Consider the following 93,145-nt stretch of genomic DNA (forward strand, 5'->3'; position numbering starts at 1 on the left):
GCGGAGGTCGGCCCGCAGTCCGGCACGGTGACCCCGCAGGGCAAGGTCGCCTTCAAGGACGGGAGCACGCTGCTCGGCACGGACTTCGTCGACGAGAACGGCGACGCCCAGCTCCAGACCACGACGCTGCCCGGCGGCAACCACCGGCTCACGGCGGTCTTCCTGGGCGGTGACACCTTCGACGGCGAGGAGCTCGTCTACTTCGCGCCGAGCACCTCATCCGGGGTGAACCTCACGGTGACCGAGTCGCTGTGGCCGAACTCGGCGACCCCCGCCGTGGCCAACCAGCCCGACAACGACCCGATCACGCTGGGGGTCAGGTTCGCGTCCTCCACCTCCGGGCTCGTCCAGGGCATCCGCTTCTACAAGGGCTCGCAGAACACCGGCACCCACGTCGGCAGCCTGTGGACGTCGGGCGGCACGCAGCTCGCCAGCGTGACGTTCTCGGGGGAGAGCGCGAGCGGCTGGCAGCAGGCGAACTTCTCCACCCCGGTCCCGATCAACGCCGGCACCGTCTACATCGCCTCGTACTTCACCTCCTCGGGGCACTTCTCGTACACGCAGAACTACTTCGCCACCGAGCGCAACAGCCCGCCGCTGACCGCCCCGGCCAGCGCCCCGGGGGCCCGCAACGGCATCTACACGCTCGGCGCGGCGAACGCGTTCCCGACCAGCTCCTTCCAGGCCACCAACTACTGGGTGGACCCGGTGTTCGTCCGCTCGGACACCCTCTGGACGGACGCGGCGACGCCCGCGGTGCTCAACGACCCCGACACCGACCCCGTGACGCTGGGGATGAAGTTCCGGGCCGACACGGCGGGGGTGGTGCGGGGCATCCGCTTCTACAAGGGCTCGCAGAACACCGGCACCCACGTCGGCACCCTGTGGACCTCGGGCGGCACGCAGCTCGCCAGCGTGACGTTCTCGGGGGAGAGCGCGAGCGGCTGGCAGCAGGCGTATTTCTCGTCGCCGGTCAGCGTCTCCGCCGACACCACCTACGTCGCCTCTTATTTCACCTCATCGGGGCATTTCTCGTACACGTTAGAGGACTTCTTCGACGCGCAACGCAATTACCCGCTGACCGCGCTCGAGAACGGCGGCGTCTCCGGCGCCAACGGCGTGTACACATACGGGGCTTCGAACACGTTCCCCACCAACCCGTACCAGGCCACGAATTACTGGGTTGACGTATTGTTTGACATCAGTTAATCGGCCGACCCGCACGGCGGTCCCCGATATCGCCGAGCCGCTGGTTAGAGTTCCGGAAGGCTCAGCAGAAGGGGGACCGCCGTGCAGGTGGACGCCGAGGCTCTGGACATCGGAAAAGTACGCCATTCCACGCTGGTCGATTCCTCGGGAACGCGTTACGTGGATTTCCGGCGCTCCCTCACGCCGCGCTGGAGCATGGTCTGGACGACCCTGCTCGGCGGGCATCTCGCGCTCGCCCTGTCCGCGGCGCTGGTCGCCGCCGTGGGGAGCGCCGTCGACGCGGGGTGGGCCGCCTCGGCCGGGCTCGCCGTCGCCGGCGGAGCGCTGATCGGCTTCTGGCTGCACTACCTCATGACGTACCTGCACGAAGGCGCCCACTACAACCTGGCGCCGGACCGCGAGACCAGCGACCGGCTGACGAACGCGTTCGTCGGGTTGTTCGTCGGCATGAACGTCAAGGCCTACCGCAAGGTCCACTTCGAGCACCACCGCTACCTCGGCACGACCCGCGACCCCGAGCGCAGCTACTTCGCCCCCCTCAACCTGCGCTTCCTGGTCGAGGGGTTCACCGGGGTCCGGCTCGTGCGGGCGCTGAAGGGCTACCGCGAGGTGGTGCGCGGCAAGGCCCGGCCCCAGGACGGACAGGACGGGCAGGACGGGGGCGGCTCCGTGGACGGCGTGTTCGTCGTCGCGGCGCTCTTCAACGGCGCGGTCGTCGTCTGCTCGCTGTGGGCCGGCGCCGTCGTCCTCGCCCTCGCCTGGGCGACGGGGCAGCTGCTGTTCCTGCCGCTGCTCAACACCGTCCGGCAGGTGCTGGAGCACCGCAGCGAGTTCGCCGACGACCTCACCGACTACAGCGTGGTCCCGCACGGACCGGTCAACCGGCTCTTCGGCGACGGGCTGTTCGCGGCCGTGTTCGGCGCGGCGGGCTTCAACCGGCACCTGCTGCACCACTGGGACCCCAGCGTGTCCTTCACGCGGCTGAAGGACGTGGAGCGCTTCCTCATGGACACCGACGTCGCGCCGCTGCTCCAGCGGCGGCAGACCACCTATTTCCGCACGTGGCGGCAGTTGGACAGGATATGAACGCACACACCGACATGGTTCCCGGCCGGGGGCCGGACGCCGCGGACTCCGGCACCCGTACGCGGTGCCCGGCGTGCCAGGAGACGGGGGCCGCCCCCTGGGCGTCCGCCCGCGACGTCGAGTACCGCAGCAGCGACGAGGAGTTCGCCTTCTACCGCTGCGCGCGGTGCGGGGTCCTGTTCCTCGACCCCATGCCGGTCGACCGGCTCGCCGAGATCTATCCGGCCAACTACTACGCCTACGCCTCCGACGAGCAGTCGTTCGCCCACCGCGTCAAGGACCGGCTGGACGCGCTGCGCCTGCGGCGCATCCTGTCCGGGCTGACCGGCGGCGAGCTGAAGGTGCTCGACGTCGGCGGGGGAGACGGCTGGCAGCTCGACGTGATCCGCGGCCTCGACTCCCGCGTGTCGTTCACCCAGGTCGTCGACCTGGACCCGGCCGCCCAGGAGCGGGCCGTGGCGCGGGGACACCGCTTCTTCTGCGGCCGGGTCGAGGACTTCTCGACCGAGGAGCGCTTCGACCTCATCCTGCTGATCAACCTGATCGAGCACGTGAGCGACCCCGGCGAGGTGCTGAGGACGCTGGGCCGCCACCTCACGCCGCAGGGCGTGATCCTCATCAAGACGCCCAACACCGACAGCATGGACGCCCGCCTGTTCCGGCACCGCGACTGGGGCGGCTACCACTGCCCGCGGCACTGGGTGCTGTTCGACCGGCGCAACTTCACCAGGCTCGCCCACGCGTGCGGCTTCACGGTGAGCCGCTTCTCCTACACCCAGGGCGCCCCGTTCTGGAGCACCAGCATCCTGGCCGCGCTGGCCCGCCGCGGGTGGGTGACGGTCACGGCCGAGCGCCCGATGACCCGGCACCCGCTCTTCCCGATTCTCGCCGCCGGCTTCGCCGGCTTCGACCTGGCCAGGCAGCTCCTCGGAGGAAGGCCCTCCCAGATGTTCGTCGAGCTCGTCCCGGCGCGGGGGAGCGCCCGCCGCTGAAGGCGCCGACAGACGAAAGCGGGGACGGCACCTTCCGGTGCCGTCCCCGCCGGCGTCGCGGGGTCAGGACTGGCCGCTGTCCTCCTGGGCCAGCCACCACGGGTTCGCCCGGGCCCACGCGATGGTCCGGGACAGCCCCTCACGCAGCTCGGTCGAGGCCCGCCAGCCGAGCACCTCGTACGCCTTGCGGGCGTCCGGGATCCTGCGGCGCAGGTCCTGGTAGCGCGCGCCGAGCCGGGCGCCGGTGTCGAGCGGCACGGCCGCCGGCCCGTCCCCGGTGAGTTCGAGGATGAGGCCCACCACCTCGCCCACCGTGGTCTCCTCCGAGCTGCCGATGTTGAAGCACTCGCCGTCGGCCTTGTCGCTCGCTCCCGCCGTCAGCGTGGCGTCGATGGCGTCGTCCACGAACGTGAAGCACCGGGTCTGGCCCCCGTCGTCGTAGACGATCGGCGGCAGGCCGCGCAGCGCCCGGTGGACCGTCCGGCTGACGACGAACGCGGGCCGCTGGCGCGGGCCGTAGACGTTGAAGTAGCGCACGATCGTCGCGCGCAGGCCGCGCTGCCGGACGAAGGCGAACGTCAGGTGCTCGGCCAGCGCCTTGCTGGAGGAGTAGCTCCACCGGTCGACGGACGTGCTGCCGAGCACCCGGTCGTCGTCCTCCGCCCAGGGCACCGCCGGGTTCTTGCCGAAGACCTCGCTGGTGCTGGCCAGCACGACCTTGGCGCCGGCCCGCTCGGCCAGGTCGAGGACGTTGCGGGTGCCGATGAGGTTGATGTCGACGACGTCCAGCGGCTCGTTGAGGTAGCGGTCGACGCCCACCACCGCGGCGAGGTGGTAGACGACGTCGACGCCGCGCTCGACGACGGCGGACACCTGGGCGCGGTCGCGGATGTCGCCGCTGACGTACCGGGGCGCGTCCGGGCCGGAGACCAGGCCGGGCGGCGGGGCGCCGTGGTCGAAGACCGTGGTCTCGTGGCCCTCGGCGATGAGCCGCTCGACCAGATGGCTTCCGACGAATCCGCTGCCGCCCGTGACGACCACTCGTGCCATGGCGTCTACCGTCCGATCCCGCGGTAGGCGAAGCCCAGCTCGCGCATGCGGGCGATGGTCTCGCGCGGGTAGTAGGCGCGCCCGTCGATCACCGCGCACGACGCGGCCACCTGCCGGCGCAGCCACGTGAGGTCCAGATCGCGGAACGGCTTGTGCCAGGCCAGCACGGCCAGGCAGTCCGCGCCGCGCACGGCCTCCTCGACCGAGGCGCACGGCCGCAGCCCGAAGGTCTTCTCGGCCTCGTCCTCGTCCACCAGCGGGTCGTGCAGCGCGACCTCGGCGCCGGCCTCGCGCAGCGCCGCGATGACCGGCTGGGTCGGCGTGGCCCGCAGGTCGCCGGTGTCGTTCTTGAACGCCAGGCCCAGCACCGCGACCTTCGCCTGCTCCGGCGCGCGGCCGAGCTTGGCCAGCTCCTCCACGATGAGGCCGAAGGTGTAGTGCGGCATGCTGTCGTTCACCTCCCGCGCCGCGGGGATCGTGCGCAGCGCCAGGCCGCGCTCGCCGGCCGAGCGCCACACCATCCACGGGTCCTTGGTGAGGCACGAGCCGCCGACGCCGACGCTCGGCAGCAGGATGTTGACGCTGCCGCTGCCCTTCTTGATCGAGTTGGCCGCGGCGATCACGTCGAGCACGTCCACGTCGACCGTGGCGCACACCTGGGCGAGCTCGTTGGCCATCGCGATGTTGTGGTCGATCCACCAGTTGTCGGCCAGCTTGACCATCTCGGCCGTCTCCAGCGACGCGCAGCGGATGATCTCGACGCCCAGGGCGCGCCGCCAGAACTCCGCGGCGGCGTCGGTGCTCTCGTCGCACCAGCCGCCCACCACGATGGGGAAGGAACGCAGCTCCCGCAGCGCGTTGCCCTCGGAGAGCCGCTCGGGGCAGAAGGCCAGCCCGAAGTCGGTCCCGCAGGTCAGGCCGGAGCGCTCCAGCAGCGGGACGACCAGCTCGCGCGTCATCCCGGCGGGAACGGTGCTCTTGAAGACCAGGAGCTGGCCGGGGCGCAGGTGCCTGCTCAGCTCCTCGCAGGCGCCGCGGAGCTGGAGGTCCATCAGCACGCCCTGGTCGCGGATGGGCGTGCCGACCGTGACGATGACCACGTCGGCCGCGGCGAGCGCCGCGTACTCCGTGGTGGGCCGGAAGGCCGCCGTGCCGGCCAGGCGGGAGACCAGCTCGGGCAGCCCCGCTTCGCTGAACCGGCAGTGTCCGCCCGCCAGCTCCTCGACGAGCGTGGCGTCGGTATCCACCCCGATCACGCCGACGCCGTTGTCGGCGAGGGTCGCGGCTATACACGATCCGACATATCCCAGGCCGACGATTCCGGCCGTGATGTGTTCCTGAGCGGGCAAGAAACGCACACTCACTCCATTCGACGAGTGTTTCACCGAGCCGGTGGCATTTCGGGGCCGATCGCTTGACAATCGGCTCGTGAATGCGAAATGACGTCGGCCGATTTCCTGTTCCCGTTTCTAACCCGTGCCTGTTCGAGCGGGCCGCGGCGGCGCGCGCCGGGCGCGTTCGCGGGCGATAGCTTGGCCGGTTGGTGGAGAGCCGATGACTTGGTGGGGAATGCGCGCCCGGCGACGTCAGGGATTGCGCGCGGGAACGCCGGCGGCGCCGCTGCGCCGGGGCTGCGCGAGAGGGGCGGACGTCCCGATCCGCTCGCGGATCACGTAGGTCGGGTGTCCCATTCCGCTGCCGTGAATACGGCCCACGTATTCGCCGAGGACGCCGATGGCGATGAGCTGCGCCGCCGAGAACAGGGCGACCATCGAGGCGATCGTGGTGAACCCGGCCACCGTCGTGCCGCCGGTCGCGAAGTGCCACAGGACGGCCCCGCCCAGCAGCAGGCCGAACACGCCGGCGGCGAACCCGAGGTAGCTGGCCAGGCGCAGCGGCGCCGCGCTGTATCCCAGCACCATGTTGGCGGTGTGCCGCACCAGCAGCGGCAGCGAGTAGTTGGACCGGCCGTGCTCGCGGTGGTTCATCTGAACCGACGCCGAGCCGATCCGGGTCGTGGCCCACGACAGGGCCACGTCGATGGACGCGTGCGGGCCCGAGAGCTGGGCGAACCCGTCGCGCAGGTGGGTGCGGAAGGCGCGGAACGCGCTGATCTTGCGGGCGCCGCGGAAGCCCAGCGTGGCGGACATGCACGCCTTGACCGTGCGGGAGGCGAGGCTGCGCAGGTAGCCGTGCTCCTCGACGTGCGGCACGCCGTAGACCAGGTCGAGGCGGTCGCCCTCCAGGGCGGCCAGCAGGTTCGGGATCTGCTCGGGCAGGTGCTGGAGGTCGTCGTCCATCGTGACGACCACCTGTGACGCGGCCTCCCTGATGCCCGCGACCAGGGCGTTGTGCTGGCCGTAGTTGCGGGACAGGTGGATCGCGCGCACGCCCTCCACGTGCCGGGCCAGCTCGGCGGCGGCCGCCCAGGTGTCGTCCGGGCTGCCGTCGACGACGAGGATCACCTCGTAGCGCACGCCCAGCTCGCCCAGCACGGAGACGATCCTGGGCACGAGTATCGGGAGCGTGCGCGCCGACCGGTAACACGGGATGACCACCGACACTGACTCCGACATGGATCCTCCGATATCGCGGCGAAGGCGCGCGCGACGGGCGCGCCTTCGCGGAACGGTCCTCTGCGCCAGGGGGCTCCTGGCGGTCATCGCATCACACGGCCGGTGCGTCCGTCATGACGGGCCGTGGCCTCTTGCGTTCTTCTTGGTGCGGTATTACCCGGTGCGGTGGTTCCGGGGGGCTCGCGCCCCCCGGGTGCCGGCTCAGTCGGCGTCGAAGACCACGTCGACCCAGTAGTTGCTGGCCTTGAACGTCGCGGTCGGGAACAGGTTCTGCGAGGTGTAGCGGTACACGCCGTTGCCCTGGACCCCGCTCGCCAGCCCGATGAGGGGCGGATTGTTGTACTGCGTGGTGAAGAAATTCTGGTTGTACGAGAAATGCCCCACCAGCGTGTTGTATGAAGCGACATAGGTGGTGTTCGGGGTTATTCGGACCGGTGTGCTGAAGATGACCTCCTGCCACCCGGACGCCGTCTCGTTGGTGAACGTCGCGCTGGCGAGCTTCGCACCGGCGTTGGTCCAGAGCGTGCCGATGTGCGTGCCGGTGTTCTGCGCGCCCTTGTAGAACCTGATGCCCCGGATCGTGCCGGGCACCAGCGACTGGAACCGCACGCCCAGCGTGACCGCGTTGGCGTCGGTGCCGTTCACCACCGCGGGCACCGACGTGCTCGGGAAGAGGTTGGTCGGCGAGAACGACACGTCCACCCAGTAGTTGGACGAACGGAACGTGCTGGTCGGGAAGGCGGTGCCGGAGCCGTACCGGTAGACGCCGTTGCCGCCGGCCGCGGTGCTCGTGGGAGCGGTGAGCGGGCCGTTGACCCGGGCCGTGGTGAAGTAGTCCTGGTTGAGCGCGTAGTGGCCGGCGGGCGCGAAGTACGAGGCGACGTACGTGGTGCCCGGCGTGACCTGGATCGGCGCGGGGAAGTCCACCTGTTGCCAGCCGGTGTCGGTCTCGTTGGTGAACGTGGCCCGGGCGAGGAGCTGGCCCGTGCTGGTCCACAGGTTGCCGATGTGGGTGCCGGTGTTGCCCGCCCCCTTGTAGAACCGGATGCCCAGGATCGCGCCCTCCTGGGACGCCTGGAACTTCACACCGACCTCGACGGAACGCGAGTCCGGCTGGGCGAGGACCGCGGGAACGGTCGTGGAGGGCCACAGGCTGCACGGACAGCTCCCGACGACCGTGACCGGGCGCGAGTCCAGGGTGGTCTGGAGGTTGCCGATGTCGTCCACGGCCCGCACGAGGAGCGTCGTGTTGCCCGCGGTCTGCGGCACCCAGGTGAACTGCCAGGGGCCGAACCCGGTGGCCGCCTGCCAGCTCGTGCCGTTGTCGGTCGACACCTCGACGCCCGCGACGACGCCGCCGCCCGTGTCGGCGGCCGTGCCGCTGATCGTGACGGTCTTGCCGGTCACCACGGTCGCGCCGCTGAGCGGGGCGGTCAGCGCGGAGGTCGGCGGCGCCGTGTCGGTGGACTGGGTCGCCGGGACCAGGTCGGTCTGCAGCGTCGCCGGCTGCAGGCCGAAGTCGGCGAAGAGGTTGACGGTCGCCTGCTGGATGCGGATGTCGATCGGCGCGCCGTCGCGGTCGTGCACGGCGTCCAGCCCCCACGGCCACTGGATGGTCCCCGCGCCGAACACCAGGCCGCCGCCGCTGGGCTGCCGGTAGAGCGTGAGGTGGTGGGTGGCGGTGCCGGCCCCGTACGTGCTGCCGAAGTCGAGCAGGACCTTGTTGGTGTAGCTCAGGGTGGTGCTGGAGTACCGCGCCAGCCCGGGCGGCGCGACGCTGTTGTCCGGCTGGTTGTCCCACTCGAAGCCGAGGGTGCCGGAGGAGAGGGTCGCGACCTGGCCGGGCTGCAGGTTCGCGATCGAGGTGTTGCGCCACAGCCGCATGGCCGCGTACTGGGACGGCACCTGGATCGCGTCGTTGACGACGCCGTTGATGATGAACAGGGTGCCGGTGAGCTGGTTCTCCGGTCTGCCGCCGTTGGACGGCGGCGAGAAGCGCGGGTCGCGCCAGGTCCCCGTCCACTGCGGGCTGGGGTCGATCTTGGCGTTGGCGAGTGTCTCCTTGTAACAGGTCATCGTGCGGAACGGGGTGTCCGCCCCGTCGATGCTGGGCTCCCAGCGGGTCTTCCAGAACACCTCGTTGGCCGAGAAGAAGGCGACGTTCACGCCGTCGTCGCGGGCCGCGGCGACGTTGTCACGCATCTCCTCCGACCAGTACTCGTCATGGCCGACGGACAGCAGCGCGTCGTGGCCCAGCAGCAGGCCGGGGCGGACGACGGCGTCGATGCTGGAGATGTAGCCGACGTCGAAGGCGTTGCGCTCGATCCAGCGCAGCATCGGGTACTCGGAGTTGAAGAAGTAGTTGGGCGGGCCGTTGGAGACGCCGCGCGTGGTGATCGGGCGGTTGTAGCTGACCTTGTAGGCGCGGTTGGCGGGCTGGCCGAAGTACAGGCTGTTGCCGCCGTAGCGGTTGTAGGCCTGCCACGTCGTGTCGGAGGTCTTGAACAGCACCTCCGACGAGCGCTGGTCGTCGCGGACGACGAAGAGGATCTGGCTGTCGCCGGGCGTGCCGTCCTCGCGGACCAGCTTGGCCTCGTAGACCCCGGTGACGGCGGTGGCCGGCACGGCCCAGGAGGCCGACACCGCCCAGGTGCCGCAGTCGACGAGCCCGGTCGCGGGGTCGCTCGCGCAGTCCGGCTGGGTCTGGGGGAGCGGGACGGACGGCTGGAGCGTGGTGATGAGCCGGGCCCCCAGGCCGCCGTACCAGCCGAAGCGGTAGATGTCGAGGCGGTAGTCCGTCGCCGGGGTGTTGATCTTGAAGTTGATGGTGTCGCCGTGGTTGACGCTGATCTGCGTGGGATAGCCCTGGATGTCGGGGCTGCCGGCGCCGATGACGTCCCACTCGCTGGGCGGGTTGCCCGGGAGCTCGTTCTCCAGGCAGATGATCGAGCCGGGCGGGCAGTTCTGCCGGGCGCGGCGGGCGCCCTTGCGGGGGGCGACGGGCTTGGCGGCCTTGGCGGCGTTCGTGGCGCTCGCAGGCTTCGCGGCCTTCGCGGCTTTCTCGGGCGTCGAGGTGACGGCCGTGCGAGCTGCGGCGGGGCCGGTGGCCGCGACGATCCGGGGACGAGCGCCTCCAGACGGCACGGAGACGCCCGCGGCCGCGAGGCGTGTGGCGGGGAAGCGCTGCGCGGCGGCCTGGGGTGCGGTGAGCGTTCCCTGGCGGTGCATGGAGTCGATCACCGCGCGCCAGCCTGCGCGCAGGTTCGCGGCCGGCTCGGCCGCGGCGTCGCCGGCCGGGTCCGTGCGCCGGATCGCGGCGGCGAGGTACGCGCCCTCCGCCACGCTGAGGTCCTGGACGTCCTTGCCGAAGAACGCGCGCGCCCCCGCCTGGAGCCCCCGGGAGCCGCCGCCGAGGTCGAGCACGTTGAGGTACCTCTCCAGCACCCACTCCGGCGAGCGGGACAGGCCGGCCTTGGCGGCCACCGCGAGATCGGCGACCCGGCGCGGGAACGAGCGGTCCTCCGGGTGCTGGCCGGCGGCCATCCGCTGGCTCATCGCGAAGTCGCCGGTGCTGCGCCCGGTGAGGGCGAACCACACGCCGCGCGCCAGCCCCTCCATGGTCACGCCCGGCTCCGGGGCGGGGGCCGCGGCCTCGGCGGCGAGGACGGCCCGCACGACGTGGTCCGGCACCTGGTTGAGCTGGACGCTGGAGCCGTGGTCACGCGCGGTGGTGTTCGACTCCCCGGACACCGGGGCGGCCAGCGGGTCGACCGGACGCGTGTCGCCGGGCAGCGGCGTCAGCGCCCAGGCTGCCCAGAGCAGGGCGGCCAGGACGGCCACACCTCCGAGGACGATCAGCGCCACGCGAGGCGGACGCCGTCTCCGGTCGATCTTCTCCTTGCCGTCCGGCATGCGAAACTCCCAAGAACGCGTTTGCTAGCTAAAACAGGAGCAAAGGCGATGTGTATGCACCTCGAAGCAGAGTAGGGATGAAATCGGGCGGTGATCGCGCGGCGCGGACAATGACAGCACTCGATAGGGGATGGGCGTGTCGGGAGACAAACATCGGTTGCGGTAATGCGTCCGTTTTTGCGGTAAAGCTTTCCGGTCGGGCGGGGAAAACGGGGCCTGGCGTGGCGCCGTTGTTGGGGTTGCGGTCGCGGTCGCGGCAAAGCAGTCGCAAGGAGACGGTTCCGTTCGGGGCATTCGCCCGCCGGGCGGAGGGAGCGTCGCCAGGCTGGAGCGCATGGCCGCCCCGCCCCGACCGCACGTTCCGCGACCGCCACAGACCGAGCCGCGCGAGGGAGAGACGCCACCCGAACGCCACGGGGGAGCGACGCCCTCCGAGGCACGGGTGGGGGAGATTCCGCCCGAACGCCGCGAGGGTGAGACGCTCTCCGGGGCACGGGTGGGGGGAACTCCGCCCGAGCCGCGCGTGGGGGAGACGCCGCCGGGGGCCGCGGGCCCGCTGAGCCGGGTGTGGCGGTGGCTGCCCGCGGCGGCCGTGCTCGCCTGCGCCGTGGTCGCGCTGCGGCTGTACGGCGTCGGTGCCCGGGACACGGCCGCGTTCGCCCTGTACGTCGCGCTGGCTCTGGCGCTGCCCGGCCTGCTGTGGGCGCGCGCCCTGTACGGCCGCGCGCACGCGCTGCCCGAGCAGGTCGCGCTCGGCCTGAGCCTCGGCTACGCGATCGAGGTGCTCACCTACCTGCCGGCCCGCGCGCTCGGGCTGCCCCTGCTGGTCCTGGCGTGGCCGCTCGGCACGTACGCGCTGTTCCTGGCCGTCCCCCGGCTGCGCGGGCACTGGCGGCGCGGACCCGGCGCGCGCCCCGCCCCGCTGTGGTGGTCGTGGACCCTCGCGCTCGTCATGATCGCGGTCGTCGCCCTGGTGGCCGCCGGGTTCTACGCCCGCCAGCCGCTCACCTGGCCGGCGCTCCTGTCGTCGTCCGTGGACATGCCCTTCCACCTGGCGCTGACCGGCGAGCTGCGCAACCACGTGCCGCCCACGATGCCGTCGGTCGCCGGTGAGCCGCTGGCGTACCACTGGTTCGTCTACGCGCACCTCGCCGCGGCCGGCCGGATCACCGGGATCGAGCCCGCCGTCGTGCTCTTCCGGCTGGCCGTGCTGCCCATGCTGGCGGCGTTCGTCGTGCTGCTCGGGATGGTCGGGCGCCGCCTGACGGGCTCGCGGAGGGTGGCGGCCGGCGCGGTGGCGGCGACGGTGTTCGTGGCCGCGCCGGGCCTGTACACGGGGTCGGTCCCCGGGCTGCTGACCTGGACGCCGCCGTACTCGTGGGCCAGCCCCACCCAGACGTTCGGCGCCCTGCTGTTCGCCCCCGTGATGCTCCTGCTCCTCGACCTGTCCGGGGCCGGACGGCGCGGCCGGGGCTGGTGGGCCCTCCTGACGGTCATGCTGGTGGCGCTGGCGGGGGCCAAGGCCACCTACCTGCCGCTCCTCGCGGCCGGCCTGCTGGTGGTCGCCGTCGTCGAGGCGGTCACCCGGTTCCGGGTGCCCCGGCGGGCGGCGGCCGTGCTCGGACTGACGGTGGCGTGCCTGGCGTTCGCGCACGTGGTGCTGTTCGGCGGCGCGCGGCAGGGCATCGTCGTCGATCCGCTCTCGATGGTCCGGGTGACCTGGCGCAACCTGACCGGCGTCAGCGCCGCGGAGCCGGTCGCGTGGCCGGCGGCGCTCGGGGCGACGCTCCTGTGCCTGCTCGGCGCGGCCGTCGCCTGGTGCGGGGCGCTGGGACTGCTGTGCCGGCCGCGGCTGCTCGCCCGCCCTCCCGTGGTGCTGGCGCTCGGCATGAGCGCGGCCGGGCTGGGCGCGGCGCTCCTGCTCGGCCATCCGTCGCTGTCGCAGGGGTACTTCCTGCAGGCGGTCTTCCCCTATCTGGCGATGCTCGCCTGCCTCGGCCTGGCCGTCGCGGTCCGGACGGCGAGGCTGCGGCCGGCCCTGGCGGTGGGGGCCGCCTGCGCCGGGGTGGCCGCCGTCGTGGCGATCCGCGCGATGCTCGGCGTGCGGGTGCCGCTCGGCCCCGGCGTGGACGCCGCCGTGCTCTACCTGCCGTACGCGGCACTGCTCGGCCTGGTGGTGACGGCCGGGATGGCGCTGCGCGCGCTGCGCCGGAGCCGGTCCGCGACCTTCGCGCTGCTGCTCTGCCTGGTCACCGCGGCGGGCACGCCGGCGGCGTGGACGGCGCAGCTCGCGCTGGGCGCCGCGAAGGGCCCGCTCCCGGCCGCCGCGCACCGCCGGGTGGGGCCGGACGCGCCCCGGGGCGCGGTCGCGGCCGGGCGATGGCTGCGCGCCAACTCGCACCCGGACGACCTCGTCGCCACCAACGCGCACTGCCGGTGGGGCTTCGAGTCCCCGTGCGACAGCCGCGCCTTCTGGGCCAGTGCGCTGAGCGAGCGGCGGGTGCTGGTCGAGGGCTGGGCGTACACGGCGACCTCCCTGGCCGGCGCGCGTCCCGAGGAGGAGGCGGAGCACCGCCCGTTCTGGGACCAGGAGCGGCTGCGCGCCAACGACGCCGTCTTCCAGCGGCCGTCGCCCGAGGCGGCCCGCGTCCTGCGCGAGCGCTACGGCGTGCGGTGGCTGTTCGTGGACGAGACCCGGCTGCCGGCGGGCGTCCGCCTGGACGCCGCGGCCACGCCGCGCTTCCGCTCCGGCGACCACGCCGTCTACGAGCTGACCGGCGACGACCCCGCGCCCCTCGCGACCCCGGCGACCCCGACCCCCGCGACCTCGCCCTCCGCGGCCCCGACCCCTGCAACCTCCGCGACCCGCAACCCCACAACCCACACCCCCCGGGACCACAGGCTGACCGGCGGTCCGGCGACCAGGGCCTCCACGAAGTGACCGGACAGAACTGATACAGAACTGATCGGTATGGCCTGGGGCACGGGCGGGCAATGTTTCGCGCGGCCGGGACGCGGGCCGGAGCGCCGCCACCGTCACCGGCCGTCCGGTGGCGATGATGACGCCCGTGAAGGTCATGACGTCCTCGGCGGCCCTCGCTCTTCGCACGCTGGCCACGCGCGGGGTCAGGCTGGGCCTGGAGACGGTGACAGGGGTGATCATCGCGCGCACCCTCCAGCCCGAGGGCAGGGGCGTCTACGCGGTGATCAGCACGGCGGCGTTCGCCGCCGTCGTCGTGGGCCACCTGTCGCTGGAGAAGTCGCAGATCGCCCTCTGGGAGGACCGTTCGCGGCACCCGGCGCTGGCCACGAACGGCCTGGTGCTGGGGCTGATCCTGGGCTCGCTGTCGGCGCTGGGCGCGCTGGGGATCGTCGCGCTGCTCGGCGCCCAGGGCGGGCTCGCCCTGTGGGCGCTGGCCCTGGCGGCGGTGCCGCTCGGCGCGGCCTCCGTCAACCTCAACGGCATCATGACTTTGCAGTCCCGCATGGACGTCGTCAACCGCAAGTCGCTCCTCGCCGCGCTGGCGCGGTGCCTGCCCATCCTGGCGCTCGCGGCCCTGGGACACCTGACGCTGACCGGCGTGGTCGCCTGCTGGGCGCTCTCGATCGCCCTGCCGTTCGTCCTCGTGGTGGGCGGGATGCGGCCGATCCGCCTGCGCATGGACCGGGCGCTCGTGCGGCGCCAGCTCAGCCTGTCCGGCAGGTACCACGTGGGCTGGGTGGCGCTGTACCTCATCGTCACCATCGACGTCCCGCTGCTCAGCGCGCTGGACTCGCCGTCCGCGGTCGGCATCTACACCGTCGCCGTCACGATCATGACCCTGACCCGGATCCCGTGCGAGACGATCACGCAGATCGTGCTGCCCAAGCAGGCGTCCTGTGACGTGGAGGAGGCCAAGCACGTCACGGTCCGCGCGCTGCGGCTCATGCTGCTCGTCTCCTCCGGCTTCGTGGTGGTGCTCGTGGCGGCCTCGCCGTGGATGATCCCGCTGGTCTACGGCGACTCCTTCGCGGGGAGCGTGGCCCCGCTGCTCGCGCTCGCCCCGGGAACCGTCGCCCTCATGCTGGTCAGAGCCGTCGAGCAGCACCTCGTGCGGCTGGAGCGCCCGTCGACGATGACCGCCGTCTCGGTCGGCGTGCTCTGCGCGAACGTGCTGCTCAACCTCGTGATGATCCCGCGCTGGGGCGCGGTGGGCGCTGCGGTGGCCTCCACCGTGACGTACGCCGCCCTGGCCGCCGTGGAGATCACGCGCTTCGCCCGGTTGACGGGGCTGCCCGCGAGGGCGCTGGTCCCGGGCAGGGCGGAGGTCCATTCGGTGGTGAAGCCGCTGATGGCGGCGGCTTCCGGAAATTCGCGACACGCCCCGCGGCATCCGGCGTCGCACCGTCCGGATTCCTACTCTGAGTGATGACGATATCGCCGACAGTGGAGGACTCATGGGCACGTCCGGAGAGCCGTCCGGCCTCAGGCGCGTCGCGCTGCTCATCGGGCAGCTCGGCCTGGGCGGCGCGGAGAAACAGGTGTCCCTGCTCGCGCGCGAGCTGCACAGCAGGAACATCGCCGTGGACGTGCTGCTGCTGTCGAAGGGCGGCCCGCACGAGGCCACGCTGCGCGCCGCCGGGATCCACGTCCACCATCTCGGCTTCACCAGGACACCGTCCGGCAGCATCGCCGACCCGCGCAACGTCCGGGCCTTCGCCCGGCTCGTCCTGCTGCTGCGCCGGCTCCGGCCGGACGTGCTGCACGCGTACCTCCTGCACAGCTACCTGATCGGGGCGCCCGCGGCGCTGCTGGCGCGGGTGCCCGTGATGGTCGCCGGCCGTCGCGGCCTCAGCGACATCAAGAGGAAGCAGGGGCGGCTCTTCTCGGTGGGCAGCGCGATGACCGCGATCACCGACCACGTCGTCGCCAACGCGGCGGCGGTCGCCGAGGACGCGCGGACTGTCGAGGGCATCCCGCCGCACAAGCTCAGCGTCATCTACAACGGCCTTTCCGACGCGGCGCTGGAGGTCGTCGAGCCCGCGACCGTCGACACCCGGCTGCCCGTGGTGGTGTGCCTGGCGCGCCTGCGGCCCGAGAAGGGGCACGACTGCCTGCTCGACGCCGCCGCCCTGCTCGCCCGGGAGGGCCGCCGGTGCACCTGGCTGCTCGTCGGCGACGGCCCGGAGACCGAGCGGCTCCAGGCCCGGGCCCACGCGCTGGACGTCGACGTCCGCTTCTGGGGAGCGGTGACCGACCCCCGGCCGCTGCTGGCCCGGGCCGACGTCGTCGTGCTCCCCTCCGTCTCCGAAGGACTGAGCAACGCGATCATGGAGGCGATGGTCCAGCGGCGGCCGATCGTGGCCACCGCGGTCGGAGGGACGCCGGAGCTGCTGGGCGACGACCGCGGCGTCCTGATCCCGCACTCGGACCCGGCGGCCCTCGCCCGGGCCGTGGCCGGCCTCCTCGACGACCCGGGGCACGCCGCGCGCCTGGGCGCCGAGGCCCGGGCCTGGGTCCTGAAGAACCTCGACGCCACGACCATGGTCGAGGAGCACCTCGCGCTGTACCGCGGACTCCTCGCCCGGAGGTGAACGGCGTTCCGCTCGCTCATGGCGCTTTCAGGTAACGGCAACGACTCCGTCCAGCGCAGAGCGCCTGCCCGGCTGTGATCGCGGGCGCGTCCAGACTCCCCTCATGGCCATATCTCGACCGGGTTACGCGCTCGAAGAGCAGACAATCACACGACCGGGCCGCCGCGCCGGTGAGGCGGGGGGCTCCCCCCGGCAGGACGCGGCGCGGCGGCTGCTCCGGTGGGCTCCCGCCGTGCTCACCGCCGGCTTCGTCGCGGCCGTCCTGTACCGCTACGGCGTCTCCCTCCCGGACATGGGCCGCTACGGCGCGTACCTCGCGCTGTGTCTCGCGCTCCCGGGCCTGCTCCTCGTCCGCGCCCTCTACGGCGGCAGCCGCACCCTGGCGGAGGAGCTGGCGCTCGGCACGGCGCTCGGCCTGGCCGTCGAGCTGGCGGCCTACGTCGCGGCCCGGGCGGCGGGCTTCCCGCTGCTCGTCCTGGCGTGGCCGGCGCTCACCTACGCCGCGTTCCTCGCCGTGCCCGGCCTGCGCAGGCACTGGAGGGGGAGCGGTCCGCGGCCGGCCGCGCCGCTCTGGTGGCCGTGGGCGCTGGCGGCGCTCGTCTGCTACCTGGTGGCCAAGGCCGCCTACAGCCACTTCGCCGCCGCGCCGCTCACCTGGCCGGAGCTCGCGGGGTACTCGGACGACGCGCCGTTCCACCTCGGCCTGATCGGCGAGCTGAAGCACCACCTGCCGCCGACGAGCCCCATCGTCGCGGGCGAACCGCTGTTCTACCACTGGTTCGTCTACGCGCACTGGGCGGCCGCGAGCTGGATCACCGGCGTCGAGCCGCTGGTGCTGCTGCTCCGCCTGGGCATGCTGCCGGTGCTGACCGCGTTCGTCGTGCTGGTGGCGATGCTCGGCCGCCGGGTGACCGACTCGTGGACGGGCGGCGCGCTCGCGGCCGCGGCCACGCTCTTCGTGGGCGCCGCCCGCCTGTTCTTCGGCCCGCTCGGGACGTTCACCTGGGGCGGGATCCACGACGCGGCATGGGGCAGTCCCACGTTCGCCTTCGGCGCGCTGCTGTTCGTCCCCGCCGTCCTGCTGCTGACCGAGCTGTTGCACCACCGCTGGTACGACCTGGGCGCGTGGCTCGTCCTGGGCGTCTTCCTGCTGGCGGTCATGGGCGCCAAGGCCACCTACCTGCCGATGCTGCTCGTGGGGCTGGCGGCCGTGGCGGCGATCGAGGGGGTGCGGCGGCGCCGGGTGCCGTGGCCCGCGCTCACGGCGCTCCTGATGACCGGGACGTGCCTGGTCTTCGCGCAGCTCGTCCTGTTCGGCGGGCGGCGGCAGGGCCTGATGGTCGCGCCCTTCTCCTTCATGCGCACCGTCTGGCAGGACCTGACCGGCATGCCGGTGGACGCGACTCCCACGCTGCTGTCACTGGCCGGCGTCACGACGGTATACCTGCTGGCCTGGGCGGTCACCTGGAGCCCGATGCTGGGGCTGCTGAGCAGGCCGCGGCTGTTCGTCCGGCCCGACGTGGTGCTCATGGTGGGCATGGCGGCCGCGGGGCTCGCCGGGATGATCGTCCTCGATCACCCCGGGCGGAGCCAGATCTACTTCCTGTGGGGCTCGCACCCGTACCTGGTGATCCCCGCCGTCTTCGGCGTCCTCGTCATCCTGCGCCGGGCCCGGGTCCCGCACGCCTGGGCGCTGTGCGCGATCGGGGCCGGGCTGGCCGGCGCCTACGCGATCCCCCTGCTGCTCGGCGTCACGGCGCCCCTGGAGCCGGGCCGGTCCGACACCGTCCTGCTCCTCCCGTACCTGATGCTGGTGGCCGTCGTCGCGCTGGCGTCGCTGGTCGTCGTGGTCACGCGGTCCCGGCTGCGCGGCTGGGCCCTGGTGATCGTGGCGCTGGCCGCCATGGGCCTGCCCGCCGCGCACCACGTGCGCGTGATCTCGGTCCTGTCCGGCGCGAGCGGGTCGGCGGCGGCCGCGGCGGAGCCCGCGCCGCCGGCGCCGCCCGGGGTGCTGACCGCCGCGCGCTGGCTGCGCGAGCACTCGTCGCCCGACGACCTGGTCGCCACGAACGTGCACTGCCGGTGGGGGTTGGAGAACCCCTGCGACTCGCGCCAGTTCTGGATCTCCGCGCTGACCGAGCGGCACATGCTGGTCGAGGGATGGGCGTTCACGGTGAAGAACGCGGACAGCTGGCAGCCCGGCCGGCTGGAGCAGCACCAGCCCTTCTGGGACCGGGACCGGCTCGCGGCCAACGACGCGGCCTTCGTGTCGCCGTCCGCGGCCACGGTCCAGGGACTGCGGGACCGCTACGGCGTCCGCTGGCTCTTCGTGGACGAGCAGCGCCCCGGGGTGAGCCGCGACATCGGCGACTTCGCCCGGTTCCGCTTCCGCAGCGGAGCGTTCTCCGTCTACGAGACCGAGCCCTCCGGGGCCTGACCCCGCATCCGGCCGGCGGCCGCACCCGCGAGCCGCCGGCCGTTTCTCAGCGCCTGCTCAGCGCCTGCTCAGCGCCTGCTCAGCGCCTGCTCAGCGCCGTGCCGGAGCGGGCGGGACCGGATCGGCCGTCTCCAGCTCGTCCGGCTCCACCGGTGGAGCGGGCGACCGGTCCTGGGCGGACCGGGTCCAGGCCACCGCCGCGAGCAGGCTCGCGACCAGCACGATGGGCAGGCGCTGCCGGAAGATCAGTCCGATGTTGGCCATCGTGGTCGCGTAGGCGATCGTCCCCGGCACGAGGAACAGCAGGAAGATGAGGAGCGTCCTGCGGTCCCGGCGCCACAGCTCCCGCCCGCCCCGTATCGCGCCGTACAGCAGGATGTACCAGATGACCACGTCGATCTTTCCCAGCTGCAGCGTGAGGCTGCCGCTCTCCCAGGGGAAGGGCGACAGGAGCGTGTAGACCACCTTCATCCCCAGGCCGCTCCACCGGTCGCCGCCGTCGTCGAAGTGCACCCCCGACGCGTTCTCGGCGTTGGAGCGCATGACGGCCTCCGACTGTCCCTGGTCCATCTGCCGCTCGGCCAGCTCCAGCGGGGTGTTCTCGTACACGCCGCCCACGAACAGCATGGCGGCCATCAGCAGCGCGCCGAAGGCGAAGAGCTTGCGCACCGAGAACGCCGACTTCGAGGCCACCACGCCGCAGACGATCGGGATCACCGCCATGAAGACCATGTACGGGCGGACGTGCCACAGGCACCACAGCAGCGGCGCGGCCAGCAGCAGCACGCTCGTCCTGAACCGCTGCGCCACGGACGCGCCGATGCCGACGCAGGCCACCACGAGGAACGCGTTGAACCCGTCCTTGTAGGTGTCGGAGGTGTGCAGCAGGAACGCCGGAGTGAAGGCGGTCACCAGCAGCAGCCGGTACGCCGCCCGCTCGTCGGCCCCGATCAGCCGGGCGATCCGGTACATCACCACGCACAGCGCGCAGGCCAGCAGCGCCACCACGGCCGTGCACGCCAGCGGCGCCTGGCCGCCGCACAGGAACATGACCAGCGCGAAGATGTTGCACGGCACCGCCGCGGTGCCGAGGATCTCCATGTCCGCGGCCGTGACGAAATGGAAGCCGTCCAACTTCCAGGAGTTGAGGATCATCATCCCGCGGACCTCGTAGCCCAGGTTGTCGCCGCCGTAGTCGATGAGTCCCGAGCGCACCACCAGCACGTGGACGGCCAGGCGCGCCGCGAACGCGGCCAGCAGGACGGGCATCGCGCGCCGGGCCGCCGGCGCGTCCAGATGCGCGTTGACCAGCAGGATGAGGGCCACGGCGGCGGCCGCGACGATGACGAGTTCCATGGAGGCGACTTTCCGTCCATCTGAGCACCTTGCTCCGATGCCCAGAAGCCGAACCGGACCGCCGGCAGGCGGGTCGGCGACGACGACGCTAGCGGCGGGGGCCGCGCACATCACTTCCTGGAGTGTCTCCATGGCGTGCTGATTACCCCGCTTGGCCGACTCTTTCCGGTAAGGCGGCTTTCCTGCTGCGCTGCTTGTCCGGGGAAGCCCCACAAATCCCAAGGAGAGTAAGTGCCGACTCTCCGAGATAACGGCCAGGTAGGGAGCGAGAAAACATTTCACCACTGACCGCGACGCCGTAAGCCGAAATCGCCGATACCGCAGCTAGCTTCGCGGACGTGAGCCAGATTCGTCCTCTAGGAGCCGCATGAAGCCGGACAGTCGGATTCGTGTCATGGAAATCATCGCCCGGATGAACGTGGGCGGCCCCGCGACTCAGGTGCTGGGACTTTCCGAGCGGCTCGACCCGGACGTTTTCGCACACCGGCTCTACACGGGCCACGTCGGCGACGACGAGGGGGACCACCTCGGCCTGCGGCGGTCGGGCGTGCGGGTGCACCGCATCCCGGGCCTGGGCCGTTCGGTCCGGCCCACGGACGACTGCCGTGCCCTGTTCGCGCTGGTCTCCGCCATGCGGGCCTTCCGGCCGCACATCGTCCACACGCGGACCGCCAAGGCGGGCGCGCTCGGGCGGGTGGCGGCCACGCTGGCGGGCGTCGGCGCGGCCCGGGCCCACGTCTTCCACGGGCATCTGCTCGACGGCTATTTCTCCGGCGCCAAGCGCGCGGTGTACGTGCGCTCCGAACGGGTCCTCGCGTCCATGTCGGACCGCCTGGTGACCGTGGGCGCGCGCGTGCGCGACGACCTGCTGCGGGCCGGCATCGGCCGGCCGGAGCAGTACACCGTCATCCCGCCCGGCGTCCGCCTGGGGTCCGTCCCCGACCGCCTCCAGGCCCGCCGCGAGCTGGGCCTGCCGCCGGAGGCGCCCGTGGTGGCCTACGTCGGACGGCTCACCGGCGTCAAGCGGCCCGACCGGTTCGCCGAGGCGGCGCACGAGGTGCTGCGCCGGGTGCCCGGCTGTCACTTCGTCGTCTGCGGCGGCGGCGAGCTGCAGGAGCGGCTGGAGCAGGACATCGCGCCCGCCCGCGACGCCTTCCACCTGGTGGGCTGGCGCAAGGACGTCGAAACGATCTACGCCGCCGCCGACGTGGTCCTGCTGACCTCCGACAACGAGGGCACGCCGCTCACGCTCATCGAGGCCCAGATGGCCGGCACGCCGGTCGTCTCCACCCGGGTGGGCAGCGTCGCCGAGGTCGTCCAGGACGGCCGCACGGGACTGCTGGCCGGCATGGACTCCGCGGAGCTGGCGGAGCACACCGTCCGGCTTCTGACCGACCCCCTGCTCGCGAGCCGGATGGGCGAGGCCGCCCGCCGGTGGTCAACCGCCTCGTTCGACGTGGACCGCCTCGTGGCGGACACCGAGGCCCTATACCGATCGCTGGCCGAGCTCCGCCGGGATCGACGTGCAACTACAGGAGGGAAGAACAGGTGAAAGTCCTGGTAACCGGCGGCGCCGGGTTCATCGGCGCGAACCTGTGCCGGGCGCTCGCGGCGCGGCCCGAGATCGCGGGCATCACGGTGCTCGACGACCTGAGCACGGGCGACCTGGCCAACCTCGACGGCGTCGACGTGGAGTTCGTGCTCGGCAGCATCCTGGACGCCGACACGCTGGCGGACCTGGTCGCGGACGTCACGACCGTCGTCCACCTCGCCGCGCGCCCGTCGGTGCCCCGGTCCCTGCTCGACCCGCTGGCCTCGCACGAGGTCAACGCGACCGGGACGCTGCGGGTCCTGGAGGCGTGCCGGCCGGCCCGGCCGCACGTGATCCTCGCCTCGTCGTCCTCGGTGTACGGCGACTCGGCGGCGCCGTCCAAGCACGAGGACCTGCCGACCAGGCCGCTCAGCCCGTACGGGGTGAGCAAGCTGGCGACCGAGGCGTACGCCCTGGCGTACGCTTCCAGCTTCGCCCTGCCGGTGCTGCCGTTCCGCTTCTTCAACGTGTACGGCCCCCTGCAGCCCGCGGGGCACGCCTACGCGGCCGTGATCCCGGCGTTCGTCTCGGCGGTCCTGGAGGGCACCCCGGTGCCGATCCACGGCGACGGACACCAGGCCCGCGACTTCACCTACGTGGGCTCGGTGACGCAGGTGCTGTGCGAGGCGATCGTGCGCCGCGTCACCAGCGCCAAGCCGGTCAACCTGGCCTTCGGCACGCGCGTCCCGCTGCTGACGCTGAAGGACGTGCTCGCCTCGGTGCTCGGCCGGCCGGTCGACGCCGCCTTCCTCCCGCCGCGCACCGGCGACATCCGGGAGTCGCAGGCATCCCCCGACCTGCTGCGCGAACTGTTCCCCGGGGTGCGGCCGGTCTCGCTCGAGGACGGGCTCCGCATGACGGTCGCCTGGTTCCGGCAGGCGATGACCGCGAGCCCCGGCGTGCACGCGTGAAGCGCCGCCAACCGCAGCCAACGATCGTGTCCAGAGGGGAAACCATGAGCAACGCAGCCACGTGCACCTACTTGATAACGGGCGGCAGCGGATTCGTCGGCTCGCACCTGACCGACGCCCTGCTCGCCCGCGGCGACTCCGTGGTCGTCCTCGACGACCTGTCCACCGGGCGGCGGGACAACCTGCGCCCGCACCCCGCCCTGCGCTTCGTGCGCGGCTCCATCCTGGACGAGCTGATCGTCGACGAGCTGGTCCACGAGTGCGACGTGGTGGTCCACCTGGCCGCCGCCGTCGGCGTCAAGCTGATCGTCGAGCAGCCGCTGAGGTCGCTGATGACCAACATCAGGGGCTCCGAGAACGTCATCGAGGCGGCGCACCGCTACCGCAAGAAGATCCTCGTCGCCAGCACCAGCGAGATCTACGGCAAGAACTCCACCGGCCCGCTGCGCGAGGACGCCGACCGCATCCTCGGCAACACCGGCGTCGTGCGCTGGGCGTACAGCACGGCCAAGGCCGTGGACGAGATCCTGGCCAACGCCTACCACCACGAGCGGGGCCTGCCCTCCATCGTGGTCAGGCTGTTCAACACCGTGGGACCGCGGCAGAGCCCGGCGTACGGCATGGTCATCCCGCGCCTCGTGCGGCAGGCCCTCGCCGGGGTCCCGCTGACGGTCCACGGCGACGGCACCCAGACCCGGTGCTTCGCCCACGTGCTCGACGTGGTGGACGCCCTGCTGCGGCTGCTCGGCGACGAGGCGGCCGTCGGCCAGACCTTCAACATCGGCTCGGCGGAGGAGGTGAGCATCCTGGAGCTGGCCAAGCTGGTCATCGAGCACACGGGATCCACCTCGGGCGTCGACCTGATCCCGTACCACGAGGCCTACCGCAAGGGCTTCGAGGACATGGTCCGCAGGGTGCCCGACACCACCAAGATCCGTGAGCTGACCGGATGGACGCCGCGGCGCACGCTGGACGAGATCCTCACGGAGGTCGTCAGGGAGGCGCGCGAGGAGCTCGCGGTGGCGATGCCGTGAGCGGCGTGCTCACGCCGGCGGCCTGCGGCGCCGCCTGCGTCCTCACGGCGCTGACCTCCGTGCCGCTGAAACGCCTGGCGCTGCGGTGGGGGTTCACCGACCGTCCCGGCGGCCACAAGGCCCACGCGCGCCCGACCCCGTACCTGGGCGGCATCGCGATCGCGCTGGTCACGGTCGTGACCACGGTCACCGTCGCGGGGCTCGCCGACCGGCGGCTCACCGCGATCCTGCTGGCGGCCACCGCGGTGGCCGCCCTCGGGCTCATCGACGACATCGCCTCGCTGCCCGCGCTCACGCGGCTGATCGTGGAGACGGTGGCGGCCACCGGCGTCGTGCTGGGCGGCGTCCAGCTCACCGTCACCGGCGGCTGGCCGGACGCGCCGCTGACGATCGTGTGGATCGTCGTGGTGACCAACTCCTTCAACCTGCTCGACAACATGGACGGCGCGCTGGGGGCGGTGACGGCCGCCTCGGCCACGTTCCTGGCGGCGATCGCGTTCCTGCTGACGCAGCCGGCCCTGGGACTCTTCCTCGCCGTCCTGGCGGGCGCCGCGCTGGGCTTCCTGCCCCACAACTGGGCGCCGGCCAAGATGTTCATGGGCGACTCCGGCTCGCTGTTCATCGGGTTCGGCCTGACCTGCTCGGCCATCGTCCTGGTCAGTGGGCGCGGCCCGGACACCGTGGTCGCGGGGCTGCTGCTGCCGACGTTCGTGGCGACGGTCGACACCGGCGTGGTGTTCCTGTCGCGGCTGCGGGCCGGACGCTCGCCGCTCGCGGGCGGCACCGACCACGTCTCGCACCGGCTGCGCCGGCTGGGTTTCGACACCCGTCTGGTCGCGGTGGTGCTGGGCCTGATCGCCATGCTCGCCGGCGCGCTGTGCACGTCCATGGTCGTCGGCCTGGTGCCGCCGCTGACCGCGGCGATCGTGGGGGCGGGCACGGCGGTGGCCGCCGTCGCCCTGCTCCAGGGCGTGAACGTCCACCAGCCGCGCCGGGCCCTCGACAACCCTCCACGAATCCGCGAAAGGCGGCGATGATCTCTTGGACCTGCTCTCCTTCATCCGGCTGGCTCGCAAGAGCTGGTGGCTGATCCTGCTGTCGCTGGTCGTCTCGGTGGGCGCCGCACTGGTGATCACCGCGAACATGCCGCCCAAGTACGCGGCGACGACCACCATGCTGTTCTCCAGCCACGACAAGCAGGGCGGCTTCTCGCCGGCCTACCAGGTGAGCACCCTGTCGCAGGGCGTGCACTCCTACGCCAACCTGCTCACGAGCCGCCGCATGGTGAGCCAGGTGACCACGCCCGACGACGTGGCCCGGCTGCAGCAGAACATCACGGTCGACGTCGTGCCGGGCACCGTGCTGCTGCGCGCGATGGTCACCGACGAGGATCCCGAGCGGGCCGCCTCGCTGGCCAACGCCCTGAGCACCAAGTTCGCGCGGCTGGTGAGCCAGATCGAGCGGCCGACGCCCACCAGCAGGCCCACGGTCAAGGTGACCGTCGTCGACGACGCCCAGGTGCCCAGGACGCCGGTCAGTCCCATGCCGGTGGTCAACGTCCTGGTCGCCATGCTGATCGGGCTGGTCGTCTCCGTCAGCTCGCTCATCCTGCGCGACCGCCTGGACACCACCATCAAGAACAGCGCCGCGCTGCAGCAGGCGGCCGGCAGCTCCACGCTCGGCATCATCGGCTACGAGCGGGACGCCAAGCGCCACCCGCTCGTCGTGCGCCGCAAGGGGCGCTCGTCCCGGGCCGAGGCGTTCCGGTCGCTGCGCACCAACCTGCAGTTCATCGGCGTCGACCGCAAGCCCAGGTCGCTGGTGGTGACGAGCTGCCTGCCCAACGAGGGCAAATCGTCCACCTCCTCCAACCTGGCCATCACCCTCGCCCAGGCCGGCTGGCGGGTCCTGCTCGTGGACGGCGACCTGCGCCGCCCCCGGCTGCCCGACTACTTCGGCATCGAGGGCGGCGTCGGCCTGACCGACGTGCTCATCGGCAAGGTCAGCCTGGAGGGCGTCGTCCAGACGTGGGGGGAGCCGCGCCTGTTCGTGCTGCCGTGCGGCCAGATCCCGCCGAACCCGAGCGAGCTGCTCGGCTCCGACGGCATGCGGCAGCTCCTGGCCGACCTCACCGCGGACTACGACATGGTGATCATCGACGCGCCGCCGCTGCTGCCCGTCACCGACGCGGCCACGCTGTCCGCCCTGTGCGACGGGACCATCCTGGTCGCCAGGTACGGCCGGACCCGGCACGAGCACGTGGTGCGCGGCATCGAGCTGCTGGCGTCGGTCAGCGCCCGCGTCGTCGGCACGGTGCTGAACTTCGTGCCGGCCAAGGCCAGCCGCTACGACGGCTACGGCTACGGCTACGGCTACGAGTCCAAGGCGCAGCAGGTCGAGGTCAAGGCGCCGGTGGGGGTGTGAGCAGCCGCAACGGCGCCGCCAGCGCCTCGGCGATCCGGCGCCCGGCCGCCCGGTAGGCCCACCGGGACCGGCCGTACGGGTCGGCGATGTCGGGATCATCCACACGGACCAGGCCGCGCAGCGCCGCGGCCTGGTCCACGAGCGTCCGGGCCCGGCGCACGGGGTCGCGCTCGCGGCCCACGGCGTCGCCGTCCGCCTCGGCCGCCAGCACGCCGAACTCGGCGATGGTGAACGCCCGCGTGGCCGCCGGCAGGTGCAGGGCCACGACCTCGGCCCGGTGCAGGACGGTCGCCGCCAGCACCAGGTCGGCCCCGGCCACCAGTGGGGCCGTCAGCGGCCGGGAGGCGAAGCCGGACGGGTCGCCGCCGAGCCGCAGCAGCGCCCGCCGGGCGTGCTCGGGCATGGGCATGCCCGGCGCGGCGCGGGTGCCCGCGCTTTCCACGAGGAAGCCGGTGCCGAGGGCGGCGCGGGCCAGCCGCTCGGCCAGCGGCGAGCGGCAGAGGTTGCCGGTGCACACGAACAGGATGCGGAAGGTGCCCGTCACGGTGCCGCCTGTCATCAGCTCTCCGGTACGGCGGCGCAGCCGCCGGGGTCCTGGAGGATCGTCGTGGTCTGCGGCCGGACGAGCGGCTGCACCGGCGCCGCCGGCGCCGCCGCCGAGGCCGGCTCCAGCAGCGTGAAGTCGAGGGTGCGCGCCTGGCCGGGGGCGAACTCCAGCACCGTGGAGTAGACGGGGTGCGAGCGCTCCACCTCGCGGATGGGCTCGATCCGCGTGCCGTCCACCCGCGCCTCGGCCAGCCGGGAGCCGACGCTCGCGTACATCGACACCCACAGCAGCGTGGAGCCCTCGGCGTGCTCCCGTTCCGGCGAGTCGAGGCGGGTCGTCACGTAGGCCGGCAGCCTGCGGCGCGGCACGTCGTTGTCCAGCCGCACGCGCACGCGCGAGGCGCGCCATCCGCCGTTGCACCGCCCGAGCCGGTACTCCAGCGAGCGGCCGAGGTAGTAGTCCAGCTTGTTGCCGGCGGAGTTGTTGACGACCAGCCCGGCGAACGGCCCGGGCGCGCTCGGCAGCACCCCGCCGAGCGGGGTGGCGGCCAGGCGGCGCTCCTCGGCCTCGTGGCGGCTCCACACCTGGATCCGCCGCTCCTCCACCATGCGCGACAGGGCGGAGACCGCCTTCAACGGGTCGGGACGGGCCTGGAACATGGCCTCCACAACGGCCCCGGCGACCTTGATGAGGTAGCGCTTGCGCCGGCGCGGGTCGTCGAAGCGGGCGTACGCCTCGCGCTCGGTGAGGTCCACGACGTTGCGGGCGGTCACCATCTCGCCGCTCGGCAGCTTGACCGGGCCGATGAGCTCCAGCATGCGCGACAGGCCGACGGGGTCGGTGGCGATCGCCCCGTCCAGCCGCTGGCCGGTGTGCCGGCGCCACAGGCCGGTCCACGTGGCCGCCGCGTACGGGAAGTGCGGGGAGAGGTTCGAGATCGACAGGAGTTCGGCCGCGCCCGGCCCGTAGCGGGCACGGTAGGCGGGGCCGTGGTCGACGACGGGCGCGGAGGTGCGGGGGAGGGCGTTGTTGGCGGAGAGCCGGGTGATGCCGATCCCGTCGCGCCCGGCGTTGAGGATGCCGAAGGCGCCCACGAGCCCGCCGGTGCCGCGGGCCTCGGCGTTGGTCTGGAAGGCCAGGAAGTAGTGGCGCGGGCCGTCGTGGCCCAGCATCGGGGGGAGCAGGGTGGCGGCGCCGGCCCCGGCGCGCAGGTAGCCGAGCAGCCGGTCGGTCTCGCGCAGGGCGCTCGCGCGCGCCGTGTCCAGCTCGGCCAGGCCGGTGGCCGCCGGGGTGGCGGCCAGCGACTGCCTGGCCCGGTCGATCCGGTCGGCGGCGGCCCGCAGCTTCGGCGCGGCCACGCTGAGGTCGCCGAGCAGGTGGGGGACCTCACGCATGGACAAGCCGCCGGGCCGCACCAGTCCGCCGCCGGCCTGATGGACGGTGGCGAGGACGTCGGTGAGCTCGGCGGCGGTGTCCGCCAGGCCGCGGACGGCCGTCGCGCCGTCCCCCAGGAAGGGGGCGTGGGTGAGCAACGACCAGTCCGGGCCGGCGGTGAGCCGGTGCGCCTCGGCGGCGTGCCGGCGGGCGTCCGCGAGCGCCTCGCCCATGAGGTGCGGGGCGCTCGCGGGGAGCCGTTCCAGCGCGTCCCTGGCGGCCTGCAGGTGCTCGCGCACGCCCAGGCCGAGACGCGCCTCCCAGGCGCCGGCCAGCGTGAGACACGCGGCCGGGCCCAGCAGCCCGGCGACGAGGAGCCGGCGCCGGTTGCTGCTTGACTGACGGAGGTTCTTACTTGGCATCGGAGGAGCGGCGACGCCTCACGGCGATGACGGTGCCGGCGATGCCGACGAGCAGCAGGCCCGTGCCCGCGGCCACCATCGGCCGGACGTCGGCGCCGGTCATCGGCAGCTCGGGACCGGCCTCCTTCTTCCAGCACTCCACCTCGAAGCAGCCGCCGTCGGGGCCGTGGCCCCACGGGCCGTCGTCCCACGGGCCGAGGTCGACGGTGAAGTGCTTGTCGATGTCCTGCGGCGTGGGCGTCGGGGTGACGTCGTCCTCGTCCTCGTCGGACTCGTCCGTCTCGTCCTCGTCGTCGTCCAGCGGGTTGACGCCCGAGTCCCCGAGGTCGCCGGAGATGTCGTTGTCGCCGCCGACGCCGATCCCGGCCGGGTCGTTGGCCGGTCCGTCCTCGTCCTCGCCGGTGCTGATGCCGCCGGCGACCGTCTCGCCGTTCTGGGACGAGGCCGACGACGTGCAGGACTCGTCGTCGCAACCGGGCGTCACGAGGTCCGTGAGCGGCTGGGGCGCGGACGAGTTCGACAGGACGTCGAGCTGGCTGAAGTCACCGAGGTCCGCGTTGTCGGACTGCTGGCCGTTCGTCGTGGACGCGTTGGTCTGCTCGTCGTCGTCGCCCTGGTCGACGGCCACGGCGTCGGCGAAGGCGTCGTTGGCGTTGTCGCTGGTGTTGTTGTTGTCGAGGCAGGCGTTGACGTTGATGTCACCGCCGTCGGAGCGGGGGCACGGCGGGTACTGCGGGCCGAGCAGCGGCCCGTGCGTGACCGTGGTCGCCTGCACGGCGGCGGCCGTGTGCGCGACGGCCGTGGCCAGCCCCGCGGTCCCGAAGGCGATCCCACCTCCCACCGCCATGGCCGCGAATATCGTTTTCCTGACTTTTTCTGCCATTTCGGACTCCCCGAGACGGTAGTGCGGGCCATAGAACATTTCGCCCGGAATATTCAGCGACATGTTCACTACGGAACCCGTTATATGTGCCGGGTCTCGCGACGCTCCGCGCGGCACACGAGCCTTACCGAAGGATCAGGCATCGTTCGCCGGGCGTTGACGCTGCGGTCTCAGGGGTTCTCGGGGATGGTGTGCGGCGTCCCTTTTCTCGCGGACGGCGCCGGGTTCGCGGCCGATCCGTACGTTGGGAGTCGCTATGTGCGGTAGTTTTACCTTTCGTCCCGTTAGCTGGGCGTCTCGCGATGGCGGCAGCTCTCTTGCCCGACATATACGGTCCAAAGTCCGCGCAAGCCGGAAAAGCGGGCATATCACAACACGCTCGCTGCGAGCTGTCACACCTTCGCTATTTCAGCACGCGATCGCGGCGTGAGGGGCGCGCCACGCGAGACACCCCGGCGCGACGTCCGGCGCGGACCCGTTCCCCGGCTCGGGTGTGCGGACCCGTTCCCTGGTTCGGGCGTGCGGACCCGTTCCCTGGTTCAGGCGTGGGGTCCGGACGTGACGGCCGACGCCGTGTCGATCACTTCGTCCAGGACGTCGCGGGAGCGGATCAGATCCGTGATCATGCGGTTGATGCGGGCGCGCTCCGCGGTGAGCTCGTCGACCAGCTTCGGGGTGGCGACCTCGTTCGGACGGCCGTCCTCGTCCTTCATGCAGGGCAGCAGTTGCGCGATCTTCTCGCTGTTCAGGCCCGCCGCGTAGAGCGTCTGGATGCGGACGACGCGGTCGACCGCCCACTCGCCGTAGTCGCGGTGGCCGCCGGGGGTGCGCTGCGCGCGCAGCAGCCCCTGTGTCTCGTAGTAGCGCAGGGAACGCTCGCTCACCCCGGTGCGCCGGGCCAGCTCGCCGATCCGCATGCCCTCACCTCGCCTGACGACGACTTGAATCTGACATTGATGTCAACTTCTACCATGCCGGCACGACGAGCACACCGTCCATGGAGGAAGCAACATGAGTGACCTGACCGGCAAGGTGGCGCTGGTGACCGGTGGCAGCCGCGGGATCGGCGCGGCGATATCGCGACGGCTGGCCGGCGCGGGGGCGGCGGTCGCGCTGACCTACGTCCAGGCGGCGGACCAGGCGCGCGAGGTCGCCAAGGGGATCGAGGCCGACGGCGGCAGGGCCGCGGTCGTCCAGGCCGACCTGACCCGTCCGCAGGCCGCGGCGGAGGCGGTGGAGCGGACGGTACGCGAGCTGGGCCGCATCGACATCCTGGTGAACAACGCGGGCTTCCTCGCCTACGGCCCGCTGGCGGAGGTGTCCGCCGAGGACCTGGACCGGGCGCTCGCGGTGGACGTCCGGTCGGTGTTCCTGGCCGCCCAGGCCGCGGCCCGCCACATGGGCGACGGCGGGCGGATCATCAGCGTCGGGTCGTGCTTCAACGGGCGCGTCCCCGGCTCGAACTTCGTCGTGCAGGCGATGGCGAAGTCGGCGCTCGTCGGGCTGACCAAGGGGCTGGCCCGGGAGCTGGGACCGCTCGGGATCACCGCCACCGTCGTGGACCCAGGCCCCATCGACACCGACATGAACCCGGCCGACGGCGAGACCGCGGACTTCCAGCGTTCCCTCACCGCCCTGGGACGCTACGGCGAGGCCGAGGACATCGCCGCGGCGGTGGCCTACCTGGCGGGTCCCGGCGGCCGCTACATCACCGGCACCGCCCTCGCCGTGGACGGCGGCTACACCGTCTGACGGCGACCGCGCGAGCATGATCGCCATCAGCGCCGCGGTCGCCACGGCCCCGTTGCGCAGGATCGCGCGATCGCCTCGGCCATCAGCACGCGGGCCCTGGACGGCGTGGCGACGTATGTCGTGTCGATCATGCCGGACGCGTGCTCGCCGCTGATGGTCATCGCGCCCGGCATGCCGAACGGAAGCCGGGCCAGGACCCCCCACGTACACGGCCACGATGATCCCCATGGCGGCCTGGTCGCCCGTGCGGGCCGGATCCCGGCGCGCGATGACGGTGGAGACGCCCCGCACGGTGAGCGCGAGCGACACGAGGACGCCGGTGCCCAGCGCGCACCAGGTCGAACGCAGGGTCCGCAGCTTGATCCACTCCGCGGCGACCGCACTCACGGCGCGCTCCTTCCGATGACGTCCACGAACGCGTCCTCCGGCGACGTGCCCGGACGTCCCAGCTCGGCGATCCCGGCGTCGGCACGCAGCCTCCCTCGGTCGAGAACGATCATCAGGTGACTCGACACGAGCACCGTGCGGCCCTCGGCGGCCAAAGGCTTGAGCAGGCCGCGCAGCCGGCGGACGCCTTCGGGAACGAGCCCGTTGGCGGGCTCGTCCAGCACGGGCACCTCCGGGTCGCCGAGCAGCGCCGCGGCCGGCCCCGGCGGCCTGGACGTCACCGAACGCGAGCCTGAGGTCCTCGTCCTGGTGGCCCGGGGTCTGTCCGACGCGGAGATCGCCCGGAGCCTGTGTGTCAGCAGCCTCAGCCCCGGAGCCTGTGCGTCAGCCTCAGCACGGTGAAGACGCGCGTCAGCAACCTGCTGACCCAGTTCGACGCCCGGACCCGCGTCCACCTGGCCATCGCCGCCCACGAGGCGCACCTCGTCTCAGGTCCGGACGAGAGGGGCGGCGCACCCGGCTCAGCCGCTGCGGGACAGCCAGAGGCCGATGGCGGTGACGCGCGAGTCCACGCCGAGCTTGGCGTAGATGCGGTTGACGTGGTTCTTGACCGTCTTCTCGCTGAGGAAGAGACGGCGCGCGATCTGGCCGTTGGACTGACCCGTGGCGATGAGGTCCATGACCTCGGCCTCGCGCTTGCTCAAGGACGTGAACACGCTTTCGAACGCTGCGTCGTCGACTCTCATCCGGCCTCCGGGGGCGCGCAGACGGTCAGAATCGCCGATGCCCCCGTGCTTCCGGCGTTAGCGGTAGACAGCGAGCATAACTCGCATTGTCATGGTTTGGGGACGATAAGGAGAAAAACGGCAACGGCCGGTCCCTGGGGACCGGCCGTGCGCTCGGGGTGAGTGAAGGGACTTGAACCCTCGACATCCAGGACCACAACCTGGCGCTCTGCCAACTGAGCTACACCCACCATGGCCGCCTCGTGAGGCGGCACAGGAAAAGTGTAGCGGTGTTCGGGAGTCTTTTCGCCATCGGCGACGCACCGACACGTGTTCACCCGCTCACACGCGATCCCCGGCCGGGCCGGGCGGGGTCAGCCGCTGACGCGCTCCGCCAGCGTGCGGGCCGTCGCCGAGTCGGGGCCGGGCTGGGCCACGAACACCGACGCGCGGTAGTAGCGCAGCTCCCTGATGCTCTCCGTGATGTCGGCCAGCGCCCGGTGGCCGCCCTGCTTCTCCGGCGCCGCGAAGTACACGCGCGGGTACCAGCGTCGCACCAGCTCCTTGATGGAGGACACGTCGATCATCCGGTAGTGCAGGAAGGCGTCGACCGCGGGCATGTCGCGCGAGATGAACGTACGGTCCGTGCCGATGGAGTTGCCGCACAGCGGCGCCTTCTTCGCCTCGGGGACGTGGCGGCGGATGTAGTCGAGGACGAGCGCCTCGGCCTCGGCCAGCGTCACCCCGCCCGCGAGCTCCGGCAGCAGCCCGGAGGCGGTGTGCATCTCGCGGACCACCTGCGACATCTGCTCCAGCGACTCGGGCGGCGGCTTGATGACCACGTCGACGCCCTCGTCGAGCTGGTTGAGCTCGCTGTCGGTGATGACGCACGCCACCTCGACGAGCGCGTCGCGGCCAAGGTCCAGCCCGGTCATCTCACAGTCGATCCAGACCAGCACGTCACTCATTCGTTCTCCTCGCCCAAGCGGCTCGGAGCGCCCGCCCGCTTGCTCACAGGACCAGCCTAGTGCCAAGCGTCAGGCAGGCTTGAGTGAGCTCAGAACCTTGGCGACCACGTCCGTGCCGAGATTGTCGGGAACCGACACGTAAAGGATGGCCGGGCGCTCGCCCTCGCCGCGATCCATGAGCACGATCGCGCCGTTCTCCTTGTTCCAGCGGTAGCCCTTCTGCTTCGAGATCTTGCTGAAGTCGTGCTGGAACTGGAGCACCCAGGCGTCCTTGCCCCCGATCTTGAGGGCCTTGTCCTGCACGATCTTGGTCGTGTGCTGGATCTGGTAGTACTTGGCGAAGTCGATGAACACCGACTTGGCCGTCACGCCGAGCCTGCCCTTGCCCTCGTAGGGATAGACCTCGTTCAGGGTGCCGGTGTAGATGTTGCCGATCCAGTTGCTGTCGCCCTCGTACTTCTCCTGCGCGACCTTCTCGACGCCGCTCGACCACCTCTGCTGGGCGGGGTCGGCCGTGGGGTCGGTGCCGTTGATGTCGGCGTAGCCGGGCACCGTCCAGCCGTCGGGCACGGCGTACGAGATGCCGGCACCCGGGTCGGAGACGCGGCCGTCCTGCGCCTGCGGCAGCTCGGTCGGGGCCGGGGTGGGCTGCGTGCTGGGCGGCTCCGACTCGGACGGCGACTCCGTCTCGGTCGGCGTGGAGGACGGCGGCAGGGCGACCGTCGGCTTGTCACGGTTGATGAAGAAGATGCCCGCGACCACGATGAGCGCCACCACGACCAGCGCGGCCAGGCCACCGAAGATCCACGGCATGGGGTTGCGCTGCTTCGGCGCCGGGCCGAATCCGGGGCCGGGCAGTTGCGCGCCGCCCCACTGGCCGGGCTGGCCCTGCGCGTAGGGGCCGGGCTCGCCGTACGGACCCTGACCCCCGTACGTGGGGAGCACCTGGGTGGGCTGCGGCGAGCCGAAGGCGGGCTGGCCGGGACCACCGGGCTGACCCGGACCGCCGGGCTGACCGGGACCGACGGGGGCCTGCGGCTGGCCGGGGCCGCTCTGCTGGGGGGCGCCGTACACCTGGGTCGGTCCGCTCTGCTGTCCCGGGCCGCCGGGCTGTCCGGGGCCGCTGGGCTGTCCGGGGCCGCTGGGCTGTCCCGGGCCGTACGCCTGTCCGGGGCCGCCGGGCTGGCCGTACTGGAGCGTCGGGTTGGCGGGGGTGGCCGACCAGTCGTGGCCGGGCTGCGACCCCGAGGGCGGCTGCTGCTGTGGCGCCGCCCCGGGCTCCTGCGGATGCGTGGCGTCGGTCCACTGGGCGCCGTCCCACCAACGGAGTTGGGGCGATCCGTAGGGGTCCGGGTACCAGCCCGCGGGGGTCTGCGTGGTCATGCTGGCCAGATTAGTAAGAACCGCATTGATATGCATTGTCGACGGCGGCCCTTCGGCGCGGGCCGGTCGTCAGCACTTGTACGTGAAGCTCGCCTTGTCGCTGCGGACGGGCCCCGGAGACAGGATCCGGAGGGTGGCCGTCGCCCTGACCGTGGACTTCCCCTTGAGCGTCCACCGCAGCGGCACCTGGTACGAGGTCCGGTCGGAGGTGGTGCGCAGGGTCTGCTTGACCACTTCCTTGTCGAGGTTCTTGCGCCATTCGTACTGGATCTCGCCCGCGCCGCCGTTGGTCACGATGGTGCCGGTGACCACGACGGCGCTGTCGCAGCCCTGCGTCTTCTTCGGCGCGGCGACGTCCACCGACGCGACGGCCAGGTCCGGCCCGCCGCCGCTCAGCCTGAACCAGGCCAGGATCGCGCCCGCGACGATCACCGCGAACAGCGCCGCGGCCAGGACCGTGCGGCGGCGACGGGCCCGCGAGACGCGGGCCGCGCGGGCGCCGTGGACGGTCGGCTCCTCCCTGCCCTCGCGCCAGATCCGCTCGGCGGGGGTCTCGGTGCGCTGCTGGTGCGTGTCCACGCCGGGGCCGAACCGCATCGGCGCCCCGCCGTGCTCGAACGCCCCGCCCTGCTCGTATCCCACGCCCTGCTGGTATGCCGCGCCGTGTCCAGGTGCCCCGCCGTGTCCAGGTGCCCCGCCGTGTCCAGATGTCCCGCCGTGTCCAGGTGCTCCGCCGTGCTCATGTGCTCCGGCCGGCTCGGGGCCTCCGTACGGTGCTCCCTGGGCGGGACCTCCGTGAGGTGCGGGGGAGCGGCCGGGCACGTGCAGGAGCGTGACGATGTCGCCCTCGTCCACCGGCTCCGGCGGGTACGGCAGCGCCCGCGGCGGGGCCTGGGCGAACGCCGAGCGTCCCCGGGCCGCCTGGGCCAGCCGCTCACGGCTGATCGTCCCGCCCGGCAGCGCGCCCCGGCCCGCGAGCAGGGCGTCACGCGCGGCCGCCAGCCCGTGGGTGGTCGCCGTGGCCGCCGCGCGCTCGAAGAGCTGGGCGGCCGCCGGCGCGTCGCGCGTCGCGGCCGCCAGCCCGCGCGCCAGCGCGGCCCACGCCTCGGCGTCGCGCGCGGGCGGCGAGACCTGGCCGCGGATCGCGTCACTGAGCCCGCGCTCCGACAGCAGGGCGCCGCCGTCGGCCGCGATGACCACGGTGCCCGGGTGCAGCGAGCCGTGCGTCACCCCGGAGGCGTGCAGCGCGAGCAGCGTCTGGGCCGTCTCCAGCAACACCGACGCGGCGCCCCCCGGATCGACGGAGCCCGTCCCGTGCGGCGCCCCGCCGGCCGGGGCAGTGGATGCCGCCCCGCCGGCCGGGCCGGCGGATGCCGCCGCCAGCAGGTCGGCCAGCGTGGGGCTGACCGCCTGCGCGGTGAGCAGCCACACCTGCTCGCCGGCGGCCACCACGTCCGCCACCGGGATCAGGCCGCTCAGCCCGCCCAGCACCAGCCTCTGGTCGGTCATGACCGTGGCCACGACCCGGTCGCGCACCCCGGGCAGCCCGACCACCCTCGGGTCGAAGAGCAGCGCCCCCGCCCGGCGTCCGTCCGGCGAGATCGCGTCGATCCAGTTGCCGACCTCGGTGATCCAGGTGTGCTCGGTGAGCCGGAAGCCGGCGATGCCGTCCCTGGCGTTCTCCATCCCCGTAGCCCCCCGACCCGTCAGCGCTTCCTCCGGTGCCGCCCCGCCATGCGGCGCCTCACCGCAAGTGTGACCGGAACGGCTCCCCACGTCACCAGCCCGGCCGCGAGCAGCGCGCCCGCCGCGCCGTCGCGCTCCGCCGGAAGCGCGCGCGGGACCTCGCCGTCGCCGACGGTCGGCTCACCACGGGTGGGCCCGCCGACCGTGGGCTCACCCTCGCCGCCGTCACCTCCGCTGGGGGAGGGCTCGACCGTCGGGGACGGCGGTGTGCGGGTCGGCGTGGAGAAGGTCGGCTGCGGGCTCGTGGCCGGGGGCGAGGACGGCCGCGGCGCGGTCGTGACGCCGTTCGGGTCGTCGGCGGTGGCGAGCACCTGCGGCTCGTCCGAGGCGGTCGGGGTGGGCGTCCTGGTCGCCCGCGTCCGCGTCGGGGTGGGCGTCACCTTCGCCGTGCGGCGCGGACTCGGCGTGGGCGTCAGGGTCTTCGTCCGCACCGGCGCGGCGGTCGCCGTCGGCACGGTGGTCGGGGTCTCCTCGGCCGTGGGCGTCGGGTCCTTCGCGGGCTCCTCCGTCGGCTTCTCGGACGGCTCGTCCGACGGCTCGTCCGACGGCTCGTCGGAGGGCTCGTCGAGGCCCGGGTCCCCCGCGGCGGGCGAGGCCGTGGTGGGCGTCACCGTCGTGATCTGCGCCCGCAGGGTCGTGTCGCCGTCGAACACGTTGACCGCCACCAGCGCCACGCCGACCATCACGCCGACGCAGGCCGTACCGATGACGATCTTCGTCGACAGCCGGGCCAGCAGCTTCGACGGCTCGGGGAAGCGGGTCTCGGCCAGCGACGTCTGCGCGTCCGCCGGGGTCTCCGGCGGGTTCGGGAACAGCGCCAGCAGCAGCGCCGCCAGGCTCGACAGGCGGCGGCGCCCGCGCTCCTCCCAGCCGGCGCCGTACGCCTCGGCCGCCACGGCCTCCAGCTCCGTCAGGAACGCCTCGGCGGACGGCGGCCGCTCGGTGGCGTCCTTGGCCAGACCCCGCCGGACCAGCTCCTGCAGCGGCGCGGGCACCTCCTCGACCGGCGGCTGCGCGCTCTGGTGCTGCCGCGCGAGCGCGGCCATGTTGGTGGCGCGGAACGGCCGGGTGCCGGTCAGGCACTCGAAGAAGGCCACGGTGGCGGCGTACACGTCGGTGGACGGCGCGGCCGGCGCGCCCGACCACTGCTCGGGCGCCATGTACGGCGGGGTGCCGGCGGCACCGACCTGGTCGCCGGCCCGCGCCGCGATGCCGAAGTCGACGAGCTTGCTCGCGCCGTCGCCCTGGACCATGACGTTCTCGGGCTTGAAGTCGCGGTGGACCACGCCGATGGCGTGCGCGGCGGCCAGACCCTTCAGCGAGCCCTTGAGCACGGTCAGCGCGGCCTCGGGACCGGTCGGCCCCTCGGACCTGAGAAGCCGGCGCAGGGACACGCCGTTGACCAGCTCCATCACGATCGCCGCGCCGGCGCCGCTCTCGACGTAGTCGATCAGGCGGGCGTTGTACGGGCTGCGCAGCGTCCCGAGCAGCCTGGCCTCGTGCCGGAACCGCGCGACGAACCCCACGTCCGACCTGAGCTCGTCGGAGAGGTACTTCACGGCGACCTCGGCGCCGTCGTGGTCACGCCGCGCCAGCACCACCCGGCCGGCGGCTCCGCTGCCCAGCTCTCGTACGGTGCGGTACCCGGGGACCTCCCACAGCGCACCACCGTTCATCAGAAACCTCCGAGGAAGTTCCCGCCTTTAGGCGGGAAGGAAGCAAACCCCCTGCGGAACAGGGCAAGGGAGGGCGGCTCGCCATCTGGTGAGCCGATTTTCTCGAACATACGCGCGATCCTTAACCGATCACGCGGTATGATATGAGATGTGGCGCAGCTCGTGATGCGGGCTTACAAGTACCGCTTCTACCCGACCCCCAGGCAAGCCGCCGAGCTTGCGCGGACGTTCGGCTGTGTCCGCCTCGTCTACAACAAGGCGCTGGACGAGCGGACCCGCGCCTACAAGCTGGAAGGCCGCCGTGTTTCCTACGTGGAGTCCTCGGCCCGCCTGACTGAGTGGAAGCGCAGCGGCGAATACGACTTCCTGTCGGAGGTCTCCTCCGTTCCGCTGCAGCAGGCGCTTCGACATCTGCAGGCGGCGTTCGCCAACTTCTTCGCCAAGCGCGCGAAGTATCCGACCTTCAAGAGCAGGAAGAAGTCGCGCGCGAGCGCCGAATACACCCGCTCGGCGTTCCGCTGGCGGAACGGACGGCTCACTCTGGCGAAGATGGACGCGCCGCTGGACATCGTGTGGTCGCGTCCGCTGCCGGAGGGTGCCGAACCGTCTACGGTGACCGTGTCGAAGGATGCGGCTGGGCGGTGGTTCGTGTCGCTCTTGGTCGAAGAGAGCATGGCACCGCTGGCTCAGGTTGAGCAGCGAGTTGGCGTGGACGCTGGAATCGCCTCCCTGGTGACGCTGTCCACCGGGGAGAAGATCACGAATCCGAGGCATGAGCGAGCCGACCGGCGCCGCCCGTCCAAGGCCCAGCGGAACCTGGCCCGCACAGCGAAGGAGTCGAACAACCGGGCCAAGGCCAGGGCGAAGGTCGCCCGCGCCCACGCCCGGATCACCGACCGGCGCAGGGACTTCCTGCACAAGCTCACCACTCGGCTCGTCCGTGAGAACCAAACGGTCGTGATCGAGGACCTGACCGTCCGCAACATGGTCAAGAACCACTCGTTGGCCCGCGCCGTCTCGGATGCGGCCTGGCGGGAACTGCGCAGCATGCTGGAGTACAAGACCGCGTGATACGGGCGGGAACTGGTCGTGATCGACCGGTGGTTCCCCTCCTCCAGGCTGTGCTCCGCCTGTGGCGCCCTGCGGGAGAAGATGTCGCTGAACGTCCGGGAGTGGGTGTGTGCCTGCGGCGCGGCCCACGACCGCGATGTGAACGCGGCCAGGAACATCCTCGCCGCCGGGCTGGCGGAGAGGTGAAACGCCTGGGGAGCTGACGTAAGACCTCAAGGAGAGTCCTCTCTGACGGGCAGTCGGCAGTGAAGCAGGAATCCCCTCCACAGGGAGGGGAGAGTCAAAACGGTCTCCTCTGCACCAAAAAGCTCCACCCTGAGCAAACGCACCGTAGCTTAACCAGCGGCAGACGCTTTCTGGGCCTCGCTATCCCGATAGGTCGGAAATCACAATCGCACTCTGCGCCACCCCCTGACCCGCGAGCCCCCAGGGCGCTGCTCAGAGACGGCGCGCGGGGCGTTCGGGACCTCCGGCGGCGAGGCGCGCGACCCCGTGCTCTGTGCTCAGCGCGGCTCACCCGGGGCGGGCCGGTCGCCGCTGGGCTCCTCCCGGGGCGACGGCGTCGCGGACGGGGTGGGCCTGGGCGGCGGGTCGGCGGACGGCTCCCCGCTCGGCTCCTCCTCCGGCTCGCACGCCGGCGTGACGCCGCTCGCCTGGTCGCCGCCTCCGGCCGCGCGCGGCTGCGTCGTCGCCCGTACGAACCAGCGGGCCCCGCACGGCACCTCGCCGAACGCGTGGCTCAGCGTACGGGTGTACGCCGTGTCGCCCGACAGCGTGACCTGCTCGGTGTGCTGCCTCCCCCCGGCCGAGAACATGACCGACAGCCGCACCGGGCGGTCGTTCAGGGTCGAGACCGTGACCACGGCCACGGCGCCGCCCCGGCCGTCCACGGCGGCCCGCGCGATCGACACCCGGCGGACACCCGCCGGGCAGGTCACCCGGGTCCGCGCGCTCGCCTGCTCGTCGCCCGCCGTCACCGCCACGGACACCGTCGCGTCGCACGGCCTCGTCCTGAAGCCCTGGTCGAACGAGCGAGCGTAGGAGGTGCGCCCGGTGAGCGTGGCGGTCCTCGTGCCGACGCTCTCGCCGTTCAGCGCGAACCTGACCCGCACCGGCACGTCACCCGTGCCGGTCGCCGTCACCCGCACCCGCGCGGTGGCCTCGTCGCCCGGCGAGGGCGCCATGTCCAGCGACACCCGCAGCCCCGTCACGGTCGTGGGGCACGGCGGCACGTTCAGGGTGGCCGTTCTGGGGCCTCCTGGGGCGGCGGGCGTGGTGGCGACGGTCAGCGTGACGGTTCTGCCGCAGGGGCGCTCGGCCAGCGTGTGGCTGAGGGCGCGGGTGTACGACAGGGCGCCGACGAGCCGGAGCCGTTCCGTGTGGACGGGGTCGCCCGCGACCGCCCAGGTGGCGGTGAGGCCGATGGGCGCCGTGCCGCCGGCGCGGACCGTGACCGTGGCGCCGGCGGCCTCCTCACTCACCGTGAGGTCGCCGAGGGCCAGTGCCGCCACCGTGACCGGCGGCACCGGCGTGGGCGTCAGCGTGACCGGCGGCCGGGTGGTGGGCGGGAAGGGCGTGGGCGTCACCGGCGGCCGGGTGGTCGGTGGGAACGGCGTCGGTGTGATCGTCACGGGGGGTCGCGTGGTGGGCGGGAAGGGCGTCGGTGTGATCGTCACCGGGGGCCGCGTCGTGGGCGGCTGCGTGATCGGGGGCTGGGTGGTGGGCGGTGGCGTCGCTCGCTGCGTGGTGCGGGTGGGCCGCGGCGTCGGTGTCCGGCCGCGGGTGGGCGGCGTCGTGGGGGCGTCGCCGGTCGGCGGGACGATCGCGGGCCTGGTCGCGCTCGGCGGGGGCGGCGGGCTCGGGGGCGCGCTCTCCGTGGCGCCCACCGGCGTGGCGGGCGGCGAGACCAGCTCGGCGGGCCCGGGGGAGTCCGACGGCGCGGCGGCGGCCACGTCGAAGGGCTTGGGCAGCCGGTCCCGGCTCGCCAGCACGAACACCGCCGCCACCGCCACCACGACGGCCAGGCCGGCGCCCGCGGCCATCCGCACCGCGTTGTGCCGCGCGGCCCGCGCCACGGTGCGGCCCAGCCCGTGCCCGCCGCGGAACACGGTCCGCGCCAGCGACGTGCCGGCCTGCGCGGGCGGCGTCTCCGGCACGGGGAGCAGGAGGGCGAGCAGCGCGACCAGCCCGGCCAGGCGCCGCCTGCCGCGCTCCTCCCACTCCTCGCCGTACGCGGCCCGCGCCGTCTCCTCCAGCTCCGCCACGAACGCCTCGGCGCTGCGCGGCCGGTCGGCCGGGTCCTTGGCCAGGCCGCGCATGATCAGCTCGCGCACCGGCTCGGGCGCGTCCTGGACCGGGATCGGCGCGTACACGTGCTGGTAGCCGAGCACGCTCGGCTCGGTGGAGCGGTAGGGCCGGTGACCGGTCAGGCACTCGAAGAAGACGGCCGTGGCCGCGTACACGTCGGTCGCGGGCGAGGCGGGGGCCCCGGCCCACAGCTCCGGCGCCATGTACGGGGGCGTCCCCTCGGGACGCGAGAGCGAGCCCTCCCGTACGGCGATGCCGAAGTCGACGAGCTTGCTCACCCCGTCGTCGCGGACGATGACGTTCTCCGGCTTGTAGTCCTTGTGGACCAGCCGCAGCCGGTGCGCCCGCGCGAGGCCGAGCAGCGACCCCTTCAGCACGGTCAGCGCCGCCTCCGGCCCCGTCGTGCCGTTCTCACGCAGCAGCGCCCGCAGCGACACGCCGTTGACCAGCTCCATCACGATGGCGGCGCCGTCATGGTCCTGGACGTACTCCCACATCGTGGCGATGTGCGGATCGCGCAGGGTGACGAGCAGGCGCGCCTCCGACTGGAAGCGCGCGAGGGACTCGGGGTCGCGCCGTAACTCCTCGGAGAGGTACTTGATGGCGACCTTGACGCCCGTCTCGTCGTGGACGGCCAGCACGACTCTGCCGCTGCCGCCCGACCCGAGCTGCTTGACCTGCGTGTAACCGGGAGCGCTCCACTCCATTTTGCCTCTCCCATCAGGAGCCGGCCCACCTGATGAGACGCGTGATCTAGCAGGATGGTTTGCCAGGTGGTTCCTGATTCATGGAACTACCGGCGGCCGCCGATGTGAACAGGCACATCGATACCTTCTCGGAGCGCCGCGTCGGGCACCGGGGTTCCCCACTGCGTGACCAGCGGGAGCACGCCGGCCCAGACGGGCAGCTCGTAGTCCTCGTCATCGTCGATCGGGTCGCCGCGGCGGATCTTGACCGACGCCTCGTCCAGGGGCAGGGCCAGCACGGCCGTCTTGGCCAGTTCCTTGCGGTTCGGGCGGCGGGCGTAGTCCCACTGGCCGGGGGCGAGCTGCTCGGTCAGCACGCGCAGGCCGGTCAGCCGCTCCTCCTCGTCGGTCACCAGCCGCGCCCGGCCGTAGATCACGGCTGAGCGGTAGTTGACGGAGTGGTGGATCGCCGAGCGGGCCAGCACGATCCCGTCCACGTGCGTCACGGTGACGCACACGTCGGCCTCCTGGGCGGCCCGCAGCGAGCGGGCTCCGGTGGAGCCGTGCAGGTAGAGCGTGTCGCCGTCGCGTCCGTAGCCGGTCGGCAGCACCATCGGGGCGCCGTCGACCACGACGCCGAGGTAGCAGATCAGTCCGGTGTCCAGCACCTCGTACAAGTCGTCGCGGTTGTCGCTGCCGCGCTCCTTCATGCGGGCGAGCCGGGTACGGGGCGTGGGAGAGAGCGGTGTGCCGGTGGGCGACGTGGTGAAGGCCATGAGACGACGGTAGTCCGCGAGTGGACCTATGCTGTAGGGCCACTATTCGCGCCTTCTTGGAGACCACTTCCGTGCGCAGCCTGCTCGACCTGCCCGTTTCGCTGGAGCGGCATTCTCCCGTGCCGCTCTCGGCACAGCTCACCGGGTGGCTGCGCCAGGCCATGCTGGCGGGCACCCTGGCGCCGGGGGAGCGGCTGCCGTCCTCGCGGGGGCTGGCCGGGCAGCTCGGGGTGAGCCGTACGGTGATCACGGAGGCGTACCAGCAGCTGTACGCGGAGGGGTGGCTGGAGGGCCGGCACGGGTCGGGCACGTTCGTGGCCGACCTGGAGGAGGCCCGTCCGGGCGCACTGCCCGACCGGGTCCCTCGACCCGTCGCCGCCCCGGCCCCCGCTCCCGGCTCCGCGCCGCCCGCGCCCGGCCTCGGGAGGGGGCGATCCGGCGGCACGGGGCCGGGATCGGCTCCGAGGGCCGCGATCGACCTGCGGCCCGGCAAGCCCTGGGTGCGCGACTACGACGTCGCCGCCTGGAAGCGGGCCTGGCGCCGGGCCGCCGACCTGCCGCCCGGTGACGCGCCCGACCCGTACGGCCTGCCGCGCCTGCGCGAGCTGCTGGCCGGGCACCTGAGGCGGACCAGAGCCGTGGCCGTCGGCCCGGAGAACATCATGGTCACCCGCGGCACCGGCAACGGCCTCGACCTGTGCGCGCTCGCCCTGCTCGGCCCCGGCACCCGCGCGGGCGTCGAGGACCCCGGCTACCACGTGGCCCGCACCGTGTTCGCCGCCCGGGGCGCCGAGGTCGTGCCGTGCCCGGTGGACGAGGACGGCGTGGTCTCCGACGGCCTGCCCGGCGACCTGCGCCTGCTGTACACGACGCCCGCCCACCAGTATCCCCTGGGCGGCCGGCTGCCGATCCCGCGCCGCGAACGGCTGCTGGCCTGGGCCCGGCGTACCGGCGCGATGATCGTCGAGGACGACTACGACGCGGAGTTCCGTTACGACGTCGCCCCGCTGCCCGCCCTGTACGGGCTCGACCCCTCGCGGGTGGTGCTCCTCGGCACGCTGTCGAAGACGCTGGCGCCCGACGTCGGCGTCGGCTGGCTGGTCGGGCCGCCGGAGCTGGTGGGCCGCATCGCCGAGCTGCGCCGCGCGGTGGCCGACCGGACGAGCGGGCCGGTGCAGGAGGCCGTCGCCACCCTGATCGAACGCGGCGACCTCGATCGCCACCTGCGCCGGATGCGCCTGGAGTACGCCCGCCGGCGGGCCGCCGTGGTCGAGATCCTGGGCCCGGTCTGCCGGCTGCGCGGCGACACGGCGGGCCTGCACGTGCTCGCCGAGCTGCCGCCGGGCACGATCGGCCGCGTGGTGGAGCGGGCCGCCGAGCGGGGCGTGCTGCTGGACCAGCCCGAGCGCCACCGGCATCGGCCGGGCGCGCCGTTCGGGCTGGTCATCGGATACGGCTCGGCGTCGCTGCCGGACGTGCGCCGCGCCTGCCGCGTCGTCGCCGACCTGATCACCCGGCCGACCTGATCGCCCGGCCACGCCGATCGCCCAGCCGCGCCGATCACCCGGCCGAGCGGATCGGCCCCGGCCGGGGAACGGTCAGACCGGTGGCGGCGGAGCGGGCGGCAGGTGGCGCACGACCGGCAGGGCCCGGGTCGCGTAGACCGGGTCGACCGGCAGCACGTGCCGGGCCCACCAGCGGGCGACCTCCGGGTACGGCGACGGCTCGGTGAACCCGGGCGCGTAGTCGTCGTACGGCGGGTCGTACAGGTAGCCCACCGCCACCCCCTGCCGCTCCAGCGCGGCGATGGCCGCGTCGCGGTCGCGCACCAGCAGCGGCACCCGGAACAGCGGCTGGTCGAGCTGGTCGCGCACGCCCTCGGCGACCGTCGGCAGCTCGGCCAGCAGCCGCACCCCGGCGAGCCGCCGCTTCCGCTCGGCGGCGACCCCGGCCAGGCGGGCCTCCTGGTAGCGCCGGGCGATCCGTCCCTTGCGCACCCGGTAGTCGTGCAGGTCGGCCCGCACCCACGGGTCGAACGGCGCCAGCTCGGGCACGTGCTTCATCGTGCGGCGCAGCTCGTCGCCGCGCAGCTCGATGCGGTAGCCCAGGCGCTCCTCCTGCATGCCGAGCGCGCGGGCCAGCCGCAGCGCCGGGCGGACCAGGTCGAGCCGGAGCGCGGCGCGCCGGGCCGCGGACGTGGCGACGGCGAACAGCTCCTGCCGCCACGACCCGGGCTCCAGGACCAGATCGCGGGCCTGTTCGAGGGCCCGCAGGTCGTCCTCGTGCTCGACGGCCAGCACGCCGCCGGACCCGGCGCCGCAGTGCTTGGACAGGCTGTAGACGCCGGCCTGGCCGAACGTGCCGAGCGGGCGCCCGTCCACGGACGTCTCCAGGGCGTGGGCGACGTCCTCGATGAGGATCTTCCCGGTGAAGGCCCCGACCCGGTCCGGCAGGCCGTACATGTTGGTGGTGAGGACCGCGTCCACGCCGGACAGGTCGACGCGCCCGACGTCGATGTTGCCGTCACGCGGCGACAGCGGCGCCATGACCGGCCGCAGGCCGGCGGCGATCACCAGGAACAGGATCTCGTCGGCGGAGACCGGCGACATGAGCAGCCGCTGCCCGGGCACGCACCAGTGGCGCAGCGCGAGGTAGAGGCCGAGGCGGTTGGAGGGGAGCACGAGGCAGTGGCGCCCGGTCCGCTCCGCTAACCCCGTCATGACTGCAGGGCCGTGCGCAGACGGCCGAACGTCTTGAGCACCCGGTCGGCCGTACGGTGCAGGACGGGGTTGGCGAGGACGGTGGCCCGCGTCTTGCGCACCGGCACGCGCATCAGCCAGTGGACGCCCGCGGCGGGCCCGACCGTGGCCACGCGGCCCTCGGCGACCTCGTACTCGCCGTTCTTCAGCTTGTCCTTGTACTCCTTCTGGCCCCGCCCCATGTCGATGACCTGGATGCCGGACTCCGCCGCCCGCTCGGCCATGGCCAGGTGGTGGATGAGACCGGGGGAGTACTTGGCGTAGGCGGTGTCGTAGGCCGGGAACCAGCCGACGAGCGTGGTGCGGGTGCGCAGGCCGAAGTGGCCGGCGATGGGCACGTCGCCCGCGTAGACCATGTCGAGCACCCCGGCGAAGTGCTCGGTGTCGGTGGCCTGCAGCCGCTCGACCAGCTCGACGATCCACCGGTGCGCGAACCGGTCGGTGCGGCCGGTGCGGCGGTACTGCTCGGCCTTCCAGCCGATCAGGGTGTGCAGCGGCTCGACGCGGGAGGTCGCGTAGTCGTGCCGGATCTCCCCGGCGTCGCGTTCGAGCTTGCGCTGCTTGGCGAGGGTCGTCTTGTAGGTCTTGCCGGAGTGCTCGCGCAGGAAGGCGGTATAGGTCTCGTAGCCGTCGCGCAGGTCGATGATGGGCGACGGGTGGCTCTCGTGCCGGGCGGCGAGCATGGGCTGGCCGGCGACCAGGTGGTCGAACTCGTAGACCGACAGCCCGCACAGCCGCAGCAGCCGGTGCGGGTCGATCTCGACGTCCTTGGCGTGGACGAGGCCCTGCGCGTCGGTCAGCCCCGCCGCGACCGGTTTCCCGATGCCGAGCGGATGTCGCTCGAACGGGAAGAACCCCACGATGTCGGCGCCGTCGTAGATGACCGCGACCCGCACGAGGTCGCGCAGTTCGCCGACGGTGAGCGTGAACTCGGGCGACAGGAAGGGGTTGTCGAACCCCGCGTGCGCCTCCTGGAGCGCCCGCCACCGGTTCAGCTCCGGTGCGCCCAGTTCGCGGGGGTGTGCAAGTGAGACGCGCATGGGCTCCTACTGGCGATATGCCGTGTGCTGTCGAGCGTGGGAGGGTCCGCCGTGCATGGAAAGGTTAACCGTTGCTCTCTTATGTCATTCACGCAGGTCCGGAACGTTACACAACTCTTAGCTGGTATTCAGAACCGAGTGGCGTTCTAATGTGTGTCCATGACGGTCCCCGGAATCGACCTGCCGCGCCTGACCTCGTGGATGGCGAACCACGTGCCCGACGCGGGTGAGCCGCTGACAGTCTCGCTGATCTCGGGGGGCAGGTCCAATCTGACCTACCTCGTCGAGGGGCGCGACCGGCGGGTGGTGCTGCGCCGTCCGCCGCTCGGCCACGTGCTGCCCACGGCGCACGACATGCGGCGGGAGTGGCGGGTCATCTCCGCCCTGGCCCCGACGCCCGTCCCGGTGCCCGAGCCGGTCGCCTTCTGCGCCGACGAGGACGTCATCGGCGCGCCGTTCTACCTGATGGGGTACGTCGAGGGCGCGGCCGTGCGCACCCGGGAGGAGCTCGGCGAGCCCGCGCCGGAGCAGGCGCGGCGGCTGTCGGAACGGCTGGCCGAGGTGCTGGCCGCCATCCACGCCGTCGACCACCGCGAGGTGGGCCTGGAGGGGTTCGGCCGCCCCGACGGCTACCTGGCCCGCCAGCTCGACCGCTGGTGCCAGCAGTGGGAGCGCTCGAAGACCGCCGACCTGCCCGAGTACGACCGGCTGGTGGCCCGGCTGCGCGAGCGCCTGCCCGCGGCGTCGGCCGGCACGCTCGTCCACGGTGACTACCGGCTCGACAACACGCTCGTCCGGCTGGCGCCCGCGCCCGAGATCCTGGCCGTGGTGGACTGGGAGATGTCCACGCTCGGCGACCCGCTGGCCGACCTCGGGCTGACGCTCACCTACTGGCAGGACCCCGGTGACGAGGAGCGCGCCTCGATCCCGGTGGCCGGCGACGTGACGCTGGCGCCCGGGTTCCTGACCGCGGCGGAGTTCGCGGCCCACTACGCCAAGGTCTCCGGCCGCGACATCCCGGACCTGGGCTTCTACGTCGCCTTCGGCAACTTCAAGCTCGCGGTCATCGTGGAGGGTATCCACGCCCGGTTCCGCCAGGGTAAGACCGTGGGGGAGGGCTTCGAGGAGATCGGCTCCGCGGTGCCCGTCCTCATCGCCCGCGCCCACCGCATGCTGGAGTCCGCATGAGCACTGTCGCGTTGATCACCGGTGCGGCGAGCGGCATCGGCGCCGCCGTCGCCCGCCGCCTGTCCGCCGGCGGCGCCCGATGTGTCCTCGTGGACCTCGACGGGGAGGGCGCCGAGCGCGTCGCCAAGGAGACCGGCGGAGTGGCGCTGGCCGGCGACGTCAGCACCGAGGAGGCCAACCGCGAGGCCGTCGAGCTGGCCGAGCGGCGCTTCGGCAGGCTCGACGTCGTCCACCTCAACGCGGGCGTCACCGGCGGCGTCGACCTCGACGCGTTCGACGCGGCCCGCTACCGCACGGCGGTGGGCGTCAACATGGACGGCGTCGTCTTCGGCGTCGTGGCCGCCCTGCCGCTGCTGCGGCGCTCCGGCGGCGGCGCGATCGTGGTGACCTCCTCGCTGGCCGGGCTCGTCGGCTACGACGGCGACCCGATCTACACGATGACCAAGCACGCCGTGGTCGGCCTCGTCCGCGCGCTCGCCGTGCCCCTCGCCGCCGACGGCGTCCGCGTCAGCGCCGTCTGCCCCGGCTTCACCGACACCCCTCTGGTGGCCGGGGCGCGCGAGACCTTCCTGAACGCCGGCTTCCCGCTGCTCACCGCCGAGGACGTGGCCGCGGCCGTCGAAAGCGCCTTTTACGCCGATCCCGGCACGTTGCTCATCGTGCAGCCGGGGCGGCAACCGGTGCCGTACCGTTATGCGGGCGTGCCCGGGCCGGCGGGTGGCGAGCGGCCGCCCACGCCCTGATGCTGCGCGCAAGTAGCTTGCAAGTGGCATAGATACGGTAATACGTGCGGAGATGTGTCAAAGGGACACCGCGCAGGCGTGAGGGGTGGAGGTTCCCGTGATTCCCACCGATGGTCGGCATGCCCGTAGACGGTCGCCGTGGCCACTGGCGGTGGGCGCGGGCATCGTGGCGGTGCTCCTGGTCGTGGGCATCATGGTGTACGCGGGCTCGCGCGGCTCGCGCGACGAGTACAAGGGCGGCGAGGTGGCCAAGGCCGGCCCTTCGCAGGCCGCCCCCACCCTGGCGCCGCCGCCGAAGCTCGACAGCTGGCCGCGCTGGGGCGTCACCCACACCCAGTACAGCGCCGACACCGCCCCGCGGCCCGTGACCGAGCAGGCCAAGGGCATCCTGGGCCGCGTCCCCCTCCTGCAGAACCAGCACATCATGGGCTGGGGCGCCGGCAACCCCGAGCCGAGCCCGGGCCAGTACAACTTCACCGAGCTCAACCGCCGGATGACGTTCATCGCGTCCTCGCGCGGCATGCCGGTCATCACGCTCTGCTGCGCCCCCGACTGGATGAAGGGCGGCCAGGCCGGCCGTACCGACTGGAGCAAGAACCACACGGTCGCCCCCGAGCGCGAGCACTTCGACGACTACGCCAAGCTCGCGGCCAAGATCGCCCGGCAGTACCCGACCGTGAAGCACTTCATGGTCTGGAACGAGTTCAAGGGCTTCTGGGACCCCGCGACCAACCGGTGGGACGCCGAGGGCTACACCGAGCTCTACAACAAGGTCTACGACGCTCTCAAGCGCGTGGACGGCGACATACAGGTGGGCGGCCCGTACGTGCCGATCGAGACCACCGCCGGCCCCGGCCCCTCCGAGCTGAGCGGCCCCTGGGGCACGGTCGACCAGCGCGCCCTCGACGCCATCGAGTACTGGATCGAGCACAAGAAGGGCGCCGACTTCATCGTCGTCGACGGCGCCACCATGACCACCGACAAGGGCAACGTCCCCGACGACTTCGCCGCGCAGGGCAAGTTCGGCGCGATCACCTCGTGGCTGCGCAAGAAGGCCAACGACATGCCCGTCTGGTGGGCCGAGTGGTACGTCGAGCCGCAGAACTCCGGCTGGAGCGAGGCCAAGCGCACCGCCGTGCAGGCCACCACCATGATGGAGTTCGCGCGCAGCGGCGTCGCCTCGGCCCTCTACTGGAACCCGCAGCAGAAGGGCGGCGCCCGCGAGTGCCACGGCTGCGTGTGGGACGCCGACGGCCGCGAGATGCCCATGGCCGGGCTGCTCAGCGGCTTCACGCGGTGGTTCCCCGTCGGGGTGGCGCTGGAGCAGGTCCAGTCGTCCGACGCGCGGGTCAAGGTCCTGGCGCAGGCCCAGCAGCTCGTCATGGTCAACACCGCCGACCGCGACGTGACGGCCACCGTGGACGGCAGGCAGGTCACGCTCAAGCCGTACGAGATCAAGTGGAGCGGGCGCGGTCAGGGCTGAGCGGCCGGGACCGGCCCGTCAGGGCTGGGCGGCCTGCGGGGCGGGGGCGGCCTCCACGGTCCGCCCCGGCCGGTTCCAGTACGTGAGGTAGCGCAGCAGCCACTCCACCGGGCCGTACCTGTGCCCGCGCAGCCACAGCCGGCTGTAGACCACCTGCGCGGTGAAGATGCCCAGCGCGATCAGCACCTCCGAGGGCGGGCTGACCCGGTCCACCAGCGCCAGGCCGTACCCGGTGAAGATCACGCCGCAGAACAGCGACTGGCCGAGGTAGTTGGACAGCGCCATGCGGCCCGGCGCCGCCAGCAGGGCCGCCAGGCGCGGCACGTGCGGCAGCAGGCGCAGGAAGGTGGCGGCGTAGGCGGCGGCGAGCAGCGGCGCGGTGACGAGATCCAGGGCCTCGCCGAGGAACTTGTGCACCGTTCCGGTCCACGCCGACATCGTGTAGACGGCCGCGCCGCCGAGCCCGACGGTGAAGCCCACCCACTGCAGCCGCCGCAGCGCCCGGGTGTGCGCCGACGGGTCGCGCAGCAGGCCCAGCTTGCCGACCGCGAGGCCGATCAGCGCGGCGGCCAGCACGGCCGGCCCCTGGAACAGCAGGCGCAGCAGGACGATGAGGGACAGCTTGCGCAGGTGCTCGGAGACGATCTGGCCGGCCGAGCCCGCCAGCGACCGGTCCGACTTGATCGCCTCGGCGACGCCGTGGGAGACCGTGCCCGCCATGTCCAGGCCCAGCGCCGCCAGCCCGGCCAGGAACACGAAGCCCAGCGCCAGCAGGCTCGTCAGCACGACCGCCAGCATGATCGCGTTCTTCGGCGACAGCTTGCGCAGCACCAGCAGCGCGAGCCCCACGCCCGCGTACGTCGTGAGGATGTCACCCGGGAACAGCAGCACGGCGTGCGCGATGCCGATCAGGAACAGCCCCGCCACGCGTCTCAGGAACATCGGCGTGAACGGCATGCGCCGGCGCACCGCGGAGTCGAGCTGCAGCGTGAAGCTGTAGCCGAACAGGAAGGAGAACAGCAGGTAGAACTTGTTCTCCAATAACAGTGTCACGCTCCAGCGCACGCCCCAGTCGAGCGTGGACTGGAACGCGGGCTCCGCCATCCCGGCCATCCTGAAGCCGGAGGCCAGGAAGGCGATGTTGACCAGGAGGATCCCGAGGAGGGAAAAGCCGCGGAGGGCGTCGACCGAGGTGATCCTCGACGCCCTCGCGCCCTGCATGGCGCCGTCTGTCCGTTGTGCCGTCATCACGGAACATCATCCCGCATAACCTGAGAGGTTCCTGTGAATTCAGTTATTTAGTGCGATGTAGATGAAGCGCTCTGCTATCACGCCCACCGCGATCACGAACGCGGGGATCGCCACGAACAGCAGCCGCTTGCGCGCCCTGGGCGCCCGCGTGGGCCCGTGGAGCCGGACCACCTCGTAGGCGAACAGCGTCACCCACGTCAGCGCCAGCGCCGCGATGCCGACGGGCGTCCACGGCGACGTGGGGTCGCCGCGGCCCTTGTACGGCTGAGGATCGGGGATCTCCGTGCCTCTGACGAACTTCTTCAACGTATAGAGCGCGGCGTCGCCGTTGGAATACACCCGCTTCAGCTCGGACGAGGCGTCGAGCGCCGCCCGGAACTTCTCGCCCCAGCCCTCCGGGAAGCCCTCGTTGAGCTGGAGGTAGCTGACCTGGCCGCGCGTCACCGCCAGGAACGTGTTGCGATCGCTCTCCTTGAGCTTCTTCAGCGCGCCGGTGATGTTCGAGGGGTCCTTGTAGACCAGGGCCTGACCGTTGAAGTTCACCAGCTCCACGTCCTTCTCACCCCAGGGCATCGTGGGCGTGACCTCCTTGCCCTCCTTGGGCACCAGGTAGAGCACGCGGGCACTCGGCTTGTCGTGCTGGTACACGTAGTGCATGGCCGCGACCTCGCCGGCGGTCACCCGCTCGAACTTCTCGTTGCCGTAGCGGGCGACGAGGAAGGCCATCGCGAACAGCACGGCGAAGAACGCCGCGAGCAGGACCGACAGCTTCCGGGTCAGCTCGGGGTTGAAGCGCACGTTGCGCCTGCGGAGCGGCACGGTCTCCTCGCGCACGTCCGCGCTGTCGGCCGGCAGGTTCGGGAAGAACGCGTACGAGGCCAGCAGGCACGCGCCGGGCAGCGCGAACATGTAGATGCGCAGCCCGATCTCGCCGCCGTAGCTCTGCAGCCCCAGCGCGAGCACGGGCACGCACAGCAGGATCAGCGCGGCCCGGTCGAACACCCCGCGCCGCAGCCGGCGCAGCAGGCCGGTGGCGGCCAGCGAGAGGATCACCACCAGGATGCCGAGCCGGGCCTTCAGCACCAGCGCGTGCGCGGGGTCGCTGCCCGCGATGCGGTCGCCGGTGTTGCTCTGGAGGTTGGTGAGGATCTTGCCCAGGCCGCCGAAGATCGCGTCGATCTGGCCGGCCCAGAAGCCCACGGTCTCGTAGCTGATCCAGGCCAGCACGACCAGGCCGAGGAAGAACGGCAGCGCCCAGGTCAGCGACGTCCGCTTGAAGATCAGGAACGCGGTGACCACGCCGAGCATCATGAACGGCGTGATCTGGTGCGAGGCCGTCGAGGCGAAGAACAGCGCCAGCAGCAGCGTCAGCATGAGCAGCTTGTCGGCGCGGTAGGTGCCGGTGTTGACGATCTCGCCCGGCGTCATCGCGTCGAGGCGGCCCAGCCACTTGCGCCAGCCCTTGTCCGGCACCGGCTTGGTGCGCGGCTCCACGCGGCCGAACCAGCGCAGCAGGATCGCCACCCACGCCAGGTACAGCGCGAACGTGAAGCCCTGGGGCGAGAAGTAGTCCTGGCCGATCCACTGCACGAGGACGAACAGCAGCGCCGCGAACCAGCGCGCCCGCGTGGTCGCCACGACCTGGCGCAGGATGAGCACGAACGGCAGCAGGTAGAGCAGGTTGGACAGCAACGGCGTCCACATGAGGATCGGCGTCATGTCCGTGATGCCGGCCGCCTTGGTCACGAACGCGAACAGCGCGAAGAAGCCCGGCCAGCCCATGCGGGCGTCGATGCTGATCGCCGTCTCGCCGGTGCGGCCGATGAAGTCGACGAAGCCCGCGTGGATGTAGGCCGTGGGGAAGCGCGGCTCGGTGGCCACCAGGGCGCCCGCGCCGTGCAGCGCGAACGTGATCGTGGCGATCTGGAACAGCAGCAGGAACTTGCGGTCGGTCGACTGGGCGACCGTCACGAAGAAGGCCACCAGCATGATGAGGAGCGCGGCGAACGCACTGGTGGGCAGGGCCGCGATCAGGCCGAGGCCGTTGATGTCGGTGGGATCGACCCCGCGCAGCGGCCCGGGGGCCACGCGCAGGGCGAGCACGTACAGGATGAGCCCTTCGACGGTGAGCAGGGCGGGCAGCCACTTGGGCGCGCTGCTCATGAGCGAGCTCAGGCGCGCCATGAGGCCCTGGGGGGCCGCGGCGGTCGCGGGGGTGGCCCCGGCGCTCTTCGCGGGCGCCTTGCTCTCCTGAGCCGTTTCCGGGCGCGCCTGCGGGGACGCCTGAGCCTGCGTCGGCGGGGACGTCCGCGGGGGTGTGGCCCTGAACGGGGTGGTCGGCGGCGCGGCCGGCGGCTCCGCGGACGGGGCCTCCGCGGACGGGGCCTCGGCGGAGGCGTCCTTCGGCGGGCCGCCCACGCGGAAGCTCGCCGGCAGCCGGATCGCCGTGGTCGTGTCGGCGTCGTCCTCCGCCTCGGCCCCGGCCCTGTCCTCGCCCTTGGTCGCGGGGACGGCGTCGGTCGGGGTCTTGACGTCGGCCTGGGTCTCGGCATCGGCGTCCGCGTCGGCCTCAGCCTTGTCCTCGACCTCGGCCTTGCCCTCCGCCTCGGCCTCGGGAGCGGCCTTGCCGTCGCCGTCGCCGTCGGCCTCGGCCTCGTCCTCGTCCTGGGCCTTGTCCGAGGAGGCGCCGTCGGCGGAGCCCAGATCGAGGATGATCCGCGGGATGACCCCCGTGGCGTCCGGATCGAAGGGCGCGCCCGACTCCTCCTCCGGCTCGCCCTTGAGCTCGGAGGAGCCTGTGAACCCGGTTGTCATTCCATCGCCGTCCCGTTGCCTCACGTTGACCATCATGAGGCCCCGTGCGACCCCTGGGCGACGCGTGGCGGTTCTGTTTCGCCGTAAGTGAGAACTTTACGAAGTTTTCCGAAGATCAAAGCCGCCACCAGCAGCTCGCTGAACAGCATGCCGTACCCCACCGCGTTCACGTTGGCGAACGGGAACAGCACCGTGATCGAGACCAGCACCAGCGCGGCCAGGCCGATCTGGACCAGCGCCAGGGCCCGGGCCTCGCTGCGCGCCCGCAGCGAGCTGAGGTAGACCTCGATGAGCACCCGCGGCAGCACGGCCAGCGCCATGAGCCGCAGCAGCGTCGAGCCCTCGGTGGCGAACTCCGAGCCGAAGATCATGAGGATCAGCGGCGCGCCCACGACCGTCACGGCGATGATGGGCGTGATGATCATGAATGCCCGGCGCAGCGCCCGGCGGCAGTTGTCGGCTAGCTGCGAGCGGTCGAAGGACCCCTCGACGGTCAGCGACACCGCCATGTTCATCGCCAGCAGCTCGATCATGCAGCCCAGCGTGTGGGCCATCGAGAACCGGCCGAACGTGGCCTCGCCGACCTGCGTGGCCACGGCCACCGGCACCAGGTAGACGATCGCCAGGATCGACAGCGTGCCGGGGAAGTCGCCCGCCAGGAAGCGGCCGACCTCGCGCAGCGTCGGCGGCGCCGCGACATCCTCGGAGGCCTTGACGTGCCGGGGGATGACCACCGAGAAGATGAACCAGTTGACCGGGATGAGCGCGAGCGCGGTCGGCACCATCCAGGAGACGAAGATGCCCCCCTCGGGCAGCGCGCCCGCCAGCGCCACCAGCAGGCCCATCTTGACCACGCCGAAGACCAGGTTGTTCAGCGGCACCCAGGTGGCCTTGCGCAGGCCCGTCAGCACCACGTCCTGGAGCGTGAAGACCGCCCAGACCAGCACCGACCCGAGGAAGAACAGCCCCGGGCCGAACCCGCCCAGCGTGGAGTACGTGCGGCCCCACATCGGCAGCGTGAGCAGGAAGCCCACCGCGGCCACCCCGCCCGTCGCCGCCGCCAGGCCGTAGCCGCGCAGCACCAGCTCGGGCGTGCGGCGGCCGGCCAGCGGCAGGAAGCGCGCGAGCGCGCCCACGAAGCCGAGCGCGGTCAGCGACGCGAACAGCCGCATCGCGGTGATCACGGCCTGCCCGCGGCCGAACTCCTCGGGCGAGTAGTAGTGCGCCGCCAGCAGCCAGTAGCCCATGCCGAGCGTGGCGGTGATCCCCGTGTTGGCCATGAGCGCGTAGCCGTTGCGGAACAGGGGATTGCGCAGATCGTGCAGCAGCCGCCGCCAGAGCCTAGACATTTCCGCGCACCCGCTGCAGGCCGTACCTCGTCCGCCGCACGACCGCGTAGCCCTTGGTGAGGACGCGCTCGCGCAGGTAGATCAGGGGTACGGCGCTGCCCTCCACGGCGCGCCGGAACATGCCGATGGTGGTGTGCCGGGCCACCGTCAGCCGGGGGATGGCCAGCATGTCGTGCCGGTCGGCGGCGATCGCGTTGTTCACCGCGCAGGCGGCGAAGTAGCCGGCCTTGCGCACCTCGCGGCGCACCCGCGCGCTGGAGTAGCCGTAGGGGTAGGCCATGGTGGCGACCGGCGCGCCGATCTTCTCCTCCAGCAGGCCCTTGTTGCGGCGCAGCTCCTGGCGCAGCTCCTCGGTGCGGAGCTGGTCGAGCTGGGGGTGGCTGTGGCTGTGGCCGCCGATCTCGATGCCCGTCTGGGCGATCTCGCGGGCCTGACCCCAGCTCAACATGTCGTCCAGCGGTCTGCCCGCCGCGTCGGCGCCCGCGTCGGCGACCCAGCCGCTGGTCAGGAAGACCGTGGCGGGGAACCGGTGGCGCTCCAGCAGGGGCAGCGCGTGGGTGTGGAAGTCGGCGTAGCCGTCATCGAAGGTGACCACGACTGGTTTGACGGGCATACCTGTGTTCTTGTTCAGCCTGGAGACCAGATCGCCCAAGGTCAACGGGGTGAACCCGCCCTCCGCGAGGTACGAGAGCTGCTCCTCCAGATCGGAGGGGCGTACCGAGTGGGGGCGGGTCTCCTCGTTGGGGCTGTCGGTCACCGAGTGGTACATGAGGATGGGAACCCTGATCACGATCGGGCTCCCTTGAGCCGGGCGGACCCGACCACGTATCCCCATGTCGTCCAGGCGAGCCCGACGACGATCGCGACCGAGCGGCCGAGGCCGCCCACGTCGCCGCGGACCGCCTCGCCGAGCCCGCGCAGCGCGCCCAGCGGCAGCGTCTTCAGGGCGTGGGCGCGCTCGCTGGCCAGCCCGTCCTGGGTGCCCACCTCACGCGTCACCAGCGCCTTCGACAGCCCTTCGGCGTAGCACCGGGACCTGAAGTAGGCGAAGCGCTCGCGCTGCGCCGACACCTTGTGCCCGATCACCGCATGCGGCTCGTACAGCATGACCGAGCCGGGCTTGCGCTGGCTCAGCCTGATGCAGAACTCCGTCTCCTCGCAGCCCAGGGGCCTGCTCTTGCGCCCCTGCACGCTGCGGCCGATGCCGCTGTGGAAGCCGCCCACCTCGGAGACGACCTCCCGCCGGAAGGCGGCGTTGCCGCCCATGACGTTGCGGATCGGCGCCCGGACCTCCGGCATGCCGCGGTACGTGCAGCCGACGGTCCAGTCGAACTCGTACGGGAACCACCGGGGCCGCTGCCGCGAGGCCCACAACGGGTCGGTGCGTCCGCCCACGCCGACGACGGCCGGGTCCTGGAAGCCCTCCTCCAAAGCTTCCAGCCAGCCGGGGTCGGCCACCGCGTCGTCGTCCAGGAACGCGACGATGTCACCGGTGGCCGTGGCCACGCCGGTGTTCTTGCCGCCGGACAGCCCGCGCTCGTGCGTGTTCTCCACCACAATGGCCTGTGGATAGGTCTGCTTGAGCTTCAGGTGCAGGTCCGGATTGTGGTCGACCACCAGGATCAGCTCGTGCGACCGGCGGCGCTGCCGCTCGACCGACTCCACGGCCTGCCTGATGTCCTCCCACCGCTCCTCGGTGTAGACGCAGATGACGACAGACGTTCTCACTGTCATCCCTCTTCCAGTGCTGGTCAGGCGACGCCCCGGTCGGCTGCGGGCGCGGCGGCCGGCGTCGGCTGCGAGATCGTGGGCTGGCGCCGCCACTCGCGCAGGATCGTGCGGAGCACGCGCAGGCCGTCGCGGACGGCGTGCAGGTTGCTCTCGCCGTGGATGCGGCAGCGCTCGTGGCTCGGCACCTCGTGCACCTTGAGCCCGCCCTTGGCGGCGCGGACGTTCATCAGGGTCTCCACCTCGAAGCCGTCGCAGTCGAGGTCGAGCACGTCGAGGTGACGGGCCCAGAAGGCGTTGTAGCCGTAGCAGAGGTCGGTGTACTGGGTGCCGTACATCACGTTGACCAGGCCCGTGAGCACCTTGTTGCCGAACTTGCGGCTGAAGGTCAGGTCGTCGCTGCCGCCGCCGGCCGCGTACCGGGAGCCCTTGACGAAGTCGGCGCCGGTCACCAGCGCGCCCACGAAGGAGATGATCTCGTGGCCGTCGGTCGAGCCGTCGGCGTCGATCATCACGATGATGTCGCCCGTGCAGGCGGCGAAGCCGGCGGCCAGGGCGTCGCCCTTGCCGCGGCCGGTCTGGGTGACGACCTTCACGTTGGGACGCAGGCGCTTGGCCACCTCGACCGTGTCGTCCACCGAGTTGCCGTCGACGAGGACGATCTCGTCGACCCACTGGGGCAGGGTGGCGAAGACGTGGGGGAGGTTCTCGGCCTCGTTCATCGCCGGGACGACCACGCTGACGGTGGGCGAGATGGCGATGTGCGGTGTGATCGGGGTGAACCGCTCGATGGGTGGCATCGAGCGCAGCGGCGTGATCTGCGCCTTGCCGTTGTGCTTGGTGCTCTCGGGACTCATGGTGAGCTAAATCCTTCCGGGACCCGCCTCCACGCGAGCCTGGGCCGGCCGTTCCCGGGTGCTGGTGGGAACGGTCGATCCGTGATCGGCGCACGGGTCCAGTGGAGTGAGGGTGGTGCGTTACGGGTGCTCTGCTGCTGCTCTGGTGCTGTGGTGCTCGTGGTGCTGGTGGTGCTGTACTGCTGGCCGGGACGGGGGGTCAGCGCGCTCCGGTGGGCTCCTTGACGACCGAGTTGGACGACTCCTGCTGGATGGAACTGCGGACACGCCCGAAGCCCTTGAGAACTCGGTCGGCCGCCTTATAAAGAGACGGCCGATCAAGGACGATTGTTCGCGCCTTGTTGAAGGGAACTCGTCCCATCCAGTGGACGGCCGCCGCGGGCGAGGGGCGGGAGACCCGTCCCTCGGACACGTACAGCTCGCCGCTCTTGAGCCAGTCCTTGTACTCCTTGCCGCCCTTGCCCATGTCGACCATCTGGACACCGGCCTCGGCCGCCGCCTCGGCCATGCGGAGGTGGTGCACGATGCCCGGGGAGTACCGCGCGTACTCGATGTCGTAGGCGGGGAACCAGCCGACGATGGTGGTGGCCGTGCGCAGGCCGAAGTGGCCGGCGACCGGAGTCTCCCCCGCGTACAGCATGGTGAGGACGCCGCTGAAGTCGGCCGAGCGCTCCGCGTGCATGAGGTCGATCAGCTCGACGATCCAGGGCTGCGCGAACCGGTCGACGCGGCCCGTCCGCCGGTACTGGTCGGACTTCCAGCCGAGCAGGACGCGCAGCACCTCCGGGTCCGCCGAGGCGTACTCGAAGCGCAGCTCGCCCTGCTCCCTTCCGAGCTTGCGCTCCTTGTAGCGCACGGTCTTCAGGTTCTTGGGGGAGTTGGCCTTGACCTGCTCCAGCCAGGCGTCGAAGCCCTCGGTGAAGTCCATGACCGGCGCCGGCCGGACGTCGGACTCGTAGGCCGCGAAGGTCGGCTGCCCCGCCACGAGGTGGTCGAAGTCGTAGACGGTGAGCCGGCAGGCGCGCAGGAGCGCCCGCACGTCCACCTTCAGACCGGGGACCGAGATCAGGCCGTGGCAGGTCGTCAGGAAGCCGCCGAGGGGCTTGCCGATGCCGAAGCTGTGGCGCTCGTACGGGAAGAACCCGACGATGCCGGTGCCGTCGTCGATGACGGCGACCCGCACGTAGTCCCGCAAGCGGTCCATGGCCACGGCGAACTCGACAGACAGGAACGGGTTGTCCAGGCTGGGATCGGCTTTCTGCAACGCGCGCCAGTGGGCTCTCTCGGACTCGCCGAGCTCGCCCGGGCGGACCACCGTGATCTTCACTTCGCCCTGGCCCCCTGTTCGGTCTGCATGTTCTTCCCCCGGTACAACACGCGAAGCACGTACATGAACCCTCCGAGCACGGCGATCGTCGCCACCCCCGCCCGGGGAGACCAGGCGTCGAACTGGAGCATGGCCTGGGCGAGAAGGACGTTCACCACGAGACTGGCCGCAGCGCCCACCGACAGCGCGGCGAGCGGGTCACGATCTCGCAACAGCCCGACAACGGCGGCCCCGGGGACCACGAGCAGGAACAGAGAGATCAGCAGGGGGCGAAGCGGCGTCTCGATGTCGAACAACGCGATCACGGCTCCCGCGACGCACGCGAGTCCGAGCAGCCACGCGAGCGCTCGGCGGTGCTTGATCATTTACCGTTCTCCTGGTCGTGGCTGGGCAAAGGCGCGATTGATCGCATTTCATGGGACCAATCCGTCCATGGACACGTCAATGCCGACGCTTGGTGACGCGCTCCGGTTTACCGGAGGAGCGATTTTTTCCCGTGACTTAGGGCACACGGGCAGTGCTCTGCCCGGCGCCGGTGCGGTCCCCAAGCACACCAGGATGCCCTATAGATGACCCGATCTTCGAGCCAGGGCCCGATTTATCCTAGTTCGTATTTACTGTGGATCTACCATCCCTTGATGTATCCCGCGTCACTCCTGTCCCGTCACTCCTGTCCCGTCAGCGACTCGGCCAAGGCGGTGCCCGCGGGTGAGGCGCCCTGCGGGTCGTCCGGCGACGGCGTGTCGTCGGGCAGCCGCGTCGGCTCGCCGGTGGGCGGCTCGGAGACCTCGGCCCGGCCCTCCCACGACAGCCGGCAGCTCGCGCGCCCGCCGTTCGAGGCGAACGACACCGTGCCGCCGCCCGCGGTGTCCGGATCGGAGACCGTCACCCAGACCGCCACCGAGCCGCCCGCCCTGATCGACCCGCTCGACGGGAAGACGTCCAGGCCCGAGGTCACGCTCGCGCTCCAGGCGACCGACGCGTTGCGGGCGCGCAGCCCCACCTTGGCCGACCCGTCGAGGGCGCCGGGGCACACGGCGCTGAGCCGGGCGCTCGCCATGGGGCGCCGGCTCGTGGCCGGGCGGGTGGTGGCGGCCGTGACGACGGCGCGCGGGGTCGGCCGGGCCGACGCGGTGGGCGTCGCGCTGCGCCCGGGCGTGGGGCCGGGACCGGTCTCCGGCCCGTCCGCGAGGTCCTCGGCCGGGTCCTCGGCGGGCTCCTGTGCCTGCTCCTCGGGCTGCTCCCCGGTCTGCCGCGGGGGCGTGGGGACGGCGCTCGCGGACGGCGCCGCCCGGAAGGCCGAGTCGTCGCCGGCGGCGTTCGCCACGATGACCGCGCCCGTCACCACCAGCACGCACGCGCCGGCGATCACCACGGGCGCGAGCCGGCGCGGCCGCCGCCGTGGCCGGTGGCCGGGCACGACCGGGAAGCCGTCGCGGTCGAAGCTGTCGCCCCGCTCCAGGATCAGCGTGCGGGCCTCGCCGCGCTCGGGGGCGAGGCAGGTGGCGATCATCCGGCGGCGCAGCGACAGCGGCGGGAACCTCACGGGGACCTTGTCGAGCAGCCGCTCCGCCGCCACCTTGCGGTGCCGCCCCTCCGTGCACACCTCGCAGCCGCCGATGTGCCCGGACAGCCTGCGCCGCAGCAGCGGGGTGAGCGGCCCCTCCCACGAGTCGAGCATCGCCGACAGGTCGGGGCAGTGGGCGCGCCCCACGCGGGCCAGGACGACGGCCGCCGCGGCGTTCTCCAGGTGGTCGCGGGAACGGCGCAGGCGGGTGGCCGCCCGGCGGGAGGTCAGGCCGAGCACCGAGCCCGCCTCGTGCGCGGTCAGCCCGTGCCGCAGCGACAGCTCCAGCGCCTCGCGGTCGAGGCGGCCCATCTCGCTCAGCGCGTCGTGGACCAGCGCGGCCAGCTCGGGGTCGTCCGGCTCGTCCACGGACGGCGCCGCGACGCCCTGCACCGGGACGCCGCTGCGGTGCGCCAGGCGCGCCATGACCTGGACCCTGGTCAGCGCGTACAGCCAGGCGCGCAGCCGCGTCTCGTCCCTGAGCCGGTCGGCGCGGCCGTACGCGGTGACCAGCGCGTCGTGCACGGCGCCAGCCGCGCTGTGGCCGTCGCCGGTCAGGGAGCAGGCGTAGTCGTGCAGCCGCACGCCGTACGCGTCGTACAGGTCGGCGGGGGCGCCGTGGTCGCCGCGCCGCAGCGCGTCCGCCAACCGATGATCCCCGGTCCGGTCGACAGTCGGCCATCCAGGCACGAGTACCCTCCCCGCGGCTCGCGTGATTCCCCCACGCGCCTAGGACGCCGCCCCGCCGGACCGGGTTGACCCAACCATGCCCAATGGGCATGAACGGGGACGGAAGGTACTCCTGTTGCTGATTAGCCGTCGCACTTGGGGGCGCAGAGCCGGCGCTCCATGCCCTGGAGGAAGAAGTCGCGCACCTGGAGGATGTTCTCCGCGATGTACGCCTCGCCGCCGGTCGCCTTGGCCAGGGCGTCCATCTGCTTCTTGCCCTTGGGCGCGTCCGGGCCGAAGGCGATCAGCAGGATGCTGACCGGCCGCTTCGGGTTGTAGGTCTTCTTGAGGAACGACAGGAGCTCCGCGTTGCCGACACCGCCGTCGGGGTCGTCGTTGCCGGCGCCGTCCGTGAGGATGAGCACCGTGTTGATCTTGTCTTCCTGGTACGACTTCGTCATCTCGGTGTAGGCGGCCTTGAGCGTGTCGTTCAGGCCGGTGTCGCCCGTGGCCTTGGCCTGCACGGTGGCAAGCTGCGCCGCCAGCGCCTCCTTGCGCAGCCGCCCGTCGGTGGTCTCGCTCAGCGGGCCCACCGAGACCATCTCGCGCCAGTCCTTGCCCTGGCCGTCGAGGTGCGTCGAGAACGCCCACACCCCGATCTCCGAGTCGGCCGGGAACAGGCTCAGCCCCTCGGTGGCGATCCGGGTGATCGCCTGCATGCGGGTCAGCTGGGTGCCCGGCACGGGCAGCGCCATCGTGCCGGAGACGTCGAGCAGGGTCAGCAGGCGGCTGCCCAGGTTGAGCCGCGACCAGGTCTGGGCCATGCTCGCCACCGTCTTGGCGTCGGGCGCGGCCAGCGACCGGGGCAGGGTCGAGACGAAGCCCTTGCCCTTCGCCAGCACGTCGCCGCCCTTGCCGTCGGGCGTGCGGAAGCCCTGGTCGCGCAGCGTCCGCTGGGCCGAGTCGGTGGTCAGCTCCTTCTGGAAGGCGGCGGCGGCCTTGCGCACCCCGGGGTCCTTGGCGAGGACCAGCATCGGGTAGTCGAGGTTGTAGGTGCCCTCGGCGGGATAGAGCGGCACCACCTGCCCGTCGGGCTTCTTGGAGTTGTGGGTGTAGATGCTCTGCTCCGAGGCGACGCCGACCGGCACCTTGCTGCCGGACTTCACGGTGAGGCTGGCCAGCAGCGCGCCGGGATCGGAGACGATCTGCCCGGACAGCTCCTTCAGCGCACCCACGAGCGCCTTGTCCTGCTTCGCCTTCTTGGCCGAGCCCGCGGCGGCCAGCAGGGCGGCCATGCCCGCGGAGTTCTTCTGCGGGTCGAGGGCCAGCACGCGGACCTTCTTGCCGGGGCCGTCGGGGTTGGCCACGTTCGCCGCGGCGATCATCCCGGCCCAGCTCGGCTGGAGGCTGGCGGTCAGCTTGTCGGCCGTGCTCTGGGCGGTCACCAGCACGACGGGCGACAGGGCGGCCGAGCCGGAGGGCTCGGGCAGTGCGGCGGCGCCCGCCGGATCGCTGCGCAGCCTGCCCACGACCAGGCTGGAGTCGGCCACCCACAGGTCGGCCGCCGCCTTGCCGGCGGCCAGCGCGTTGGCCGTGCGGGCCGCGCCCTCCTTGGTGACCGTCACCTCGACGCAGCGGCTGTCGATGGAGTGCAGGGCCTTGTTGTAGGTGCCGGCGATCTTGTTGAGGGCCGGCTGGATGTCGGGGGTCGCCACCACGCGCAGCGCCAGCTTGCCTGCCGAGCAGTCGTGGTCGCGGTTGAAGATGACGAACGCGGCGACGCCCAGCAGCACGGCCAGCGCGACGGCCCCGGCGAGGGGGACGAGCACCCTGCCCCGGCCCCGTGCGGCTCGCCGCCGGGGAGCGGGTTCCTGGGCTTGGTAGCCGCCATCGAACTCGTCTGTGCGGTGTCGCCCCACGATGTCCTCTTTGGTGTGTTGAGACCTTCCGGAGACCCTGGCCGGAGATGCTCCGCAATACCTCCGGAACGATACTCGGTGCGCTTAGTGCGGCAAAACAGCCCGTTTGGTGCAGGGATTACGGAGCGTCAACCTCGGCGGCGACATCCGTCACCACGCCCACCCTGTACGGAGCGTCGACCTCAGTGGCAGCACGCGTCACCATGCCACGCGCTGCGGCCCTCACGTACCGCCACGAGCGCGAGCGCCACCGCCATGACCGGATCCGCCCACCACCAGCCGGCCGTGTTGAGCCACAGCCCGGCCAGCACGCCGCCCGCCATCGCCGCGCAGATGAGGTTCTGCGTGCCCTCCCCGGCGGTCGCCGGGGATCCCAGCCGCCGTCCCAGCCGGCGCTTGGCCATGCCCAGCGCGGGCATGCTCACCAGGCTCACCGCCGTGACCACGATCCCCAGCGGCGTCGGCACCGCGCGGTGGCCGGCGTCCAGGTCGTAGGCGACATGGACGACGAGGTACGGCGCCAGCACCCAGAAGCTCACGGCCACCGCCCGCCGTGCCCGGTGCTCGGCGCCCGGTGACAGGGTCCGCGACCCCGTGAAGCGCCACACCACGATCAGGCTCGCCGCCGCCTCCACCAGCGCCGAGAACCCCCACCCGATCAGCGCCACCGAGTGCGCCCCGAACCCGGCCCACAGGCCGAGCGAGCTCTCCAGGCCGAGCCAGGCCAGGGTCGCCACCGACAGTGCCCGCGCGGACCGCGCCGCGCGCAGCCAGTCTGCCGACGCGGCCGGATGCGCGTGAACCGACTGGTCAGGCACCTTGACCCCCGAATCCCCGACGTCGTCCGGCCGCCGGCAGCGGTACGTACCCTATCGATTACCCTCCGTGATCACGATGGCGCGGGGCAAAGGTCGGCCGGGTAATCTTCAATGATCGCTTACAGGAGGGCGATTCCGGGGATCACTCCACGGGTCGCCGGGTCGCCGGGTCGCTGCATCGCCCCAGCCGGAGAGATCGGGGGCCACGGGGACTCGCGGGGGACTCACGGGAGGATGGACAGGCCGTGCCGTTCACACCGAGCCACATCGCGGCGGTGCTTCCACTGGCGTCGTCGTCGCGCGTCCGCAAGGTGCTCGACCCCTGGGCGCTGGCGATCGGTGCCATGGTGCCCGACCTGCCGATCTTCCTGCCGTTCCTGCCCGACTACACCGACTGGCACTCGCTGCGCGGCGTGCTGACCATCGACACCGTGGCCGTGCTCGTGCTGCTCGTCCTGTTCCACGTGGTGCTGCGGGACCCGCTGATCGCCCTGCTGCCGCCGGCGCTCGCGGGCCGCGCCGCCACCCTCCTGCCGTCGTGGCGCGGCTTCCGCCTGCTGCCCGTCGTCCTCGGGGCGATGGCCGGCGCGGCCAGCCACGTCCTGTGGGACTCCTTCACCCACGCCCGCGGCCCGGAGCGCTGGGGCCCCTGGCTGGAGGTGTCGGTCTTCGGCGTGATCAGGCTCTTCCGGCTGCTCCAGTACGGCTCGTCGGTCGTCGGGCTGGCCGTGGTCGTGTGGTGGGCCTGGCGCCGCCTGTCGCGGATCGCCGCCGTCGCCCCGCCGGAGCGGCTGGTCATCCCGTCCGGGGTGCGCTTCTACGTCCTCGGCGCGGCGTCGGTGGGCACGATCGCCGGGGCGCTGCTGTGGCCGGTCGTCGATCCGCCGTCGCCCGAGCTGGGCCTGCCCAGCGTCATCACCAAGGTCGGCGCCGGCACCCTGGTCGGCCTCGGCCTGGTGCTCCTGTGTTACGCGGTGGTCTGGCAGGTCACGCGGCGCATGGCAGTATCAGAAGGTGCTTGAGTACGTGACCGACGCGGCGGACCCGCGCCTGGCCGACTACACCCGGCTGCGCGACGTGGAGCTGCGCAAGAGCCTCGAAGCCTCGCGCGGGCTGTTCCTGGCCGAGGGGGAGAAGGTCATCCGGCGCGCGATCGGCGCCGGCTACCCGATCCGCTCCGTCCTGACCACGCGCCGCCGGCTGGACCCGTTGGCGGACGTGCTCGGCGACGCGCTCGTGTACGTGGTCAGCGACGAGGTCATGTCGGGGATCGCCGGCTTCCAGGTCCACCGCGGCGCCCTGGCCTCGATGGCCCGCGTACCGCTGCCGTCGATGGAGAGCGTCCTGGCGGGGGGCTCGTCCGGGCGGGTGCTGGTGCTGGAGGACCTCGTCGACCACGGCAACGTCGGCGCCATCTTCAGGTGTGCCGCCGCGCTCGGGGTGGACGGGATCATCCTGTCGCCGCGGTGCGCCGACCCGCTGTACCGGCGGGCGGTGAAGGTGTCGATGGGGGCGGTGTTCTCGATCCCGTACGCGCGGATGGACAACTGGTTCACGGGGCTGGAGCAGATCCGTGAGGCGGGCTACCAGACGCTTGCCCTGACTCCTGATCAGAGCACCACACCCATCGATACCGTCAAGCTGGCGGAACGGGTGGCGCTGCTGCTGGGCTCGGAGGGGGACGGGTTGTCGTCGCGGTGGCTGGAGGAGGCGGACGAGCCGGTGTGCATCCCGATGAGCCCGGCCGCGATGGCCGCCGGGGTTGACTCCCTCAACGTGGTGGCCGCCGCAGCCATCGCCTGCCACGGCCTGATGCGGACATAGCGCCTGGTTGCAGGTCAGGCGCACGGCAGTCGTCGGCAACCGGCTTGCCGATATGGCGCCGCGCTGCCGCCCACTGAACGTGTCGAGCCGTCGACAGTAGCCTCGGAAGTTCTTATGGTCACAGCATGGACTGGGGTACCGGGCTGACCGCCGTCGGTCTAGTGGTCACCGTCATCGCAGCTGTCATCGCCTGGCTGCAACTTCGCAGGACTCCCCACACGAACACGCCCGTGAACCCCGCGGCATCCGGCGGCCGTCGTGAAACCGGTACTGATCATCGGACCGTCAGGACCAACATTCTTCCGCCGCCGACAGGGCATTTGCCCCACCTTGTGCGGGGCCGTGACCGGCTTCTGAACGACTTGCGTGCTCTGGTCAAGAAGCCGGACGGGAAAATACACCTGCTTTCGGGCATGGGCGGGGTGGGCAAGACGTCCGTCGCACTGCAGATCGCCGCCGAAGCTCAAGCCGAGGGACGGCCCACCTGGTGGGTGCCCGCTACCGACGCGCAGACCTTCGCCCTGCACATGCTCGGTCTGGCACGTGAACTGGGCGCCACAGCGGGTGAGGTCGAGGAGGCGTTGGAGGGGCGCCGTAGGGGATCCGACCTGCTCTGGCGGCTTCTCGACGACGTGCAGGGCTGGCTGCTGGTCATCGACAACGCCGACGATCCGCGGGCACTGGACGCGGATCAGCCCGTGGCCGGCGGGAACGGCTGGTTACGACCGACTTCCACGGGCCTTGTGCTCGTCACCACGCGTGCGCGCGCAACGGGCATGTGGGGGCGGCATACGACGATGCACAAGATGAACGTCCTGCCTCCCCAGGACGGAGCCTGCATCCTGCTCGACCTGGTGCCGGAGGCGGGCAGCGTGGCGGAGGCGGAGAACTTGTCGGCGAGGCTGGGAGGGCTGCCGCTGGCGCTGCGTCACGCGGGCATGCATCTGTCCACCGCCTTCGCGCTGGAACGGAACTTCGTGGCCTATCAAGAGGCACTGGACAGCCCTGGAGACACTTTGATGCGACCCGACATGGATGACAGGGCGAACCTCACCATGACATGGGAGTTGTCGCTCGACCTGCTGGCCGCCAGGGACATGCCGCAGGCCCGCGCGCTGCTCGGGGTTCTCTCCTGTTTCCCGGCTCCGACGCCGATACCGGCAGTGCTCCTCGACCATGCCACCCTCGCCACCGCGTGTGAGGAGCAGGGACGCGGCGGCGTGTCCGGCGGGCTGGCCGCACTCGACTCTGTGGGGCTGATCGAAGAGGTGGATTCGGCTGACAAGGCGACGCGCGGCGTCGCCCTGCACCCACTGGTGGCGGAAGTCACCCGCCGAAAGCTGTTCGACAGCCCGCTGGGCGGTCGGACGGCGGCGGTGGCTGTCTCCCTGGTGGCCCGGGCCGTCGGGACACTGAGCGTCGACCGTTCGTCGGACTGGCCGATCTGGGCTCAGCTCCATGCCCATGTCCGCGGCTTGTGGCTGAGCGTCATCGGCGAGCTTGATGATGAGAGCCTCGCCGTCCTGGCCGAGGCCACGGCCGTCTGTGCCATGGGATTGACGTACGGTGGCTCCTATCACGTCGCTCTGAGTCTGACCGGGATGGCGCTCGGTAAGACCGAGGGCCGGCTGCCTTCCGACAGCCCCGCGGTCCTCGACATTCGGCACAGGCATGCAAGCGCCAAGATGTTCCTCGGTCTGGCAGCCGAGGCGGAGCGCGAGTTCCGAGCAGTCCTCGCCGGCCGGGTGAGCGTACTCGGGCCCCATCACCCGAAGACTCTGATCATCCGCCACAATCTGGCGCGTGTCCTCGCTGATCAGGGGCGGCTGGACGAGGCCGGCGAGCAGTTCGCGCAAGCCCTTGCGGCCAAGGTGCGCGTGCTGGGTCCGGAGGATCCCGACACGCTCGCCACCCGCCATGAGGCCGCCCGGGTACTCCTGGCCCAGGGGAAGGCCGTCGAGGCGGAGACGGAGCACCGTGCCATTCACGCGACGAAGCTCAAGGTCCTGGGGCCCGAGCACCCCGATACTCTCGTGTCCCGGCAGGAGATCCCCCGTTCGCTCCTGGCACAGGGCAGGGCCGTGGAGGCGGAACGCGAGCTACGCGAGATTCTGGGGCTCCGCATGCGACTGCTGGGTGGGGACCACCCGCATGTACTGAATACGAGCCACTGGCTCGCCGCGGCACTGGCGGCGCAAGGACGGTACGAAGAGGCCGGGCAGCGCTTCGTGGAGGTCCTCGAAGCCAGGCGGCGTGTCCTGGGGGCAGAGAACACCTACACCCTCGCCACTCAGGAAGCTCTGACCGAGATGCGACGCAGGGCAGCACAGCCCGCTCCGGAAGAAGGCGATGACGCCCCTGGTGCTGGAGGATCTCGTTGATCACAGCAACGTCGGCGCCGCGCGAGGACTGTCGAGCGGTCAGGAGTGCCCGATGATCCGGTGCGGCCGGTAGGGGGCCTCCAGCCGGGCCGTCTCCTCCTCGCTCAGGGACACGTCGACCGCCGCGATCGCGTCGTCCAGATGGCCCAGCTTGCTTGCCCCGACGATCGGCGCGCTCACCCCCGGCCGTCCGAGGAGCCACGCCAGCGCGATCTGCGCCGGTGGCAGGCCTCGTTCGCCGGCGACCGCGCGCACCACGTCCACCACGTCGAAATCCGCGTCCTCGTACATGCTGCCGGCCAGCTCGTCGCTGCCGGATCGCCGCGTGCGCGGCCCGCTGGCGCGGTGGCGGCTCCCGGTGAGCAGTCCGCGTGCCAGCGGGCTCCACGGGATGACGCCCACCCCCTGGTCCAGGCAGAGCGGGATCATCTCCCGCTCCTCCTCCCGGTATACGAGGTTGTAGTGGTTCTGCATCGACACGAACCTGGTCCAGCCGGCCGTCAGGGCCGTGTGCTGCGCCTTGGCGAACTGCCAGGCGTACATGCTGGAGGCCCCGACGTAGCGGGCCTTGCCGGCCCGCACCACGTCGTGCAGGGCCTCCATGGTCTCCTCGATCGGCGTCTCGTGGTCCCAGCGGTGGATCTGGTACAGGTCGACATAGTCGGTTCCGAGCCTGGCGAGCGAGGCGTCGACGGCGGCCAGCACGTGTTTGCGGGACAGCCCTCGGTCGTTCGGGCCCGGCCCCGTCGGGAAGTAGACCTTCGTGGCCAGGACGTAGTCGTCGCGGCGCGCGAAGAACGTGCCGAGCAGCCGCCCGGTGATCTCCTCGCTCACGCCGTCGGAGTACATGTCCGCGGTGTCGAAGAACGTCACACCGGCCTCGACCGCGCGCCGCACGATCGGCTCGGCCGCGTCCTCGCGCAGCAGCCACTCCCAGGAATCCGGATCGCCGTACGTCATCATGCCCAGGCAGATGCGGGAGACCCGCAGTCCTGACGAGCCCAGCCTCATGTATCGCATCTCGTCCTGCCTTTCTGCGAGGGGTGGTCTTCACCGTGGGCGGAGGAGGCCGGGTGTTCCCGATGGAGCGCGACGGAGAGCACCACGAGCCCGACTCCGGCCAGCTCGGCGAGTGCGGGAAGTTGCCGGAGCACCACGATGCCGATCGCCGTTGCCGCGGCCGGAAGCAGCGCCACCAGCAACGCGTACGTGGACCGGGCCATGCGTGCCATGGCGAGCTGATCGCACACGTACGGGATCACCGACGAACAGATCCCCACGCCGAACCCGGCGGCGAGCGCGACCGGGTCGAGCACCGCCGGAGCGGCCTGCCGGACGGCCACCGGCGCGACGAACACGCAGGCGACGAGCATGGCCGCGGCCAGCCCGTCGATGCCGCCGACGCCGCGCAGGCGACGAGCCGCGCGGTGGGCCAGCACGATGTAGGCGGCGAACAGCGCCGCGTTGGCGAAGGCGAACACCAGCCCCAGCGGCTCCCCGGCCAGCCGGACGCCGGTCAGCACGTAGACGCCGCCGACCGCCGCCACGAGTGCCACGAGGTTACGCGCCGTACGGGCACCGAGCGCGGCCAGCACGATGACCGGCAGGAACTCGATCGCGGCGACGGTCCCCAGGGGTACGCGGGCGATCGCCAGGTAGAAACAGACGTTCATGGCCGCGAGCACCGCGCCCCAGGCGACGATGATGCGCCGCTGCTCGGCGTCGAGCCGCGCGAGGACGCGCCAGGGACGACGCCAGAGCGCGAGAACCAGCGCGGCGCTCCAGATCCTCAGCGCCGCGACCCCGAGCGGGGCGAGCCTGGCGAACAGCAGCACGGCGAAGGCCGGGCCGAGGTAGTGGAAGACGGCGCTCCCGATGAAACAGGTCCATGGAGGCGCCGCGGAGAGCACAGCGCGAGGGCTGGTGGGCGGCATGACGCCATCGTCGGGCAGCCCGTAATTTAGGAGAATGGCGAACCGAAGGATCAGACCCGAGCGGGCCTACGAAGCGAAGGGACTCGACGCCCTCGACCTTCGGATTCTCGCCGAGCTGCAGGTCGACGCCAGAGTGAGCTTCGCCGAACTGGGCCGCCGGGTCGCCCTGTCCGCGCCCGCGGTGGCCGACAGGGTGCAGCGGCTGGAGGAGACCGGAGTGATCACCGGCTATCGCGCCGAGGTCGACCCGCGGGCCCTGGGCTTCCCGGTCACGGTGATGGTCCGGATCCGCCCGGCGATCCGGGAGCTGCACCGCATCTCCAAGATCGCCAAGGAGGTTCCCCAGATCGTCGAGTGCTACAGAATGACCGGCGACGACTGCTTTTACTTCACGATGCACCTGCGGACGGTCGACGAGCTCGAACCGATCCTCGACCTGTTCACCCCGTACGGTCACACGACCACGTCCCTCATCCACACCGCGCCGGTGCCGCGCCGCCCCCTGCCCCTGGAGTGAGGTCTACGCGGCCCCCGCCGCGCCTCTCGCCCGCCACGTGTCACGCAGTGTCTTCAAGGCGCCGCCCCAGGCGAGGAGCTCGTCCAGCATGGCGGTGACCGCGTCGGCGTGGTGGGCGGCAGGGGTGAGGACCTGGAAGTTCTCGAAGTCCGTGGCCAGGGACAGCGCGACCTGGGTGCGTACGTCGGCGACGTGCAGCTCTCCCATGATCAGGCGCAGGTGTTCCACGGCTCGGACACCTCCCGCGCTGCCGTAGCCGACGAAGGCAGCGGCTTTGTTGTTCCATTCGGCGTACAGGAAGTCGATGGCGTTCTTCAGCACGCCTGAAGTCGAGTGGTTGTACTCGGGGGTGACGAACACGTACGCGTCGAAGGAGGCGATCTTGTCGGCCCAGGCCCTGGTGTGCGCGTGGGCGTAGTGGCCCATCGCCGGTGGCAGCGCCTCGTCCAGGTGCGGCAGCCGGAAGTCCTTGAGGTCGACGATCTCGAACGAGGCGTCGTCCCGTTCGGCCGCCAGGTCGTGGATCCAGCGGGCCACGGCCTCGCCGTTGCGTCCCGGGCGGGTGCTGCCGATGATGATGCCTACTTTGATCATGGGGACCTCCTTGGTGATTCGCGGCCGGGCAGGCTCGCGGCCATGACCAGGCCGGTCGCGGTGAGGACGAACATCCAGGTGAGGGCTGGGGCGAAGCCGCCGGCCTGGAGGATGACGGCCATCAGCGCGGTGCCGGTGGCGGCGCCGACCCGTTGCACGACGGTGCTGGTGCTGGTGGCGTGCGGGATGGCGGCCGGGCGCAGGGTGCGGTAGACGGCGACGCTGACGGGCAGGGCGGCCACGCCGAATCCCGCTCCGCGCAGGAGCAGCGCCGCGCTCAGCAGGAGGGTGTCGGTGTCACGGGTGGCGAAGACGAACGGAAGGGTTCCCATGGTGGCCGCGGCCATCCCGGCCAGGGCCAGCGGGCGCGGCGGCAGGCGGTCGGCGTACTGCCCGGCCAGCAGGGACGCCAGTGCGACACCGAGGGTCTGGGGAGCGAGCGCGAGCCCGGCGTCGAGCGCGGACAGGTCGTGCAGTCGCTGGTAGTACAGCGGCAGCAGGAACATCGGCCCCCAGCTCGTGACGCCGAGGACGAACATCATGACCGTCCCCGACCGGAAGGAGCGATCGGCGAAGAGCCGCAGGTCGAGCAGGCTCGTCTCGGCCCGGCGCAGCGAGCGTGCGATGAACGCGGCCAGGAGCCCGGCCCCTGCCACCGCCGTCAGCGTCGCGGTCCCGATCCCGGTCCGTGTCTCCAGCCCGGTCAGCGCGTGCAGCAGGGCGACCACCCCGGCCGGCAGCAGGAGCAGCCCGACAAGGTCGAGACGACGTTCGTCGCGTACCTCGTCCCGGGGGAACCACCGCCACGTCATGGCCAGCGAGAGGAGGATCAGCGGCGCGTTGACGAAGAAGACCCAGCGCCAGCCCCAGCCGTCGATCAGCACGCCGCCGAGCACGGGCCCGGAGATCGGGGCGAGCTGCCCGACGAAACCGACCTTCCCCATCACCCGGCCCAGACGCTCGGGTCCCGCGGCCCTGGCCAGGACGAGCTGCGTCACCGGCAGGATCATGCCGCCGCCCAGCCCTTGCAGTGCCCGGAAGGCGATGAGCGAGCCCGCCGACCACGCGGCGCCGCACAGGATCGATCCGACCAGGAACAGCCCCAGGGCCGTCACCCACACGGCGCGGGCGCCGAAGCGGCCGACCGACCAGCCCACCAGCGGAATGACGGCGGTCATCGCGAGCACGTAGGAGGTGGTGACCCATTGGATCGCCGTGACCGTCGCGGACAGGTCCCTGGCCAGCTCGTCCAGCGCCACCGCGACGATGGTGGTGTCCAGCAGCGCCGCCATCGCGCCCACCAGGACCGTCGCGGTCAGCGGCAGGAGGGCGCGGGCGGTCGTGGCTGAGGGCGCCGGGCTCGCGTTCGGCGTGCTCACGGGATCAGCAGGGTCTTGCCGATCGTGGCGCGGGCTTCGATGGCCCGGTGCGCCTCGGCGGCCTCGGACAAGCGGTAGGTCTGGCCGACGACCGGGCGCAGCCGACCGGCCGCGGCGTGCGCGAGCGCCTCCTCGGCCAGCGCCCGGATCTCCGCCGGGGCGGGTACGCCCCCGTCGGGGACGACCGTCACATGAGCGGCCGGCTCGGTCCAGGAGCCGGAGGCCATGCCGTACACGCTGGCCCGGCCGCCGGGCCGCACGGCGCGCATGCCCTCCGCGCCCACGACGCCGCCGACTCCGTCGAAGACGAGGTCGACGCCTCCGCTCATCTCGGCGACCTCGCGCTCCCAGCCCGGCTTGGAGTAGTCGACGTAGGCGAGAGCACCCAGTGAGGCGACCAACGCCTCCTTGGCCGGACCGCGGGCGGCGCCGACGACCTTCGCCCCCGAGGCGGCGGCGAGCTGGACCAGCAGGCTGCCGACGCCACCGGCGGCCGCCTCCACCAGCACCCACTCGCCCGGACGCACCCCGGCCTGCCGGTGCAGGCGCACCGCTGTCCGCCCGTCGGCCAGCAGCGCCACCGCGTCGCGCAGCGTCACCCCCGCCGGGACGGGGACGAGGTCCTCCGCCCGGGCCACGGCCAGCTCCGCATAGCCGCCGGTGCCGCCGGTCGTGGTCACCACGGCCTGTCCGACCAGCGCGGCATCGGCCCCCGGGCCGACAGCCGAGACGCGCCCGCCCACCGCGTTGCCGGGGACGCGCGGAAGCGGCGGCCGCTGGTGGGCCGCGGGACCGCGGCCGGCCCGCACCTGTGTCTCGACGTACGTGATCCCGGCGTAGTCCACCTTCACCAGCACCTGCCCCGGCCCCGGGACCGGGTCTTCGACCTCCTGGACGCGCAGCACCTCCGGCCCGCCGAAGCGATCCATGACCACAGCACGCATGACTTCCTCCTCAATAGGAGCGAATCGCTCCGCTTGAAGGGACTCTATAACCGGAGTGATTCGCTCCGCAAGTTCGGTATGCTGGCGACATGACCGAATCCAAGCGCCGCGGCCCTCGGCAGGCGGAAGCCGAGCGCAACGACCGGGCCCTCCTGCGGGCGGCACGCCACGTGCTGGCGGCCGACGGGGAACACGCCTCGGTCGCGGCCATCGCGGCGGCCGCCGGGGTCGGCATCGGCAGCCTCTACCGGCGCTACCGCACCAAGGAGGAGCTCTTCCAGCGGCTGGCCGAACTGTCCCTCGACAACTGGAACCAAGCCGCCGAACGAGGTCTCGCCGAGGACGATCCGTGGGAAGGGCTGGCCTCCTTCGTCGCGGCCTGCGTCGAGTTCGGCCAAGGGTCGCTCGCCCCGATCGCCGGCACCATCAAGGTCACCAAGGAGATGCAGGCCAAGTCCGACCGCTCGGACGAACTGCTCGCCGCGCTCGTCGCGCGCGCCCACCAGGCACGCGTGCTCAGGCCGGACGTCACCGTCGTCGACATCTCCCTGCTGATCGAGCAGTTCGGCAGATCGCCGGCCCTGGACCAGCTACGCAAGCAGGGCCGCGAGGACCTCGTCGAGGCCGCCGCCGGCGCTCACCAGCGCGTTCTCACCATCGCCGTGGACGGCCTGCGCGCCTGCCACCCGCGTCCGCTGCCCGGCGACCCGCCCAGCGACCGGCTCTTCACCGAACGCTGGGCACACGAAACGGGCCAGGCGTAAGGGCCTCACGGAAATATCCGGGGGTTTCGGGGAACCCGTGCCCGTCCGCCGACACAGTCCGGGTGTGATGGACAGCCTTCCCACGGACGCCGAGCTGTGGAGGCGTGCGGTGGACGGGGACACCGAGGCCTTCGGCGTCATCTTCGACCGGCACGCGCGCGCCGTGTACAACCATTGCTTCCGCCGTACCGCTGACTGGTCGGAGGCTGAGGACATCACCTCGGTGGTGTTCTTGGAGGCGTGGCGGCGGCACGGGGAACTGAGCCCCGAGCGTGACTCGGCGCTGCCGTGGCTCCTCGGCGTAGCCAACAACCGCCATCGGCCGGGCCCACGGCGACGGCCACGTCGGGATCCTGACGCCCGGCCGGGCCCGACGCTCTCTTGACGCGCGCCTCGCGGTGCCGTTCGCCGACCTGCGGCAGCCCACCGTCGGCACGCCGTCGTAGCTCAGGCGCGGAGTAGCCTACCGAAGGAGATCATGCCCGGCACCGCTGGACCACCCGAGAAGGAGACCGCCATGCCCGCGGCCCGCCAGGCGGCAGTCGAGCAGATCGGCATCGCCCCGCTCGCCGTCAGGCGCGTGGCCGCGGGCCTCGCCGTCCTGGCTTCGCTGTCCACGGCCTGCGGCAGCGGGACCCACACCGCCCCCGCTCCCACGTCGTTCACCTCGCCAGGGCCCCTGCCGGCCGGGCGGCTGACGCCGGTCTTCGCCGACCCGGAGACCTGCCCCGGACCACCGCGTGAAAGGAGTGAGATCAGGCCTGCCGCCGTGCCGTCCGGCTGGGAGACGCTCTGGGCCGAGGGCGCGCAGGGGACGGCACTGCTCGACGCGACCGTGACGGCGGACGGGACGATCTGGGCGGCGCACGCGGACACGACCGGGCGGCACGTGCCCTGGCGCTGGAACGGCTCCCGCTGGACCCCCGCCGAGCTGCCCGCGAATCTCTCCGAGATCCAGACCGTGGCCGCCGAGTCCAAGGACCGGGCCTGGGTGTTCGGCAAGCGGGGCAACGACGGCTATGCGGCGAGCTACGAGGCAGGGCGGTGGCGGGTCGAGTCGATCCCCGGGCAGGGCGGCTGGCCGTCCTTCTCCTCCAGCGGTCCGTGGGTGGCCGAGCACGAGCTGACCCGGCGGTGGAACGGCGGCGCCTGGCAGGCGGGCAGACTCGGCTTCCCGGTCCAGGCGCTGGCGAGCTTCGGCACGGAGACCTGGGCGGTCGGCGCATCCGCAGCGGCCCGCTGGGACGGCGGCGGGTGGCAGCGGATCGGCATGCCGTCGTTGGGGGTGCCGGGGGACGCCGACGTTCTGTGGGACGACGTGGCGGTCCTCGGCAACCGTCACGCCTGGGTGTTCGGCCGGGCGTCCTGGGAGGAGGCGGGCCCGACCAGGGACGACAACGAGCCGTGGATCGTGGACCGGTCGTTCGGGCTGCGGTTCGCGGAGGGGACCTGGCAGTGCGTCTGGGACCTCGCCACGTGGGAGGCCGAGCCGGACGGCGAGGACGGAATGTGGCTGGCGGCGGCCGACGACGAGTTGTGGCATCTGTCCGGCGACGGCCGCTGGACCAGGCAGCGGCTGCCGGTCCCGCGCGGCTGGTCGGTCTCGGTGCACGAACTGGCCCTGCGGCCGGGGACCACCGAGGTGTACGCCGTGGGGTCGGCCGGGCCGAAGGACCCGTCCGCGCGTGCCCTGAACGGGGTCCAGGTGAAGGGGAGCGCGATGATGTGGCGGCTCAGCGGGGCCCGGTGAGGGCCGGTCGCGATCTTCGAGACAACACGATGCCGTCGGAAGGGCACTCGCATGAACAGGACGCGGGCGGCGCGAGCAGTTCTGCTCCTTCTGTGTTTCATTCCCGCCGCTGCTGTCGCCGGCGTCATCGAGGGTCTGCTGGACCTCAGCTGGTGGTCGGGTCTGCTCGTCGTCGCCCTCATTCCCGTCTTTCGCGCCCTCTGGCGCGTCGCCTATGTGGACTCGCCGCGCAGCGTTCCCCCGTCGGGGGACTCCGTCCTGGGCGAGGAGGCTCGCAGTCGGCACGCTCGGGACGTCCAGAACATCGTGGCGATGATAAACGGTCGCGACCTGCGGCCTCGGCGTTTCAGCGTCAGCGCGAACAAAGATGAAGTGGACGAATATCTGCGGCTCGTCGTCGAATATCTGGAAGGCAGGGGGGCGCCGATGGCTACCGAGGACATGATGGACAAGCACTTTTCGTGGTCCATCCGCGAACCTGGTTACGACAGCGCTGATGTGGCCCGGCTCATCGCTCAGGTGACGAGGGAGATCGATCGCCTGCTGTCCAGGCAATCCCGGCGAGGAGGCGGTGCGGGTTCGCGGCCAGGTCCTTGATCAGGTGCGGCGACACCCTGGGAGCCCCGTGTCGATGTGGCCGGTGGTCGTTCGTGTAGGGGGTGACAGGGCCACGCTGCTGATCCACCCGCTGGCCGAGTTCGAGCTCACCGGAAGCGTCACGACCCCCAAGGGTGTGATCACCGCCCGCTACACCCGCCGGTGAGCGCGGAGGCCCTACCGGTCCAGCCTGCTGTCCGGCACCTCAGAGGCCGAGGTCGTCCAGTTCCTTCAGCAGCGCCGCCCTCGGGCTCTGCTGCGCCGGGGCCGCGGCCGGCCGGGAACGGCCGCCGCGGTCGCGGAACACCCAGCCGCCCACCACGCCGGCGAGGAAGCCGAACAGGTGGGCCTGCCAGCCGACGCCCTCCTGGGGGAGCAGCCCGGTGAACTGGTAGGCGAAGCACAGCGCCATCACCACGCCCACCACGATGTCGATCAGGTGCCGGTCGAACGCGCCGCGCACCAGCACGTATCCGAAGTACCCGAAGACGATGCCGCTCGCCCCCACCCCGATCCCGTTCGGGTCCGAGGTGAACCAGGCGCCGAGTTCGCTGACCACGATGATGAGCGCCGTCACGCTGAAGAACCTGGCCACGCCACGGTAGGCGGACAGGAACCCGAAGATGAACAGCGGTCCGGAGTTGCCCTCGATGTGCTCCCAGCTCCAGTGCAGGAACGGCGACGAGACCATGTTCGGCAGGGTCGCCGGATTCCACGCCTGCAGGCCGTAGTCCCGGCTCAGCGCGTAGCCCGACGCCCAGTTGACGATCTGCGCGACCCAGATGACGGCCAGGAACGCGACCATCACCCAGAACGCCTTGCGGGCCTCAGCGATCATGATCTCGGCCGTGCTCCCCTTGCCCTCCACCCGGTTCCTCCCTGGCTGTGCGCGGCTTACGAGCCGCACCAGTATCGGGGCGGAAGATCACGAATGTGGCACCAGGGCGGCCTGGAAGCGGCACTCGCTTCCGGGCCGGGCGCGCCCCCGGCGGTGGATCACTCGCTGCGCCAGATCTCCTTGCCCGCGGCGTCGTAGCCGATGACCAGGTGGTCCTGCTCGTTCAGAGGGCGGTCGGCGGGAACGGAGAAGACCGCGATCCCCATGCCCCACGGATCCGGCTTGGCGTCGGCCGACAGCCGCTTCCCGCCGGGGTGGACCATCTCGACCCGGGCGGTGCCGCCCCTGACGAGGCCGTACCAGCGCTCGCCGTAACCCATGGCCACCAGCGGCTCGCGCCGGACCTCCTCGGCGGCGTCGAAGTCGGCCCCCAGGTCGGTCCCGTTGGTCGACTTGCCGCCGATCCACCACGTCAGGCACCCCTTGTGGAAGGTGGCGCTCACTCCGTGGCCCAGTTCGACCGCGGGCCCCTCAGGAGGAAGGTTGCTGCACCTGCTCAGGACCCCGGCGATCGAATAGCCCTTGTCGCCCGTGCCACGGAAGTCGAACCGCAGGCCGTCGTTCGGGGCGTGGCGCATGACCCAGATCTTCGCCGTCGCGCCCTTGAGCGTGTAGAGCCTGCCCTCGGCGAGCTTCCTGTCGGTGCTCTGCTCGACGCCCTGAAGCGAGGTGACGTCGAGGCCCGCGACCCCGATGGAGATCACCGGGTTCTTGTTCAGGTCGAGCAGCCGGCCCGCGGCCGTCGGCTCCTTCGGCAGGTAGTACGGCCGGCACCGGCTCTCCGCCGGCGTCTCGACGCACAGGGCGTCCGAGATCTTGCCGTCCGACAGTGTGACCTTGTCGAACCACAGCTTCAGCTCGCCGTCGGTGACGACCTCGCCGAGCGGGCGCGCCGCGGGCGCCGGGAGCGCTCTGAAAAGACCCTCCGTGAGCGCGACGGTGCCCACGACGACCACGGCGGCGACGGCGGGCAGCACCACCGTCCAGAACCGGCGCGCGCGCCGCCTCCTCGCCGCCTTCTCCGTCATCTTGTTCCACGCCCGCGGGTCGGGCTCGTAGATCTCCGCCTTGGCGTCGAGGGCCTCGCGGAGGCGGTTCTCAAGCATCGTGGTCCTCCTTGAGCGCCTTGGACAGCGCGGCCATGCCGCGGCTGGCGTGCGTCTTGACAGAGCCGGGAGAGATTCCCATGGCGTCGGCGATCTCCTGCTCGGACAGCTCCAGCCAGTAACGCAGGACCAGAGCCTCCCGCTGCCGCCGCGGCAGCCGCTCCAGCGCCGCGAGCAGCTCCCGATGGCGTTCGGCCACCAGGACGTGGTGCTCGCTGCTCGCCGCGTCAGGTGGCGGATCGCCGCGGCGCAGCCGGGCCAGGCGCAGGTGACGCAGGCGGTTACGGGTCTGGTTGCAGATGATGGAGCGTACGTAGGCGAGGGCCGCGCGGTCATCCCTGAGCAGGGACCGTCGCGCGTGCAGCCGGGCGAACGCCTCCTGCGCGATGTCCTCGGGATCGTCGGCGCCGAGCAGTCCGGCCAGCCGCACCATCCCCAGGTAGTGCGCGGAGAACAGCTCCGCCAGGCTCGCGCCCTCCCGGCGCTCGGTCATGAGGTCGTTCACGTCTCAGAGACACCTGGACGCCGGGCCGGTTGACAGCACGCGAGAACTTTTTCAGACCCGGCGGGCCCTGTCGTGAGGTCTGCGCGTTTAGCGCCGTGACACGGGGCACAGGCAGACACCGTCGTGAGGAGAGATGAGATGCAACCTGTGGAGAAAGCCGCGTCGCTGGGGATGGGCATGCTCAGCGGCGCCTTGGCGGCCGCGCTGTTCAAGCGGGTGTGGAAGCTGGCCTCCGGCCAGGACGACGCGCCCGACGCCGGCGACCTGGGCCGGACCTGGACCGAGGTCCTCGTCGCCGCGGCGGTTCAGGGGGCCATCTTCGGGCTGGTCAAGGCGGCCGTGCACCGCGCGGGCGCGCAGACCTTCCGGCACAGGACGGTCACCGGCGACGTCAAGCACTGACCCGTCGGCCCGCCGGGCACGCGAAAGGGCGGAGCCGGCCACGCCCCCTGGCGAGGGGCGCGGCCGGCTCCGCCCGGCGAAACTGCTTACTTCTCGGAGAGCACCTTGCCGTGGAACATCGGCTTGTCGGTCTCCCAGTAACGCCAGCCCTCCACGGCGGACGGGATGTCGGCGATGCCGTGGGCGGTGCGGACCACCTTGCAGGTGTCGAGCCGGGCCCGGACCGCCCAGCGGATGCGGTAGCCGAAGGCGCGGTACCACAGGTTGCCGTACTTGCCGTCCGCGATGTCGTGCGTGTAGTCGTGACCGGTGAAGATCATGTGCCGCTTCTCGAGGTGCGGGATGGACGTCCTGATGAGCGTGCGCACGATCGTGTCCGGCGTGAGCTCCGTGCTGATGGAGCGCAGCTTCTCGAAGTCCGCCTCGACGAACGCGAGGACCTCGTGCTCGCGGTGGACGCTGGCCGTCACCGAGCCGCCGGGGCCGTCGACGAAGTGCGTGCGCGGGATGTAGAAGTGCCGCGGCTCCAGGGAGTGGATCTTGAAGAAGGTTCCCCTGTTGCAGTCGTCGCCCGCGCCGGCGAGGTGGAGGTGGCGCCTGTGGTGGTGCCGCGTGGTCGTGACGATCGGCGTGTCGTCGGCGTCGTCCGCGTCGTCGGAGTCCGAGTCGTCGGAGTCCGAGTCGCGGTCGTGGAGCTGGGAGACGACGTGGTCCCTGACCGCCTTCCTGAGCTTCTTGTCCTTCTTGGGATCCGCCGCGAACGCCGGAGCGGCCACGCTGGCGGCGAGCACCACGGACAGGGTTCCGGCCGTGGCGAGCGTCAGCAGCGCCTTGACCGGCCGGCTGTCGGTCTTGGTACTGGTTCGGGAACTGGTGAACATGAGGTTCCGTTCCTCTCGGAACGCGGCAGACGGCCGCGGTCAATCTATTGGCCGGAAAAGGCCCCCGTTTGCACCCTGCGCAAGCACAGCGTGACGGTAAAGATGCTTACAGTTGCCGCGAGCCACCCCAGGACGCCACGCCGAATGGGATTTCCCCGTACAGGGAAAGCAAGGGTGAAAAAGCGTCAACGAGCGGCGCATCATGCCATTGCCGGTATTCTCCGTCGAGAAGCCGCCCGATTGGCGGCATTCACGGCGGATAACGCGGCTGTAAAACGGAATAAAGGGCGAAGAGCGAAATTTCCCGTCAGGTGCCGAGAAAGCGTCGCACTCCGGCGGCGATCCAGATCGTCGACAGAGCCGCGTACGCCGTCAGCAGCGCCATCGGGGCCGCCGCCAGCAGCACCGCCGCGACGGCGGCCACCGCCAGCAGCGCCGACCAGCCGTACAGGACCTTACGGGCGCGCCGCGAGCCGGTGTGCCCGGCCTCCTGGACGGGCGTGACCATCGCCATGAGCGCGCCGCCCGCCGTCGCCAGGGCGTCCAGGCCCGTCGCCGCCCCGGCCGCCAGCACCGCCGCGCCGGCGACCGGCAGGGCGCAGCACAGCGCGGCCACCCGCGCGTCGCCGCTCCCGAACATCAGCCTTGTCGCCTTGCCCCGCGCCAGGCGCAGCGTGGTGAACGCCTCGGCCACCCACGCCCCCCAGTGGAGCAGCGCGATGAGGACGAACACGACGATGAGCGCCGGCATGGCCGGCAGCAGCAGCACCAGCCACCCCCGGCCGAAGAACCTCTCCCGCAGCCGGGTCAGCGTCCGGTAGACCGGGTTGCGCTGCTTGAGCGCGGTCAGCAGCAGCCCGCGGGCGGTGTCGAAGCCGGGGTCCAGCATCAGCACCTCGCGGAACGCCGAGGCGGCCTCGACGGGGTCGCCGGCCGCCAGTGCCGCGTGCCCGTACGCGAGGTGGGCCAGCGTGCTCTCGGGGCTCAGCGCGATGGCCCGCGAGGCGGTGGCCCGCGCCTGGGCGCCGTCGCCGAGCCGGGCGAGCGCCAGCGCCAGCAGGCTCGCGAGGTCGGACTCCTCGGGATCCACGGCCAGCCCGCGCCGGGCGGCCTCGGCCGTCTCCGGCCACTGGCCCGCCTGCAGGTGCGTCCGCGCCAGCACCTCCCAGGTCAGCGCCTCCTCCGGGGACAGGGCCAGGGACGCCCGCGCGGCCGCGACCGCCTCCGCCAGGAGGCCCGCGCCCTTGTGGACCTGGGCGGCGACATAGTGCGTGAACCAGTGCTCCGGCGCCAGCCGCACGGCCTCGCGCGCCTCGGCGATCGCCTCGCCATGCCTGCGCTGGGCGTCGAGGGCGACCGCGAGGTAGGCGTGCGCGGTCGCGTGCTCCGGAGCCTCGGCCAGGGCGCCGCGCAGCTCCCGCTCGGCGTCCGCGGGGCGGCGCAGCTCCAGCAGCGCCCGGGCGCGCTGGATCGCGCCGGCCTCGGGCGGGGACGGGAGCGTCATCGCACCTGCTTGATCCAGGGCATCAGCTCGTCCCAGGCGCCCGAGTCGTTGGCGTGCATCACGTAGTTGCGCGCGGTGCCCAGCCACTCGCGTACGGCGGCCGGCTTGACGGACTGCGCGGCGGCCAGCAGGTCGGGCGTCGACAGCGGGATGGGCCGCCCGGCGCTGATCGACTGGTGCAGCTTGGCCTCGACCGCCCGGTCCACCACGCCCTTCAGGTCGGCGCCGGCGAACAGCTCCGTGACCCGGGCCACCGCGTCGAAGTCCATCTCCGCCAGCGGTTTGTCGCGGCAGAGGATGCGCAGGATCGCGGCGCGGGCCGCGTGGTCGGGCGGCGGCACGAACACGAGCTGGTCGAAGCGGCCGGGACGGCGGAAGGCCACGTCGATGTACCAGGGGGCGTTCGTGGCGGCCAGCACCAGGACGCCCTCGTTGGCGTGCTGGTCCACCCCGTCGAGCTCGGCCAGGAACTGGTTGACGAGCTGGCGGGTGTGCGCCTGGCGCATGTCGGAGCGGCGCGCCGCCAGGGCGTCGACCTCGTCGAAGAACAGCACGCACGGCCGGTTGCGCCGGGCCAGGTCGAACACCGCCCGCAGGTTGCGCTCGCTGGAGCCGATGTACATGTCGAGGATGTCGGACAGGCCGACGCTGACGAACGCGGCGCCGAGCTCACCGGCCGCGGCCCGGGCGAGGTGGGTCTTGCCCGCGCCGGGCGGGCCGTACAGCAGCACGCCGCCGCCGGCGCGCTTGCCGAACGCCTTGAACAGCTCGGGCTGCTGGATCGGCAGGAGCAGCTTGACGCGCAGCGCCTCCTTGACGGCCTCCATGCCGGCCACGTCGGCGAACGAGACGGAGGACCGCTCGACCTGCGCGCCGCCGGGCCCCTCCGCCGGCTGCTGCACCGGCCCGGCCTGGCCGCCCCAGGAGGAGCCCGGGGCGGCCGGAGCCTCCCAGGAGGAGCCCGGTCCGGCGGGAGCGCCCCAGGAGGCGCCCGGGGCGGCGGGAGCGCCCCAGGACGGCGCCGACGGGGCGATCGGCTGGGGCGTCAGCCGGGCCGCGAGGTCCGCGTCCGCCAGCGACGGGTCCCGCGAGACCGCCTCGTGGTAACGGCGGGCCGCGCCGTGCGCGTCCCCCTCCCCGAGCAGCGCGCGGGCGGCGATCACGCCCAGCCGCGGCGGACAGCCGGGAGCGGCCAGGAACGGTTCCAGAACGGCCAGCGCCTGACCGTGCGCGCTCTGCCGGGCGAACGCCTCGGCCAGCCCCGCGGCGATCTCCGGGTCCTTGGGCGCCAGCACCAGCGCCGCGCGGTACTCGGCCTCGGCCTCCGCGAGGTAACCCTTGGCCAGGAGCTGGTCGGCCAGGTGCCGTCGCAGAGGGAGATTGTCCGGCGAGAGGCGCGCCGCCTCGCGGAGCGCCTGGAGTCCGGCGTCGTCGAGCACGCGCACGGTCCCTTCTGTCGATCGGATTACGGTCGCCAAGCCTAGAGCTCGTTAGGCTACCGAAATCCCCCGATCATCGGACCGTATGGGGCGAACCAGGGCAGCCGGTCAGCCGCCGGCGATCTGCTCGCCCGCGAAGTCGAGCAGCCGCTCGGCGGTGCTGAAGCGGCGGGCGTTCTGGTCGCCGAGCAGGACGCCGACCACCTCCCGGCCGCTGCGCTCCCCGGCGAACAGCAGGCAGAACCCCGCGTCGTTCGTGAAGCCGGTCTTGACGCCGAGCACGCCGTCGGCCTGCTGGAGCAGCTTGTTGGTGTTGCGCCAGGTGTGCGCCCGGTGCACCGCCGACTTGGCCACCTTGTGCGTCTCGGCGCCCACGACCGCCCTGAACGTGGCGTCGTCCAAGGCGATGTCGGCGAGCTTGACCTGGTCCACGGCCGTCGAGTAGCCGCCCTTGGCCGGGGTCGGCAGGCCGTCGGCGTTGGTGTAGCGGGTGTCGGCCAGGCCGAGGCGCTTGGCCTCGGCGTTCATCTTGGCCACGAACGCGGTCATGCCCGGGCCGTACCTGCGCGCCAGCGCGTTGGCCGCGTCCGCCCCCGACGGCAGCATCAGCCCGTACAGCAGGTCGCGGACCGTCAGCTGCTCGCCCTTCTTCAGCGCGGCCGTGGTGGCACCGTTGCTCGTGGCGTGACGCACGTCCGCCGCGGTGATCTCGACGGTGTCGGTGAGCTGTGCCTCGCGCAGCACCACGTGCGCGGTCATGACCTTGACCAGGCTGGCCACCGGGACCCGGCGGGTCTCCCGCTTGTTGAAGTGGATCGTTCCGGCCGAGTCGGCGACGTACGCCTCCTTCGCGCCGACCGCCGGCAACGTCGCCTTGGGCTTGACCGTGGTCGTGGTCCTGGTCGTGGCCTGGACCGCGCCGCGGAGCGCGGACGCCGGCGCCGAGACGGCCGGCACGGCGCCCGCGGGCGCGGGAGAGACGACCCCAAGGGCGAGAACGAGAGCGGCAGAGCCGATGAAACCCCCAATACGCATGGCGACATGGTCCCAGGTGATCAACGCTCCGTTTGCCGAACCAGGTCTCAAAGACGCGACAACAAGGACCAGTGCCGGGTAAACCGCCGTTACGGACGACGGCGAACGGGGGCGTCATGACGGGCAGATACCTCATCAGCAGGGACGAGACGGGCACGTTCCGCTTCGCGCTGGTGGCGGCGAACGGGCAGACGGTCGCGGTCGGCGAGGGGTTCGCGACGAAGGCCGCCTGCGTCAACGGGATCGAGTCGGTACGCCGGATCGCCCCGGACGCCACAGTCGAGGACCGCACCCACCTCCCCGTGTGACGGAGGACAGCCCGGGAGGGGCCGCCTCAGGCGACGAGGGCCTTCTGGGCGCGCTTCCTGCGGCGCCAGACGGCGAAGGCGACGGCGCCCGCCACCCCCAGCACGGCCACGACCACCGCCGTCACCGGCGACGTGGCGGCCAGGCGGAGCCAGCCCCACACCAGCGCGGTCAGCCCGAACCACCACAGCGGCGCCCAGGTCAGGCAGCCCAGCGCGCTCGCCACCACGTACCACGGATAGGACACCCGCAGCGCCCCGGCCACCCAGGGCAGCGTGTGCCGCAGCATCGGCACCCAGAAGCAGCCGTAGACGGCCAGCGCGCCCCACCGCTCGACGACGTCCTCGATCTTCGCGATGCGCTCGCGGCCGAGCCGCACGCCGATCCGCGAGTCGTACAGGCGCTCGCCCAGCTTGCGGCCGACCCAGTAGTAGACCTGGAACGCCCCGAACAGCGCCACGATCAGGATGACGCCCACCAGCCAGTACGGCAGGCCGAGCCAGAACGGCTCACCAGGGGAGGGGACGGCGAGCGCCGGGCGCCTCATAGCGGAACATCACCACCCCAGATCGCACAAAGGTCAGCCTAACCTTAGTTCACGCCCGAGCGTGCCTGCCACAGCGGTCCGGCCGTCACTCCTTCTCATCCTGTCGCACCGGCGGCCTGCACGGACGCCGTAAAAGGTGCAAGTCACCGACAACCGCCCCGCAATCGTCCTCGCCTACACCTGTACGTGAGCGAAGGGGAGTCACGATCATGGGGACGAGAAGCACCGCGGTCCTGGTCAGCGGTACGGCGAACACGGCCAAGCTGTTCGTGGCGGCGTGCGCCTTCACCGCCGCCTACGTGGGGTTCTCGGCCTACGACACCGCGAGCTCCGCCCCCCGGGACGAGCACACCGTGACCCTGTCGGCCCGCGAGATGCCGATGACCACACCGATCGCGTCGAGCGTGTCCCCGGCCGCCCCCGGCGCCGTGACGGTCGCCGAGACGCGCAGCGACGCCGGGTGCGCCAAGACGTTCAGGGCCAGGGGCGTGGTCGTCAACCCGGACCCGCACGGCACCGCCCTCTACACCTGGCGGCTTGCCCGCCTGGGCCCGGACGGTCACGCCTGGCGCGACTACCTGGTGGACCACGACGGGTTCGCCGGGCTCCAGGAGAGCGTCGACTGGTCGCCGCGCATCACCGGCAACCCGGGGTGGTACCGGGTCGAGCTGTCCGTCCGGGGCGCCGGCACGGTCAGGAGCAGGCGCTTCCAGGTCGCCTGCTGACGGGCCCTCAGAAGCCGACCGAGCGCCGGGCGGCGTCCACCCAGCGCGGCACGCCGACCCGCTCCGCGACCTCCAGCGCCTTGGTGTAGTGGTCGCGCGCCGCGTCCGGCTGCCCCAGCCGCAGCGCGAGGTCGCCGAGCGTCAGCGCGACCGGCCACAGCGCCACCACGCCGGTGCCCGCCCCCGCGACCCGGTCGGCGAACGGCACGAGCTTGTCGTAGCAGTCGACCATCCGCTCCCGGTCGTCGAGCAGCATCCCGGCCAGCGCCCGCCACGTCATGGCCAGCTCGTACAGGAAGTCGGGCCGGACCGGCGGCCGGACGGCGGCCACGGCCTTGGCGTCGGCCAGGTGCCCGGCGGAGGCGAGCGCCAGCGCGTACGCGTCGAGCGTCCACTTGGCGCCCCGCTGGTGCGCCTCGGCCAGCAGCTCGACCGTCTCGGCCGCGCGGCCGTCCACCAGGTGCAGGCAGAACGTGGTGATCAGCGGCAGGTCCTGGCGGCCCTCCAGCATGCCGGCGCGGGCCGTCATGCGGGCCGCCTCGCGGTAGGTGCGCTCGGCCCCCGCGTAGTCGCCGGTGATCATCAGGCGCTGTCCGGCGTACCAGGCGCAGACCGCGGCGGGCGCGGACAGATCGTACTGCCGGGCCAGCCGCTCGGCGGCGGCGGCGTGCTCGTCGGCCACGGCGAACTGGCCGCGGGCCGCCGCGCACTCCAGCAGCACCAGATGGGCGAGCGCCTGGGTGGCCATCTGGCCGGAGCGCTGGGCCACCTCCAGCAGCTCGCGGCCGATGCTCTCGCGGGTGTCGACCGCCGGGATGTCGTACGACTGGCGCAGCCGCCCGCTCAGCGCGGCGGCCAGCAGCACCGGGTCGCCGCTCTGCCGGGCCAGCTCCAGCGCCTCCAGCGACGCCTGGCGCCCGCGTTCGGGCGAGGAGGAGCCCTCCAGCTCCAGCGCGAGCGTGGTGAGCAGGCTCGCGCGCAGCGTCTGCTCGCCCTCCGGGAGCTCCATGAGCGCCTTCTCGGTGACGTCCACGATCTCCCACGCGGTGCGGGTGAAGTCGCGCGCCATGCCCTTGTGCGGGACGGCCAGCGAGGCCGCCACCCGGGCGGTGATCTCCAGGTCGCCCAGCGGCAGCGCGGCGTCCATGGCCTCGCGGCGCAGCAGCCGCGCCGCGGTCATGTCGCCGCACAGGGCCAGCGCCTTGATCCGGTGCAGCATGAGCTGCAGCCGGTCGCGGGTGTCGCCGCCCGTGCGGTCGTGCTCATGGTCGCGCCCGCTTCGCTCCTCGTTGGCTCGTGCCTCGCTCTCTCGTCGCGAGCTCCTGCGCTCGAACGCGGCGATGGCCTGCTCCCACAGCGTCGCGGCCTCACGGTGCGCGAAGCGGCGTTCGGCCTGCTCGGCGGCGAGGCCGGAGTAGTGGACGGCCTTCTCGGCCGCGTCGGCCAGGAAGTAGTGGTGGGCGAGCGCGGCCACGTCGGAGGGGGCGCGCCGCTCGATGACCGACGCGACGGCCGCGTGCAGCCGGGTGCGGCGCAGCCGGGACGCGTCGGAGTAGATCGTGTCGCGCACCAGGTCGTGGTCGAAGCGCAGCAGCCCCGGGCCCGGCTCGGTGACCAGCCCGGCGAGTAACGCCGCCTCGACGGCCTCCACCACCGCGTCTGTGTTGTCGACGCGCCCGCTTCGCTCGTCGTTGGCTCCTCCGTCGCTCTCTCCTCGCGAGCTCCTGCGCTCGATGTCGCCCGCCACGTCCACGAGCACGTCGACATCGACGTCACGGCCGATCACGGCGGCCTGCAGCAGGATCTGCTGCGCCCCGGCGGGCAGGCGCGAGATGCGCCGCCGCAGCACGTCGCGCACGCCCGAGGGCACGCGGGAGAGCACCTCCGCGGCGCTGGCCCGGTCGGCGGCGGCCTCGGAGTCGAGCAGGCGGACGGTCTCGCGGACGAAGAACGGGTTGCCCGCGGTGCGCTCCACGATCGACTCGACCGCGTCCTCGTCGATCTCGCGCACACACGTCGCCCGGACCAGCTCGGCCACGGCCTTCGGGTCGAGCCCCGAGAGCTGCACGCGCAGCGGCCCGAGCCGGGCCAGCGAGGCGAGCACGTCGGACTGGCCGTCGTCCAGCTCGCTCTCGCGGCAGGTGACGACGAGCATGACCCGGCTGGTGGCCAGCAGGCTGGGCAGCGCGCGCAGCAGGGCGAGCGTCTGGTCGTCGGCCCAGTGCAGGTCTTCGAGCGTCAGCAGCATCGGCGCCCGCCGGGCCACCCCGGCCAGATAGCCGCCGACCGCGCGGTGCAGGCGGAAGCCGCCGGACGCCTCGTCGTCGTCGGGGTCGGGCGCGGCGTCGTCCAGCAGCGGGGCGAGGAGCTGGGAGTACTCGCCCGCGCCGGTGCGGCCGACCAGCGAGCGCAGGATCTCCACCCACGCCCAGCCGGGCGGCGTCGCGCTGGAGTCGGGGCAGGCGCCCGAGGCCGTCATCCAGCCGTCGGCGGCGAGCCGGCCTTCGAGCTGGCGCAGCAGCGTCGTCTTGCCCGCTCCCGCGACGCCGGCGACGATCGCGACCTGGAAGCGGCCCGTACGGCCGGCGGCGGTGGTCAGCCGGGCCAGCTCGGCGTCACGCCCGACGAACGGCTCGGGCTCCAGCGGGGGCGGCTCGACCGCGGCGGCGGGCCGGGGCGGCCAGGTGTCGCCGACCGGCACGGGCCGCGGCGGGCGCGGCACCGTGGCCAGCTCCAGCTCGGGGGCCTGGGCCAGGATGTCGGACTCCAGCTTGCGCAGCGCCGGCCCCGGGTCGATGCCCAGCTCGTCGGCCAGGATGCCGCGGGCCCGGCGCAGCGCCGCCAGCGCGTCGCCCTGCCGGCCGCAGCGGTAGAGGCCCAGGGCGAGCAGCCGCCAGCCCTCCTCGCGCAGCGGGTGCTCGGTGGTCAGCGCCTCCAGGTCGGGCACGGTCTCGGCGTGCAGGCCGAGGCGCAGCCCGGTGTCGGCGTGCCGCTCGCGGGCGACCAGCCGCAGCTCGGTCAGCCGGTTGACCTCGGCCTCGGCCCACGGCTGGTCGGCGAAGTCGGAGTAGGGGGTGCCGCGCCACAGGCCGAGGGCCTTCTCCAGGCGGCCGCGCGCGGACTGCGGGTCGCCCTCCTCCAGGTGCTCGCCCGCGGCCCGGACGAGCTGCTCGAACGTGAGCGCGTCGACCTGGTCGGGCGCCACCCGCAGCGCGTAGCCGGAGGCGACGGTCACCAGCAGCCGGTTGGGCCCGCCACGCGGACGCCCCGGCTCCAGCACGCGGCGCAGCCGCGAGATGTAAACCTGGAGCCCCGACTGGGCTCCCTTGGCCGTGTCGTCATCCCACAGGTCGTAGAGCAACGTGTCGACGGGCACGACCTGACCTCTGGCCACGAGAAGCCGGGCGAGGACGGCCCGCTGCCGCAACCCGCCGAGGTCGAGTTCGTCGTCTTCGTACGCCTCGACTGGCCCCAGAACCCGGAACGCCACCATGTCAGCCGCCACGCTATGCAAGCTTCCGAATCACGCACAAGGTCTTTGTTTCGTTTCGGATGGTCACGGGGAGGCCTTCGAGATCGTGGACGGGGGCTCCGTGGCGGTGCCTCGGCCGTCACGCCTGCGCAGCAGCGCCCACGCGCCCAGGGCGAGGCCGCCGAACGGGATCTCGATAGTGTAAGTCCAGAAGCCGAACAGCAGTGCGGTCGCCGTCGCGGGCGCCGCCGGCACCCCGAACGCGCCGGTGAGCAGGAGCACGACGCCGCCCTCCATGATGCCCGCGCCGCTGGGGGTGATCAGGGCGCTGGTGAGCACCCGCGACAGGGCGAACACCGCGATCGACTGGGCCAGGCCGGGGTAGGCGCCGGTGGCCAGCATGCACGCGGCCATGATCGCCCACTGGAACCCGAGGAAGAACACCATGCCCACCGACAGGCCGAGCCAGCGGGTGTGGACGACGTCGGCGGTGTCGGCGCGCAGCCGTTCGAACGCCTCGGAGGCGTGGAAGCGCAACCGCAGCAGCCGGACCACCGCGTCCAGCCCGCGGCCGAGCAGCCGGGCGGCGCGGTCCCAGTAGAGGGCCGCCGCCACGACCAGGCACAGCACGAGGATCGACACCGCGCCCACCCAGCCGGCCCGGGCCACGGTGTGGTTGGGCACCTCGCCCGCCATGAGCAGCGCGATGATCCCGACCGCCGGCAGGATGAACCTGAACAACGTGTTCCAGATGCCGCTGACCAGCGTCATCACCACGATCGGGCGGTTGCCGAACCCCCAGCCGCGGGTCATGGCGAACGTCAGCGCCACCCCGGCCGCGCCGCCGAACGGCAGCAGGTTGCTCACCGCGCTCCCGGCCGCGTTCAGCGTCAGCGCCTGCGTGTGGCCGAGGCCGGGCAGCGAGCCGGTCAGCACGAACGTGTACGCGAACAGGCTCAGCAGCCACAGCGCCGTCATCAGCGCGATCATCGGGAAGCCGATGGTGGCGAACACCGCGCCGATCTCGTGCCAGGAGACCGGTTTGCCGGTCAGCGCGCGCACGATCTGCGGCAGATACACGACGAGCACCACCGCCAGCGCGAGCGACAACGCGGACAGTGTGATCTGGACCCACTTGTTCTTCATCGTGTCCCAGTCTGCCGGGCGCGGGCGCGGCCCGGATCCTCCGGAGGTGTCAACTCGGCCGCGGGTCCAGAGGATGACGCAGGCGGGTGCCGGGCGGCACGTCGCGGCGGACGAACCATTCGGTGCCGAACACCAGGCGGTAGAGCGGGCCGGGCACCTTCAGCAGCACGGCCAGGGTGCGGTCGCCGTCGCCGCCGCTCGCCTGGGAGGTGTGCGCGGCCATGGCCGCCCGTTTCTGCCGTGTGTACTTGCGCACATTGACCCGGTGGGTGATCACCTCGCCCGGCGAGTACGCGCTCTCGAACGTGCGCACGTCGAACTCCGGGGGGAACCGGTAGACCTTGCCCGCCAGCCGCAGCAGCCTGACCAGCGGGTCGCGGTCGACCGTGGCCTCCAGCACGATCGGCGTGCCCGCGAGCTCCGCGGCCCGCCGCCCCACCCGGTGGACCTGGACGTGGTCGGGATGCCCGTAGCCGCCCGCCGGGTCGTAGATCGACAGGAGCTCGGCCTCCTCCTCGCGCAGGATGTCGGCCAGCCGGCCCGCGGCCTCCTCGGTGTCGGCGTCGATGAACGCGTTGTCGGGCCGCTCGTCGGCCACGCCGCCCTTCGGGCTGAGGCCCGAGTCGCCGTAGCCGAGGCACTCCACGCGGGCGCACCCGAGCAGCGCGGCCGACTCGTACAGCTCCTTCAGCCGGGTGCGGCCGAGCTCCTCGCCGGGGTCCATGTCGGCCAGGCCGCGCTCGCCCGCGGTCGCCACCACGAGCACCACGCGGTGCCCCTCGGCCGCGAGCATCGCCATCGTGCCCGCCGTCAGCAGGGCCTCGTCGTCGGGATGGGCGTGGAAGAACACAGCGGTACGTGGAGGCACAGGCCCAGATTAGTCTGGGAGGGGTGCGGATCTTTCACGTGAGTGACTGTTACCTGCCGCGGCTCGGGGGGATCGAGGTTCAGGTCGCCGACCTCGTGCGGATGCAGCGACAGGCGGGCCACGAGGTCGAGGTGGCCACCGCCACCAGGGGCGAGGCGCTGCCCGGTGTGCACCGGATCGTCGCGCCGATGCCGTTCGACCTGCCGGTCCACCCCGCCGGAGTGGGGCATCTCACGCGCCGCATGCGGGCGTCGCGGCCCGACGTGGTCCATGTCCACACGGGGGCGGTCTCGCCGTTCGCGTGGATGGGCGTGCGCGCGGCCGTACGGGCCGGGCTGCCGTGCGTGGTGACCGTGCACAGCATGTGGGACCCGCTGACGCGCGCCCTCTACCGCCTGCTGCGCCTGGCGTACGGGTGGCAGCGCTGGGGGCTGGTGGGCACGACGGTGAGCAGCGCCGCGGCGGCGCCGATCCGCGCGGTCGCGGGCCGGCGCGTGCCGGTGCGGGTCGTCTCCAACGGGCTGGACCTGTCGGCGTGGCGTCCCCTGGCCGGCGACCCCCTGGAGCACGACGAGGTGCACATCGTCGCGGTGGGACGGCTGGCGCCGCGCAAGCAGCCGGTGCGGCTGCTGCGGTTGCTCGGCCGGGTGCGGGCCGCGGTGCCGCCGGCGGTGCCGCTGCGGGCCACGATCGTGGGCGACGGACCGGCGCGCGGGTCCATGGAGCGCTACCTCGCCCGGCACGGCATGACCGGCTGGGTGTCGCTGCCCGGCCGCTACACGCGCGAGCAGATCGCCAAGGTGCTGGAGTCGGCGGACGTGTTCGTGGCGCCCGCGCCGCGCGAGTCGTTCGGCATCGCGGCGCTGGAGGCGCGCGCCGCCGGGCTGCCCGTGGTGGCGCGGACGCAGAGCGGGGTGGCCGACTTCGTCCGGCACGGCACGGAGGGGCTGCTCGGCCGCGACCTCGGCGAGCTGGCGGCGGCGGTGGCCCGGCTGTCCGCCGACGCGGGGCTGCGGGCCCGGATCACCGCGCACAACCGCGCCACGCCGCCCGCCGCGGGCACCTGGCCCGCCGTCCTGGAGGGGTTCGAGCAGGCGTACGCGCAGGCCGCCGACCTGGTCGGCCGTCGGCGCTAGGACGTGTCTCAAAGAATGACGAGCCAGTCGTTGATGGCAGCGATGTGGATGGTGGCTTCGTAACGGACGGCGAGTTTGTCGAACCGGGTAGCGATGCCGCGGTGCCGTTTGAGCCGGTTGATGC

The 93,145-nt window shown here is 72.2% G+C and carries 76 protein-coding genes, 1 tRNA gene and 1 pseudogene (1 of these 78 running past the window's edge); 31 read left to right on the plus strand and 47 right to left on the minus strand.

The annotated features are described in order from the left end of the window. The 3 genes from HTZ77_RS34355 to HTZ77_RS34365 form a co-directional block, all read left to right on the plus strand. Nucleotides 1-1,209: the 3' portion of a DUF4082 domain-containing protein gene (locus tag HTZ77_RS34355; RefSeq protein WP_175593900.1), read on the plus strand. It extends 726 nt beyond the left edge of the window; only the last 1,209 of its 1,935 coding nucleotides appear in the window; its start codon lies beyond the left edge, outside the window; its stop codon occupies nucleotides 1,207-1,209. Between the two features lie 81 nt (nucleotides 1,210-1,290). Continuing rightward, nucleotides 1,291-2,295, plus strand: coding sequence for a fatty acid desaturase (locus HTZ77_RS34360; protein ID WP_175593901.1), 1,005 nt, complete (start codon nucleotides 1,291-1,293; stop codon nucleotides 2,293-2,295). Continuing rightward, a complete protein-coding gene (locus tag HTZ77_RS34365; protein ID WP_175593902.1) occupies nucleotides 2,292-3,287 on the plus strand; it encodes a methyltransferase domain-containing protein in 996 nt (331 codons plus the stop codon). The genes HTZ77_RS34360 and HTZ77_RS34365 overlap by 4 nt, the downstream gene beginning before the upstream one ends. Nucleotides 3,288-3,350: 63 nt before the next feature. Here HTZ77_RS34365 and HTZ77_RS34370 read toward each other — a convergent pair whose 3' ends face one another. The 4 genes from HTZ77_RS34370 to HTZ77_RS34385 all read right to left on the minus strand — a co-directional run bounded on the left by HTZ77_RS34370 (nucleotide 3,351) and on the right by HTZ77_RS34385 (nucleotide 10,825). Further along, nucleotides 3,351-4,337 (minus strand): NAD-dependent epimerase/dehydratase family protein, encoded by a 987-nt coding sequence (locus HTZ77_RS34370; protein WP_175593903.1) that lies wholly within the window; start codon nucleotides 4,335-4,337, stop codon nucleotides 3,351-3,353. A gap of 5 nt (nucleotides 4,338-4,342) precedes the next feature. Further along, nucleotides 4,343-5,695, minus strand: a complete 1,353-nt coding sequence (locus HTZ77_RS34375; RefSeq protein WP_175593904.1) for a nucleotide sugar dehydrogenase — start codon at nucleotides 5,693-5,695, stop codon at nucleotides 4,343-4,345. A gap of 228 nt (nucleotides 5,696-5,923) precedes the next feature. Continuing rightward, entirely contained in the window at nucleotides 5,924-6,913 is a 990-nt protein-coding gene (locus tag HTZ77_RS34380) for a glycosyltransferase family 2 protein (protein ID WP_175593905.1), read from the minus strand. Between the two features lie 201 nt (nucleotides 6,914-7,114). Continuing rightward, a complete protein-coding gene (locus HTZ77_RS34385) occupies nucleotides 7,115-10,825 on the minus strand; it encodes a N,N-dimethylformamidase beta subunit family domain-containing protein (protein WP_175593906.1) in 3,711 nt (1,236 codons plus the stop codon). Nucleotides 10,826-11,321: 496 nt separating this feature from the next. On the opposite strand from HTZ77_RS34385, the gene HTZ77_RS34390 reads away from it, so the two are divergent. From HTZ77_RS34390 to HTZ77_RS34405, 4 genes are all read left to right on the plus strand, one after another. Continuing rightward, nucleotides 11,322-13,766, plus strand: a complete 2,445-nt coding sequence (locus tag HTZ77_RS34390; RefSeq protein ID WP_175593907.1) for a hypothetical protein — start codon at nucleotides 11,322-11,324, stop codon at nucleotides 13,764-13,766. 136 nt (nucleotides 13,767-13,902) lie between these two features. Then, on the plus strand, nucleotides 13,903-15,234 hold the full coding sequence (locus HTZ77_RS34395) for a lipopolysaccharide biosynthesis protein (RefSeq protein ID WP_235995612.1): 1,332 nt from the start codon (nucleotides 13,903-13,905) through the stop codon (nucleotides 15,232-15,234). A gap of 28 nt (nucleotides 15,235-15,262) precedes the next feature. Next, nucleotides 15,263-16,399 carry a glycosyltransferase gene (locus HTZ77_RS34400; RefSeq protein ID WP_175593909.1) on the plus strand — a complete coding sequence of 379 codons (1,137 nt, stop codon included), beginning with the start codon at nucleotides 15,263-15,265 and terminating at the stop codon, nucleotides 16,397-16,399. 103 nt (nucleotides 16,400-16,502) lie between these two features. Beyond that, nucleotides 16,503-18,836 (plus strand): hypothetical protein, encoded by a 2,334-nt coding sequence (locus tag HTZ77_RS34405; protein ID WP_175593910.1) that lies wholly within the window; start codon nucleotides 16,503-16,505, stop codon nucleotides 18,834-18,836. 90 nt (nucleotides 18,837-18,926) lie between these two features. On the opposite strand, the gene HTZ77_RS34410 is transcribed toward HTZ77_RS34405, so the two are convergent. Beyond that, nucleotides 18,927-20,192 carry a hypothetical protein gene (locus tag HTZ77_RS34410; RefSeq protein WP_175593911.1) on the minus strand — a complete coding sequence of 422 codons (1,266 nt, stop codon included), beginning with the start codon at nucleotides 20,190-20,192 and terminating at the stop codon, nucleotides 18,927-18,929. Between the two features lie 394 nt (nucleotides 20,193-20,586). Between HTZ77_RS34410 and HTZ77_RS34415 the strand changes: the two genes are divergently transcribed. From HTZ77_RS34415 to HTZ77_RS34435, 5 genes are read left to right on the plus strand one after another with little or no spacing between them, the layout of a single operon-like run. Next, the gene (locus tag HTZ77_RS34415; RefSeq protein WP_235995590.1) at nucleotides 20,587-21,744 is read left to right on the plus strand and encodes a glycosyltransferase; all 1,158 of its coding nucleotides are present in this window, start codon (nucleotides 20,587-20,589) and stop codon (nucleotides 21,742-21,744) included. Beyond that, complete coding sequence (locus tag HTZ77_RS34420; RefSeq protein WP_175593913.1) at nucleotides 21,741-22,694, plus strand: NAD-dependent epimerase/dehydratase family protein; 954 nt, start codon at nucleotides 21,741-21,743, stop codon at nucleotides 22,692-22,694. The genes HTZ77_RS34415 and HTZ77_RS34420 overlap by 4 nt, the downstream gene beginning before the upstream one ends. Nucleotides 22,695-22,738: 44 nt before the next feature. After that, nucleotides 22,739-23,728 (plus strand): NAD-dependent epimerase/dehydratase family protein, encoded by a 990-nt coding sequence (locus HTZ77_RS34425; protein ID WP_175593914.1) that lies wholly within the window; start codon nucleotides 22,739-22,741, stop codon nucleotides 23,726-23,728. Beyond that, nucleotides 23,725-24,765, plus strand: a complete 1,041-nt coding sequence (locus HTZ77_RS34430; RefSeq protein WP_175593915.1) for a glycosyltransferase family 4 protein — start codon at nucleotides 23,725-23,727, stop codon at nucleotides 24,763-24,765. The genes HTZ77_RS34425 and HTZ77_RS34430 overlap by 4 nt, the downstream gene beginning before the upstream one ends. A gap of 4 nt (nucleotides 24,766-24,769) precedes the next feature. Further along, nucleotides 24,770-26,152, plus strand: coding sequence for a polysaccharide biosynthesis tyrosine autokinase (locus HTZ77_RS34435; protein WP_175593916.1), 1,383 nt, complete (start codon nucleotides 24,770-24,772; stop codon nucleotides 26,150-26,152). Here HTZ77_RS34435 and HTZ77_RS34440 read toward each other — a convergent pair. The 4 genes from HTZ77_RS34440 to HTZ77_RS34455 all read right to left on the minus strand — a co-directional run bounded on the left by HTZ77_RS34440 (nucleotide 26,130) and on the right by HTZ77_RS34455 (nucleotide 30,295). Beyond that, complete coding sequence (locus HTZ77_RS34440; protein WP_175593917.1) at nucleotides 26,130-26,711, minus strand: arsenate reductase/protein-tyrosine-phosphatase family protein; 582 nt, start codon at nucleotides 26,709-26,711, stop codon at nucleotides 26,130-26,132. The two genes, HTZ77_RS34435 and HTZ77_RS34440, sit on opposite strands and share 23 nt — an antisense overlap. Beyond that, a complete protein-coding gene (locus HTZ77_RS34445) occupies nucleotides 26,711-28,495 on the minus strand; it encodes a DUF4012 domain-containing protein (protein WP_175593918.1) in 1,785 nt (594 codons plus the stop codon). The genes HTZ77_RS34440 and HTZ77_RS34445 overlap by 1 nt, the downstream gene beginning before the upstream one ends. Next, nucleotides 28,485-29,342, minus strand: a complete 858-nt coding sequence (locus HTZ77_RS34450; RefSeq protein ID WP_175593919.1) for an LPXTG cell wall anchor domain-containing protein — start codon at nucleotides 29,340-29,342, stop codon at nucleotides 28,485-28,487. The genes HTZ77_RS34445 and HTZ77_RS34450 overlap by 11 nt, the downstream gene beginning before the upstream one ends. 575 nt (nucleotides 29,343-29,917) lie before the next feature. Then, nucleotides 29,918-30,295: a MerR family transcriptional regulator gene (locus HTZ77_RS34455; protein ID WP_175593920.1), complete on the minus strand. Its 378-nt coding sequence runs from the start codon at nucleotides 30,293-30,295 to the stop codon at nucleotides 29,918-29,920. Between the two features lie 94 nt (nucleotides 30,296-30,389). On the opposite strand from HTZ77_RS34455, the gene HTZ77_RS34460 reads away from it, so the two are divergent. Further along, nucleotides 30,390-31,130, plus strand: coding sequence for an SDR family NAD(P)-dependent oxidoreductase (locus HTZ77_RS34460; protein ID WP_175593921.1), 741 nt, complete (start codon nucleotides 30,390-30,392; stop codon nucleotides 31,128-31,130). A 383-nt stretch (nucleotides 31,131-31,513) separates the two neighbouring features. Here HTZ77_RS34460 and HTZ77_RS46875 read toward each other — a convergent pair whose 3' ends face one another. The 7 genes from HTZ77_RS46875 to HTZ77_RS34495 form a co-directional block, all read right to left on the minus strand. Continuing rightward, nucleotides 31,514-31,798, minus strand: coding sequence for an ATP-binding cassette domain-containing protein (locus tag HTZ77_RS46875; protein ID WP_407940610.1), 285 nt, complete (start codon nucleotides 31,796-31,798; stop codon nucleotides 31,514-31,516). Nucleotides 31,799-32,038: 240 nt separating this feature from the next. Next, nucleotides 32,039-32,233 carry a helix-turn-helix domain-containing protein gene (locus tag HTZ77_RS34470; RefSeq protein WP_328808935.1) on the minus strand — a complete coding sequence of 65 codons (195 nt, stop codon included), beginning with the start codon at nucleotides 32,231-32,233 and terminating at the stop codon, nucleotides 32,039-32,041. Between the two features lie 187 nt (nucleotides 32,234-32,420). Further along, nucleotides 32,421-32,493, minus strand: a tRNA-His gene (locus tag HTZ77_RS34475). A gap of 123 nt (nucleotides 32,494-32,616) precedes the next feature. After that, nucleotides 32,617-33,210 (minus strand): oligoribonuclease, encoded by a 594-nt coding sequence (gene orn, locus HTZ77_RS34480; protein ID WP_175593923.1) that lies wholly within the window; start codon nucleotides 33,208-33,210, stop codon nucleotides 32,617-32,619. Nucleotides 33,211-33,279: 69 nt separating this feature from the next. Then, a complete protein-coding gene (locus tag HTZ77_RS45545; RefSeq protein WP_205304318.1) occupies nucleotides 33,280-34,593 on the minus strand; it encodes a DUF2510 domain-containing protein in 1,314 nt (437 codons plus the stop codon). A 69-nt stretch (nucleotides 34,594-34,662) separates the two neighbouring features. Further along, the gene (locus tag HTZ77_RS34490; RefSeq protein ID WP_175593924.1) at nucleotides 34,663-36,279 is read right to left on the minus strand and encodes a protein kinase family protein; all 1,617 of its coding nucleotides are present in this window, start codon (nucleotides 36,277-36,279) and stop codon (nucleotides 34,663-34,665) included. A 20-nt stretch (nucleotides 36,280-36,299) separates the two neighbouring features. Next, the gene (locus HTZ77_RS34495; protein WP_175593925.1) at nucleotides 36,300-38,015 is read right to left on the minus strand and encodes a serine/threonine-protein kinase; all 1,716 of its coding nucleotides are present in this window, start codon (nucleotides 38,013-38,015) and stop codon (nucleotides 36,300-36,302) included. 150 nt (nucleotides 38,016-38,165) lie between these two features. On the opposite strand from HTZ77_RS34495, the pseudogene HTZ77_RS34500 reads away from it, so the two are divergent. After that, nucleotides 38,166-39,272: pseudogene (locus tag HTZ77_RS34500) on the plus strand (RNA-guided endonuclease InsQ/TnpB family protein). 317 nt (nucleotides 39,273-39,589) lie between these two features. Here HTZ77_RS34500 and HTZ77_RS45550 read toward each other — a convergent pair. Together HTZ77_RS45550 and HTZ77_RS34510 are read right to left on the minus strand one after the other, a co-directional pair. Beyond that, nucleotides 39,590-42,100, minus strand: a complete 2,511-nt coding sequence (locus HTZ77_RS45550) for a serine/threonine-protein kinase (RefSeq protein WP_205304319.1) — start codon at nucleotides 42,098-42,100, stop codon at nucleotides 39,590-39,592. A gap of 86 nt (nucleotides 42,101-42,186) precedes the next feature. Beyond that, nucleotides 42,187-42,855 carry a pyridoxamine 5'-phosphate oxidase family protein gene (locus HTZ77_RS34510; RefSeq protein ID WP_175593926.1) on the minus strand — a complete coding sequence of 223 codons (669 nt, stop codon included), beginning with the start codon at nucleotides 42,853-42,855 and terminating at the stop codon, nucleotides 42,187-42,189. A 56-nt stretch (nucleotides 42,856-42,911) separates the two neighbouring features. Here HTZ77_RS34510 and pdxR point away from each other — a divergent pair, with 56 nt between their 5' ends. Next, nucleotides 42,912-44,381: a MocR-like pyridoxine biosynthesis transcription factor PdxR gene (gene pdxR, locus HTZ77_RS34515; protein ID WP_235995592.1), complete on the plus strand. Its 1,470-nt coding sequence runs from the start codon at nucleotides 42,912-42,914 to the stop codon at nucleotides 44,379-44,381. A 72-nt stretch (nucleotides 44,382-44,453) separates the two neighbouring features. On the opposite strand, the gene HTZ77_RS34520 is transcribed toward pdxR, so the two are convergent. Together HTZ77_RS34520 and HTZ77_RS34525 are read right to left on the minus strand one after the other, a co-directional pair. Further along, nucleotides 44,454-45,575 carry a DegT/DnrJ/EryC1/StrS family aminotransferase gene (locus tag HTZ77_RS34520; protein WP_175593927.1) on the minus strand — a complete coding sequence of 374 codons (1,122 nt, stop codon included), beginning with the start codon at nucleotides 45,573-45,575 and terminating at the stop codon, nucleotides 44,454-44,456. Continuing rightward, the gene (locus HTZ77_RS34525; protein ID WP_175593928.1) at nucleotides 45,572-46,654 is read right to left on the minus strand and encodes a GNAT family N-acetyltransferase; all 1,083 of its coding nucleotides are present in this window, start codon (nucleotides 46,652-46,654) and stop codon (nucleotides 45,572-45,574) included. Before HTZ77_RS34525 ends, HTZ77_RS34520 begins: the two co-directional genes overlap by 4 nt. Nucleotides 46,655-46,813: 159 nt before the next feature. Here HTZ77_RS34525 and HTZ77_RS34530 point away from each other — a divergent pair, with 159 nt between their 5' ends. From HTZ77_RS34530 to HTZ77_RS34540, 3 genes are all read left to right on the plus strand, one after another. Next, nucleotides 46,814-47,842: a phosphotransferase family protein gene (locus tag HTZ77_RS34530; RefSeq protein ID WP_175593929.1), complete on the plus strand. Its 1,029-nt coding sequence runs from the start codon at nucleotides 46,814-46,816 to the stop codon at nucleotides 47,840-47,842. Further along, nucleotides 47,839-48,585 carry an SDR family oxidoreductase gene (locus tag HTZ77_RS34535; protein ID WP_175593930.1) on the plus strand — a complete coding sequence of 249 codons (747 nt, stop codon included), beginning with the start codon at nucleotides 47,839-47,841 and terminating at the stop codon, nucleotides 48,583-48,585. The genes HTZ77_RS34530 and HTZ77_RS34535 overlap by 4 nt, the downstream gene beginning before the upstream one ends. 97 nt (nucleotides 48,586-48,682) lie before the next feature. After that, nucleotides 48,683-50,068, plus strand: a complete 1,386-nt coding sequence (locus HTZ77_RS34540) for a GH39 family glycosyl hydrolase (protein ID WP_328808936.1) — start codon at nucleotides 48,683-48,685, stop codon at nucleotides 50,066-50,068. An 18-nt stretch (nucleotides 50,069-50,086) separates the two neighbouring features. Here HTZ77_RS34540 and HTZ77_RS34545 read toward each other — a convergent pair whose 3' ends face one another. The 11 genes from HTZ77_RS34545 to HTZ77_RS34595 form a co-directional block, all read right to left on the minus strand. Continuing rightward, a complete protein-coding gene (locus HTZ77_RS34545; protein WP_175593931.1) occupies nucleotides 50,087-51,316 on the minus strand; it encodes a DUF418 domain-containing protein in 1,230 nt (409 codons plus the stop codon). Between the two features lie 42 nt (nucleotides 51,317-51,358). Then, on the minus strand, nucleotides 51,359-54,133 hold the full coding sequence (locus tag HTZ77_RS34550) for a hypothetical protein (protein ID WP_175593932.1): 2,775 nt from the start codon (nucleotides 54,131-54,133) through the stop codon (nucleotides 51,359-51,361). Between the two features lie 32 nt (nucleotides 54,134-54,165). Then, nucleotides 54,166-55,482, minus strand: a complete 1,317-nt coding sequence (locus HTZ77_RS34555) for a lipopolysaccharide biosynthesis protein (protein WP_175593933.1) — start codon at nucleotides 55,480-55,482, stop codon at nucleotides 54,166-54,168. Continuing rightward, nucleotides 55,475-56,272, minus strand: a complete 798-nt coding sequence (locus tag HTZ77_RS34560) for a polysaccharide deacetylase family protein (protein ID WP_328808937.1) — start codon at nucleotides 56,270-56,272, stop codon at nucleotides 55,475-55,477. Before HTZ77_RS34560 ends, HTZ77_RS34555 begins: the two co-directional genes overlap by 8 nt. Continuing rightward, complete coding sequence (locus HTZ77_RS34565; protein WP_205304320.1) at nucleotides 56,269-57,216, minus strand: glycosyltransferase family 2 protein; 948 nt, start codon at nucleotides 57,214-57,216, stop codon at nucleotides 56,269-56,271. The genes HTZ77_RS34560 and HTZ77_RS34565 overlap by 4 nt, the downstream gene beginning before the upstream one ends. Nucleotides 57,217-57,233: 17 nt before the next feature. Beyond that, nucleotides 57,234-58,067, minus strand: coding sequence for a glycosyltransferase family 2 protein (locus HTZ77_RS34570; protein ID WP_175593935.1), 834 nt, complete (start codon nucleotides 58,065-58,067; stop codon nucleotides 57,234-57,236). Between the two features lie 199 nt (nucleotides 58,068-58,266). Beyond that, nucleotides 58,267-59,394 (minus strand): GNAT family N-acetyltransferase, encoded by a 1,128-nt coding sequence (locus tag HTZ77_RS34575; protein WP_175593936.1) that lies wholly within the window; start codon nucleotides 59,392-59,394, stop codon nucleotides 58,267-58,269. After that, entirely contained in the window at nucleotides 59,391-59,759 is a 369-nt protein-coding gene (locus tag HTZ77_RS34580) for a hypothetical protein (protein ID WP_175593937.1), read from the minus strand. The genes HTZ77_RS34575 and HTZ77_RS34580 overlap by 4 nt, the downstream gene beginning before the upstream one ends. Nucleotides 59,760-60,058: 299 nt before the next feature. Beyond that, on the minus strand, nucleotides 60,059-61,609 hold the full coding sequence (locus tag HTZ77_RS34585) for a sigma-70 family RNA polymerase sigma factor (RefSeq protein WP_175593938.1): 1,551 nt from the start codon (nucleotides 61,607-61,609) through the stop codon (nucleotides 60,059-60,061). A gap of 164 nt (nucleotides 61,610-61,773) precedes the next feature. Further along, the gene (locus HTZ77_RS34590) at nucleotides 61,774-63,459 is read right to left on the minus strand and encodes a substrate-binding domain-containing protein (protein ID WP_175593939.1); all 1,686 of its coding nucleotides are present in this window, start codon (nucleotides 63,457-63,459) and stop codon (nucleotides 61,774-61,776) included. Between the two features lie 272 nt (nucleotides 63,460-63,731). Next, complete coding sequence (locus HTZ77_RS34595) at nucleotides 63,732-64,367, minus strand: cation transporter (RefSeq protein WP_175593940.1); 636 nt, start codon at nucleotides 64,365-64,367, stop codon at nucleotides 63,732-63,734. A gap of 245 nt (nucleotides 64,368-64,612) precedes the next feature. Between HTZ77_RS34595 and HTZ77_RS34600 the strand changes: the two genes are divergently transcribed. From HTZ77_RS34600 to HTZ77_RS34610, 3 genes are all read left to right on the plus strand, one after another. Continuing rightward, nucleotides 64,613-65,389 (plus strand): DUF4184 family protein, encoded by a 777-nt coding sequence (locus tag HTZ77_RS34600; RefSeq protein ID WP_175593941.1) that lies wholly within the window; start codon nucleotides 64,613-64,615, stop codon nucleotides 65,387-65,389. After that, nucleotides 65,382-66,191, plus strand: coding sequence for a TrmH family RNA methyltransferase (locus HTZ77_RS34605; protein WP_175593942.1), 810 nt, complete (start codon nucleotides 65,382-65,384; stop codon nucleotides 66,189-66,191). Before HTZ77_RS34600 ends, HTZ77_RS34605 begins: the two co-directional genes overlap by 8 nt. Nucleotides 66,192-66,316: 125 nt before the next feature. Then, entirely contained in the window at nucleotides 66,317-68,572 is a 2,256-nt protein-coding gene (locus HTZ77_RS34610) for a tetratricopeptide repeat protein (RefSeq protein WP_175593943.1), read from the plus strand. 39 nt (nucleotides 68,573-68,611) lie between these two features. Here HTZ77_RS34610 and HTZ77_RS34615 read toward each other — a convergent pair whose 3' ends face one another. Then, nucleotides 68,612-69,592 carry an aldo/keto reductase gene (locus tag HTZ77_RS34615; RefSeq protein WP_175593944.1) on the minus strand — a complete coding sequence of 327 codons (981 nt, stop codon included), beginning with the start codon at nucleotides 69,590-69,592 and terminating at the stop codon, nucleotides 68,612-68,614. After that, complete coding sequence (locus HTZ77_RS34620) at nucleotides 69,580-70,506, minus strand: EamA family transporter (protein ID WP_235995594.1); 927 nt, start codon at nucleotides 70,504-70,506, stop codon at nucleotides 69,580-69,582. Before HTZ77_RS34620 ends, HTZ77_RS34615 begins: the two co-directional genes overlap by 13 nt. 34 nt (nucleotides 70,507-70,540) lie before the next feature. On the opposite strand from HTZ77_RS34620, the gene HTZ77_RS34625 reads away from it, so the two are divergent. After that, complete coding sequence (locus HTZ77_RS34625) at nucleotides 70,541-71,023, plus strand: Lrp/AsnC family transcriptional regulator (RefSeq protein WP_175593945.1); 483 nt, start codon at nucleotides 70,541-70,543, stop codon at nucleotides 71,021-71,023. Between the two features lie 3 nt (nucleotides 71,024-71,026). Here HTZ77_RS34625 and HTZ77_RS34630 read toward each other — a convergent pair whose 3' ends face one another. The 3 genes from HTZ77_RS34630 to HTZ77_RS34640 are packed head-to-tail and all read right to left on the minus strand — an operon-like array spanning nucleotide 71,027 to nucleotide 73,940. Beyond that, the gene (locus HTZ77_RS34630; protein ID WP_175593946.1) at nucleotides 71,027-71,617 is read right to left on the minus strand and encodes an NADPH-dependent FMN reductase; all 591 of its coding nucleotides are present in this window, start codon (nucleotides 71,615-71,617) and stop codon (nucleotides 71,027-71,029) included. Then, the gene (locus HTZ77_RS34635; RefSeq protein WP_328808938.1) at nucleotides 71,614-72,996 is read right to left on the minus strand and encodes an MDR family MFS transporter; all 1,383 of its coding nucleotides are present in this window, start codon (nucleotides 72,994-72,996) and stop codon (nucleotides 71,614-71,616) included. The genes HTZ77_RS34630 and HTZ77_RS34635 overlap by 4 nt, the downstream gene beginning before the upstream one ends. Beyond that, entirely contained in the window at nucleotides 72,993-73,940 is a 948-nt protein-coding gene (locus HTZ77_RS34640; RefSeq protein ID WP_175593947.1) for a zinc-binding dehydrogenase, read from the minus strand. Before HTZ77_RS34640 ends, HTZ77_RS34635 begins: the two co-directional genes overlap by 4 nt. Nucleotides 73,941-74,029: 89 nt before the next feature. Here HTZ77_RS34640 and HTZ77_RS34645 point away from each other — a divergent pair, with 89 nt between their 5' ends. The 5 genes from HTZ77_RS34645 (at nucleotide 74,030) to HTZ77_RS47810 (ending at nucleotide 77,217) form a co-directional block, all read left to right on the plus strand. Further along, entirely contained in the window at nucleotides 74,030-74,704 is a 675-nt protein-coding gene (locus tag HTZ77_RS34645) for a TetR/AcrR family transcriptional regulator (protein ID WP_175593948.1), read from the plus strand. Nucleotides 74,705-74,771: 67 nt separating this feature from the next. Then, entirely contained in the window at nucleotides 74,772-75,089 is a 318-nt protein-coding gene (locus HTZ77_RS48865) for an RNA polymerase sigma factor (RefSeq protein ID WP_175593984.1), read from the plus strand. 93 nt (nucleotides 75,090-75,182) lie between these two features. Then, the gene (locus HTZ77_RS34655; RefSeq protein ID WP_175593949.1) at nucleotides 75,183-76,454 is read left to right on the plus strand and encodes a hypothetical protein; all 1,272 of its coding nucleotides are present in this window, start codon (nucleotides 75,183-75,185) and stop codon (nucleotides 76,452-76,454) included. 51 nt (nucleotides 76,455-76,505) lie between these two features. Continuing rightward, nucleotides 76,506-77,051: a hypothetical protein gene (locus HTZ77_RS34660; RefSeq protein ID WP_175593950.1), complete on the plus strand. Its 546-nt coding sequence runs from the start codon at nucleotides 76,506-76,508 to the stop codon at nucleotides 77,049-77,051. A 43-nt stretch (nucleotides 77,052-77,094) separates the two neighbouring features. Next, on the plus strand, nucleotides 77,095-77,217 hold the full coding sequence (locus tag HTZ77_RS47810; protein ID WP_268960196.1) for a hypothetical protein: 123 nt from the start codon (nucleotides 77,095-77,097) through the stop codon (nucleotides 77,215-77,217). Between the two features lie 39 nt (nucleotides 77,218-77,256). Here HTZ77_RS47810 and HTZ77_RS34665 read toward each other — a convergent pair whose 3' ends face one another. The 3 genes from HTZ77_RS34665 to HTZ77_RS34675 all read right to left on the minus strand — a co-directional run bounded on the left by HTZ77_RS34665 (nucleotide 77,257) and on the right by HTZ77_RS34675 (nucleotide 79,560). Further along, nucleotides 77,257-77,919, minus strand: a complete 663-nt coding sequence (locus HTZ77_RS34665; protein ID WP_205304322.1) for a rhomboid family intramembrane serine protease — start codon at nucleotides 77,917-77,919, stop codon at nucleotides 77,257-77,259. Nucleotides 77,920-78,047: 128 nt separating this feature from the next. Continuing rightward, a complete protein-coding gene (locus HTZ77_RS34670; protein WP_175593951.1) occupies nucleotides 78,048-79,055 on the minus strand; it encodes a hypothetical protein in 1,008 nt (335 codons plus the stop codon). Beyond that, nucleotides 79,048-79,560, minus strand: a complete 513-nt coding sequence (locus HTZ77_RS34675) for a sigma-70 family RNA polymerase sigma factor (protein WP_328808939.1) — start codon at nucleotides 79,558-79,560, stop codon at nucleotides 79,048-79,050. The genes HTZ77_RS34670 and HTZ77_RS34675 overlap by 8 nt, the downstream gene beginning before the upstream one ends. A gap of 138 nt (nucleotides 79,561-79,698) precedes the next feature. Between HTZ77_RS34675 and HTZ77_RS34680 the strand changes: the two genes are divergently transcribed. Further along, a complete protein-coding gene (locus HTZ77_RS34680) occupies nucleotides 79,699-79,962 on the plus strand; it encodes a DUF4235 domain-containing protein (RefSeq protein ID WP_175593952.1) in 264 nt (87 codons plus the stop codon). A gap of 86 nt (nucleotides 79,963-80,048) precedes the next feature. Here HTZ77_RS34680 and HTZ77_RS34685 read toward each other — a convergent pair whose 3' ends face one another. The 4 genes from HTZ77_RS34685 to HTZ77_RS34700 form a co-directional block, all read right to left on the minus strand. Further along, entirely contained in the window at nucleotides 80,049-80,843 is a 795-nt protein-coding gene (locus HTZ77_RS34685; protein ID WP_175593953.1) for a hypothetical protein, read from the minus strand. 307 nt (nucleotides 80,844-81,150) lie between these two features. Continuing rightward, nucleotides 81,151-82,347: a tetratricopeptide repeat protein gene (locus HTZ77_RS34690; protein WP_175593954.1), complete on the minus strand. Its 1,197-nt coding sequence runs from the start codon at nucleotides 82,345-82,347 to the stop codon at nucleotides 81,151-81,153. Then, on the minus strand, nucleotides 82,344-83,792 hold the full coding sequence (locus HTZ77_RS48470) for an AAA family ATPase (RefSeq protein WP_328808940.1): 1,449 nt from the start codon (nucleotides 83,790-83,792) through the stop codon (nucleotides 82,344-82,346). The genes HTZ77_RS34690 and HTZ77_RS48470 overlap by 4 nt, the downstream gene beginning before the upstream one ends. Before the next feature lie 102 nt (nucleotides 83,793-83,894). Next, nucleotides 83,895-84,821, minus strand: coding sequence for a D-alanyl-D-alanine carboxypeptidase family protein (locus tag HTZ77_RS34700; RefSeq protein ID WP_175593955.1), 927 nt, complete (start codon nucleotides 84,819-84,821; stop codon nucleotides 83,895-83,897). 116 nt (nucleotides 84,822-84,937) lie between these two features. Here HTZ77_RS34700 and HTZ77_RS34705 point away from each other — a divergent pair, with 116 nt between their 5' ends. After that, nucleotides 84,938-85,129 carry a YegP family protein gene (locus tag HTZ77_RS34705; protein ID WP_175593956.1) on the plus strand — a complete coding sequence of 64 codons (192 nt, stop codon included), beginning with the start codon at nucleotides 84,938-84,940 and terminating at the stop codon, nucleotides 85,127-85,129. A 26-nt stretch (nucleotides 85,130-85,155) separates the two neighbouring features. Here the strand turns inward: HTZ77_RS34705 and HTZ77_RS34710 are convergent, their stop codons facing one another. Further along, nucleotides 85,156-85,674, minus strand: a complete 519-nt coding sequence (locus tag HTZ77_RS34710) for a DedA family protein (protein WP_175593957.1) — start codon at nucleotides 85,672-85,674, stop codon at nucleotides 85,156-85,158. 209 nt (nucleotides 85,675-85,883) lie between these two features. Between HTZ77_RS34710 and HTZ77_RS34715 the strand changes: the two genes are divergently transcribed. Beyond that, nucleotides 85,884-86,399, plus strand: coding sequence for a hypothetical protein (locus HTZ77_RS34715; RefSeq protein ID WP_175593958.1), 516 nt, complete (start codon nucleotides 85,884-85,886; stop codon nucleotides 86,397-86,399). 7 nt (nucleotides 86,400-86,406) lie between these two features. Here the strand turns inward: HTZ77_RS34715 and HTZ77_RS34720 are convergent, their stop codons facing one another. From HTZ77_RS34720 to HTZ77_RS34730, 3 genes are all read right to left on the minus strand, one after another. Next, entirely contained in the window at nucleotides 86,407-89,892 is a 3,486-nt protein-coding gene (locus tag HTZ77_RS34720) for a BTAD domain-containing putative transcriptional regulator (protein ID WP_175593988.1), read from the minus strand. 63 nt (nucleotides 89,893-89,955) lie between these two features. Then, nucleotides 89,956-91,017 (minus strand): lysylphosphatidylglycerol synthase domain-containing protein, encoded by a 1,062-nt coding sequence (locus tag HTZ77_RS34725; RefSeq protein WP_175593959.1) that lies wholly within the window; start codon nucleotides 91,015-91,017, stop codon nucleotides 89,956-89,958. Between the two features lie 49 nt (nucleotides 91,018-91,066). After that, entirely contained in the window at nucleotides 91,067-91,885 is an 819-nt protein-coding gene (locus HTZ77_RS34730) for a PIG-L deacetylase family protein (protein WP_328808942.1), read from the minus strand. A 38-nt stretch (nucleotides 91,886-91,923) separates the two neighbouring features. Here HTZ77_RS34730 and HTZ77_RS34735 point away from each other — a divergent pair, with 38 nt between their 5' ends. Further along, nucleotides 91,924-93,021 (plus strand): glycosyltransferase family 4 protein, encoded by a 1,098-nt coding sequence (locus HTZ77_RS34735; RefSeq protein ID WP_328808943.1) that lies wholly within the window; start codon nucleotides 91,924-91,926, stop codon nucleotides 93,019-93,021. Nucleotides 93,022-93,145 lie beyond the last annotated feature (124 nt).

It is taken from the genome of Nonomuraea montanisoli (assembly GCF_013363975.1).
GTDB classification, from domain to species: Bacteria; Actinomycetota; Actinomycetes; order Streptosporangiales; family Streptosporangiaceae; genus Nonomuraea; species Nonomuraea montanisoli.

What these genes read in the sequence shown, in the direction of transcription:
- HTZ77_RS34690 (WP_175593954.1), bottom strand. Translation starts at nt 82,347, where the DNA reads ATGACGCTCCCGTCCCCGCCCGAGGCCGGCGCGATCCAGCGCGCCCGG.
- HTZ77_RS34400 (WP_175593909.1), top strand. Translation starts at nt 15,263, where the DNA reads ATGGGCACGTCCGGAGAGCCGTCCGGCCTCAGGCGCGTCGCGCTGCTC.
- HTZ77_RS34455 (WP_175593920.1), bottom strand. Translation starts at nt 30,295, where the DNA reads ATGCGGATCGGCGAGCTGGCCCGGCGCACCGGGGTGAGCGAGCGTTCC.
- HTZ77_RS34410 (WP_175593911.1), bottom strand. Translation starts at nt 20,192, where the DNA reads ATGGAACTCGTCATCGTCGCGGCCGCCGCCGTGGCCCTCATCCTGCTG.
- HTZ77_RS34625 (WP_175593945.1), top strand. Translation starts at nt 70,541, where the DNA reads ATGGCGAACCGAAGGATCAGACCCGAGCGGGCCTACGAAGCGAAGGGA.
- HTZ77_RS34385 (WP_175593906.1), bottom strand. Translation starts at nt 10,825, where the DNA reads ATGCCGGACGGCAAGGAGAAGATCGACCGGAGACGGCGTCCGCCTCGC.
- HTZ77_RS34545 (WP_175593931.1), bottom strand. Translation starts at nt 51,316, where the DNA reads ATGACGGCACAACGGACAGACGGCGCCATGCAGGGCGCGAGGGCGTCG.
- HTZ77_RS34380 (WP_175593905.1), bottom strand. Translation starts at nt 6,913, where the DNA reads ATGTCGGAGTCAGTGTCGGTGGTCATCCCGTGTTACCGGTCGGCGCGC.
- HTZ77_RS34570 (WP_175593935.1), bottom strand. Translation starts at nt 58,067, where the DNA reads ATGAGTCCCGAGAGCACCAAGCACAACGGCAAGGCGCAGATCACGCCG.
- HTZ77_RS34365 (WP_175593902.1), top strand. Translation starts at nt 2,292, where the DNA reads ATGAACGCACACACCGACATGGTTCCCGGCCGGGGGCCGGACGCCGCG.
- HTZ77_RS34440 (WP_175593917.1), bottom strand. Translation starts at nt 26,711, where the DNA reads ATGACAGGCGGCACCGTGACGGGCACCTTCCGCATCCTGTTCGTGTGC.
- HTZ77_RS34460 (WP_175593921.1), top strand. Translation starts at nt 30,390, where the DNA reads ATGAGTGACCTGACCGGCAAGGTGGCGCTGGTGACCGGTGGCAGCCGC.
- HTZ77_RS34550 (WP_175593932.1), bottom strand. Translation starts at nt 54,133, where the DNA reads ATGACAACCGGGTTCACAGGCTCCTCCGAGCTCAAGGGCGAGCCGGAG.
- HTZ77_RS34555 (WP_175593933.1), bottom strand. Translation starts at nt 55,482, where the DNA reads ATGTCTAGGCTCTGGCGGCGGCTGCTGCACGATCTGCGCAATCCCCTG.
- HTZ77_RS34670 (WP_175593951.1), bottom strand. Translation starts at nt 79,055, where the DNA reads ATGCTTGAGAACCGCCTCCGCGAGGCCCTCGACGCCAAGGCGGAGATC.
- HTZ77_RS34425 (WP_175593914.1), top strand. Translation starts at nt 22,739, where the DNA reads ATGAGCAACGCAGCCACGTGCACCTACTTGATAACGGGCGGCAGCGGA.
- HTZ77_RS34630 (WP_175593946.1), bottom strand. Translation starts at nt 71,617, where the DNA reads ATGATCAAAGTAGGCATCATCATCGGCAGCACCCGCCCGGGACGCAAC.
- HTZ77_RS34525 (WP_175593928.1), bottom strand. Translation starts at nt 46,654, where the DNA reads ATGCGCGTCTCACTTGCACACCCCCGCGAACTGGGCGCACCGGAGCTG.
- HTZ77_RS34685 (WP_175593953.1), bottom strand. Translation starts at nt 80,843, where the DNA reads ATGTTCACCAGTTCCCGAACCAGTACCAAGACCGACAGCCGGCCGGTC.
- HTZ77_RS34395 (WP_235995612.1), top strand. Translation starts at nt 13,903, where the DNA reads ATGACGTCCTCGGCGGCCCTCGCTCTTCGCACGCTGGCCACGCGCGGG.
- HTZ77_RS34725 (WP_175593959.1), bottom strand. Translation starts at nt 91,017, where the DNA reads ATGAAGAACAAGTGGGTCCAGATCACACTGTCCGCGTTGTCGCTCGCG.
- HTZ77_RS34715 (WP_175593958.1), top strand. Translation starts at nt 85,884, where the DNA reads ATGGGGACGAGAAGCACCGCGGTCCTGGTCAGCGGTACGGCGAACACG.
- HTZ77_RS34415 (WP_235995590.1), top strand. Translation starts at nt 20,587, where the DNA reads ATGGAAATCATCGCCCGGATGAACGTGGGCGGCCCCGCGACTCAGGTG.
- HTZ77_RS34640 (WP_175593947.1), bottom strand. Translation starts at nt 73,940, where the DNA reads ATGCGTGCTGTGGTCATGGATCGCTTCGGCGGGCCGGAGGTGCTGCGC.
- HTZ77_RS34490 (WP_175593924.1), bottom strand. Translation starts at nt 36,279, where the DNA reads ATGGAGAACGCCAGGGACGGCATCGCCGGCTTCCGGCTCACCGAGCAC.
- HTZ77_RS34405 (WP_175593910.1), top strand. Translation starts at nt 16,503, where the DNA reads ATGGCCATATCTCGACCGGGTTACGCGCTCGAAGAGCAGACAATCACA.
- HTZ77_RS34565 (WP_205304320.1), bottom strand. Translation starts at nt 57,216, where the DNA reads ATGACAGTGAGAACGTCTGTCGTCATCTGCGTCTACACCGAGGAGCGG.
- HTZ77_RS45545 (WP_205304318.1), bottom strand. Translation starts at nt 34,593, where the DNA reads ATGACCACGCAGACCCCCGCGGGCTGGTACCCGGACCCCTACGGATCG.
- HTZ77_RS34495 (WP_175593925.1), bottom strand. Translation starts at nt 38,015, where the DNA reads ATGAACGGTGGTGCGCTGTGGGAGGTCCCCGGGTACCGCACCGTACGA.
- HTZ77_RS34700 (WP_175593955.1), bottom strand. Translation starts at nt 84,821, where the DNA reads ATGCGTATTGGGGGTTTCATCGGCTCTGCCGCTCTCGTTCTCGCCCTT.
- HTZ77_RS34680 (WP_175593952.1), top strand. Translation starts at nt 79,699, where the DNA reads ATGCAACCTGTGGAGAAAGCCGCGTCGCTGGGGATGGGCATGCTCAGC.
- HTZ77_RS34645 (WP_175593948.1), top strand. Translation starts at nt 74,030, where the DNA reads ATGACCGAATCCAAGCGCCGCGGCCCTCGGCAGGCGGAAGCCGAGCGC.
- HTZ77_RS34510 (WP_175593926.1), bottom strand. Translation starts at nt 42,855, where the DNA reads ATGGCCTTCACCACGTCGCCCACCGGCACACCGCTCTCTCCCACGCCC.
- HTZ77_RS34615 (WP_175593944.1), bottom strand. Translation starts at nt 69,592, where the DNA reads ATGCGATACATGAGGCTGGGCTCGTCAGGACTGCGGGTCTCCCGCATC.
- HTZ77_RS34370 (WP_175593903.1), bottom strand. Translation starts at nt 4,337, where the DNA reads ATGGCACGAGTGGTCGTCACGGGCGGCAGCGGATTCGTCGGAAGCCAT.
- HTZ77_RS34530 (WP_175593929.1), top strand. Translation starts at nt 46,814, where the DNA reads ATGACGGTCCCCGGAATCGACCTGCCGCGCCTGACCTCGTGGATGGCG.
- HTZ77_RS34445 (WP_175593918.1), bottom strand. Translation starts at nt 28,495, where the DNA reads ATGCCAAGTAAGAACCTCCGTCAGTCAAGCAGCAACCGGCGCCGGCTC.
- HTZ77_RS34705 (WP_175593956.1), top strand. Translation starts at nt 84,938, where the DNA reads ATGACGGGCAGATACCTCATCAGCAGGGACGAGACGGGCACGTTCCGC.
- HTZ77_RS48865 (WP_175593984.1), top strand. Translation starts at nt 74,772, where the DNA reads ATGGACAGCCTTCCCACGGACGCCGAGCTGTGGAGGCGTGCGGTGGAC.
- HTZ77_RS34535 (WP_175593930.1), top strand. Translation starts at nt 47,839, where the DNA reads ATGAGCACTGTCGCGTTGATCACCGGTGCGGCGAGCGGCATCGGCGCC.
- HTZ77_RS34450 (WP_175593919.1), bottom strand. Translation starts at nt 29,342, where the DNA reads ATGGCGGTGGGAGGTGGGATCGCCTTCGGGACCGCGGGGCTGGCCACG.
- orn (WP_175593923.1), bottom strand. Translation starts at nt 33,210, where the DNA reads ATGAGTGACGTGCTGGTCTGGATCGACTGTGAGATGACCGGGCTGGAC.
- HTZ77_RS34710 (WP_175593957.1), bottom strand. Translation starts at nt 85,674, where the DNA reads ATGAGGCGCCCGGCGCTCGCCGTCCCCTCCCCTGGTGAGCCGTTCTGG.
- HTZ77_RS34520 (WP_175593927.1), bottom strand. Translation starts at nt 45,575, where the DNA reads ATGACGGGGTTAGCGGAGCGGACCGGGCGCCACTGCCTCGTGCTCCCC.
- HTZ77_RS34620 (WP_235995594.1), bottom strand. Translation starts at nt 70,506, where the DNA reads ATGCCGCCCACCAGCCCTCGCGCTGTGCTCTCCGCGGCGCCTCCATGG.
- HTZ77_RS34580 (WP_175593937.1), bottom strand. Translation starts at nt 59,759, where the DNA reads ATGATCAAGCACCGCCGAGCGCTCGCGTGGCTGCTCGGACTCGCGTGC.
- HTZ77_RS34720 (WP_175593988.1), bottom strand. Translation starts at nt 89,892, where the DNA reads ATGGTGGCGTTCCGGGTTCTGGGGCCAGTCGAGGCGTACGAAGACGAC.
- HTZ77_RS34660 (WP_175593950.1), top strand. Translation starts at nt 76,506, where the DNA reads ATGAACAGGACGCGGGCGGCGCGAGCAGTTCTGCTCCTTCTGTGTTTC.
- HTZ77_RS45550 (WP_205304319.1), bottom strand. Translation starts at nt 42,100, where the DNA reads ATGGAGTGGAGCGCTCCCGGTTACACGCAGGTCAAGCAGCTCGGGTCG.
- HTZ77_RS34655 (WP_175593949.1), top strand. Translation starts at nt 75,183, where the DNA reads ATGCCCGGCACCGCTGGACCACCCGAGAAGGAGACCGCCATGCCCGCG.
- HTZ77_RS34610 (WP_175593943.1), top strand. Translation starts at nt 66,317, where the DNA reads ATGGACTGGGGTACCGGGCTGACCGCCGTCGGTCTAGTGGTCACCGTC.